The organism is Psychrobacter sp. Sarcosine-02u-2 (assembly GCF_002836335.1).
In the GTDB taxonomy this organism is placed as follows: Bacteria; Pseudomonadota; Gammaproteobacteria; order Pseudomonadales; family Moraxellaceae; genus Psychrobacter; species Psychrobacter faecalis.
Genome location: NZ_PJBX01000178.1, coordinates 1 through 105,489, shown reverse-complemented (window position 1 = coordinate 105,489; position 105,489 = coordinate 1). Strand labels below are relative to the sequence as shown.

The 105,489-nt window shown below is 44.3% G+C and carries 77 protein-coding genes, 1 tRNA gene and 1 pseudogene; 22 read left to right on the top strand and 57 right to left on the bottom strand.

The annotated features are described in order from the left end of the window. Positions 1-68: 68 nt before the first annotated feature. On the bottom strand, positions 69-824 hold the full coding sequence (locus tag CXF58_RS12840) for a TSUP family transporter (protein WP_102077734.1): 756 nt from the start codon (positions 822-824) through the stop codon (positions 69-71). A 415-nt stretch (positions 825-1,239) separates the two neighbouring features. Here CXF58_RS12840 and nhaA point away from each other — a divergent pair, with 415 nt between their 5' ends. Together nhaA and CXF58_RS12825 are read left to right on the top strand one after the other, a co-directional pair. Beyond that, complete coding sequence (gene nhaA, locus CXF58_RS12830; protein ID WP_102077732.1) at positions 1,240-2,442, top strand: Na+/H+ antiporter NhaA; 1,203 nt, start codon at positions 1,240-1,242, stop codon at positions 2,440-2,442. A gap of 103 nt (positions 2,443-2,545) precedes the next feature. After that, a complete protein-coding gene (locus CXF58_RS12825) occupies positions 2,546-3,952 on the top strand; it encodes an oxygenase MpaB family protein (RefSeq protein WP_102077731.1) in 1,407 nt (468 codons plus the stop codon). 257 nt (positions 3,953-4,209) lie between these two features. Here the strand turns inward: CXF58_RS12825 and CXF58_RS12820 are convergent, their stop codons facing one another. After that, on the bottom strand, positions 4,210-4,947 hold the full coding sequence (locus CXF58_RS12820) for an NUDIX hydrolase (protein WP_102077730.1): 738 nt from the start codon (positions 4,945-4,947) through the stop codon (positions 4,210-4,212). Between the two features lie 127 nt (positions 4,948-5,074). Between CXF58_RS12820 and CXF58_RS12815 the strand changes: the two genes are divergently transcribed. Together CXF58_RS12815 and CXF58_RS12810 are read left to right on the top strand one after the other, a co-directional pair. Beyond that, a complete protein-coding gene (locus CXF58_RS12815) occupies positions 5,075-5,596 on the top strand; it encodes an HPP family protein (RefSeq protein ID WP_102077729.1) in 522 nt (173 codons plus the stop codon). 352 nt (positions 5,597-5,948) lie between these two features. Further along, positions 5,949-6,512: an NUDIX hydrolase gene (locus CXF58_RS12810; protein ID WP_102077728.1), complete on the top strand. Its 564-nt coding sequence runs from the start codon at positions 5,949-5,951 to the stop codon at positions 6,510-6,512. Positions 6,513-6,633: 121 nt separating this feature from the next. Here the strand turns inward: CXF58_RS12810 and CXF58_RS12805 are convergent, their stop codons facing one another. After that, positions 6,634-9,699: an insulinase family protein gene (locus CXF58_RS12805; RefSeq protein ID WP_102077727.1), complete on the bottom strand. Its 3,066-nt coding sequence runs from the start codon at positions 9,697-9,699 to the stop codon at positions 6,634-6,636. Between the two features lie 392 nt (positions 9,700-10,091). On the opposite strand from CXF58_RS12805, the gene CXF58_RS12800 reads away from it, so the two are divergent. After that, positions 10,092-10,553 (top strand): universal stress protein, encoded by a 462-nt coding sequence (locus CXF58_RS12800; RefSeq protein ID WP_068403584.1) that lies wholly within the window; start codon positions 10,092-10,094, stop codon positions 10,551-10,553. Between the two features lie 145 nt (positions 10,554-10,698). Here CXF58_RS12800 and CXF58_RS12795 read toward each other — a convergent pair whose 3' ends face one another. After that, a complete protein-coding gene (locus CXF58_RS12795; RefSeq protein WP_102077726.1) occupies positions 10,699-11,631 on the bottom strand; it encodes a LysR substrate-binding domain-containing protein in 933 nt (310 codons plus the stop codon). Positions 11,632-11,832: 201 nt separating this feature from the next. On the opposite strand from CXF58_RS12795, the gene CXF58_RS12790 reads away from it, so the two are divergent. Beyond that, on the top strand, positions 11,833-12,915 hold the full coding sequence (locus CXF58_RS12790; protein ID WP_102077725.1) for a YeiH family protein: 1,083 nt from the start codon (positions 11,833-11,835) through the stop codon (positions 12,913-12,915). Between the two features lie 185 nt (positions 12,916-13,100). On the opposite strand, the gene CXF58_RS12785 is transcribed toward CXF58_RS12790, so the two are convergent. The 3 genes from CXF58_RS12785 to CXF58_RS12775 form a co-directional block, all read right to left on the bottom strand. After that, positions 13,101-13,310 carry a transcription antiterminator/RNA stability regulator CspE gene (locus CXF58_RS12785; RefSeq protein ID WP_068403593.1) on the bottom strand — a complete coding sequence of 70 codons (210 nt, stop codon included), beginning with the start codon at positions 13,308-13,310 and terminating at the stop codon, positions 13,101-13,103. Positions 13,311-13,597: 287 nt separating this feature from the next. Then, positions 13,598-14,020: a YbaN family protein gene (locus tag CXF58_RS12780; RefSeq protein WP_102077724.1), complete on the bottom strand. Its 423-nt coding sequence runs from the start codon at positions 14,018-14,020 to the stop codon at positions 13,598-13,600. A 376-nt stretch (positions 14,021-14,396) separates the two neighbouring features. Continuing rightward, on the bottom strand, positions 14,397-17,366 hold the full coding sequence (locus CXF58_RS12775; RefSeq protein WP_102077723.1) for a valine--tRNA ligase: 2,970 nt from the start codon (positions 17,364-17,366) through the stop codon (positions 14,397-14,399). A gap of 251 nt (positions 17,367-17,617) precedes the next feature. Here CXF58_RS12775 and CXF58_RS12770 point away from each other — a divergent pair, with 251 nt between their 5' ends. Then, the gene (locus CXF58_RS12770) at positions 17,618-18,724 is read left to right on the top strand and encodes a formate/nitrite transporter family protein (protein WP_102077722.1); all 1,107 of its coding nucleotides are present in this window, start codon (positions 17,618-17,620) and stop codon (positions 18,722-18,724) included. A 266-nt stretch (positions 18,725-18,990) separates the two neighbouring features. On the opposite strand, the gene CXF58_RS12765 is transcribed toward CXF58_RS12770, so the two are convergent. The 6 genes from CXF58_RS12765 to CXF58_RS12740 all read right to left on the bottom strand — a co-directional run bounded on the left by CXF58_RS12765 (position 18,991) and on the right by CXF58_RS12740 (position 24,129). Then, positions 18,991-19,914, bottom strand: coding sequence for a bile acid:sodium symporter family protein (locus tag CXF58_RS12765; protein ID WP_102077721.1), 924 nt, complete (start codon positions 19,912-19,914; stop codon positions 18,991-18,993). A gap of 376 nt (positions 19,915-20,290) precedes the next feature. Further along, the gene (locus tag CXF58_RS12760; RefSeq protein ID WP_102077720.1) at positions 20,291-20,779 is read right to left on the bottom strand and encodes a YbjQ family protein; all 489 of its coding nucleotides are present in this window, start codon (positions 20,777-20,779) and stop codon (positions 20,291-20,293) included. 48 nt (positions 20,780-20,827) lie between these two features. Then, on the bottom strand, positions 20,828-21,298 hold the full coding sequence (locus CXF58_RS12755; RefSeq protein WP_102077719.1) for a YbjQ family protein: 471 nt from the start codon (positions 21,296-21,298) through the stop codon (positions 20,828-20,830). Positions 21,299-21,389: 91 nt separating this feature from the next. Continuing rightward, a complete protein-coding gene (locus CXF58_RS12750) occupies positions 21,390-21,947 on the bottom strand; it encodes a UPF0149 family protein (protein ID WP_102077718.1) in 558 nt (185 codons plus the stop codon). Positions 21,948-22,197: 250 nt separating this feature from the next. Continuing rightward, entirely contained in the window at positions 22,198-22,434 is a 237-nt protein-coding gene (locus CXF58_RS12745) for a PA3496 family putative envelope integrity protein (RefSeq protein ID WP_068403618.1), read from the bottom strand. Between the two features lie 189 nt (positions 22,435-22,623). Beyond that, on the bottom strand, positions 22,624-24,129 hold the full coding sequence (locus CXF58_RS12740; protein WP_102077717.1) for a hypothetical protein: 1,506 nt from the start codon (positions 24,127-24,129) through the stop codon (positions 22,624-22,626). A gap of 507 nt (positions 24,130-24,636) precedes the next feature. On the opposite strand from CXF58_RS12740, the gene serB reads away from it, so the two are divergent. The 6 genes from serB (at position 24,637) to hemJ (ending at position 30,354) form a co-directional block, all read left to right on the top strand. Continuing rightward, complete coding sequence (gene serB, locus CXF58_RS12735) at positions 24,637-25,824, top strand: phosphoserine phosphatase SerB (RefSeq protein WP_102077716.1); 1,188 nt, start codon at positions 24,637-24,639, stop codon at positions 25,822-25,824. Between the two features lie 138 nt (positions 25,825-25,962). Beyond that, entirely contained in the window at positions 25,963-26,973 is a 1,011-nt protein-coding gene (locus CXF58_RS12730; protein WP_102077715.1) for a DUF368 domain-containing protein, read from the top strand. Between the two features lie 225 nt (positions 26,974-27,198). Next, a complete protein-coding gene (gene aciT, locus CXF58_RS12725) occupies positions 27,199-27,588 on the top strand; it encodes an AciT family ciprofloxacin tolerance protein (RefSeq protein ID WP_102077714.1) in 390 nt (129 codons plus the stop codon). 219 nt (positions 27,589-27,807) lie between these two features. Continuing rightward, positions 27,808-28,314 carry an SCP2 sterol-binding domain-containing protein gene (locus CXF58_RS12720; protein ID WP_102077713.1) on the top strand — a complete coding sequence of 169 codons (507 nt, stop codon included), beginning with the start codon at positions 27,808-27,810 and terminating at the stop codon, positions 28,312-28,314. Between the two features lie 322 nt (positions 28,315-28,636). Further along, positions 28,637-29,803 (top strand): biotin synthase BioB, encoded by a 1,167-nt coding sequence (gene bioB / locus CXF58_RS12715; RefSeq protein WP_102077712.1) that lies wholly within the window; start codon positions 28,637-28,639, stop codon positions 29,801-29,803. A gap of 116 nt (positions 29,804-29,919) precedes the next feature. After that, the gene (gene hemJ, locus CXF58_RS12710) at positions 29,920-30,354 is read left to right on the top strand and encodes a protoporphyrinogen oxidase HemJ (protein ID WP_102077711.1); all 435 of its coding nucleotides are present in this window, start codon (positions 29,920-29,922) and stop codon (positions 30,352-30,354) included. A 265-nt stretch (positions 30,355-30,619) separates the two neighbouring features. Here the strand turns inward: hemJ and CXF58_RS12705 are convergent, their stop codons facing one another. The 5 genes from CXF58_RS12705 to CXF58_RS12685 form a co-directional block, all read right to left on the bottom strand. Further along, complete coding sequence (locus CXF58_RS12705; protein WP_102077710.1) at positions 30,620-31,468, bottom strand: hypothetical protein; 849 nt, start codon at positions 31,466-31,468, stop codon at positions 30,620-30,622. A 360-nt stretch (positions 31,469-31,828) separates the two neighbouring features. Then, positions 31,829-32,320, bottom strand: a complete 492-nt coding sequence (locus tag CXF58_RS12700; RefSeq protein WP_102077709.1) for a hypothetical protein — start codon at positions 32,318-32,320, stop codon at positions 31,829-31,831. A gap of 73 nt (positions 32,321-32,393) precedes the next feature. Beyond that, positions 32,394-33,110 carry a ribonuclease PH gene (gene rph / locus CXF58_RS12695; RefSeq protein WP_068403634.1) on the bottom strand — a complete coding sequence of 239 codons (717 nt, stop codon included), beginning with the start codon at positions 33,108-33,110 and terminating at the stop codon, positions 32,394-32,396. Positions 33,111-33,335: 225 nt separating this feature from the next. Next, complete coding sequence (locus CXF58_RS12690; RefSeq protein WP_372396276.1) at positions 33,336-35,057, bottom strand: AMP-binding protein; 1,722 nt, start codon at positions 35,055-35,057, stop codon at positions 33,336-33,338. Between the two features lie 542 nt (positions 35,058-35,599). After that, entirely contained in the window at positions 35,600-37,327 is a 1,728-nt protein-coding gene (locus CXF58_RS12685; RefSeq protein WP_102077707.1) for an AMP-binding protein, read from the bottom strand. Positions 37,328-37,916: 589 nt separating this feature from the next. Between CXF58_RS12685 and parC the strand changes: the two genes are divergently transcribed. Both parC and CXF58_RS12675 read left to right on the top strand, forming a co-directional pair. Then, positions 37,917-40,226, top strand: coding sequence for a DNA topoisomerase IV subunit A (gene parC, locus CXF58_RS12680; RefSeq protein WP_102077706.1), 2,310 nt, complete (start codon positions 37,917-37,919; stop codon positions 40,224-40,226). 103 nt (positions 40,227-40,329) lie between these two features. Beyond that, complete coding sequence (locus tag CXF58_RS12675) at positions 40,330-42,555, top strand: KAP family P-loop NTPase fold protein (RefSeq protein ID WP_102077705.1); 2,226 nt, start codon at positions 40,330-40,332, stop codon at positions 42,553-42,555. Positions 42,556-42,814: 259 nt separating this feature from the next. On the opposite strand, the gene CXF58_RS12670 is transcribed toward CXF58_RS12675, so the two are convergent. Next, positions 42,815-43,414 carry a hemerythrin domain-containing protein gene (locus tag CXF58_RS12670; protein WP_102077704.1) on the bottom strand — a complete coding sequence of 200 codons (600 nt, stop codon included), beginning with the start codon at positions 43,412-43,414 and terminating at the stop codon, positions 42,815-42,817. Positions 43,415-43,798: 384 nt separating this feature from the next. Here CXF58_RS12670 and CXF58_RS12665 point away from each other — a divergent pair, with 384 nt between their 5' ends. Beyond that, entirely contained in the window at positions 43,799-44,629 is an 831-nt protein-coding gene (locus CXF58_RS12665; protein ID WP_102077703.1) for a Cof-type HAD-IIB family hydrolase, read from the top strand. 135 nt (positions 44,630-44,764) lie between these two features. On the opposite strand, the gene CXF58_RS12660 is transcribed toward CXF58_RS12665, so the two are convergent. From CXF58_RS12660 to CXF58_RS12650, 3 genes are all read right to left on the bottom strand, one after another. Next, complete coding sequence (locus tag CXF58_RS12660; protein WP_275950101.1) at positions 44,765-46,384, bottom strand: AbgT family transporter; 1,620 nt, start codon at positions 46,382-46,384, stop codon at positions 44,765-44,767. A 258-nt stretch (positions 46,385-46,642) separates the two neighbouring features. Further along, the gene (locus tag CXF58_RS12655) at positions 46,643-46,906 is read right to left on the bottom strand and encodes a hypothetical protein (protein WP_102077702.1); all 264 of its coding nucleotides are present in this window, start codon (positions 46,904-46,906) and stop codon (positions 46,643-46,645) included. 134 nt (positions 46,907-47,040) lie between these two features. Beyond that, the gene (locus tag CXF58_RS12650; protein WP_102077701.1) at positions 47,041-47,838 is read right to left on the bottom strand and encodes a 3-oxoacyl-ACP reductase; all 798 of its coding nucleotides are present in this window, start codon (positions 47,836-47,838) and stop codon (positions 47,041-47,043) included. Positions 47,839-48,095: 257 nt separating this feature from the next. Between CXF58_RS12650 and CXF58_RS12645 the strand changes: the two genes are divergently transcribed. Further along, entirely contained in the window at positions 48,096-49,217 is a 1,122-nt protein-coding gene (locus tag CXF58_RS12645; RefSeq protein ID WP_102077700.1) for an ABC transporter substrate-binding protein, read from the top strand. Between the two features lie 127 nt (positions 49,218-49,344). Here CXF58_RS12645 and CXF58_RS12640 read toward each other — a convergent pair whose 3' ends face one another. From CXF58_RS12640 to pilM, 11 genes are all read right to left on the bottom strand, one after another. Further along, positions 49,345-50,580 (bottom strand): FUSC family protein, encoded by a 1,236-nt coding sequence (locus tag CXF58_RS12640; RefSeq protein WP_102077699.1) that lies wholly within the window; start codon positions 50,578-50,580, stop codon positions 49,345-49,347. Between the two features lie 218 nt (positions 50,581-50,798). After that, entirely contained in the window at positions 50,799-52,220 is a 1,422-nt protein-coding gene (locus CXF58_RS12635) for an FAD-dependent oxidoreductase (protein ID WP_102077735.1), read from the bottom strand. Positions 52,221-52,360: 140 nt separating this feature from the next. Further along, positions 52,361-56,824, bottom strand: a complete 4,464-nt coding sequence (gene gltB, locus CXF58_RS12630) for a glutamate synthase large subunit (RefSeq protein WP_102077698.1) — start codon at positions 56,822-56,824, stop codon at positions 52,361-52,363. An 817-nt stretch (positions 56,825-57,641) separates the two neighbouring features. Then, positions 57,642-58,769 (bottom strand): hypothetical protein, encoded by a 1,128-nt coding sequence (locus tag CXF58_RS12625; protein ID WP_068405103.1) that lies wholly within the window; start codon positions 58,767-58,769, stop codon positions 57,642-57,644. Positions 58,770-58,976: 207 nt separating this feature from the next. After that, complete coding sequence (gene aroB / locus CXF58_RS12620; protein ID WP_068405101.1) at positions 58,977-60,152, bottom strand: 3-dehydroquinate synthase; 1,176 nt, start codon at positions 60,150-60,152, stop codon at positions 58,977-58,979. Positions 60,153-60,241: 89 nt separating this feature from the next. Further along, positions 60,242-60,805 carry a shikimate kinase AroK gene (aroK, locus tag CXF58_RS12615; RefSeq protein ID WP_068405099.1) on the bottom strand — a complete coding sequence of 188 codons (564 nt, stop codon included), beginning with the start codon at positions 60,803-60,805 and terminating at the stop codon, positions 60,242-60,244. A 165-nt stretch (positions 60,806-60,970) separates the two neighbouring features. Continuing rightward, a complete protein-coding gene (pilQ, locus tag CXF58_RS12610) occupies positions 60,971-63,343 on the bottom strand; it encodes a type IV pilus secretin PilQ (RefSeq protein WP_102077697.1) in 2,373 nt (790 codons plus the stop codon). Between the two features lie 27 nt (positions 63,344-63,370). Next, positions 63,371-63,904: a pilus assembly protein PilP gene (locus CXF58_RS12605; protein ID WP_068405097.1), complete on the bottom strand. Its 534-nt coding sequence runs from the start codon at positions 63,902-63,904 to the stop codon at positions 63,371-63,373. Next, a complete protein-coding gene (locus tag CXF58_RS12600) occupies positions 63,904-64,635 on the bottom strand; it encodes a type IV pilus inner membrane component PilO (RefSeq protein WP_068405096.1) in 732 nt (243 codons plus the stop codon). Before CXF58_RS12600 ends, CXF58_RS12605 begins: the two co-directional genes overlap by 1 nt. Then, positions 64,632-65,285, bottom strand: a complete 654-nt coding sequence (locus tag CXF58_RS12595) for a PilN domain-containing protein (RefSeq protein WP_102077696.1) — start codon at positions 65,283-65,285, stop codon at positions 64,632-64,634. The genes CXF58_RS12600 and CXF58_RS12595 overlap by 4 nt, the downstream gene beginning before the upstream one ends. Further along, positions 65,285-66,340, bottom strand: coding sequence for a type IV pilus assembly protein PilM (pilM, locus tag CXF58_RS12590; protein WP_102077695.1), 1,056 nt, complete (start codon positions 66,338-66,340; stop codon positions 65,285-65,287). The genes CXF58_RS12595 and pilM overlap by 1 nt, the downstream gene beginning before the upstream one ends. A gap of 213 nt (positions 66,341-66,553) precedes the next feature. Here pilM and CXF58_RS12585 point away from each other — a divergent pair, with 213 nt between their 5' ends. Beyond that, a complete protein-coding gene (locus CXF58_RS12585; RefSeq protein ID WP_102077694.1) occupies positions 66,554-69,229 on the top strand; it encodes a penicillin-binding protein 1A in 2,676 nt (891 codons plus the stop codon). A 133-nt stretch (positions 69,230-69,362) separates the two neighbouring features. On the opposite strand, the gene CXF58_RS12580 is transcribed toward CXF58_RS12585, so the two are convergent. The 16 genes and pseudogenes from CXF58_RS12580 to CXF58_RS12505 form a co-directional block, all read right to left on the bottom strand. After that, positions 69,363-69,905, bottom strand: a complete 543-nt coding sequence (locus tag CXF58_RS12580; protein ID WP_102077693.1) for a DUF6586 family protein — start codon at positions 69,903-69,905, stop codon at positions 69,363-69,365. Positions 69,906-70,135: 230 nt separating this feature from the next. Next, positions 70,136-70,858: pseudogene (locus tag CXF58_RS12575) on the bottom strand (IS256 family transposase, variant Zn-binding type); the annotation flags it as partial. Positions 70,859-71,107: 249 nt separating this feature from the next. Further along, complete coding sequence (gene rpoC / locus CXF58_RS12570) at positions 71,108-75,328, bottom strand: DNA-directed RNA polymerase subunit beta' (RefSeq protein ID WP_102077692.1); 4,221 nt, start codon at positions 75,326-75,328, stop codon at positions 71,108-71,110. A gap of 167 nt (positions 75,329-75,495) precedes the next feature. After that, on the bottom strand, positions 75,496-79,614 hold the full coding sequence (rpoB, locus tag CXF58_RS12565) for a DNA-directed RNA polymerase subunit beta (RefSeq protein WP_068405086.1): 4,119 nt from the start codon (positions 79,612-79,614) through the stop codon (positions 75,496-75,498). 803 nt (positions 79,615-80,417) lie between these two features. Further along, on the bottom strand, positions 80,418-80,792 hold the full coding sequence (gene rplL / locus CXF58_RS12560) for a 50S ribosomal protein L7/L12 (protein WP_102077691.1): 375 nt from the start codon (positions 80,790-80,792) through the stop codon (positions 80,418-80,420). Positions 80,793-80,918: 126 nt separating this feature from the next. Then, positions 80,919-81,446 carry a 50S ribosomal protein L10 gene (gene rplJ / locus CXF58_RS12555; protein WP_025652244.1) on the bottom strand — a complete coding sequence of 176 codons (528 nt, stop codon included), beginning with the start codon at positions 81,444-81,446 and terminating at the stop codon, positions 80,919-80,921. Positions 81,447-81,873: 427 nt separating this feature from the next. Then, the gene (gene rplA, locus CXF58_RS12550) at positions 81,874-82,575 is read right to left on the bottom strand and encodes a 50S ribosomal protein L1 (RefSeq protein ID WP_068405082.1); all 702 of its coding nucleotides are present in this window, start codon (positions 82,573-82,575) and stop codon (positions 81,874-81,876) included. Then, on the bottom strand, positions 82,576-83,007 hold the full coding sequence (gene rplK / locus CXF58_RS12545) for a 50S ribosomal protein L11 (RefSeq protein ID WP_068405081.1): 432 nt from the start codon (positions 83,005-83,007) through the stop codon (positions 82,576-82,578). 87 nt (positions 83,008-83,094) lie between these two features. Then, the gene (gene nusG, locus CXF58_RS12540; protein WP_068405079.1) at positions 83,095-83,625 is read right to left on the bottom strand and encodes a transcription termination/antitermination protein NusG; all 531 of its coding nucleotides are present in this window, start codon (positions 83,623-83,625) and stop codon (positions 83,095-83,097) included. Between the two features lie 70 nt (positions 83,626-83,695). Then, the gene (secE, locus tag CXF58_RS12535) at positions 83,696-84,184 is read right to left on the bottom strand and encodes a preprotein translocase subunit SecE (protein WP_068405077.1); all 489 of its coding nucleotides are present in this window, start codon (positions 84,182-84,184) and stop codon (positions 83,696-83,698) included. 51 nt (positions 84,185-84,235) lie between these two features. Then, positions 84,236-84,311 (bottom strand) — tRNA-Trp (locus CXF58_RS12530). Between the two features lie 401 nt (positions 84,312-84,712). Beyond that, positions 84,713-85,903, bottom strand: coding sequence for an elongation factor Tu (gene tuf, locus CXF58_RS12525; RefSeq protein ID WP_102077690.1), 1,191 nt, complete (start codon positions 85,901-85,903; stop codon positions 84,713-84,715). A 220-nt stretch (positions 85,904-86,123) separates the two neighbouring features. Further along, positions 86,124-88,250: an elongation factor G gene (gene fusA / locus CXF58_RS12520; RefSeq protein ID WP_068405118.1), complete on the bottom strand. Its 2,127-nt coding sequence runs from the start codon at positions 88,248-88,250 to the stop codon at positions 86,124-86,126. Positions 88,251-88,655: 405 nt separating this feature from the next. Beyond that, entirely contained in the window at positions 88,656-89,129 is a 474-nt protein-coding gene (rpsG, locus tag CXF58_RS12515; RefSeq protein WP_068405119.1) for a 30S ribosomal protein S7, read from the bottom strand. 206 nt (positions 89,130-89,335) lie between these two features. Next, positions 89,336-89,710, bottom strand: a complete 375-nt coding sequence (gene rpsL / locus CXF58_RS12510) for a 30S ribosomal protein S12 (RefSeq protein WP_011281154.1) — start codon at positions 89,708-89,710, stop codon at positions 89,336-89,338. A gap of 456 nt (positions 89,711-90,166) precedes the next feature. Beyond that, on the bottom strand, positions 90,167-91,381 hold the full coding sequence (locus CXF58_RS12505) for an EcsC family protein (protein ID WP_082894292.1): 1,215 nt from the start codon (positions 91,379-91,381) through the stop codon (positions 90,167-90,169). A gap of 527 nt (positions 91,382-91,908) precedes the next feature. Between CXF58_RS12505 and CXF58_RS12495 the strand changes: the two genes are divergently transcribed. Together CXF58_RS12495 and CXF58_RS12490 are read left to right on the top strand one after the other, a co-directional pair. After that, a complete protein-coding gene (locus tag CXF58_RS12495) occupies positions 91,909-93,144 on the top strand; it encodes a beta-ketoacyl-ACP synthase II (RefSeq protein ID WP_068405124.1) in 1,236 nt (411 codons plus the stop codon). A 2-nt stretch (positions 93,145-93,146) separates the two neighbouring features. Beyond that, positions 93,147-94,850: an anthranilate synthase component I family protein gene (locus CXF58_RS12490; protein ID WP_102077689.1), complete on the top strand. Its 1,704-nt coding sequence runs from the start codon at positions 93,147-93,149 to the stop codon at positions 94,848-94,850. A gap of 133 nt (positions 94,851-94,983) precedes the next feature. On the opposite strand, the gene hisC is transcribed toward CXF58_RS12490, so the two are convergent. From hisC to CXF58_RS12450, 8 genes are all read right to left on the bottom strand, one after another. After that, on the bottom strand, positions 94,984-96,117 hold the full coding sequence (gene hisC, locus CXF58_RS12485) for a histidinol-phosphate transaminase (protein WP_102077688.1): 1,134 nt from the start codon (positions 96,115-96,117) through the stop codon (positions 94,984-94,986). Between the two features lie 113 nt (positions 96,118-96,230). Continuing rightward, the gene (gene hisD / locus CXF58_RS12480; protein WP_102077687.1) at positions 96,231-97,535 is read right to left on the bottom strand and encodes a histidinol dehydrogenase; all 1,305 of its coding nucleotides are present in this window, start codon (positions 97,533-97,535) and stop codon (positions 96,231-96,233) included. 292 nt (positions 97,536-97,827) lie between these two features. Beyond that, positions 97,828-98,523: an ATP phosphoribosyltransferase gene (gene hisG, locus CXF58_RS12475; protein WP_102077686.1), complete on the bottom strand. Its 696-nt coding sequence runs from the start codon at positions 98,521-98,523 to the stop codon at positions 97,828-97,830. Positions 98,524-98,618: 95 nt separating this feature from the next. Beyond that, complete coding sequence (gene murA, locus CXF58_RS12470) at positions 98,619-99,887, bottom strand: UDP-N-acetylglucosamine 1-carboxyvinyltransferase (protein ID WP_102077685.1); 1,269 nt, start codon at positions 99,885-99,887, stop codon at positions 98,619-98,621. Positions 99,888-99,991: 104 nt separating this feature from the next. Further along, complete coding sequence (locus tag CXF58_RS12465) at positions 99,992-100,243, bottom strand: BolA family protein (protein WP_082894293.1); 252 nt, start codon at positions 100,241-100,243, stop codon at positions 99,992-99,994. A gap of 118 nt (positions 100,244-100,361) precedes the next feature. Next, a complete protein-coding gene (locus tag CXF58_RS12460) occupies positions 100,362-101,339 on the bottom strand; it encodes an alpha/beta hydrolase (RefSeq protein WP_102077684.1) in 978 nt (325 codons plus the stop codon). A gap of 270 nt (positions 101,340-101,609) precedes the next feature. Further along, positions 101,610-102,398 (bottom strand): BON domain-containing protein, encoded by a 789-nt coding sequence (locus CXF58_RS12455; RefSeq protein WP_102077683.1) that lies wholly within the window; start codon positions 102,396-102,398, stop codon positions 101,610-101,612. 242 nt (positions 102,399-102,640) lie between these two features. Next, on the bottom strand, positions 102,641-103,108 hold the full coding sequence (locus tag CXF58_RS12450; RefSeq protein WP_180952592.1) for a YraN family protein: 468 nt from the start codon (positions 103,106-103,108) through the stop codon (positions 102,641-102,643). Positions 103,109-103,266: 158 nt separating this feature from the next. Here CXF58_RS12450 and rsmI point away from each other — a divergent pair, with 158 nt between their 5' ends. Next, a complete protein-coding gene (gene rsmI / locus CXF58_RS12445) occupies positions 103,267-104,220 on the top strand; it encodes a 16S rRNA (cytidine(1402)-2'-O)-methyltransferase (protein ID WP_102077682.1) in 954 nt (317 codons plus the stop codon). Positions 104,221-104,277: 57 nt separating this feature from the next. Continuing rightward, entirely contained in the window at positions 104,278-105,297 is a 1,020-nt protein-coding gene (locus CXF58_RS12440) for an adenosine kinase (RefSeq protein ID WP_102077681.1), read from the top strand. Positions 105,298-105,489: the final 192 nt, after the last annotated feature.

Sequence of the window (105,489 nt, the reverse complement as noted above, 5' to 3'; positions counted from 1 at the left end):
GTGACGATACTGCTGGAATAAAGCTTTCTCAATTTATAAAGACTATCTCAACCTCAAAATAACTATCGTTAACCAAGCACATATTTGGTTAGCATTGCCAAACAAACCAACACAATCATCGGACGAATAAGTTTACTGCCGCCTTTAACGACCATATGCGAGCCAAAATACGCGCCGATCGTCTGCCCAACCATCATGGCCAGTCCCACTTTCCACAGCACATTACCGCCCAAGATAAAGAAAATAAGCGAGCCGATATTGGTAGATAAGTTCAGCACTTTTGCTGCGCCCGTTGCTTCGATAATTTGGCGACCACGCAGCGCCACATTTCCTAAAGCAAAAAACATCCCCGTACCCGGTCCCATATAACCATCATAAAACCCTATCAAAGGCGCCACTACTTTTTGCCACGTGCCTTCTGAGATACGTGGTGCGGCTTCTACTTCACCCAGCCTTGGAGCAAATAAAGTATAAATACCAATCGCCGCAATCAAAAACGGAATCAGTTTTTCTAACAAATCAGGCGGCGACAACTGCACGGCAATCGTCCCAATAACCGAACCAAGAAAAGCGGCGATGATCGCAAATTTGATACTTTTAGGCTTGATGACACCTTTTTTAATCATGGTAATAGACGCCGCGAGCGCACCCGATGCCGCTTGCAACTTATTGGTGCCCAAGGTTAGCACAGGCGGTATATTGGCAAGCAGCATAGCAGGAATGGTCAATAAACCACCGCCGCCCGCGATAGCATCGATAAAACCTGCCAGCGCCGCAACAGCCGTCAGCATTAAAATAATCTCGATAGAGAGTGATATGTCCATGACACTAACCTTGAAAATTTGGGGTATAAAAAAGCAAACGCAACGTTAAGATTTGTGTAAAGGCGCTCATTATAAAGATAAAACCGTAAAAAAAACCAAAAACCTAGCAAAGTCTGCTAGATTTGTTATATTCTCGGCTTTATCAGTACGCCTTTTGGTAGGCTTCGCCTGTTTAAAAAAACCGCATAAAACCGTTAACGTATTTAATTGTTTATATGAATAAGATTGTGAGAAACTAGAGCCATCGGTCTGCTGCGTCATTTTTAATGATAAGGGCAGCATGAATGATGAGGGTTTATGGCTCGGCGAAATGCACTTAAGGAAGCCAAAGCAGGAAAGTAAGCAAGCCAGAACAATTTAGAAATTTGAAGTTTTTGAATGATTTAGCACGTTTTATTGAGTCAATGAGGATAATATGGCAATACAAAGAATCAGAGCATTTTTCAACCTCGAAGCGTCAGGCGGCATTGTCTTAGCGCTGGCAGCTATCGCGGCAATGATTATTGCCAACACCTCTCTTAGCACTTGGTATGAGTCTTTTATTCACGCGCCCGTTGCCATTCAAATCGGTGGCTTTGAGATTGCAAAAGACGCCCATCATTGGATCAACGATGGTCTGATGGCAATATTCTTTTTTTTAGTCGGTCTTGAGCTCAAGCGCGAAGTGCTCATCGGCGAGCTCTCTAACGTCAAACAAATTATCTTACCCGCTGGCGCAGCATTGGGCGGCATGATTATGCCTGCTATCGTCTACATGATTTTTAACTATAATGAGCCTGAGTTTTGGAAAGGTTGGGCGATTCCGGCGGCGACCGACATTGCTTTCGCCCTTGGTATTTTAAGCTTACTTGGCAATCGCGTGCCAAACTCGCTCAAAGTCTTTTTGGTATCCATTGCTATTTTTGATGATATTGGCGCTATTTTAATCATCGCCTTATTTTATACCAGTGACTTATCGCTCGGCGCGCTCGCTGTCGCTGCTTTATGTTTACCGTTCTTATATCTACTCAATCGCCGCAATGTTACTAGCATCACGCCATACATACTAATCGGTGTCATTATGTGGATTGCCGTGCTCAAGTCTGGCGTTCACGCGACCTTGGCTGGGGTGGTACTGGCATTATTTATTCCACTATTTGACCGTACGGATCCTGAACACTCGCCGCTAGAAGAGCTTGAGCACGATTTGCAAAACACCGTGTCTTACGGCATTCTGCCTTTATTTGCCTTTGCTAATGCCGGTATCTCGCTTAAGGGTGCAGGCTTTGCGGAATTATTTCACTCCGTGCCGCTGGGTATTGCTGCCGGATTGTTTATCGGTAAACAAATGGGCATAATGCTGATGTGCTGGTTAATTTTCAAATTGGGTATTTCTACCATGCCAAAGGGCATGACCTTTAAGCAAATTTACGGCGCAGCGTTACTTTGCGGCGTTGGCTTTACCATGAGTTTATTTATCGGTGGTCTGGCCTTTGGCGGCGCGACACCATTATTTGACGAGCGCTTAGGTATCATTATGGGTTCAATCGTATCTGGTATCGCAGGTTACTTGATGCTAAAAGCCACCTTAAAAGAAGAGGTCAGCAATACCTCGGTGGACTTAACCCATCATTCTTAAGCACTCATTAAGCGTGAGCGACTTATAGCTATCACGCTAAATAAGTCGCTTAATGCGCTTAAGATGAGTGGATAAAAGCAGACGATATAAAGTAGCTAATCATATGGGTCCCATCGATATCGCTAAAGAAAATGCCAAAGCCAATAGCGCCAGCGCTCGGCAAAAAGCTGACCCTAACCCGGCAATTCACGCTTACCAACGCCATGGACGCACGACGGCGATTGACGACCATAGCGACCTACAAGTCTTAAAGCGCATTAAGCGTTATTTATTGCCAAAAGACTTTGTTATCTCGCAAGAGTTATTGCAGGAAATGGTTGCCGGCTACGATATTGGCGATCCACTAGCCGATGCGTTGGCCGCTGACGGTATTCGTTTTACCAAGCCTTTACAGCAATTTATCTTAAGCGATAGTAATGGTGGCGATAGTAATAGTAGCGATAGAAATGGCAGCAGCTTCGATGCTACCCTTCTAAGCAACCCTGAATTTAATACCTTAACCGAGCAATTTAGCAGCCATCCTGCTTGGTTTGACCCCAAGCTTGCACAAATCGGCGCAGTTGCTTATCGACGTTATCCGCTGATGCTCATTTGGCTATTGCGCAATGTCGCGCTAATGGCCGGCTATAGTATTCCCGCCCTCTCCCTGCCGCTCATTCAAACGGGCGCCTTAATGCACGACGCCCTACCGCGCTTGATGCGTACTTATGCCTATATTCTAGCCGTCTCTGAACACCCACAACTAAATTCTAGCTCTTATAATAACCGTCAACCGATTAAGCAGGTATTGGCAATTGGCTCAGAAGGCTGGCGGCAGTCTATCAAGGTGCGGCAAATTCACACGACGGTGCGGCAAAACTTGCTCAGAGGTAAAGGCAATGCCGCTAAAGGTGTCATACCCGATGCCGACCAACACCACAATGTAGATGGCAGCTGGAACACCGACTATTGGGGTATTCCTATCAATCAAACCGATATGATTGCTACCCATTTGCAGTTTTCATTATTGATTATGCGTGGGCTACGGCTGCTTGGTGCCCGTATCAGCGGCGAGGAAGCCGAAGGTATCTTACATCTATGGAATCTTGCCAGCTATTGGATGGGCGTTGATTTACAGCGCTTACCGAAGGATGAAGCCGCTTGTTGGGAATGGCTTTATACCTATTTATCAGTTCAGCAACTTGATTTTAAAATGGGGCAACCATTAGCCAAAGCCTTGCATGATTTGCCGCGTCAGCTGATGGGCGAAGACAATCGACGGGGGCGTTTCGTTGAGATGGTCAATGCTAGCGTGACCCGTACTTTGGTCGGCGATGATATCGGCGATGGGCTGGATTTGCCAAAATCAAAAATCCGCTTTGGCGTCTTATCGTCAGTGCCGATTCTCTTTGCGCTCGATACGGCACGCCAACACAATCAAAGTGTGGCTGAAAAATTAGAAGCCTTCCGTGCTAAACGCCAAGATAATATGAATTGGTGGTTAAAGAAAAACGACGATTATTATAAATAACTTGTGCTAATTACAGATACTTTAAGAAGAATAATCACTCAGTATTAGATAAAACCAATAACGAATAATATTATGCAAATCTATAACCATAACCAGAGGGCATAAGTCGAATATTATTAGTAGTAAATAGAATATATCAAGCCATTATCAACCGCCTCTACAATAACTATAATAAATCCGCAAAAGACGCGCTTGGTTTGATTAGAAAATGGTTTTACTGTAGACAATTCAATAAATCACCGCAAGCGACTGACGTATTAATTACGCGTATCTTGAATGCGGTAATACCACTCAAGCCGCCGATCAAAGCCCGTCTCTAGCAAGCTGGCGATGACGCGTCCTGTCAGACCCCATATTGTTTCGCCATCTACTTGCCAGCTTGGCGTGAGGATGGTCGCGGTCTGATCTTGCATCGTATACTCTATCGCATACTCAACGGTAGGCTGCGTCAGCAAGGTTTCAAAATCTGCCCAAAAAATACGCGAGATTTCATCAAGCTCGGGCACTAACAGTAAATCTGGCGCAATTAGCGCCACAATAGGACGCACACTCATGCCACTTTTAGAGGTTTGAATCGGTAATTGACCAAGTAGCTGGACTTTATTGGGTGGTAGCGCGGTCTCTTCGCAGGCTTCACGCAAGGCGGTGATGACATTGTTACCGTCACTGGCGTCATGTTTACCGCCTACGCAAGAGACTTCGCCGGCATGACTGTTCATGTGAGCAGCGCGGCGCGTCAGTAGCAGCTTTGGATGGCGCTCATGAGTGATGGCAACCAATACCGAGGCATCAGCAATCGGTGTCTGATACAGACTTTCTAAAATACGCTCGCTAAGAGAAGTATGAGAGCTGTGGTATAACGCAGGATTGGTGACCGCATTTAAGGTCTCATGCTGCACGCGTTCCGCCAACTTTCTAATAGTGGGATAACGAATAAAGTCTGGCACAGCGACGGAAAATTCATCGAAATGGACAGACTGCGGGGGGAGTAACATTATTATTGCCCTATGTTTTTATCAGTATCAAGCATCAATGCCGTTAAACATAAATAACCATTAAATAGCCATTAAATAAGATGCTGATTACGCAAGTAAGCACTTTAAGATCACATGTTTTTAGGAAATGTTTGTGGATAAGATTTTTTCATTAAATAAAATGCAGGGCAAAACCGATGATTGCCCGCAAAGATTGCCATTAATTATCATTGCCCTTGCTTGGGTTGGCGGTACTTTCGCCACCGCCATACTGGCGCTACTGGGCAGCTGGCAAAACGTCGCTATGATTTTGGGCTCATTTGGTGCCAGCTGTTTGCTTATTTTTGCCTATCCAGAGAGTCCATTTGCCCAGCCTAGAAACATCGTTGGCGGTCATCTTATCACCACTTTTACGGGGCTATCGTTCTTGACCTTGTTTGGTATCGAGTGGTGGAGCTTGTCGCTAGCGGTCGGTACAGCGATTGCGCTGATGCTATTGCTGCGCGTGCCGCATCCACCGGCAGGCTCTAATCCCTTAATCGTCATGCTCGGCGGCGTCAACTGGCATTTTTTAGTCACCCCTACGCTAATCGGTGCGCTAGCCTTAGTCGCAGTGGCGCTGATTTATAACAATATCGGTCGCGGTCGCCATTATCCGCGTTATTGGTGAATCCACCCTTCAATATACAGCCATCATTTATTATTTAACATCAGTCTAGTCTAGACTAACGCAATCTAAAAGCGGCTGCATATACTTTATGTGACTGGACTGATGCGTAATCGCAGCGCTGACAATGACGCTTCAAAAGCCTTATTTCATAAACGTAAGCCTAGCTACCATCAGTTTAGCAAAAATGTGTGCTTTTTATTATCACTGCCAGTGCGATGGAAATTTGTGTTATCTTAGGCTTCATAGCTATGATGCCAGCTGACAAGCGAACGTCATAACATAAGAATTATAATTCTTACAACACCGATAACCTTTTTTCCATCTTTCGTTTATCTTATATAAGGCAGTTGATATGCGCTATTGTCTACAATGCGGCCATGAAGCAGAACGCAAAATACCAGCCACCGATAATATGCCGCGTTTGGTATGTCCAAACTGCAATTATATTCACTACGAAAATCCAAAAGTGATTTGTGGCTCACTGGTCGTACATAAAAGTAGAGTGCTATTATGCCGCCGTGCGATTGAGCCGCAATATGGCTTATGGACGTTGCCAGCTGGCTTTATGGAAAACGGCGAAACCATGGCAGAAGGCGCGGCGCGAGAAAGCTTTGAAGAAGCGGAAGCCGTGGTTACCAACCCGCATTTATATTGCTTATATGATATCCCCGATATCGGGCAAATCTATAGCATCTATATCACCGAGCTAAAAGACGGCGCTTACGGTATTGGCTCTGAAAGTCTGGACTGCGCGTTATTTGCTGAAGAAGACATCCCGTGGGATAAGCTTGCCTTTGAAGCCGTGCGCCGTACCTTAAAAAGCTACTTTGCCGACCGCAAGGAGTTTGACGACCATACCGACTTCCCTATTCATCAAGATTTGATTGGCAAAGACCAAGCGATTAAGCGTTATTAATACAGCTTTTTAAACTACTTACCGGCAATAAAAACCGCCGCTTTCAATATAAACACTGAGAGCGGCGGTTTTTTTATACAATCAATGATTTGCGATGACTGATTTTGCGCTAAATTAACAACTAGCTTTTAATTTTACAAACGTTAAAGCCTAACTCTTTTACAGCTTCTTCTTTATCATACGGCGCTAGTACCGCTCGCACATGGTCTTGACCTTGCAAATATTGCTTAGCGACGCGCTGCAAGTCAGCAACCGTCACAGATAATATCGCCGCGCGCATTTTACGCTGCCAGTCGACGCCGCGATGATGCAGATTGGCAAAGCAGGCTTTTACCGCCTCGCCTGCTGGAGAGCCAGGTTTATCCATACCTGAGATAATACCTAAGATGGCTTCTTCTAATTGCTCATCGGTTTGCGGCTCATTCAATAGCCACTCGATACTGGCTTCAAAATGCGCAAAAGTTTCAGCGCACTGCGGATCGCGATAGCTAAAGAACTTAAAGGCGCACGCGTTGGCATCGTAACCTGCGCCGCCGCCATAGGCACCGCCGCGCTCACGAATGGCGCTATGCAAGTAGCCATTGCGCAGATACGGCGCTAATACCATTAAGGCAGCAGTATCAGGATGGTCTGCGGCTGGCACGGTATAAGCACTGGCATTATGATAGACGTTGGTCGGCACTAGCCATGCCAAGTCTTCAACCGCAATTTCTTCTAATTGAGCGCCGTCATTCTTACCATTGAGCGCCGAGTCTAACTGTAAATCTGCAAATTCACTTGGAATGCTCGCTTTAATAGCCGTTTCAGTATTGCTTAACTTTTCCGCAATTTGTGGCGCTTTACTGTCTTTCCAGCTCTCAACGATTAAATTGCTTAAACGTTCAGTTTGCTCGGCTTCACAAATAATGACGGCGTGTTTTGGCAAGCTTATTATACGCTGATGTAAATCCATCAAGCTGCTTGCCAGTTTATCCCACTGCGTATCGTCACTACTGGCGTGGGTTAAGAAGTCTTTTAGCGCGTTTAGTGCTGGCAGCCCGCTACGCACATATTCTAACTGCGCTTGACGACTCATGCCGCGACTGGCGGTTTGCATAGCATACGAATGCCCAGAACCGGCAAGGTTTGACTGCCAACCAGCTGCTCGCTGCTGCAAAATCTCTTTAATACGGTCATGCTCGCTAAAGACACTGTGCTCCATGACTTCTTTGAGCAAATCAATCGCTTCAGGCTTACGATTTAGCGCGCGTGTGGCAACGACGAAGTAGCTGCTAATCGCTTGGCTGTCATCGATATTGGTACGCTGGCTGATACGCGCCGTCACTCCTGATGAATGCGCCGCTTGCTTGGCTTGCATTTCATGAGCGCTTAGCGAGTCGGTTCCCAATTCTGACAATAAGCTTAGATAAATCGGCAATAGTGGATGATTGATGACTTCATTAACCGGTAGCTCGCTGGTGTCTTGATTACCAATCGCATCGGTCAACGGCACAATCACTTGATAATAATACAAACCGTTAGTACCCGCTTCATATTCAAATAAGGTGCTATCCTGCCCGCTTAAATTTACTTGTTTTTGCGTGCCTTGTTTAAAGCTGATATCGGTTGGCACGTCTTCTAGACCAACTTTTGGCAATAAGCTTAAATCATCAGGCGCAGCTTGGCGCGCTGCCAAATCAAGCGCTTGCTGTTTTAAGATAGCTTTATCATCAGCGGTCAAATCCATCGCAATGGTATCAAGACGGGTTTGCTCAGCGGCTGCCAAACGGGCAGTTTTTTCGCTATCAGGCTTCAACGTGACACGGACACGATGCTGATTATCGAGCAAATGGGTCTTGATTAAATTCGGTAACCACTGTTTGTCTTTGACTTGCTCACGCAGCCATTGCAAGTGCTCATCAACTTCCCACACATCGATAGGGTTGCCATCATGAATCGCCGTGCTAAAGCCCTCTAACATAAGGTTTAAACCATACGGCATGCTATCACCGCCGATATGGCGCTGATCAATCTCGATTTGGTGCAAAATGGTTTCGATGGTTTCATCATCAATCGGATTGCTCGCGACCTCTTTAAGTAAATCAAGAATGCCCTGCTCTACCGCTTCGGCATGCTCAGGGTTTGAACCGCGTAGACCGGTATAGAATACCATTTCATAATGACTGTCATCGAGACCCAATAGCGGACTCGGCGCTTTACCGAGTGGATGGCTGTCCAAATACGCACGCAGGGGCGAACCAGCATGCTCAACCAACACGCCTTCTAATAGACGCAGTGCCAAACGCTGCTTGGGATCGGTAATCGATGGCAATAACCACGCCACCACATGATGCGTTTGGTCTGGACCAGCTTCATCAGCAGTATAAGTATCAACCGCGCTAATCGGTGCAGACAGACGTTTTTCTGGACGCGAGACGTGTTTTTTGCCTGCTTCAAATTGAACCAAGGCATCTTCATGAATTTTTGCTTGCGTCTCAGCGACCGGAATATTACCAAAGCTCATGATCACGCTGTTTGACGGATGATAATGACTCTGATGAAATTCAACCAGCTCATGATGGGTCAAATCAGGAATATCAGCAGGATCGCCGCCCGAATTATAATGATAGGTCGTCGTTGGGAACAAATGATGGGCGACCGTATGATAAAGCTGGTCAATCTCGCCGCTCATTGCGCCTTTCATCTCATTAAAGACGATACCTTTAAACTGCGGCTTATCATTTTCATCTAATTCTACGCGAATACCTTCTTGGGCAAAATCGAGTGGATGAATATTGGGGAAAAACGACGCATCAAGATAAACGGCTAGCAAGTTAAAATAATCGTTTTTATTTTGGGTCGCGTACGGATACGCCGTCCAATCGGCGGCGGTCATCGCATTCATAAAGGTATTTAATGAGCGTTTAATCATCGAAAAGAACGGGTCGCGGACAGGGAACTTTTCAGAGCCACACAAAGCCACGTGCTCTAAAATATGCGCCTCACCTTTTGAGTCCATTGGCTGAGTACGAAAGCCGACCAAAAAGGCATTTTCATCGCTTGGATGGGCTAAATGGTAATGCATGGCGCCTGTCTTGACGTGTTGGCTTATCAATACGTCCATCGACAATGCCTCAATGTGGCGATGCTCAAGCAGCTTAAACGCTGGATGCAGGGTTAAATCAGCGGTAAATGGCGTGTCAGTCATAGTTGTCCTTATAGAGTAACCTGATAGCTTCTTTGTTAAGCGCTCATGTGGCCGTTAACTGATAAAGCATCTCAGGATAAACAATCAAAAATGGAAAGGTTTATATTTATAAAATTGATTGGTCTAAAATTAATAGCGTTGTAAAAGTTACAAAAATAGCAGTGTTATAAAAATATAGGTAATCTTTAAATAGAATGGCAGTTATCAGCTAAAAAGGATTTGCCTAACGAAACTAGATGGGGCTTAGGGCTTGATAAGTCAAGATAGCGCTAGGAGAAAAATAATAACGCTTCAACAATACATCATAAAGATAGTGTGGATTTAACAAAGCATACTTAACAGCAGTCAGTAGTAGTGCTATAGTTGAAATCATCTGTCAAAAGGAGCAGCTCATGAGTTACGAACATATTTTATTGGTCACCGACTTGATGTCCGACGCTGATGTGGTCGCCCAAAAGGCCAAACGTATCGTCGAGAATCGTCCGAACGCCAAATTATCGGTATTACATATCGTCAAAGATACTATGGTCGGCTTTGGCTATGAGCTGGTGCCTGCCTCAAGTTTATACGATGAAATCGATGATGAACGCTGCCAAGAAGCACGCGCCAAATTAGCGCAATTTTTGGAGCGTAACGACTTGCACGCGGTCAACTCTGAAGTAACAACCGCCATCTCTAACAGTGAGGGTATCGTCAATTATTGCCATAAGCATGACGTTGATTTATTGGTCATCGGTCGGCATGAGCGCCACGGTATCTCGGCTTGGCTTAGTGGCGCGACGGCAGATAATATCTTGCCAAACGTCCCATGCGACAGCTTAGTGGTGCGACTGGATAAACCCGTTAATAAATAAGCCTAAGAACAGGAACAGACTTAACATAATTCCCAAGTTATTAAAAAAGTTCATTGAGAAAAGCGCACTGTGTGACAGTGCGCTGTTTTATTATCCATCAAAATAGTAGAGACTCTATCCAATACCTCTATGTTTACTACTAAAATCAATCTTCTGTCAAAATATCAATAAAACTCTGCCAAATGGGGCTTTGATGACGCGCTTTATGCCACACCAGCCACCACGTGCGCGCTAAATCAATACTTGCTACTTTCACCTGCACCAGCTCTGCTTTATCCAATTCTGCTTGAATGACATACTGCGATAAGCAGCCAAGCCCAATATCGGCGCTGACCATATGCTTAATGGCTTCTGACTGCTGAATTGCCATGACAATCTCGGCATGCGGTAGATGCTGCAATAACTGCTCATCGATAATCTGCCGCGTCCCCGAACCCGCCTCTCGTACCAGTAATGGCAGCCTTGCCAATCGTTCAACGCTGAGCTCATAGCATTTTTCTTTATGGTTATAGTCCATGTTTGCCAGCCATTTACTATGAGATTTAGCAAATACCATCAAGGTATCGGTCCGCCAAGCGCGCTGCTCAATCACTTTCATATCTGTCGGGCGCGGCATACCTTCTACAAGCGCAATATCGATATTTAATTGCTCAACCTCGCCGACCACTTCTTGGGTATTGGCAATATACATATCGATATGGGCATCGGGTAGCGCTTCGTACAATTTGGCAAGCAGCGGTGGCAATACATAATTACCAATCGTGGTACTAGCACCAATATGAATCTGCCCTGCTTGATGCTTATGATAATGCTCAAGGGTTAAAGCTTGTCCCAAAATAGCTTGCGCCTGAATATAAATAGGATGGGCGTTTGGATGCTGATTAAGCCTGCGACCGACGCGCTCAAATAGCGGCATTTGTAACCGCGCCTCCAGCTCAGTGAGTGCACTGCTGACCGCTGACTGCGATAAATGCAGCTCTTCACTGGCACGGCTGGTACTGCCAGTTTGATAAATACTGACAAACACCGATAGCTGCTTAAGGGTAATCCTCGGTAGCAGCTGCATAACTTTTTTCATGATTGGATCACCTCTTTCATCGGCCTTTTATCTTTAACTAATTAGGACATGACCTAGCCTACAACAACTTACTAACCTAAAAAATCGATAGTTTATATCTTATTAATCTGTTTTTATTATAAATCGGTTTATCTTATACTGTCTATTCATAAGCTTATGCTTATTTCGATTATAGATGATAAAAAATAGGATGCGTACGATATGAACGCAGTAGCACAAACCATGAATAATTACTTCCCGCATAATCGTCATGCGATGGGACTTATTGTCGTGCTGATTGGGAGCTTGTTTTGTTTGTGGTTAAATGTCAGCCTAGACACATGGTCAAATGGACGCATTGTTGGTCTGTCATCGTTGACGCTAGCAATTTTACTTGGCATGGTACTTGGCAATACGATTTATCCAAATTTTTCTGATCAATTAAGTGCGGGTGTTGGTTTTGCTAAAGGTCAAATACTGCGCCTAGCCATTATATTTTATGGTTTTAAACTGACTTTAACCCAAGTCGCAAGCGTTGGTATGCCCGCCGTAATGACTGATGCATTGGTATTAACCTCAACGTTTTTACTTACCTATTGGCTCGGTACAAAGTGGCTTAAAGTCGATAAGCAAACGACGCTATTGATCGGCTCAGGGGCAAGTATTTGTGGCGCTGCAGCGGTAATTGCCGCCGAACCAGTGGTTAAAGCCGAAGCGCATAAAGTCACCATTGCCGTTGCCACCGTGGTGGTCTTTGGCACGATTGCCATGCTGCTCTATCCATTTTTATATCAACTTGGCTGGCTACAACCTTGGCTAAACGCTCAGCAATACGGCATATATACCGGTTCAACCATTCATGAAGTGGCACAAGTAGTGGTCGCTGGTAACGCCGTCAGCACCGAGGTTGGCAATACCGCGGTCGTCACAAAAATGATACGAGTGATGATGCTCGCGCCTTTCTTATTGATTTTATCGTTTGCCTTAACCAAGAGCAGTAACGATAATGGCGAAAAACCATCATTTATCAATCGCGTGCAACAAGTGAAAGTCCCTTGGTTTGCCTTTATCTTTATTTTGGTGGTGGTATTGCATACGTGGATACCGATGACGGCAAGCTTTGAGCAGAGCATGGTCATGCTTGATGATGTCTTATTGACGATGGCAATGTTTGCCCTTGGTTTGACCACCCATATGAGTGCCATTAAACAAGCTGGCGTCAAACCATTGATACTTGGGGCGATTATGTTTACTTGGTTAATCGTTGGTGGCGGCTTGATCAATATTGGCATCGCTTCACTGTAAAAAAGCTATTTACGCACCAATAAAACTAAAAATGCCGACGATTATCACTATAATCGTCGGCATTGTTGTTCTAAGACTTTACTATTTATTTATCAAAAGCAATAAACATAAATAATAGGTGAAAAAAAACGAACCCTAAGGCTCGTTTTTTTATTCATCTAGCTCTAATTGTCTATAAAGACAAATTAGATAGCAACGATGTTATGTGCTTGTGGGCCTTTTTGGCCTTGAGTTACAGTGAACTCAACTTCTTGGCCTTCAGCCAAAGTTTTGAAACCTGAACCAGTGATTTCGCTGTAATGAGCAAAAACGTCTGCGCCATTTTCTGGAGCGATGAAACCAAAGCCTTTAGCTTCGTTGAACCACTTAACTGTACCTTTTTGAACGTCTGACATAGTCATAACCCTGATATTTAATTTATTTTTGGCCTAATTGGCCGATAACGCTTGCAAATAGCTACTGAACGATAAATATTAAAACGAAGGATTATAACTAATACTACGAGGTAATGATTTGGTGCAGAACTGCTCTTAAGCTTGGAGGTATTATAGGTGGCCTAGCGCAGTATCGCAAGCCTTATCTTATCTTTAGTGTAACAAAGCGCAATTATTGGCTATTTTTTGCACTTATTTGCTTTATTTTTAGACAATTAACAAAAATTTTAAGCATTTAACCGCTAAGTCTAGGCATTCGGCAAACGGAATAAATATATGGCGACGCCAGTGCAAATCGCTGCTACTAGCCACGCCATCCACACCATATCCGCTGGCAGACGATAAAATAACATTGATATCGATAGTGTCATCATAATCGTTGCTAACCACTTCGCATATAGCGGTACGGCACGGCGCTCTTCCCAATCGCGAACAAACTTACCAAAATACTTGTGATTAATGAGCCAAAAATGAAAACGTCGTGAGCTACGTGCCCAGCAACCTGCTGCCAGCAATATAAAAGGCGCGGTCGGCATCACCGGTAATAATGCACCGATAATTCCCAAGACAAAAAATATCCAGCCAAATATCAAAAATGCCCAACGCACCGCTGGGCTATTGTGTTGATTGGTCTTTGGTCGATAGTAAAAGGCTTTTTTTGGTTGGGTCATGGGATTTTGTCAGTCAGTGTTAAATATTAAGTTATTAGATTTGCTCTACTTATATAAGCTATCAAAGATAAAGAAATTAATAACTGAGTACAAGACTGATTTTGCACGGTTTTGCTACCGGTACGTAGCTTATTTAGCGATTAGGTAAATATAAATCGTTCTTCTCTACGATTTGGCAGGATAGCTTTCCCAGTACTCAGCGATCGCCTTTGGAAAACAGTATACTTTCGCTTTCACACTTATGGCGAATGGGACTAATATGGATTTGCTCACGCCGCCGATACTGTCACAAGCGGCATCAGTAGGCACGTCATAAACGCTATCACAGTTGTGACAGCGCTCTTAATTGATATAGATACCTACACCTACTTTGCAACTACAACGCTTTTAACTCTTCCATCTGCGCTGTCATCGCCGTCAACTGCCCTTCTAACTCAGCTAGTTTCGCTTTTTCGGCATCGACCACTTCCGCAGGTGCTTTACTGACAAAGCCTTCGTTACCTAGCTTGCGGGCGATACCTTCCGCTTGACCTTTCAACTTATCATATGACTTACCCAGACGCGCAAGCTCAGCCGTTGGATCAATCAGCCCTTTCATTGGGACAAGCACGCGTAGCTGACTAACCATACTTGATGACGATAATGGCACTTCATCACCTTCTTTTAGTATCTCTAGGCTCTCAACTTTGGCAAGCGCTTTAAACTGATTTTTGATGCGTGATAGGCGCGCATCTTCATCAGCAGAGATATTTTGTAGCAGTACTGGCAAGCGTACCGCATTACCGAGTTTCATCTCACCACGGATATTACGCACGCTGGCGATAAGCTCTTGAAGCCACGCCATATCAGCCTCAGTTTGCTCACTGATTTGCGCAGTATCGGTTTGTGGATAGTCAGCAACGACGATGCTGTCGGTGTTTTTACGACCCAATAGCGGTGCCACCGTCTGCCAGATTTGCTCGGTCAAATACGGCATGATTGGATGGCTAAAGCGTAGCGCGGTCTCAAGCACATGCAGCAGCACATAGCGGATTTGCGCTTTACGCTCGCTTGATACCGAGTCATCATTTAGGCTGGCTTTGGCAAGCTCAACATACCAGTCACAGTATTCATTCCAGATAAACTCATAAATATCATGGCTAACCATATCGAGGCGATACTGGGCAAAATGCTGATGGATATTGCTAATGGTCGAGTTAAGGCGACTCATGATCCATTTTTCTGGTAATTCCCAAACATCTGCATTGGCGGTCTGGTCAATCGCTTGGGCGTTGCCTTGTTTATCGACACAATTCATCAGTACAAAGCGGCTGGCGTTCCAGATTTTATTACAAAAATTACGATAACCCTCGACACGCTTGAGATCAAAGTTGATATCGCGGCCAGTGCTCGCAAGGGAGGTAAAGGTGAAGCGCAGCGCATCGGTACCGTAAGCTGGGATACCTTCTGGGAACTCTTTACGCGTTTGCTTTTCAATTTTTGCCGCGTCTTTTGGATTCATCATATTGCTGGTACGTTTTTCTACCAACGCTTCCAGATCAATACCATCAATCAAGTCGATAGGATCTAAGACGTTACCTTTAGATTTGGACATTTTCTGACCGTTACCATCACGAACCAGACCATGCACATAAACAGTCTTAAACGGTACTTGCGGCGTGCCGTCTTCGTTTTTCACAAAATGCATAGTCATCATGATCATGCGTGCGACCCAAAAGAAGATAATGTCAAAGCCAGTCACCAACACGCTGGTTGGGTGAAAGGTTTTTAGTACGCGCGGATCAGCGTTCGGGTCTGCCCAGTCAAGCGTACTAAACGTCCACAAACCCGAGCTAAACCAGGTATCGAGCACATCATCGTCTTGGCGCAATTTGACGTCGTTACTTAGATTATATTTGGTACGAACTTCGGCTTCATCACGGGCGACATAAATCTCACCAGTCGCATCGTCATACCATGCAGGGATACGATGTCCCCACCATAGCTGACGGCTGATACACCAGTCCTGCAAGTCGGTCATCCACGCCATATACATATTTTTATATTGCGCAGGAACGAACTCAATTCGGCCATCTTCTACGGCATCAATCGCGGGTTTGGCAAGCTTACTGACGGCTACGTACCATTGATCGGTCAACCATGGCTCAACAATGGTGCCGCCACGCTCAGCACGTGGGGCTTTGAGTGCGTAGTCTTCGATATCCTCTAGCCAGCCTTGCTCACCTGCTTGCTCAACCAAGAATTTACGCGCGGCAAAGCGCTCAAGCCCAGCATAGTCACTTGGCGTCGTCTCCAGCGTTGGCTCACGCGTCTGCAAGTCAGGGTAGACTTCCATGGCTGGTAAGATATTGGCGCGTTCATCAAGGATATTAATCAATGGCAAGTTATGACGACGACCGAGTTCATAGTCATTAAAGTCATGGGCTGGGGTGATTTTTACGCAGCCAGTACCAAATTCGATATCAACATAATCATCGGCAACGATAGGCACAACGCGACCAGTAATCGGCAAGGTAATGGTTTTGCCAATCAAATGCGCGTAACGCTCGTCCTTTGGATTGACGGCAACGGCGGTATCGCCCAGCAAGGTTTCAGGGCGCGTGGTAGCGACAACCAAATAGTCCTTACCATCTTGGGTTGTGATATCTTTCTCAGTGAAGTGATAGCGAAAATGCCACAAGCTGCCCTTTTCATCGACGTTTTCAACTTCTAAATCTGATAGCGCGGTTTGAAATTTTGGATCCCAGTTGACCAAACGCTTTCCACGATAAATAAGCTCATCATCATATAGACGAACGAACACTTCTTTGACCGCATTGGATAAACCATCGTCCATGGTAAAGCGCTCTCGCGACCAATCAACCGAGCTACCAAGGCGGCGAATCTGCGTGGTGATATTGCCGCCCGACTCTTCTTTCCACTCCCACACTTTATCGATGAAATCTTCGCGCGTCATATCACGGCGCTTCAAACCTTGCGCCTCCAAACGACGCTCAACGACCATTTGGGTGGCGATACCGGCGTGATCGGTGCCCGGTTGCCAAAGGGTATTATCACCATCCATGCGATGATAACGGGTTAGTGCGTCCATGATGGCATTGTTAAAGCCATGACCCATATGCAGTGAACCGGTGACGTTTGGTGGCGGCAAGGCAATAGAAAATGACTCGTCTTTATCAAAACTTGGCTTAAAATAACCGCTATCTTCCCAGCCTTGATACATGCCTGCTTCGACATCGCTTGGATTGTAGGCGTTCTCTAATTGACTTAAGGCGGCCTGAATCGATTGTGTCAGGTTGCTCTTGGTGTTGCTCTTGGTATTATCAGGGGTATTAGAAGTACTCATAATAGAATGGTCTTTTATTAAAAATGAAGGTGGTCAAACAAAGTTATCGAAAAATAGGGAAAATAATTAATAGAGTGATTTTAACGCAGATGGGCAGATTTTGTTAGATGCTAAGGACATTTATCAGTCTTCAATAGCGGCAGGGGCCAATTTACAACAGTAATCGGCTGAACACTCAACATAATAAACGCTGCGCATACGCTAGAATAAAGAGAAACCTAAATTATTATCAGATAAACAGCGAGCCGACCGTGTCTAAAGATAGCGAGCACAACGATAACAATAATAGTAGCAATAGCAGCCACTTTAAAGCTGAAAAAAGAGAGGATGTACGCTCTATAGATGCTGAAGAAAATAGTGCTGAAGACAAAGTAGAAGGCGATACTGAGGCGCAGAGCGACTCCGATACCACAGAAAACTTAGAAGACGAAGATTTCTCTGAGGATATTAGCGAAGAAGACAAAGAGACCATCAAAAAAGTCGCCAACGATGACAATTTCAGCCAAGCAAAAAGCTATGCCAGTATCTTGGTTGAGCAGGTGATGGATGCCAGAGAAACCTTTGAGCGCTCGCTTGGCTCGTTATTTACCAGTGCTTTTACTGCTGGGCTTGAGATTGGCATCAGCTTCTTTATGATTTTATCGGCTTTTGCTCTTTTGAGTGACGTGCTACCCAGTCATTATGCCATCGTCCTTGCCTCTCTACTTTATCCGATTGGTTTCATTATTGTCGTCATCGGTCAATCGCTTTTATTTACCGAACAAACCTCACTGTTGAGCCTGCCCGTTCTCAACAAAATCGAACCCTTACATAAGTTGCTACGCCTTTGGGGCATTGTCATCGCCGGTAACGTCGTTGGTGGCTGTTTGTTTGCCGCTTTGATGATAGGCCTAGGTTTAAATATGCAGCTGTTTAGCGTCAGTGACATCGATGCCTATGCCGAGCATATCTTAGGGTTTAGATGGTGGGTGATATTTGGTAGCGCCATCTTGGCAGGCTGGATGATGGGCATCACCGCCTGGCTTGTTACCTCGGCGCGCGACACCCTTAGCCGCATTGTTTTAGTGACCTTGATTACTGGCAGTATTGGCTTTTTAGGTTTGCATCATAGTATCGTCGGTAATATCGAGATATTTTCTGCTTTGCTTTATGGCAATACCGTCAGCTTAGCGCGCTATTTGCTATTTTTGGCGGTGATATTGGTTGGCAATACCGTGGGCGGGGTGGTATTTGTCGCGGTCCTAAAAAACCGTACCTTCTTGTTTGATATTGCTAAAGTCAAAGAAGAAACTGCCAAAGACAAACCAAACGAAGTCAACAATATAAACAACCGTATAAATACCCGCCGACCTTATTAACAATAATTAGCAGTAAAATCCTTAAGCTAATTTCCCATGACAGATTTTAAGCATTTAAACCTGTTATGGGATTTTATGAACGAGTGATTTATAGTAAATTCCATTTAGAAATGTTATAGGACTGCTGGAATAAATTTCTCGAAGCCTCTGGAGTGCGAAGCACACAGCAAGCGAGGAAGATTTATTCCAACAGAGCGCTATTTTAAATGAACCACTTTTATATTGAATTGTCTATAGATGCTTAACGTCTGTCTAAATCATTAGCGTTAAAGCATGCGCGCGGCTAATACACTGCTTTCTATCTCAGATTTTCTCAGTTTATTGTGTCGCGCGCTAAATATGCGTACCAAAATCCCTGCCGTTAAGAACATTACCAAGGTATAGATGGCTGGTATCATCGACATATCGTAATTAGATAATAACGTCAACGCCATAAATATCGATAAGGTACTGTTTTGGAGCCCGACTTCTAACGTGACTGACGTTCTTTGCGCCAAGTTTAGACCAAACCATTTGCTACTATAATAGCCAAGCGCCATGGTTGAAAGATTCAATATTATCGACACAGGGCCGGTAGCGATAAAGGCATCGACGATGATATCGCGTTGCACATAGCCCAAAAACAGCACTAAAAACGTTAAAAACAGCACGCCAAAGCGCGACACATAGATTTGTGAGCGATCGGCGACTGCGGGCGCGTAACGCTTAATCAGCATGCCGATACTAATAGGCACAATCGTTAGCAGCACCAAAGTAAGCACCGTTTTTAATACGGGCAATTCAAACGCGCTACCGCTGCCCATAAAATAAATCAACGAAAAGCTCAGTACAATCGGAATGGTGAATACCGTGATAACGCTGGCAATTGCGGTCATCGTCACCGACAGCGCCACATCGCCTTTGGCCAAATAAGTAAATAAGTTTGAGGTAGTGCCGCCTGGGCATAGCACGAGCAGCATAACGCCAACGGCATACTCTGGGCGTAATGGCATGATATTGGCTAAGACAAAGCCGATGATTGGCAGTAGTATCAGCTGATTGGTCAAGCCTATACCGACAGCTTTGGGATACTTTAACACCCGTTTAAAATCATTGGTGACGAGAGTCAAGCCCATGCCCATCATGATTAAAAACAAGCAAATAGGAATAATAACTGAGTTTACTAAAGTGACTAGCGCCAAACTTTCCATACTAACATCCCTGTAAATGTGACCTATTCCTAGATCAACTGCTAATGATTGAGTGATACCTGCTTAGCATTCCTTGCTAAGGCTGGTTAATAGCGGCTAACGCTTAACATCAACGGCCATCACTCATTGTTATACTGAATTGCTGATATATCGATATTACTTTTCACTCACTATAGCTTTTATGAGAGTGCTTATAGCATAAAAGTCAGCAAAACATATAGCGAGTATATAGCGCAAATGTCATATACATTTGCTTTATTCAACGACTCATCAGTCAAGTGTAAAATGTGGGAATAGAGTAGAAATAGAAAGGGTTTTAGTCAGAGTAAATAAGAGGATTTGCCAGAAGGTCTAACATGGTTATGGTTAAATAGTTTTAAAGGATCGAGGCTTTATCAGAATTCTCACAACTATGGACGGCGGTACCATAGGCAATGGCTTCGACCATACTGCCCAACTGATTGACATTACTGACTTCAAAACGCAGGCCATAAATATGATTATAGCCTTTCGCCTGCGCTTGGCTACGCATACGTACGGCAGCTTCACGGCGCGCGCGATCAAGTAAGGTCTCATAAGTGGTAAGATTTTTACCAAAAATACTTAAAACGCGAGCAATGACCATTTTAAAATAATCTTGCGCAATCACCACGCTGCCAAGTACCAATTCACCCTCAGTATGAGCATCCAATTTGGGTACATAAAAGCGCTCGGTCGAGACGACAATATGGCCAAGCTCTTTTTCAGCGATTTTTAATTGTGCCAAATGCTGACGCTCATGCCGTGAACCAAAAAACCAGCCGACTACAAACAATACCAGAAGCGGCGCGTAGTTGATAAGCATTTGGGTGAGAGAATTATTCATGAACCGTCTCGAGCGTCAAAAAGCGTTGCTGCTTTTTTTACTGGTTAATTAACCAAAAGGATTGAAACGTGGCAAATCATCAGCGGCGGCGGTTGGGTTTTGCGGCACCGCTTGGTTATAATTTTGCAAACCTGTAGGACCAGAAGGATTGCTCGGCGGTTGATGAGATGACGGCGAAGAGACGGACTGCTGCGGCATGGGTACGGCTTTAACCGCGGTGCCATAGACAAACAGCTCAGAAGCGCCTTGGGCAATGCTCGAAGTCGAAAACCGCAGACCTACCACGGCATCGGCACCTAAGGCTTCTGCTTTGATGACCATACGATCGATGGCTTCTTGGCGTGACTCTTCTAATAGCTCGGTATAAGCCGTCAGCTCACCACCAACGATATTTTTTAGCCCAGCGAACAAGTCTTTGCCCATGTGCTTTGAGCGCACAGTACTACCGTAAACAACGTCCAAGCGCTCGGTAATCTGGTAGTTGGGTAAGTGCTCAAGGTTGGAAAGTTGCACAGTCATGCTACAGCCTTATTGGTGACTTATATGAATTTAATGAAGATTGATGGTGTCAGTGCATAATAAACAATCAATATTGTTGAAACAAACCCTGCTAGTCATTGGTATGAAACAATAAAAACAGCTCGGTCAAATTGCCTTCGATGCTATTGGCCATTTGCGCCATTTTATCTTCATCAGCGCGCATTTCGGCAAGCTCAGGATCCTCATCATCGATACCGCTTAGCACAATCATAGGCAAGGTTAAGACCGCCACATCTTCTGCCGTTTCTTCATCTTCAAACCAATCACTGGCTTCATCGCCATACATCGCATCGACAAAACCGATCGACCAAGCAACGATGTCAGACTCCTCTGAAAAATCGACCGCCACTTCCTCATTACCCGCATTTTCACCAAAGGGTAGCTCGATCGGCGTTTCGTTTTTTAGCTCAGCCATAATCGAGTCGCGCCAGCGCTGAATACCGTCAATCACATTTGCAGGAATGTCACTGACATGACCTTCAAATAGCGCATCTAGCCAATTTGGCAATGGACGTCCGATAATAGTGGCGGTCAAAAAACCGTGGGTGGCAACACTATCCAGCACGAACTGGCTCTCATCATTGTCCAAATAGTCTAATAATTCATCGAAACTGAGTGGGTTATTCATAGCAGGGAGTCCTTGGCGGCTAGATTACGGCGTACGCCATACATGAGTATGGCAACATAAAAAGAGCTGATTGCAGCATCATTTTTAACAATTTAATATTATTAAAAATATCTGACAATCAGCTTAGCACAATATACTTAACATGATGATTGCTTATCTGTGTAACCAGTTAACAACTTTCGGCTAACACAAGCCATTATCTTTACTTTTCCTGATTATCAGGCGGCAAACTTAAAACAGAAATAACGGGTTAAATATCGTCATCATCCCAGTCATCGCCATCTTCATCAAAATTATCGATGTCATCAAGATCGTCTTTGAGCTCTTTTTCTAGACGTTTTTCTTCTAGTAGGTTATCAATCAAACGGCGTTTTTCAAGGCTGCTTAAGCGCGTACGCACACTGGTTTCGGCCTCTTCCACCATCTTGGCGTCGTCATCATCGACAAAATCGTCATCAAAATCGTCATCAATATCAGCGTCACTCATGACAAGCTCCTATCGTTTTTCGGCAAAGGTATTAAAAATACATAAATATATATATGCCTTATAAAGTCTCTCCCAAGCGTTGTCAATCCTTTTTATCACTATGACAACGTTATGCTCAAAGATAATAAGCGCATAGGCATTTATCTTACAGGCAATTGTAGAGATTCACTGACGTCTAAAGTGACAAATTTACCCTTGCTCTTCTGTCTCTTCAATCATCAATACCGCATTACGTACATCAGCCAGCCGCTGAATCATGGCATCATTACCGCCATCGAATATCGCACATTCGCGCTCATAAACGGTCGTTGGGCGCATGACGCTTTGGAGCTGAACATGATGATTGATTTGTTTAATACCCGCATTTGGTAGCAAAATAAGCATCTGCTCTTTTTTACCGACGCTCTCTAATAAATGGCTCATCGCTTCAACTTGCGCATTGTCACTGACACCCGCTTTCGCTGGTAAGGCAAATCTTGACAGTTCGATATGCTTATCGTGGATAATTTTATTGAGCATGAGATACAGCTTAGCGAGCATCACCCCTGCCAATGCTACTTTGGCATGGCTATTATCTGCCTTTAGCATCACATAAGCGCCGCTTTCATCAAAGTGTGGCTCATTAATTGCGCTGACCCCAAGCAATAATGGCTGCTTCAGTAATTCGGTCACCGCTTGATTTAATAACTGCGTACATAATGCCAAATAAGGCAGGCGCTGCGACGGCGCTAAGCGCTCGAGCATATTGAACTCATCATGAAAGACTATCTGGACGCTGACACTATCAAATGGACGGTTGGCAGACAGCCGAGCCATACCATTAGAGCCATTAGACTTATGGCTGTCATGATTGTTAGCATTGCCAGCAGTCAGTTGGTCCTGTAGATTGTCCGCGCCATCGTTATTCATAGCATGTGAAGTGGTGTCATGAGTCGCATCAAGCTCAGGATTTTGACCTTGCTGCCCTCTAACGTATTGATTGACCGCACTATGAATATCTAGTTTACGCGGTAGGTCTGATTTATCAGCATTTGGATTGCGGCTGGTAGCCGCGGCATTGGCTGCACTAGCGGATTCTGTTGACACATCTTCTGTTTCATCGCCACGCTCAAGGTTGCGCTCATAACCGCGCGCAAATTCGCGCTGATCGATCTGTCTGTACTGCTCGCGATGTAAATCTTGAATATCGCGGCTTAGCGCATTGATTTGCTCTTTGGTTGGGCGCGCAATATAACCATAAATTAGCCATAGCAATAAATGCAGCAGCATCGAGCCAATCACAAACGGCCACTGCATGGCGATAATCTCACCCTTGCTAATGTCTTTGAGGGTCAAGGCCACGCTACCGATGACTGCATCGCCTTTGGTGGCGATTTGGCTAATGGTATCGCCTTGCTGCATCGGTGCATTACCGACTGGCACCAAGACATCGCCATTATTGTCTTTAATCAAAATGCGCGTGACGTCCTGCTCGCTGGTATAGCGATTGGCTATGACGCTAAGGCTGACGCGGTCTTTATTTTCTAAAGATAAGCGCGCTTCATCAATGAGCTGAGCGACCATTTGCTCGCCCTTTTGGGCACGGCTATTGCTCAGCTGCTGATCGGTACTGATGACCAATAATAGGGTCTGCAAACAAAAACTAACCAGAAGAATAATGGCAAACAACCCTTGCCGCGGCGCTAAATACGTCATGATATGGTAAACTTTTTTGGATAAATGGAAGTAAAAAAACGAGGCTAAGGCTCATTTTCTAGAAGTGTATGCAGCTCTTAATTTGTCTATTTATTTTTTGCTTAATTTACTAGCGCCGCCACTTAATCAATAGTATTGCAGTATTTAAACGCATAGCACTTAAACAAATAGCACCTAAACAGATGACACTGAAACCAATGCTATTGATAAGACCTTGCCATCGTACAGCAGTTTTGTTGTGCAATTATGTTTGGTTCATACATTTACCGACAAATCGAGCGCTTATTTTCTCTACTATATCATCATAGTAAGGGTTATGGCGTTAGCGAATCGCATAAATTTATTGTAAGAATTTTCTTCTATGCGGCGGCGCTTTTTAGGCCTGTTAATTGGGTATGCTAAGCGTTTTTATCAGACTGTGAGACTTTGTACCTCATCTATAGGCGCTGCCCAGTAAAGCTGCTATTATTCCCAATCTTATATCAGCATACAAGGGACAATTGAGCGATGCAAAAAAATACATCTTACTCGTTACCAAAAGACAGCAAAGCTTGGCAACAAGCGGTCGATTCTGTAGCCTCATTATTGCCTGAAGGCACAAATCTACATGATTTTGATGCGCTACAATCCTTGCCTGTGTTTGCCTTAATTGTGGTATTGCCGACGCATGTATCTTCGCTCGATATTCATCAATATGTGCAGTCTTGGGTCGATGAGCAGCCAAACTGGCACTTGGTCACTGTCGCAGAAGACGCCGACGCCAATTTTGTCGATATTGAGATTGCTGATATAGATACCACGCAGCCATTTGCTAAGCGCTCGTTTATTGAGGTGCAAGTGTTTCGCTATCTACTAGTACCCGTCACCGATACTCTCATACACCCTGCTAAAAAAACAGCAGCGGCGCACATTATCGATGACCAATTGACCACCCGTCTGCGCCACGAGTTAACCGAAGACTATAAAAACTCGCAAACTGCCATAGGTAGCGAGCATTTAGATGTGGTCGACTGTCATATCTTGTCGGTCGGTCATATGCTACGTACCCATAAGCTGGCCTGTTTTGATATGGATTCGACGTTGATTGAGCAAGAAGTCATCGTTGAGCTGGCAAAAACTGCGGGGATTGGCGAGCAAGTTGCAGCCATTACCGAAGCGGCGATGCGCGGTGAGATGGATTTTGATGAATCCTTTGCACAGCGCGTGGCGTTATTAAAAGGCATATCGACCGATGTGCTCGATGATATTTGTAGCCGTTTAACCTTATCAACAGGCGCGCTGACCACTATCAGCGCCCTTAAAGCTCTGGGTTATCATACGGTCTTGGTCTCAGGCGGCTTTACCTACTTTGCCCGTTATATCGCTGAGCAACTAGGCATCGATGAAGTCCACGCCAATGCGCTAGATATCGAAGACGGCGAAGTGACCGGTCATGTGCAACTGCCGATTATTAATGGCGCCAAAAAAGCGGCGATTGCTGAACATACTGCTGAGCGCTTGGGTATTGATATGTCACAAGTGGTTTGCGTCGGCGATGGTGCCAATGATTTACCAATGATGGCGCTAGCGGATTTGGGCGTGGCGTTTAATGCCAAACCCATCGTGCAAGCGCGTGCGGACGCTGCGGTCAATGTTACAGGGCTTGAAGGCGTGCTTTATGCGCTTGGCTATCCAGCCTTTGCCCGCACTAAATAACGCTTAACCATTCTAAAAAATTAGCTAGGTTAAGGATTTGTCTTTAGCCTAGCTTTTATGGTTGAAGCTTTTTTATATCTACATCTCTTTTACCCTATTCATCTTACTTTTATCTTATTAAATAAAAAAGGACTGTCCATGACGGCATCACAATCACCGCGGCCAGATGCGCCGTCATCTTCCACTCCTATAGATAATGCGTCTTTATCCCAAGAAAGCACCCCTATTTATAATGACAGTCCAAAGCAGCTATTTGGCGTCTATGCCAAAGGCATTGCGATGGGTGCAGCAGACATTGTACCCGGTGTTTCTGGCGGCACGATTGCCCTAATTGCAGGGATTTACGAGCGCTTGATTAATGCTTTGAGTAGCGTCGGCCCTCATCTTTGGCAAATCTTTCGCCAACAAGGCGGGCTTAAAGGCTTGGTCGCCGTATGGAAGCAAGTCGATGCCACTTTTTTGGTGTGCTTGCTACTTGGTATCGCCACCAGTTTTGCTACGTTAGCTGGATTTATTAAGCATTTACTCGACCATCAGCCTTTACTGATTTGGTCATTCTTTTTTGGTTTGGTGGTGGCAACGGTCTTTATCTTATTGACTGAGATTACGCGCTGGAATATAGGACGGGTGGTATTGTTCTTGCTGGGCGCTAGTAGCGCGGTTGTCATCAGTAGCTTACCGTTATTGACCACCGCGCCGAGTTTGCCGTATTTGTTTCTTGCAGGTGCGATTGCCATCTGTGCGATGATATTACCCGGTATCTCAGGCTCATTTATTCTATTATTAATGGGCGCTTATGACACCGTACTCGAAGCGGTGCATACGCTAAACTTTAGTATTATTTTTACCGTCATAGCTGGCATGGCAACGGGGTTATTATTATTTACGCGTATGCTCAAATGGTTGCTATCACGCTATTATCAAGCAACTCTCGCTTTGCTGACAGGCTTTATCGCAGGCTCGCTGGTGAAAGTTTGGCCATGGAAAACCGATGCGCTCGGTACATTAAATAACGATGCTATCAATAACGTCATGCCATGGCAATATCCTACGGGTGCTCATTGGCTAACCACTTTAGGCTTAATGCTGTTAGGCGCTGTTTTGGTCATCGCCTTATCGTGGTGGGGGCGCCGCGGCGTTCGTCCTTAAAGCTAAATCTACGTTAAAAGTAAATTAATTCCAAAAAAGCGCCTACGATTAAGGCGCTTTTTTGTTGCTATTGACGGCGATATTTGCACGCAATTTTCTTAAAACTGTTTAAAAAAATCAAACGTCAGCTGTTGTCGCAAAGTCGTCGCTAACCTCTTTAGCTTTAGCTCGCAAACTTCCATAATGACCCTGTTGGAATTCACCTGATAAAGAGCGAGATGAACAATGTTATTAACCATATTTTCTACTTTTGCCAGTGAGACATGGGGCGCAGGTGCCATATTGGGTACTGGACTGCTAATGGGCATGGTGCTTGCGCTGGCTTTATCATCGCAGCGTTGGTTACTTTGGTATCTGTTTGGTGGCATGGCGTATTGGTTGGCGGTTGAAGCCATTCATAGCTTATTAAGCTATTGGTCGGTACTATCAGAATGGCACAATTATGTGATCGCGATGGGTATTAGCTGGTTGCCTTTGATAGGTTGGGTACTCTATCGAGCTTTGCGTTACGAAGACGTCAGCCGCACTGTGCATCAGCAGCGCGAACTACAAGCCACCCGCTATATTGAACACACGCCCGTCTATGATGACGACTATCAACCGCGCTTTCAGTAATTCAGTCACTCGGTCATTTACTAAGCTTGTCCCAATCATACTGCTGTCATCGAATGTTACAAGATACTTAAGGCACTCTACGTAACTCCTAAAGAATGGAAACTTATCATCTGTTCAATCGTTTATAATCTAATTATATATTTGTCATAAAAATTGTTATAAAGTACGCATTATTTTGCGTTTCATTTCTCATTCTTTAGGTTGTTTAGGAGTTCGATTATGTTTACTGTTCCTGTATTAGATATTAAGTCTGACCCATTAGATGTGTTACTGGCGGTGATTGGTTATCGTTTATCGATGCTCGCTGATAGCGAAGATGAAGACGTCAAAGCGCTGTTTGCTGATCGTAAAGTCACTATCGAGCTTGCCAGCACTGACGCTGATATCGCGCGTTACTATAGCTTTGATAATGGTCAATTTAGTCAGCATAGCGGTCATGCCAAAGACGCTGATTTGACGATTAATTTTAAAGATTCGATGACGGGCGTTAAGCTATTGACCAAAGGCAGCCTGCCTGCTTTTATGAACGCTGTACAAGAAGGCAATTTGAGCATCGAGGGCGATTATAGCCTCATGATGTGGTTCAATAAGCTTGCCAAACATATCGTGCCAGCGGTGCCAGAACAGTACAAACCTTATATTCAACAAGCCAAGCCTTATGCCTATAAAGCGCAGCAGTTTGCCAATCATTGGATCGGCGTTGCTAAGCATAAATTGGGTAAATAATAACTCAATCGAATAAATAATGTCACGAGTGAAAATAAGCAGAGAGTAGCTGGCTAACGTCCATATAATCTAGCGTAAGGACAATTTAGCGTAAAAACAATCTAGTGTAAAAATAACCTAGATACGTTTCACTACTTAGTACTATTCTGATTTTCTAAAAAGGTTGCGGTATACTATACGGCAACCTTTTTTTATTGCCTAAATTATTTTGTCTACACTTTAACAAAGGCATAAACCCAAGGTTACTCAATTTTTCTTAATTTAACTAATCGCTATTAATTTATCTAATACCTCTTAATATCGTTATAAAAGGATTTATCTCATGGCAGGATTGCTTAATATCTCAGAACCGAATGCCAATAACTATAATCATAACAATACTGATTCAACACTTAATAATAAAAATGCGTCCCATGATTTTTTAGCAAGCTTAGCGACAGACGCAACTAAAAACCGCGAGAAAAAATACAGCCGTGAGCAAATCGCTCAGTTGTTTGACTTGCCGTTGATGGATTTATTACTGCAAGCACAGACGATACACCGCCAACACTTTAGCGCTAATGAAGTACAAATCAGCACCTTACTTTCTATCAAGACTGGTAACTGTCCTGAAGATTGCGGTTACTGCTCGCAGTCTGGTCACCACCGCGATACCACTAAGCTACAGGCGGAAAAACGTATCGAAGTCGATAAAGTCATTGCCGCTGCCAAACGCGCCAAAGCCACAGGTTCATCGCGCTTTTGTATGGGTGCAGCGTGGAAGCACCCAAGCGCCAAAGACATGCCTTATGTGGTCGAGCTGGTCAAAGAAATCAAAGCATTGGGACTTGAAACCTGTATGACCCTTGGCATGCTTGATACAGACCAAGCGGCACAGTTGGCGGATGCAGGTTTAGATTATTACAATCATAATCTCGATACCTCGAGAAGTTACTATGAACAAGTGGTCAGTACGCGCAGCTATGATGAGCGCTTAGATACCATTGCAAATGTACGCGATTCAGGTATTAACGTTTGTAGCGGCAACATCGTTGGCATGGGTGAAAGTCGTGATGACCGCATCGACTGGGTTCATGAGCTACTGAAAATGCCCAAAGCGCCTGAATCTATTCCAGTCAATTTATTGGTGCCTATTCAAGGGACGCCGATCGGTGATAAAGTCTTAGCAGAAGGTCAGCTATCTGTTCTTGAATGGATACGGACGATTGCGGTGACGCGTATTTGCTGTCCAACCAGCTATGTACGCTTATCTGCTGGACGCGAAAGTTTATCTGATGCTGAGCAAGCATTGGCATTCATGGCAGGGGCAAATTCATTCTTTTATGGTGATAAGCTTTTGACCACCGGCAATGCTAGCCAATCAGGTGACGATAGGCTGATGCGCGAGCTTGGCTTAACTAAGCAATTTGCCGCACCACGAGCGCCAAAGCAAGTGCCTGTCATGGATGCCATGAGCGGTCATCAGTCGCAAGTTGTCTTAGCAGAGTAAATGCCATGCGTGCCGCTACCATTATCGCCTCATCTGCGCTAAGCTTGCCGACATTATTAATTAAGAAATTGCGCACGACATTGCGCACAAAATATTAAAACGTAAGAGAGAAAATGATGGCAGACTATTTTAATTGGATTAAAGCGGCTCACATTATCTCTATGGTGTGCTGGTTTGCAGCGATATTTTATCTGCCGCGCCTATTCGTTTATCATGCGATGAGCGACGATAGCATCAGCCACGAGCGCTTTGCCATTATGGAGCGCAAGCTCTATCGCGGTATCATGACGCCATCGATGATAGCCACTTGGTTGTTTGGTTTATGGATGTTGGGAATGGGCTGGGATGTTTATAAAACTCAGGGCTGGCTACACGTTAAATTATTATTGGTAGTACTGCTATCAGGCTATCATGGCGCTTGCGGATTTTATCGTAAAAGGCTGATTGATAATCCGCATTATAAATCACATAAATTTTGGCGCTGGTTTAATGAAATCCCCGTATTTGCGTTAATTTTCATTGTCATTTTGGTGGTGGTAAAACCTTTTTAAAATAATGGAAAGTAAAGCTGACTTACCTTAAAAGTATTTTTATCTGAGTCTGAAACTCACAAAAAAGCGTCCGTTACATATTAAAGTGACGGACGCTTTTTTTAAGTCTTGTTGGCTCAAATCAACGCTATAGTCAAAATATCCTAAAACGCGACGGTATTGCTGATATCAATTTTTTGTCGCCTCTGTCTGCGCAGGCACAGCAAGCAAGAAAAATTGATATCAGCAGTGCGTGATGTATCGATATTACTTTTCACTTACTATATTAAACATTTGGCCGCATGATTTGATAGACATTACTTAAGTCGTAAACACGATAGCGCGCAGGTTCACGGCGATTTTCACCAGCATAGCTAAGTATCAATGCTTGCTTGGCATTCTCATCGACCCAGCCAACAAACAGCCCGCTGTGCTCGACGCCATTGTAGCCGTGATTGATATAGTAGAGCCAGTCACCGACTTCTATCTCACTGCTATTGGCATAAGGGCCTTGTCCGTAGGTGCCTTTATGGATGGTATTACGGCTCACCCCTGCTCGATTAAATACCGCATTGAGATAATCCCAGCAGCCACCTTTAATAATCGTCCGCTCATTGAGCGCCATCTTGCGCGCGGTGCTGATGACTTCCCGCGCTGCCCGACTACTTTGGGTTTCAGCATTACTAAGTAGCGGCAAATATTCGCTATCGACATTATCATAACTGCCCGATAAAAATGCCGGCAAAACAGTCGGCGCCTGGCGTTGGACTGCCGGATAGCGATAATTGCTTTGGGCATTACCGATATAAGTATTTTGGTTAGAATAAGAGCTATTAGAGTAGCTGTTATTAGACGCGCTATTAGTCGTATAACTTGGTGGCGCGCTGCTCGCATTCGAGCGATAGCTGGCCGTATTGCCAGCGCGTTGAATGGTAGAGCGCGTGCTGACTTTGGCAGGAGGAACCGCTGAGTACGTTGGGGTATATCGGGCGCTATAATCAGGTTGGGCTGATTTTTGTGCAATCAAGGCACTCATGCTATCGGCATTTGCTTGGCTGACCGGAAAAATTGTAGCAAAGGTAAATAATAATGCACTGCTCGACGTTGTGATTGACCAAAAGGACAAACGCGACATGACCAACTCCTTGGCAACATATTATTGATGACTTAGCTTGAGCTTTGACCATTCACAAAGTTTGGTCTTTATAAGCTGGCATCAATAAGCGTATTAACGGTAAATAAGATAAATTTTTCAATCCTACTTATAAACCATTTGTACAGGAATCTGCAAGTACTATTGCTTTGAGGTAAGCGATAAAAGGTATAATTTTAAGGATAAGTGGTAAAACGAGGCTTGGTTTTTATAAAAATATGGTTTTTATAAAGATATCGGCTTTAGAAATATGAACGGAGATTTAGGAAGGATAATTAGCTATTATCAGCTTGTAGACTATCTATAGAAAAACAGACGAAAGGATGAAAGCCAATCAATAATTTACTCATCGCTCATTTTGATATTGGCATGGCGTTTGCTCAAAGCCTGACCTTGTAGGATGGCTTTGGTCGCGGTTGCTTCTTGGATATTATCAAAGCCACTGATTAGATATTTACGAATGTCATCACAATCGGCAATTTGTAGCTGCTCGCCAATTAAGGTAATTTTGTCGCCAGCGCTCAGATGGATATGCTCGCGCTTACCTTGATTGTCATGTACCAACTCGCCATCGCGCACCCACAAGACGCCGCTACTAATAACGCCGCTCATGGTTTTTTTACGCTGTTGGCGCTGCCGATTAAAAATAAAACTACCAATAATCAATAGTGCCAAAGCGCCAATTGCTAAGCGCTCAGGTAGCAAGCTCATTGCCAAAGCGACCGCCACCGCTCCAACCAACAATGCGGTGCCAAACCAAAACAGCCCATTATCGGCTGCGGGCGACTGACCTTGCAAGGTGATTTTGGCGCCGTCATCGGTCAGCTTTAGCATGCATGAATACCTGTTTAAGAGCAGTGGATGGTTAAAAATTGAAATAATAAACCTTAAAAATACGCTTAGAGATTTACCAACCTAATGCTGTTTTTTGCATATCGATCAGCTCAGCGATACCTTTTTCGGCAAGGATAAGCATAGCGTCTGCTTGAGCGCGGGTAAAAGGTTTTTCTTCTGCCGTACCCTGTAGTTCGATAAACTCGCCTTTTTGGGTCATCACCACGTTTAAATCAGTATCACAGCTGGCATCTTCTTCGTAGTTTAAGTCCAAATACGCTTCGCCATCTTTCATACCAACCGATACCGCAGCGACCAAACCAATTAATGGATCAGCTTTTAGCTTTTTGGCTTTTTGTAGGCTTTCTAGCGCATCGATAAGGGCAATGGCCGCGCCCGTCACACTGGCGGTACGCGTGCCGCCATCCGCTTGCAAGACATCACAATCAAGATAGATGGTATTTTCGCCAAGTTTACCCAAATCAATCATCGCTCGTAAGCTACGACCGATCAAACGCTGGATTTCTTGCGTGCGACCTGACTGTTTACCGCGAGCCGCTTCGCGCTGATTACGAGTATTGGTCGCACGCGGCAACATGCCGTACTCGGCAGTAACCCAGCCTTTGCCTTTACCTTTGAGCCAGCGCGGTACGCCTGCCTCCACGCTCGCAGTGCATAGTACTTTGGTATCGCCAAAGCTGACCAATACTGAACCTTCAGCATGCTTCGTGTAATGGCGCTCAAAGCTGATCGAGCGAAGTTGGTTAAGCTCACGGTTATCAATACGCATAAAATTTCCTAGTACGATGTTATAAAATCAAAGTGATAAAGCGTTATAAAATAATAGGGTCGTCGCGACGTCAACAGCTATGTTAGCAAGCGAAAAGATGACGTTATCCTAACGTGGCAGCGGCGCAATAGCAAGAATCACCAAGCTATTACGCCGCTACTTTCGCAAGATTTAGTGCTAAAAGTTTGATGCCAAAAGTTTAGTGTTAAAGGTCTGCTGCCAACCTTATTCTAACCCTTCCATCTTACGCAATTCTTTACGCAGGATTTTACCGACGTTTGATTTTGGTAATTCATCCACGAACTGGATATGACGCGGACGCTTATAACCGGTTAATTGTTTTTTGCCAAAATCAATCAGCTCTTGCTCGGTTACCTCGCCTTTTTTGACCACAAACAGCTTAGGATCTTCGCCGCGCTCGTCATTAGGAATGCCGATAGCGCCGCATTCTACCACATTCGGATGCTCGCTCATGGCTTCTTCGATTTCATTTGGATAGACGTTAAAGCCTGACACCAAAATCATATCTTTTTTGCGATCAACGATTTTGATAAAGCCTTTTTCGTCCATGATACCGATATCGCCCGTTTTCAAGAAACCTTTGGCGGTAAAGGTTTCAGCTGTTTCTTGTGGGCGGTTTTGATAACCAATCATCACCTGTGGCCCTTTGACACAGATTTCGCCGCGGTCGCCGAGTGCAACTTCATTTTCATCATCATCGATTAAAATAATATCAGTGCTAGAAGCAGGAATACCAATTTTACCGGTAAATTCAGAGATGGTCATTGGGTTAAAGGCCACTACTGGTGAGGTTTCCGACAAACCGTACCCTTCAACGATGGGCAAGCCAGTGATTTTATGCCACTCTTTTGCCACGCTTGGCAAGACCGACATACCGCCGCCAATCGAGGCTTTTAGATTAGAGAAATCTAAATCGGCAAAGCCTTCTTTATGCACCAAACCGTTAAATAAGGTATTTACCGCCGGGATAAATGCCGGTTTATATTTCGCCATCTCTTTAATCAGGCCATCCAAATCACGCGGATTTGGAATCAGCAAGCCAGCATAACCTTGGTACATGCCGTACATACCGCAAACCATAAACGAGAACACATGGTATAGCGGCAGCGCGGTCAAAATCACGTCATCGGCATCGACATCGTCGTCGAAGGCGCTATTCATTAAGACACTGATTTGGAGCATGTTGGCGACTAAGTTGCCGTGTGACAGCATCGCGCCTTTGGCAACACCGGTGGTACCGCCCGTATATTGCAACAAGGCCACATCGCTTAAGTTTAAATCAGGACGCTTATACTTGCTCGCTGAGATAGCATTTAACGCGTGTTTGAAGCTCGTGCTACCGGGCAAGCGGTAGGCCGGAATCATCTTTTTCACGTGGCGCGCAACAAGATTGACGACGGTGCCTTTGACCAAACCAAGCATATCGCCCAATTTACAGACGATAACGTGCTGTACTTGACCTTTGTCTTCGGCTTCTTGGTAAGTTTTGGCAAAATTCTCAACGATAAATAATGCTTTGGCGCCGCTATCGTTTAGCTGATGCGACAACTCGCGACTGGTATATAGCGGGTTGACGTTGACCAAAATCATGCCAGCGCGGATGATACCGAGCATCACAATAGGATATTGCAAGATGTTGGGCATCATAACGGCAACTTTGTCACCTTTGACCAACCCTAACGACTGCAAATAACTGGCGATTTGGCGGCTGTATAAATCTAACTGCTTAAAGGTGATTGACGAACCCATGCAAATATAAGCAGGTTTTTGCCCATAACGGCTAAAATTACGTTCGAACACTTCCAGTAAAGACGTATTGTCTTCTGGCATATCGATGGTTGCATTGATGCCATAGCGCTCATATGCGCCTAACCACGGACTGTCGCTGTCTATCGTCGGCATGGTAGGAAAGGTACTTTCAACCATTGATTGGTTATCTGCCGCAGCGTTATGGTTTTTGGCTTCTTTATTGGTACTGTCCGTCATAATCTTCCCTAAATATTACTGTTAGTAAGTTGCTATCAAAATTTATTAAATAAAATCACCGTGGTATACAATCACTGAGTTATAAAAGCAAAAACTTGTGAATAAGAAGTCTTATGACATAAGAAACTGCTTATTCAAGAGAATTTGTCATTCACAAACTTTTAAGTTAAAAATCTCGAGACATATAGAGCATGTCTAAGGGTATTTATGACGATAATATTCTACATTTATCGTCAAATACACCTGTTAAATAGAGTATCTATGGGCAAGAACTATAGCAGTTTTGCGCCCAGTTCTCTATGAATACTAGCAAACCCTTATAGAAAAACAAAAAAAATGATAAGGTCATTTGCATAAGACCTTATCATCTTTCACCATTCGCCTATCAAATATCAAGATATTTTTATCAATGCTCAGTATTGATAAAGCGCTATAAAAAGCCCGCTAAATTTGGTATTAGGCTATTTATGATATGAGACGGTTTAAGCGTGTTTCTTTTCTTCTAGGGCGCGTAAGTCTTTATGTAAAATCTTACCGACGTTAGATTTTGGCAGCTCGTCGATAAATTCAACATAACGAGGACGCTTATAACCGGTGAGGTTTTCTTTGGCATAAGCAAGTACTTCCTCTTTAGTCAGGCTGTTATCACTACGCACAACAAAAATCTTCGGCACTTCGCCGCTTTTTTCATCGTCGATACCGATAACGCCGCATTCCAAAATCTTTGGATGACCAGACATCACATCTTCTACTTCGTTTGGATAAACGTTAAAGCCTGAGACCAAAATCATATTCTTTTTGCGATCGACAATCTTAAAGTAACCTTCTTCATCCATCACGCCGATATCGCCGGTACGGAAATAGCCATCCGCCGTCATGACCTCAGCCGTCGCGTCTTCGCGTTTCCAGTAGCCTTTCATGACCTGCGGACCACGAACACAGATTTCGCCGCGCTCACCAATTGGCAACTCATTACCTTCTTCGTCCAAGATGGCCATGTCAGTCGCTGGCATCGGTAGACCGATATTTCCTGAGAACTCGCCGGTACCTTGCGGGTTTGCCGACGCGACAGGAGATGTCTCTGATAAGCCATAACCTTGGACGATAATATTGCCGGTTATTTTTTCCCACTTAGTCGCGGTGTCTTTTAATACTGCCATGCCGCCGCCCATCGACATCTCAAGCTTGCTATGGTCCAATGCTTGAAAGGCTTCGCTGTTGGCAAGCGCGTTAAATAGCGTGTTGACCGCTGGGAAAAACGCCGGTGGATAGTCTTTATAAGCCTTGATTAAGCTTGCGCCATCACGTGGATTTGGCACTAATAGACCAATACAACCACTATATAAACCGTACATACCACAAACGGTAAATGAGAAAATATGATACAGCGGCAAGGCCGTCATAATAACCGGCTGTTCGTTACGCTCTTGGAACTTATCAAACGCATCGCCAAGATAAGTGTCACATTGAATAAGGTTGGCGACCAAGTTGCCGTGCGTCAGCATCGCGCCCTTGGCAACACCTGTGGTTCCACCGGTATATTGTAGGACCGCCACGTCATCAAGACCGATATTGGTTGGGCGTTTATAGTTTTTGACAGACAATTTATTGAGTGCTTTTTTAAAGTTTACGCTACCGTTAACTTTATAATCAGGGACCAATTTTTTGACGTGGCGCACGACCGCATTCACAATAAAGCCTTTTAGCGGGCTCATCAAATCGCCCATCGAGGTAATGACAACATGATCAACCAAGTCTTTACCGATGTCTTGATAGGTTTTGGCAAAGTTTTCTAGGATAAACAGCACTTTGGTATCAGAGTCTTTTAACTGATGTTCAAGCTCTTTGGTGGTATAAAGTGGATTGACATTGACCAAGGTCATGCCAGCGCGTAGCACCCCTAGTACAGCGACCGGTAGCTGCAAGATATTGGGCATCATAACCGCTACTTTATCGCCCTTTTGTAGGCCAAGCGACTGCAGGTAAGCGGCAATTTGTTTGCTATAACGGTCTAAATCTTCATAAGAAAGCTTCACATCCATGCACACAAAAGCGGTACGACCTGCATGGGTAACGAAATTCTGTTCGAGGATATCAATCAAAGAAGTATTGGCGGGCGGCATATCAATGTCGTATTGGATGCCAAGTTTTTCGTAAGTTTCTACCCACGGTTTGTCATCACGACGAATTAAGTTACCTTGATTTTCCATAATCTTACTGCTCCTAATAATAGTGTGCTGGTATCAATCCATTCCTAACCCAAAAGGTCAAACATACCAAATATCGCCGTACAGCCAACCATTGTTATAACACAAGTAATGATGGGCAGCTGACGATATAAAATATGGCGAAGGATCAACAATATAGCGGTAAATAGCCCTTTGTTGATAACATACACACTTTATACAAACTACTCAATACAAAAGATTGAAACTTGAGTTCTTAAACTTACTTGACGGTGTATATATTCATTAAAATCAGCAACTTAAATACCAATACCCACTACAATAGCCACTTTTTTTATAATAGATATTTGTTTGTTATTAGTAGATTCGTCATTTTTATCGTTATTTATCGAAATTTTTAAAAGTATAAATCCGTCGCGTTGCTATTATTTGCTAAACACCTCATGCTAAACATCTTAGAGTAAGGATGTTATATCTAGCACGTCACGACCTGTCGTCTATTCTGACTTATGCCTTTTTAATTTTGCCAATATCCTTTACGATAGCACTATCCTATTTGCACACTTGCACCAATTATTTATATCTATTAAAACTGATAAGCGAAACCTATTCTATGTCCGATGTTATTGATAATACGATTGCTCCCATTATCCCAAATGAACCGATGGATACCCGCTCCGTGGCGGAGTTCACTGAACAAGCCTATCTCAACTATGCTATGTACGTCATCATGGATCGGGCGTTGCCCAATATCGCTGATGGCCTAAAGCCTGTACAGCGCCGTATTGTCTATGCGATGAGCGAACTGGGGCTGAAATCCTCTGCCAAGGCGAAAAAGTCGGCGCGTACGGTCGGTGACGTGCTGGGTAAATATCATCCGCATGGTGATAGCGCCTGTTATGAAGCCATGGTACTAATGGCACAGCCGTTTAGTTATCGCTATCCGCTCATCACGGGTCAAGGTAACTGGGGTAGCCCTGATGATCCCAAATCCTTTGCCGCGATGCGTTATACCGAAGCCAAAATGTCTGCTTACGCCAATACTTTGCTTGCAGAGCTAGGACAAGGCACGGTTGATTGGCAAGATAACTTCGATGGCACCATGCAAGAGCCAACCACCCTACCTGCCCGCCTGCCCAATATTTTATTAAATGGTACGACTGGTATTGCGGTTGGTATGGCAACCGATATCCCGCCGCATAACCTTAATGAAGTGGTACGCGCGGCTATTCGTCTGCTAAAAAATCCTGAGCTATCGGTTAAACAATTAACCCAATCGATACCAGCGCCTGACTTGCCAACGCCAGCTGAAATCATTACCCGTAAAAAAGATTTGCAAGCGATGTATGAGAGCGGCCGTGGCAGCTATAAAATGCGCGCAACTTTCCATATTGACCCAAAAGAAAAAAATCTCGTCATCATCGACGCGCTTCCTTATCAAGTGTCAGGCAATAAGATTCAAGAGCAAATCGCTAAACTCATGATGGATAAAAAGCTGCCGTGGGTGATTGATATTCATGATGAGTCAGATCATGAAAACGCTTGCCGTATCGTGCTTGAACTACGTTCATCGCGCGTCGATGTCGAACGTGTCATGAGTCATTTATTTGCCAGTACTGATCTTGAAAGCAATTACCGCGTCAATATGAATATGATTGGTCTAAACGGTAAACCACAGGTCAAAAATCTTAAAGAAATCCTTGAAGAATGGCTCGTCTGTCGCCGCTCAGTGGTCACCCGTCGTTTGCAATATCGCCTCGATAAAATTGATAAGCGCTTGCATATCCTTGCAGGTTTGTTGATTGCCTATCTGAATATCGATGAAGTCATCCGTATTATTCGTGAAGAAGACGATCCAAAATTATCATTGATGCAAGATTACGATCTGACTGAAATACAAGCCAATGCTATCTTAGACATTCGTCTGCGTCAGCTGGCAAGACTAGAAGAGATTGAACTGCGCCGCGAGCAAGATGAGCTGGCTGCTGAACGCGCCATCATTCAAGAATACTTGGACAATCCAGACAGCCTGACCAATCTGATGATTGATGAGCTTACCGCTGATATGAAGGAACACGGCAATGAGCGCGTATCGCAATTGGCAGAACGCGAGGAAGCGCAAGCACTCAAAGAGTCCGACCTCATACCAAGCGAGCCTGTTACCGCCATCCTATCGAAAGCGGGCTGGATACGTGCCGCCAAAGGCCATGACGTTGATGCTGCTGGCATGACCTATCGCTCGGGTGATAGCTATCAAGCCCACGTGCTTGGCAAATCCAATGAGAGAATCTACGTGCTCGACAGTACCGGACGCAGCTATAGCATCGACGCACACAACTTGGCATCTGCCCGTGGTCAAGGTGATCCGCTAACCAGCGTACTTAAACCGCCTGCAGGTGCTAGCTTTGAGCAGTTATTAACGGGTGCTGACGATCAACGTATTATCCTTGCTAGCTCAGCAGGTTATGGTTTTATCAATACTATTGGCAATCTCGATAGCAATCAAAAAGCGGGTAAAAACATCATCAATCTAGCGGCTGATAGTCGCTTGCTCTCTGTTGCGCGTATCGATGCACCAGTGGAAACGATTGCTAATGCTGACGGTTCAGAAACCAATGCAAATGTAGCGCCTGACCATCTCGCTGTTGTGACCAATGCAGGATATCTATTGATATTTGCTCTTGATGACTTGCCTGAACAGGCACGTGGTAAAGGTAATAAGCTGATTAAATTAAAAGACGGTGAAGAGGTGCTCGCTATCACGCCACTCAGTCAACAAGACAGCTTAATTATTACCGCTGGCAAACGTCATGTGACGCTAAAACCAAACGATTTAGCCAACTATACGGGCAGTCGTGGTAATCGTGGTGGGCAGTTGCCAAGAGGTTTTCAGAATGTGACGAGTGTTGAGGTTGCAGGATAAACTCGCAAATTTAATTCAGGAGCGTGGGTGGAGCGATAGCGAAATTCACAGTTTGGAATTAAAGCACTTGTTTTGACTACATCTCAGTTTATTAAGGATTGAAATGACAACTGAAAACTACTCGTCCGACGCTCCAGTTTCTACTAAAGATGAAGATATATTCTCTCGTTGGAAGTTTTCTGAACGAGTAGCACAAGTAATTGCTACTCGGCGTGATCCAAGCAGTATCGTAATTGGTCTTTATGGCAAATGGGGTGATGGTAAAACCTCAGTTCTCAACTTTATTGAACAATCTCTTAATGCGAACAATGGTGTTATATGTATAAAATTTAATCCTTGGCGATTTGGTACAGAAGACCAGCTATTAATGGGGTTTTTCAACCAAATAGCTGAAGCCTTAGATGATAAACTGGAGACAAAAGGAGATACGCTTAAAGAAATTGGTAAGAAAGTTATTTCACCTTTGGCTTCTTTAGCTGGAATTGGAGGAGTCGGTGAAATTGCAACCTCATTCATTTCAATGCCTGACATAAACGCTTTCAAGAGTAGGACTGAACAGCTTCTGGAAAAATCTCAAAAACGTGTATTGATATTAATTGATGATGTAGATAGGTTGGATAAGACGGAAATTCATGCCTTGTTTCGTCTAGTAAAATTGACAGCAGATTTCAAGTATACCTCTTACATTCTCGCGTTTGATAAAGATATTGTCGCTTCATCTTTACAGGATAGATATTCGACCTCTCAAGGAAACTCGGGCGAAGCGTTTCTAGAAAAAATTATTCAAGTGCCATTGCATTTACCATATATCGATAAACAAACTTTAAGAAATTTTTGTTTTCAAGGGGTAGATACAGCTCTTGAGTTAGCCAACATTCAACTAACTGAAGAGCAAGCTCAAGATTTTGCTCGCAATTTTGTCTCTGCATTTGATAGCTGCATTACTACACCAAGAAAAGCAAAGCTTTATGGCAATATTCTAACGTTCTCTTTGCCTATTTTAAAAGGTGAAGTCAACCCTGTTGATCTGATGTTAATCGAAGGAGTTAGAGCTTTCTATCCTAGGCTATACGAATCTATCAGAGATAATGAGAAACTATTTGTTGGAACGTTTCCTACAAGTAGTGGCTCATCTTATGATGCTGACAAAGATCTTATTAAAACTCTAATTGACAATGCACTGAGTACAACTACATCAAGTAATAAAGAAGATTTGAAAGAATTATTAAAAAATCTTTTCCCTAAGTTACAAGCTGTGTATGGAAAAATGCACTACGCAGGCGACTCTCATAAAGTTTGGACTGATAACCAAAGGATATGTTCGAAAAACTATTTTTCAAGATATTTTGGTTACTCAGTATCACCTAGTGATATATCTGACGTAGCAGTTACCCAGGTATTTCAAAATATAAACAACTGGGATGAGCCTTATAATCATCAAGCTAATCCCTTAAAAGACTTTATAACACCTAAAAATGCTGAAAAGGTAATACAAAAACTACGTAGCCAAATTGACTGGAATAGTGATGGTTACCAGCCTCTTATTTTATCTATAGCGCAAGTTGGCGATATTATTCCTGATACTAGAACCTTTTTGTCTTTTAATCCTCTTGTTCAATCTGTAGTGTTAATTGCTGATATGATACTTAATATCAATAAAAATGAGCAAATAGTCACTGCGAAACTTGCGCTTGATAATGCTCCAACACTTAAATATCAGACTGAGCTATTTAGATGGCTGTATCATAGTGATAATGAGAACCCTAAACCTAACTGTTTTAGTTTAAAAGAAAGAAATGAATTAGGTAATCACCTAGGTAAGAGAATTTTTTCTGATATCGAGACTATTGATATTACATCTGAACAGCCTGACTTAGTATCATGTATTTTTTGGATATTAAGCGAGTATGTAGACAAAACTCGCTTGAACAATTATGTTGAACTTTTAGTTAACTCAGATTCACAAGCTGCCTATAGAATAATTAATGCTTATATTCCAACACTTACAAGTTTGACAAATGGAACTGAAAGCAAAGAAGGTTTGGATGAATCCAATTATAGGTATCTATCTAATCACCTAGATACTTCTATTATTTTTGAAGCAATTAAGCGTGATCTGCCTACTTTAATTATAAATTTGAATGAATATCCAATATTAAAAAGTCGTGATGAAGATAGAGAGTTGATTATTCCTCAACAATTTGTTTGGTGGTATAGAAAAGAAGTTATTAGAAATCAATATAATAACCTAAAATACCAACAATTTAGCGTTATATCGGCTTCAAAAAACGGTAACATTCCTTTTATCAATAATTCAAATAAGCAATAACCACGACCAATAATGAAAAGAACATAAGCCCACCGCTAGCCCCGACTGTAGCGGTATCCTGCTTAGCTGGGCGAGTTGTGAGTGCTAGAAGAGATACGCCAAACCGTAGCCCTCGCCTCGCGCAGATAGCAGATACAAGCGGAAGGCGTGAATGGCTCCCAATAATATTTATAATCGTCACAAGCTTGGATAAAATTATTATATAGACAAAAATGGTACGTGAAACGCGTCCTACAAGTGATGATTGGTAAGAAATCCCCTAACCCTGCCTTAAACCCAAAATCGGAATCACCAAATCTTCCTCATCAGTCAAATGTTGCGAGAGTAAATCGGTCGCACCCACCAAAGTCTGATGCAATTGCGCTGCCAGCAGTTTATCCTCACACTCACTTCTCGTCAGCGTATCATTTTGTACTTGTAGCTTATCGAGTAGCGCATCCAAGCGCACATGGTCGCGACCTAATATCTCAAACCCTGCCTGTAACTTTGGATACATCCGAATAAACTCAGGGAAAAACCCCTCGTCCTCTACCCCGTGGTGTTGATGCAGTTTTAACACATGCATATTGATACGCTTGAGTAGCTGCGAGCGATACGCTGACCAGTCGTATTCGCCAGATTGATAACCTTCACTAATCTGTGTCAGGATACGCTGACGCTTGCGTATGTTAGTATGTACTTTTAGCCAACCTGATGTTTTGTAAGCATAATCTGCGCTAAACCATTGATCAGGTGGTAGTTTGTTAAATAAGAACAACCAATCTGCCTCAAGCCGACTGTCAGGATGACGCGGTGACAAGCTAAACAAGTCATTGTCTAATGCTTTTTGGCTAACATTGTTTTCGGTAGGTAAGCTCATGATGATGCCCTTAGGTAACAATTTTTATTCGATAGTTTTTACGTCGAAGTGGTTAGTTGGCAATTTCTTATTTTATAATTTATTAACAATACTAAACTTAGTATAAATAATATTTAGTTTTTATATAAAGTCAAAAACCAAAAAATCAACTACCTATCCAGTGGCTTGATTTGGATATCAATGGTAACTACCATCGCAAACACCATACACAAGATAGCCAAACACTCCTATTATTGTATGTTTAGCCGTATAAAATGAATACTTACTAATGACCTTAAACTGCGACATTAGCAATAACGCTTAAATCATATTAAGCAAATTTCAAGGACTCTGAATACCTATTTTGAATACCTAAATAGTCATTTTTAAACATAAAGGATGCTCATGTTTATTGTAGATAAGGCTGCAACAGCCAATATGAACCATACATTGTCTGTGCCAAAAGTGATATTTTTTGACATTGACGATACGCTCAGCCGTAACGGTGTTATCGCAGCACACAACCAAGCAACCCTTGAAGCGCTTGCCAAGACTGATATTAAATTGGTGATTTCGACGGGACGCTCTAAAGCGATATTGCCAGCGGATATTTTAGCGTTGCTCGACGCTGATGTTTTGGATGCCATCATTTGTATGAATGGGCAGTACAGCTTTGATAAAAACGGTGTCATCAGTCATTACCCATTATCTGCTGAGCAGACGGACAAAATCGTCCAGTTATGCCAAACAAGCGAGCTCATTCATAAGTTTGACTCTGCCACGCATATCGCCTGGTCGGGTGAAAATGCACGCCTGCGTGAATACAATGCCAGAACACCAAACTCTATCGTTGACCCAGTCTATTACCTATCGAATCCGGTCTATCAGTGCTCGGTATTCTTCAACAATCAAGAAGACAAAATGCAAGACATCGACTTTGCCCAGGACGATTTAAAGCTCGTCCATTGGCATCATATTGGTGCAGATATCTTGCCAGCAAATGCCTCTAAAGCACGAGGTATTCAAGACGTCTGTCAATATTATGGTGTGGAGCCGCGCGAGTGTATGGCATTTGGTGATGGCATGAATGATTTGGAGATGTTTGATTTGGTCGGCTATGCGGTTGCCATGGGTGATGCTCAGCCTGCTCTCATCACGCGTGCGGACTTTGTCACCGGCACGATTGAAGAGTACGGAATACAAGCAGTACTTGAGCAGTTTCACATAGCATCATAAATAGAACAGCTTTAAGCAAAATTGTTAAGAGTGCTCTTTTATACAGCCAACAAAAACCCTTGTCAGTTCAATCTGACAAGGGTTTTTATTTTGCGAATAACGACTAAATCTTATTAGCGATTATTCATTGAACAACTACCTCGCAGGATAATAAGTCTCTGCGCCAGGTCCTACTGGTAGACCCAGTACGAACACCCAAACAGAGAACAAGATGGTCCAACCAATTAAGAAGGCCATAGAGTATGGCAACATCATAGCCATCAGCGTACCGACCCCTGTGTCTTTTTTATAACGCATCGCTACTGCCAAAATCAGACCGAAATAGCTCATCATAGGAGTGATGATGTTGGTAGCTGAATCGCCAATACGGTATGCCGCTTGAATCATCTCTGGCGCGTAACCGGTGAGCATGAGCATCGGCACAAAGATCGGAGCGGTCACTGCCCACTGTGCAGACGCCGAACCAAGCATCAAGTTGACCAGACCACAAATAATGATAAAACCAACCAGTAGTAAAGGTCCAGTGAGACCAATATCACTTAGGAATGTCGCACCAGATACCGCCATCACCGAGCCAAGATTCGACCATTTAAAGAACGCGGTAAACTGTGCCGCAAAGAATACGAGCACAATATAAATACTCAATGAGCTCATGGCGTTACTCATGGCATCGACCACGTCTTGGTTGCTCTTGATGCTACCAGTGATTTTACCGTAGATATAACCCGGTACCGCAAAGAATACAAAGATAAATACCACAATGCCTTTTAAGAATGGCGACCCTGATACCAGCCCAGTCTCTGCATTACGCAAGATGCCGTCTGCAGGCACCACTGTCCAAGCCAGCAATAAGCAAAATATGAGCATGCTTATCCCTGCCCACAGCAGTCCTTTTTTTTCAACTGACGATACTTTTTCAATTTGCGTCTCTAATACAGAAGCGTCATCAGCATCGTTAGGATTGTATTTTCCCAAGCTTGGCTCAACGATTTTTTCTGTGACAAAATAACCCAGACCACTGATTAAAAAGGTACTGGCGATCATAAAGTACCAGTTGGCCTCTGCGCCAACGGTATAAGCGGGATCGATGATACGCGCCGCTTCTTGGGTAATCCCTGATAATAGAGGATCTACCGTACCGAGCAATAAGTTAGCACTATAGCCCCCTGATACCCCAGCAAATGCTGCTGCCAAACCTGCTAGCGGATGTCTACCGAGCGAGTGGAAGATGACCGCTGCCAGTGGTATCAACACCACGTAGCCAAGCTCTGCTGCTGTGTTTGACATGATGCCAGCGAATACAATGGTAAAGGTCACCATCTTTTTGGGCGCATTCATGACCAGACCACGCAGGGCGGCTGATATCATCCCAGAGTGCTCAGCGATACCGACACCTAGCAATGCCACCAATACCGTACCGAGCGGCACAAAGCCTGTAAAGTTGGTGACTAAATTCTCAACAATACGCGCTAAGCCCTCGCCGTTCAATAGGTTGACGACTTCAATCATGCCATCGGCACTACGACCACTGGTGCCCTCTGGTCTCGGATCAATCACCGATACACCAAAGTAAGACATGACTGCTGAGAGTACCAACAACAGCACAGACATCCATACAAACAAAATGACAGGATGTGGCAGTAGATTACCGAGCCACTCCACCCCTTTTAGGAATCTTTGCATACGAGAGCTTTGCGCTGCTGTATCAAAACTATCGGGTGGCGGACTGCCATTTGGCGAGTTACTTCCTTGCATAGCCCTTGCTCCATTCAAGATTTAAGTAAAGTGAGTATATTTCAAACATATGAAAATATTGATAAAAGATAGCGATTGAAACATAGTTGATAAACAGAAACAAACAATTTTGGCTTATCAAACAAATTGTTTGCAATCTTGAGCAATCTATAAATGACAAGTCGCTAAAAATAAATCATCAAACATGAAAAAGCGACAGATCAGAATATGTCCAATCTATCGCTTTTGAGTAGGAGCTGGTCTTTAAATTATTGCCTGTTAGCGCTTACCCGCTACCAGACCATATACCCAGCTACCAATTTTATAGAACCCTACGATTATCAAAATAAGTACCACGGCTGACAACACATAAGCCAACCAATTGGGTACACTGCTCAACCAACCAATCGTAAATGCCAAGCCCATATAGGTCTCTACTGGCCAGTTCAGGATAGATGTCGGTGAACTAGCATTGAACAGCGCCATAAAGGCGACGATGCCAAGCACTGCGGTAACAATCCCTGCACGTTTACGATTATTCATGTTATTCCTCTATATATCATTCAATTTATTTAAACTTTCGCTTATCTTGTATTTTATTTTTGTTAGCGTTGAATCATCAGTGCAATAAAATACTAGCATATCAGGGGCTTGTTATGACAATGAACCATGCATAGTCAAGGCATGGTCAAACCACCATCAACAGCGATGGACTGTCCCGTGATAGCCGCACTCAAATCAGACGCCATCAGCAGCACGGAATTGGCAAAGTCAGCCACTGAGGTCGCTTGACGTAACGGTGTGGTGGTGGCGATATAATCAAAGACTTCTTCAGTCGTTAAGCTGCTTGCATCAGTGGTTTTCAGTAGCCCACCTGCCAGCAAATTAACCCTAATACCATGCTGGCCAAGTTCAGCAGCCAAGTTACGCGTTAGCCCAATCAATGCAGACTTAGCAGTCGTGTAGTCGTAATAAGTGACCACTGGATTATAAACGAGGTTGGTTGAGATATTGATAACCTTGCCCATCTGCTGCGTTTTCATCTGTGGTAGTACAGCCTGTACCGTATTAACAGCACCCTTGACGATGCCATCCATTTGCTGAGAAAAGTGCGACCATTTGACAGTCTCAATACTGGTATAATCAGCACTAGGATTAAACTGGTAGCTTGGCAAGGCATTATTGACCAATATATCAATGCGTCCATAACGAGCAACCACTTCATCTGCTAGTGCCTTCACTTGTTCAAGCTCAGTAACATCTGCCTGATAAGCAAACGCCTGTCCACCTGCCTTAACAATATCAGCAACGACTTTATCAGCCATCTCTTTACTTTTTAAGTAGTTAACGCAAACGATAGCGCCTGCTGCTGCCATTTGCCGAGCTATCTGGGCACCAAGTCCACGACTGGCGCCAGTGATGATAGCGACTTTGTCCGTGAGAAGCGCTGGAATCAGTGAGTGACTTTGAGTCATTATGTTGCATCCTTTATTATTGTGTTATGGTTAGTCTATTAGGGCGTGTCCTCAATCTGAGCACATCATAGCATGATTCGTTATTGCCATTAACTTGCTCAAGCTCAACAGAAAAGTCTCTGTTACCGTGTACGCCTTTGCCCTTTAAATTGTTAAAACTAACAACCATAATGGCTGACATAGCAGCAAAATCGTATCACCTCGCATGTTTTACTGTTTTTTATTCATTTGCTTCACTTTTATTTAGGAGAGATATTTTGACTCACTTATCATCGTCACGCAGCATTACTGGTCGCGTTCACATACTGCCAAAAGCCCTATTAGCCATGGCAGTTGGGCTCGCACTTGTGAGCTGTAGTAAATCAGATAACACCGCTACCGATGGCGCTGCGACCAGTGCAGAAACGCTAAACTTGTATAACTGGTCGGAATATATGCCGCAAGAAATCCTCGATGGTTTTACCAAAGAAACCGGTATTCGCGTCAATTACACTACTTTTGACTCTAACGAAGCTATGTACGCTAAGCTTAAATTGCTTGATGATTCTAGCCAATACGATTTAGCGATTCCATCGACGTATTATGTCGAAAAAATGGCCAAAGAAGGGCTTTTGCAAGAGCTGGATAAGTCAAAACTAAGCAACTTTAAAAATCTAGATACCTCATTTACCAATACCAAAGTTGACCCAGAAAACAAATATTCGATTCCTTATATGTGGGGCAGCACCGGTCTTGCCATCAATGGCGAAGCGGTCGATCCTGCAACCGTAAATAGCTGGAATGACTTATGGCGTCCTGAGTATAAAGGTCAAGTGATGCTGATGAATGACATGCGCGAAGTGTTTGGCATGGCGCTCTTAACCTTGGGCTATTCAGGCAATAGTAAAAACCCTGAGGAAATCAAAGCTGCTTACGAGAAGCTAACGACCTTGATGCCAAATGTGAAAACCTTTAACTCAGACGCCTCGCGTATGCCGTATATGGAAGGGGAAACCACGGTTGGTATGAGCTGGAATGGTGAAGCTATCATCGCCAATAACGAAGGCTTGACCAGCTTGGTATATAAATACCCAACTGAAGGGGCCATTCTTTGGATGGACAACTTCGTCATTCCTAAAAATGCCAAACAGGTGGACGCCGCGCACAAATTTATCGACTATTTGCTGCGTCCTGAAAACTCTAAAATCGTCAGCGAAGAGATTGGTTACGCATCACCAAATATGGCCGCCCGTGAGCTGATGCCAGAAGAGGTACGCAACAATCCAACCATTTATCCAAGCAAAGAGGTGCTAGCAAAAGCGGAGTTCCAAGAAGATGTTGGCGATGAAGCTTTGCAGGTTTATCAGCAGTATTGGGATAAGCTAAAAACAGGGCGTTAATTCTGTAAACTAAGACACATTTATTTATTGCTGTTTTAGATGCCTATTATCTATCCAAAAAAACGCTGCCTTTATTAAGTCAGCGTTTTTTATTTGTCTTTTATCTATTCTTTTATTCAGCTTTTATTTATAAGTGCAAATCGGTTTCGCTGCCTTTATGCTCGATACGGCGCTGTTCGCGGCGCTGATAGCGTAGACCTGAGGCGGCAAACCATTGCGGTTTGGTGGTTTGCAATAAATCACTAAGCCGTTGCAACTGTACTTGCAGCGTTTGGGTGAGCCAAAAATAGCCTTGCCACTCAAAGCCTAAGTTTTCCACACTTGGATATTCTGATACCGCAATGCGCGTAATCGGGCGAAACACTTCATCATTTGGGCTACGTAATACCGCCGCCATATGCTGCATCGCTTGGGTTAATTCGTGCTGATAATGAATCAGTAAAATATGGTTTTCATCGTCAATTTCGATATTTGCCAAGCGCGGCGCGGCGCTTAACAGTAAGTCAATAGTACCAATAATATTGCGATGGGCACGCTGAATGGTCTCTAGCGTTTCTTTTTCAATCCCAGATTCGCTCGCTGTGGCGGCGATATGCGGACGTACGGCAAGCAGGCGCTTATTGATCTTTTGCAGCGCTTTGACCAAGGCTTTATTCACTGGTGTATCTGGTACAGAGGGGTTTTTTGGGTAAATAATACTGGCTGAACTGGTCGCCTTACTATATTTAAAGGGTTTTGGTACTAAAATCTCGGCATCAATATGATTGCCCACTCCAGCGTATAAATTACCGCAGGTTTCAAGGTTACTGGCCAATAAAAACCGCCACATTAGCGTTGATTTCAGCGGTAAAATCAAGGTCGCAGCGACCGCAACCCCTGCGCCAAGTAAGATATTAATTGCGCGATACAGACCGTCTTGGGTGATATTGCTATGGTCGGGGCTTGAGACAATCATCAGCATGGTAATGCCCGTTAGCAGCCCGATATAACCCAACTGCTTAACCGCCACGTAGCCAATAATACCGCTGATAATACCAATTAGCCCGTAATATAACCATAGCCAGCCACCGGTATCTTGAATCAACCATAAAAAGCTCAACCCAACCACCACGCCGAGCAAAGTGCCGAGTATGCGCTCCTTGGCCTTGGTATAAATCGCCCCTTGATATTGCAACAAACCCAATATCACAAACACGGTGATGGTCGTCCATTCGCCATGCGGCAAGTGGGTAAACTCATTTAATAAGAGGGCAATAAGCACGGCCACGCCCAAACGTATGGCATGCAACACATCGGCATGCTGATAGCGGGCGTAAGGCTCTACAAACGGCGCGGTAAATTGTTGCCAAAAAGTCGGTTTCACGCAGGGCGTCTCTTATAATGAATAAATAAAAAGTATCTTAAATGATAACTGCTAGCTTAACCATTCATAAAGCAATTATCAAAAAATAACGCCTTTTATCTGTTAAAAGAGAAAAGACGTTAAAGGTGTAAAGATGCTAGCCCATAACCAGAAAAATATTGGAAAAGCGTGTTTGGCTATTGATAGCTGCCAACAGCTAAATACTAGACTTCTAAACGCTAGACTTCTAAGAAATCCAAAATACCTTCTGCCGCTTCACGACCTTCCCAAATCGCTGTCACCACCAAATCAGAGCCGCGCACCATATCGCCACCGGCAAATATTCTTGGGTTACTGGTTTGGAATTTAAAGGTTTGTTTTTCGGCGGCGACGACTCGACCTGACGTGTCCATTGTCACTTGCTGACTGGCAAACCAATCGGCCGGGCTAGGACGGAAACCAAAAGCCAGAATAACCGCATCACACGGGATGATTTCTTCTGAGTTAGGAATGGGCTCAGGGTGGCGGCGACCATGACTGTCAGGCGTGCCCAAATGCGTGGTAATCACCTTAACCGCATTCACCTTGCCATTTAAACCAATGATTTTCGTCGGTTGACGATTGAATAAAAACTCAACGCCTTCTTCGCGCGCATTGACCACCTCACGGCGAGAGCCGGGCATATTTTCTTCGTCACGGCGATAAGCGCAAACTACTTGCTGCGCGCCTTGACGCACACTGCTACGGTTACAGTCCATCGCTGTATCACCGCCGCCTAGCACCACCACTTTTTTGCCTTTTAAATCGATATAGTCTGCTGGATTTTTTTCCCAGTCATTGCAGCGATTGACGTTAGCTATCAAATAATCTAGCGCATCGTAGACGCCTTCTAGCTCTTCGCCTGCAAAGCCGCCGCGCATATAAGTATAAGTGCCCATGCCCATAAATACCGCATCGTACTCGCTTAGCAGCTCGTCAATACTGACGTCGCTGCCGATTTCGGTCTCTAAACGGAACTCCATGCCCATGCCTTCAAAAATGACACGGCGATTGCGCATGACATCTTTTTCCATTTTAAACTCTGGAATACCAAAGGTTAATAAACCGCCAATCTCAGGACGCTTATCAAAGATAACAGGTTTGACCCCATTTCTGACTAAGATATCGGCGCAGCCCAGTCCTGCAGGCCCTGCGCCAATAATAGCGACTTTTTTATCCGTCCAAACCACCTCGGACATATCAGGGCGCCAGCCAAGGGCAAAAGCGGTGTCATTGATATACTTCTCAACATTGCCGATGGTGACCGCGCCAAAGCCATCGTTTAGCGTACAAGCGCCTTCACACAAGCGGTCTTGCGGACAGACACGGCCACAAACTTCAGGCAAAGTATTGGTTTGATGACACAATTCTGCTGCCTGAAATATTTGTCCTTCTGCCGCTAATTTAAGCCAGTTGGGAATGTAATTATGTACCGGACATTTCCACTCGCAGTATGGATTGCCGCACTCAAGGCAGCGGTGCGATTGCTGCGCTACTGATTCGCTATCGAACGGCTGATAAATTTCTACAAACTCTGTTGAGCGCGTAACGATGTCTTTTTTGATCGGCTCAAGGCGCGGTACATCTAAAAACTGAAAACTATTTTCTAAGCGTTTTGCCATGGTATTGTCTCTTCTATAGTGGGTAACGACAGCCAATATCTGCAGCCCAAATGAGGCAAATTTACGGATAGAGGTTGTCATTTACCTGTTTAAAACCTATGAATTAAACTGCTTGTAAACCTATTATTGACCAAGCCAATTTATTGTGGGTCAGCCGTCGTGGTTTTAAGCAGGGTCGCAACGTTTGCCGCTTTGGGTTTTACCAAATAGAACTTACGCGCGTAATGCTCAAAGTCCGCTAAGATGGTTTGCCCCCACGCACTGCCCGTTTTTTCAACATGAGTTTCAATCACTTGTTGCAAGTAAATACGATGACCTTCCATTTGCTCGCTTGAGATACGGTTTAAATCAATCAGTTCATGATTACAGCGATCGAAAAAGTCACCATCCATATCGAGGACATAAGCAAAGCCGCCGGTCATGCCTGCGCCGAAATTCAGCCCCGTACGCCCAAGGACGGTAATGATGCCGCCGGTCATATACTCGCAGCAATGGTCGCCCGTGCCTTCGATAACCGCATGAGCGCCCGAATTACGTACGCCGAAACGCTCGCCTGCTGTACCCGCCGCATACAACTTGCCACCGGTAGCGCCATACAGACAAGTGTTGCCGATAATGGCGGTTTCATGCGTGGTAAAGCTTGAATCTTGCGGTGGATAAATGACAATCTCACCGCCCGCCATGCCTTTACCAACATAGTCATTGGCATCGCCTTCTAGCTCAATATGCAAACCGCCCGCATTCCAGACCCCTAAACTTTGACCTGCGGTGCCGTTTAGATGCAGCTTAATGGGTCTATCACTCATGCCAAGGTTGCCCCAGACCTGCGCAATTTCGCCGGAAATACGCGCGCCGATAGAGCGATCACAGTTACCGACGGCGTAGCTATAATCGCCGCCGTTACCTTGACGGATACTTAGCAGCATATCGTTAATCATTTGCTCAGCGAGCAAGCCTTTATCAAATGGCTCATTACGCGCCACCTGACAAGTTTGCGCTTTGCTGCTACTGGCTGGATGACTAAATAATAACGGCGTTAAATCCAAATGCCGCTGCTTATCAGTATTACCTTCTAACACGTCAAGCAAATCGGTACGCCCGACCAGCTCCTCCATACTGCGCACGCCGAGAGCGGCAAGCCATTCGCGCGTTTCGGTGGCGACAAATTTAAAGAAGTTAATCAGCATTTCTGCTTCACCGATGAAATGCTCATCACGTAGCTGGGCTTTTTGGGTGGCAACGCCGGTTGGGCAGTTATTAAGATGGCAAATCCGCAAGTATTTACAGCCAACGGCAATCATCGGCGTGGTGCCAAAACCAAAGCTCTCTGCCCCAAGAATTGCGGCTTTGACCACATCAAGACCCGTTTTTAGACCGCCATCGGTTTGAATACGAACTTTATCACGCAAGCCGTTGACCCGAAGCGATTGATGCGTTTCAGCAAGCCCCAGCTCCCACGGCGAGCCAGCATGATGGATAGATGACAGTGGCGACGCTGCCGTGCCACCATCATAGCCTGAGATGGTAATTAGGTCAGCGTAGGCTTTTGCCACGCCCGTTGCAATGGTGCCAACACCCGGACGTGAGACCAGCTTCACTGACACCAAAGCATCTGGATTGACTTGTTTTAAATCAAAAATTAGCTGCGCCAAATCTTCGATAGAGTAAATATCATGATGCGGCGGCGGCGATATGAGCGTCACCCCCGGTACCGAATAACGCAGGCGAGCGATGAGCGCATTAACCTTACCGCCCGGCAGCTGACCGCCCTCACCCGGTTTTGCCCCTTGAGCAACTTTAATTTGCAGCACTTCTGCCGAACGCAGATACGCCGGTGTGACGCCAAAGCGACCTGAGGCAATTTGCTTAATTTTTGAGTTACGCAAGGTACCATAACGCACCGGATCTTCGCCGCCTTCACCAGAGTTTGAGCGCCCGCCAATAGTATTCATCGCCATGGCAATCGCTTCATGGGCTTCAGGTGACAATGCTCCTAAAGACATACCAGCAGAATCAAAGCGCGATAAAATTTCTGAGATGTCCTCGACGTCATTTACGTCGATTGAATTATCGGTTTTTAATTGTAATAAATCGCGCAAGGTTGCTACGGGACGGCTATTGACCAAATCGGCATAATTGCGATAATTGTCATAATCGCCGGTACGGACTGCGGTATGTAGGCTGTTAATTACGTCAGGATTAAAGGCATGGTACTCTTTATTAAAGACAAATTTTAATAAACCACCTTGGTCAAGTGGCGCACGGCGTTTAAAAGCATTGGCCGCCAATTGTGCTTGATCGGCAGCTAAATCGGCAAAGGTTGCGCCTTTAATACGACTTTGCACACCTTTAAAGCATAAGCTTACCACTTCTTCAGAAAGCCCCACCGCTTCAAATAATTGCGCGCCGCGGTAAGAGACAATGGTAGAGATACCCATTTTTGATAAGATTTTTAGCAGCCCTTTATCCAAGCCTTTACGGAAATTGACCCGCGCTTGAATCGGATCGCCAAGCAGCTCACCCGTCGCCACCAAATCATCGATGACGTCATAGGCCAGATATGGATAGACACAAGTCGCGCCAAAGCCAATCAATACCGCCACTTGATGTGAATCGCGCGCCAGACCAGTCTCGACGATTAAATTGGCATCGGTACGAATACCTTGCGCAATTAAATAATGATGCACCGCACCAGTGACCATAATGGCGTTGGCAGGTAGTTTGTCGGCTGCGATATTCTTATCAGACAAGACAATTAAAGTAAAACCCGCACGAATGCTATTTGCTACTTGCTCACAGATGGCTTTAATAGCGGCTGCTAGCTCAAGATTGGTATCGTAGTTTAAGTCGATACGCGCCATTTGAAACGCTGGATCAGCCAAGGTTTCGAGCTGCTGCATTTTACTGGCTGATAAAACCGGTGACGATAAGATAATACGATGCGCGTCGCGTGCTGACGGCGCAAATACATTGGTTTCAGCACCAAGACACGTCTGTAGCGACATCACAATTGACTCACGCAACGGGTCTATCGGTGGATTGGTCACCTGCGCAAACTGCTGGCGGAAAAAGTCGCCGACATGACGAATTTGCTGAGATAGCACCGCCATCGGCGTATCATCGCCCATCGAGCCGACTGGCTCTTGCGCATTTTCGGCATTAGGACGGATAATTTCGGTGCGCTCTTCATTGGTGATATGATACATTTTTTGCAATGCTTTTAGCGGCTCACCGCGGCAAGCTTGGGCGGCTAATTCTTCTTCTAAGCGCTCATCATCGCGGATGCGGGTTGCTTCTTCGCGCAGCCATTTACGATATGGATGCGCTTTTTTGAGTAACGTCGCAATCGCTTTAGTATCCATGATTTGACCGGTCATGGTATCGATAACTAACATCTGACCGGGCCCAACGCGCCCTTTAGCAAGCACATCTTTTGGCGCATAATCCCAAACGCCGACTTCTGAGGCCACCGTGATATAGCCATTTTTGGTGGTGACCCAACGCGACGGACGCAGACCATTACGGTCGAGCATACATACCGCATAGCGACCGTCTTGAATCACTAGTCCTGCTGGGCCATCCCACGCCTCCATATGCTGCGAGTAAAATTCATAAAACGCCCGCAAGTCCATATCCATGCTGTCGACATTTTGCCAAGCGGGCGGTACCAGAATTGACATCGAGTGGAATAAACTCATACCGCCCGACATCAGCACCTCTAGCATATTATCTAAGCTCGATGAATCCGAACCCGTACTATTCACCAGTGGCGTCAATTCACTTAAATTGGGCAATTTATCAGACTTTAATTTTGGCGTGCGCGCTTCAGACCAGCTACGGTTGCCTGTGATGGTATTAAGCTCGCCATTATGCGCCAGATAGCGAAACGGCTGCGCCAGTGGCCAGCGCGGCAAGGTATTGGTTGAAAAACGCTGATGGAAGACCACGATATGCGAGGCCAAACGCGTATCTTGTAAGTCTAAAAAGAACGCTGGCAGATCTGATGGCATGACCAAACCTTTATAGATAATGGTCTGACAGTTTAAGGAACAAACATAAAATAGCTCGTCATCAACCAAGCGTTGTTCAGCTTTTTTACGCGCGACAAATAATTTGCGGTTAAAGTCATCGGCTGCTATCTCGTCTGGTGCATTGATAAATATCTGCTGAAAACCAGGTAATGTCTGACGCCCAATCTCACCAACGATACTTAAATCAAGCGGCACATCGCGCCAGCCCGCCACTGCTAACCCTTGGGCGGCAATCTCTTCATTAAGCACCTGCTGACTATACTGCGCTTTTGTCTCATCCAAACTGACAAACACCATGCCAACGGCAAAATCAGCAGTCAGGGTAAAGCCTTGCTCAGCGGCTATATCGCTAAAAAATACCGTCGGCGTTGCCAGCAATAAACCGCAGCCATCGCCAGTCTTACCATCAGCTGCAACACCGCCGCGATGGGTCATACAACTTAGACTATGAATAGCTGTTTTTACCAAATCGTGACTGGCTTGGCCCTCGATATGAGCTATCAAACCAAAGCCGCAATTATCAGAGAAGTCATCTGGCGCCGCCAAATGCGTAGAGGAAGAAATCATTGACATAGCTTGTCCTTTTGAGTGAGCGGACGGCCTATACTTTCAATATGAAGTAGCAACCAAACTCCGCGGGCAGAACGGGCTAAATATATTCACGTAAGCGGATTAATAAAGCGCAAGCGGAGAAAATAATGCAAGCGTTTTGAGGGTGATAAAAATACTTATCACGACTCTCTTTATTTTATAACCATCGCAGCTACTGATTTAACGTTAACGCTAAAGCATTTATACCTAAACCCTTATCGGACTCTGCTTACTTTTATGTCTGTTTTAGCGGTTAAAAACTCAATATGAGCGGCGTAAACGTTAATAAAAACGGTGACGCCTTAACTTCTTTAAGAGACAATAAGCAAAGCAGCTGATAAGAAAGTTATGGATAAATTGGCGATGAATAGGTTAAACCGCCGTTAAATATGAATATGAGACGCTCTATATTCAAGCGCCTTAACAATCCCAATCGGGATAAAGTGAGGAGTTGCGCCACTTGCGATAAGCTTAAATAGGTAGCAAGTAGCAGCGCTTGAAACGACAATATCGAGGTATGAAATAACAGTTTACGATAACTATACAGAACGTCGCCCTCAGTTATCTTAGTGAATGATGACTAAAAAATCTAGTCTTTTCTGTCAACTCATACTCTAGATTTTGTAAAAAAATATATTATCAATGACACATTAATGACTAACTATTGAGAATAATTACTTATTCAAAGCCGCTTTTATTAGCGTTACTAAGCTTTTTTAATAGTGAATAAATCGTTCACAAAAAAGCCCCCGCCATAAAATACGACAGGAGCGTTTATAAAACGGCATGCTTAGTAAGATTAGTTACTTTTTTCTTCTATCAGCTCTTTGATGCTGTCATTATTGCCTTTTGAGGCGTTAGCATTGGCATTGGGGTTTTTGCCAGCTGCGTTGGCATTGGGGTTTTTGCCAGCAGCGTTGGTATTTTTATTGGCGGCGTTACTATTTGCATTGGCGCTCGGTGGTTTAGGCGCTTCAACCACCGGCGGTTTTTTCGGTGCGTTATTATTGCCTGAACCATTATTTGTTGCATTACCAGTGGTTGCTTCAGGCTTACGGTTAGTATCTGTAGAGGATTGCGTGGTCGTTGGTTGCCCTTCGATCTCGACCGTCCGCTCTTCATTGACAGTCAAAGTGTCAGAAGTATCAGCTGACTGACGTATGCTTTCATTAGCGCCATCTTGTGCGCCGCGATTGGCATTATTATTTGCCATTTGGCCATTACTGTCATCAGACGTTTGTGTCTGTTGACGTACTGGTACTTCGCGTTTGGTTGGGCGCAAGTTTACATTGCGCGTGCGCTTGGTGCTCAAATCCTTAACCGGATCTGGACGTTCATAATTATCGATGATACTGACGTAACGATTGATCTCTTCAGGTAAGACGCGTACATTTGCAGGCAGTTTAAAATCTATCAACTTCGCGGCACCGACCGCCTCTTGTGGACTGCTCATCAGCCCATAAGTCAGCATATAACGCACCTGCTCATTTTCATCAAGGTAGCGGAAATAAGCGAACTTATCGCGATCTTCTCGGCTTTCTAAATAGCTGACGATCACATCATTTTCAGCGACATTCATCACCTGTACGGTCCACTTGCCTTTATTAGCGAGCAGATAACGCTTGTCTTTAAACTCATCAGGATAGCTGCGTAAGTCTTTAACCGTGGTATCAAAACTAATCGGCTGCACGTCTGTATCGAGCTCATGCAAGGACTCTATCTTTAGCGGCTGCTCAAGCTCAGCGGTTGAGGCTTGTGGCGCTGATATTGGCTCATTCTCAATCTTAGCACCTATCGCTGGCGTTTGACTAAACATCCAAACTAAGGCGGTAAACACGCCCAATAGCAGGGTTGCTATCAGCCAAATCAGTGCTTGACGGCGATATTTCTGCCCAGCTGTGCGAGTCGTCGAGCGTGATGCTGCCATGGAGAGGTCCTTGGAAAAGGGTACTTATAAAAAGATACTTATAAAAGAGTTTTATATAATAATGGTCTTAAAAAAATAATGCTCAAGATTGTCGAAATATATCGTAGCTAAAAATGGCTGAAATGATTATTTTAAGCGTTTAACGATTATATATTAACTGATAAATTAAACGTGCAACTTACCTACTGAATACTTCACGAGCTTGTACTATTGATGCTGCGACAAAACTTCGGTCAAAAGCTTGGCATCAAAATCGTTGGTCAATACCGCCTCACCCAATGATTTTAACAAAATAAGGCGGATTTGTCCGTGTTTGACTTTTTTATCATGACCCATCAAACCTAATGCCGTTTGTACGTCAATAGCGGGCGGCGTAATCGGCAAATTTGCCAAGGTAAGTACGCGTTTAATACGCTCAACGTCCGCAGTTGTTAACCAGCCAGTTTTTTGCGACAGCTCAGCCGCTTGTACCATGCCAGCGGCGACCGCCTCGCCATGTAGCCAATTGCCGTAGCCTTGATGGGTTTCAATCACATGGCCAAAAGTATGACCGAAGTTTAACAAAGCGCGTACGCCGGACTCTCTTTCGTCTTGTGCGACGATATCGGCTTTATACTGACAGCAGCGCTTTACCGCCTCGCCAAGTACGGCTAAATCTAACGCCATCATCGCTGGCAAATTGTGCTCAAGCCAAGTCAAAAACTCTGCATCCATAATCAGCGCGTACTTGATGACTTCTGCCAATCCTGCTGATAGCTCACGCGCGGGCAAGGTTTTTAGCGTACTCATATCAGCAAGCACCATTTGCGGCTGCCAAAATGCGCCAATCATATTTTTACCTTGCGGATGATTGATGCCGGTCTTGCCGCCGACGCTCGAATCCACCTGTGATAACAGAGTGGTTGGGATTTGAATAAAATTGACCCCACGCATAAAGCTTGCCGCGGCAAATCCTGTCATGTCGCCGACCACGCCGCCACCAAGGGCGATTAAAGTCACATCGCGGTTAAAGTGTTCTGCCATCAGCGCATCATAAATCTGATTGATACTGGCCTGGTTTTTATACTGCTCACCATCTGGCAGCACACAAACCTTGACCGTAAACTCTGCTTCAAGTTCTTCTTGTAAAGCGCTTAAATATAAAGGCGCAACCGTCTCATTAGTCACGATAAGGACTTGATGACCGGTAATATAAGGCGCGATTTGACTGGCCATGCTGCTTTTTTTAGCGCCATTTTCAGCAATGTTATTAGCGCCATTTTCAGTAATATTACTAACAATGTTTTTAGGGTTGCCTGCATTACTATCTTCAGTAATGACGATAGGATAATCATGACTTTGCGTCTGTACTGTTAGGGTGGCATGAAACAGTGGCGTTGCCATGAAAATCTCCTTAAGTATGAGGATTGAGTTAAATTTAGCGGATTTTTAATAAATATTTTTTAAGCTCATTAACGAAATTTTATTTTTTATTATTCATCTTCTTCATGTGCTGAGCTAATAGAAGTCGACTCACAAAAGGTTTCTAATTTCTGCAATAACTGATTGACCATATGGCGCGGATAAGTATGACCGGTCGGCATGATAATATGCGCCACTTGCCGATATAAGGGGTCGCGGGCGCTGTATAAATCTTGCAATATTTTTCTAGGGTTGGGCTGTTGTAATAAAGGTCGCGACTTATCTTTTGCAGTACGCGCCATTTGCACGTCCACCGGAGCATTGAGATAGACGACGATGCCGCGCTCTTTAAGAAACGCTCGGTTTTCAGCGGCCATTACCGCACCGCCGCCGGTTGCTAAGACAATTTGTGTTTGCTGCGTCAGCTCATCAATGGCACGCGTCTCGCGCTCTCGAAAGCCCGCTTCGCCTTCTTTGGCAAATATCCAAGCAATATCAGCCCCAGTTTGCGACTCGATATACCAATCACTGTCTACAAACGAGCGTCCCAACTGCTTAGCAAGCAATCTGCCAATGGTGGTCTTTCCCGCTCCCATCGGCCCCACTAGAAATACCGACGGTAATTCCTCAACCATAATACGCACTCAGCTAAATTAGGTATGATACAACGTCATGGATATTCTGGCTAGTAACGTGTATTGATTATTGTCAGTAAAATATAGGGAGGCACAAAACTTACCCATAAAAAAAGCAAGCGTTGCTGCTTGCTTTTTTCTATTATGAAATAATGAAACGCTAGATTAGTTTAGGCGACTGGTACCATCATTAATCAATTTTGGCGTGACAAAGATCAATAGCTCTTCTTTTGCATTGTTACGTACATCCTTGCGGAACGCACGACCAACATAAGGTAAGTCGCCTAAGAAAGGTACTTTATCGACCCCATTACTTTTACGGTTTTTAAAGACGCCGCCCAGTACAACGGTTTGCCCATCTTCCACAATCACATTGGTTGAAATAGAATCTTCAGCAATCGCAACCTGATTATTAATGATAGTCGGTGTGCCATTGGTGATAAGCAGTTGCAAACCAATTTTACCGTCTGGGGTAATGTTTGGCGTGGCTTCCAAGCTCAATGCCGCTTCTTTAAAGCTGGTGGTGGTCGCGCCACTGGCCGAGGCTTCTTGATAAGGTATTTGCGTACCAGAAGATACTTTTGCCGTTTGTTTATCAGCGGTCAAAATCTTTGGCGTCGAAATCACTTCACCGCGGTTATCTGCTTGTAGGGCTGATAATTCAAGATCGAGCATCACATCTGACATGCTAAGCAGTCCAAAAGCAATCCTACCCGCTGGGTTGGCAACCCCTAAATCCACGTTTAAGTTATCAGGACGGCTGATGTCATACTTAGGATAAGAAACTGTTTGACCATTGACGGTCGTCGTCTCTACATCAAAGTCTTTTAAGTCCCATAGCGTCTGATTGCTACCACCGACCAACAAGTTACGGTTATTGGCAGCGCCGTTTGATAAAATCCCCCAACGCACGCCAATCTCTTTACTAAAGCTATCGGTTGCGCTAACGATACGCGCTTCAATCATTACTTGACGGACTGGAATATCAATTTTACCAATCAGCTTATGAATATTCTCGATGCTTTCAGCCACATCTTTGATAATCAAGGTATTGGTACGCTCATCGACCGTTACCGTACCACGGTTTGACAATAAGGTATTGTTATCAACAGAGTTTGCGTTGCCAGTACCGCTACTACCTGTTGAACCACTGCCTTGAGAGATCAGCGTCAATACATCTGCTGCCTTAGCATAGCTTAAGCGAATGTATTCTGTACGTAGCGGTGCATAAGACTCAACCGCTTGCTGCGCTTCAAGCTCACGCGCTTCTTGTTCTGCAAGCTCAGTCGAAGGTGCGACCAAAATCACATTGCCATTTTCACGTTTGCCAAGATTCTTACTCTTTAGAATAATATCTAGTGCTTGATCCCACGGGACATTAATCAAACGCAAAGTGATGTTGCCCGCCACCGAGTCACTCGCCACAATATTCATTTCTGTAAACTGGGCCAATATATCTAAAACACTACGGATTTCGACGTCTTGAAACTCCATCGATAATGCTTCGCCGGTATAGACTTTTTCTTCTAATGTCGGCTCGCGTAGTAGCTCGGGCTTTCTGATACTGATGTTTAATTGATTGCCTGATTGGTAAGCCTGATATTCAAAATCTTCTTTGACATTAATAGTGATCACACCATTTTGCCCTTGGTTTTTGGTATCAATACTATCAACCAGACCGCTATTCACATTCAAGCGGCGCAGCAAGTTTCTCGGTACCGTGCTACCCGTTAAACGAACCACCAACTTATTACCTTGGCGCTGCACGTCTACTGGAATAGCTTCGTTAGCAAGTGCAATACTGACATTACCGCCGCCGTCATTGCCTTTAGTGAAATTAACCGCCGTTAAACCATCATAACTATATTGCTTACTCACTTGTGAGGCGGCAAGCTGTGGGCTTAATAAAGGATTGACGCGCACTACCATCGTATCAGCAGGTGCCTGTGTTGCAACTGCTTGAGTTTTCACTACTTTGGTTTTAATTGGTGCAACTGCAACGCTACTGCTTTCAACAATTGGCGTCACTACCGCAGTAGTGGTGATAGCTGCGTTGCCATTTAATAAGTCTTGGACTGGGTCATTGGTAACTACTTGATTAACCACCGGACGACTAGGGTCGCTGATGGTTAGCAGCAAATTATTGCCCTCAATAGCGGTAGTATAGTTGCCCGCTTGTTTGAGACCGACGATCAGACGCGTGGTATTGTCGCTATTCAGGGTAGTGACATCGTTGATCATACCAACATTATATTCACTAAAACGGCTGGCAAGCCCATTTTGCACTTGTTCAAAATCTAATACCAAACGGCTTGGATTATCAAGCTGATAGGCAGCAGGTAATACTGGCTTACCGGCAAACCCTAAGCGCATTTGGGTAACCGCTGGCGCTGTTTGTACCACAGAGACGTTATTGATACGCTGCTCAGCATGAGCACTGCTACTTATTGCTACCATACTCATTGCCAATGCAGAGATGGCAAAACTAGAAGATACGCGGTCGCTCATCGTCATTACCTTGTTGTTGCGTACTGTCATTATATATTCCTCAAAAAATCTGCCGACTTAGCTTATAGGGGAGACCAGCGACTGGGGTTTTTCAACAAACCCAGCGCGGCTGTCTGGCACAATTTCGATCAAGTTAATCTGGGTCGGCGTGATTTCAACAATACGGCCGTCATTTAAGCCAAGATAATTACCGACTCTTACGCTCGCAACCGAACCGTCAGGACGCTGCACTAAGGCATATTGCTGACCTTCAGGTGAAATAACGACGCCGCGAAAGACGAGTTGCGACAGCTCATATTGTTCAAGTGGTTCTTTCACTCGGGTTATATCAGGGCGCACACCATCAATAGAGGTGGCAGGGCCTTGGACATTCACTAAGCTTGGTGGCAAAAATGGGCTGCGCTGCGTACTGGCACTATAAACAAAATCTTCTACCAGCTCAGCTTTGGGCGGCGGCTCAATTGGCTGTGCTGGCTGGTTGCGAATATCAGTCATCGCCTGCTCTGCCATGCCAATACGGTCAGTACAACCGGTCATTGACAAAACAGTCGCGCTTAAAATCAGCAGCATGGGCAGTTTTTGGATACGCATTAGTTGCCTCCTGCAGCATCAGTGGTAGCAGCGTCTGGTGTGGCGGTTTCTTCACCTTCAGGAGCAGCTTCTTTTGAGCGATAGGTTTTGGTTTGTAGCACCAGATTGAGCTCAGGCAATACATCTAGAGTTGGCTGCGGATTACTGACTTCAAAATCATGCATGGTAATAATACGCGGCAAGGCAGCAAGACCACTGATAAAGCTACCAAACTGATGGTATTCACCTAAGGCAGCGATACGAATAGGCTGCTCAATAAAAAACTCATTCTCAATTTCAGGCTCAACAGAGATATCTTGAAAACGAATGTTACTGCCAACGCCCGTCATATTGATACCTTCGACCAGCTCTGATACGCGGGTATCTTTTGGGAGTTGATCGAGTAAAGTATTAAACTCAGTTTCCATTTGAATCACTTGCGCTTGATAGGCTTTTAAATGACGCGCACGCGATTCTTTTTCGCGGTAGCTATCAAGTAAAGTTTGCTGCTGACTTTCAGCGGCATTAATTTCATCAATTTTACTGCTGATTGGCAGCGCCCAAGATAGCGCTGCAATCAAAGCAATAATAAATCCAATCACGGTAACTTTGACAGGAAGCGGCCAGCTGCCGTAGTTTTCGCTGTCTAATGATTCGAAACTGCGGCGAAACTCATTCAAGTCAAACTGCTTTTTCGTACTTAACGCCTCTTTCTTGGTTTTAACCAAGCTCTTTTTTCGAATCAGTTTCATAACTCACCTCCAGACGCAGCGTTAGCTTCAGTCGCTTCCGCTGTTTCTGACTGTACTTTAGTCGTGACAACAAACTGAACATAGCTGTCTTCAGGATAAACCGGACGCGGCTGCGCTCCAGTAGTCACCGTATTTTCTAAGATGGGCGCGGCTTGATAGGCGCTGATATTCTGCTGAATATTGCTTACCGCTGAATTGCCCATCCATTTACTGCTGTCTAGATTACGAATCAAGCTAGAGACGATATTTGGATTATCAGCAAGACCTGTTAACGTCAGTACATCGCCTTCGCGTTTTAAATTGGTTAAATACAGAGCAGGCGGTATTGCTTTGGCAAGATCATCCCATATACGGACTGGAACCGGACGTCGACCTTGCAAATCTTGGATAACCTGCATCCGTGAGATGATGTCTTCACGGCGTTGTTCTAAGCTATCAATCTCTACTAAGGCTTTATCTAAGCGCGCGTTTTCTTGCTCAATCAGCGCATTGGCATCCAATTGCTCATCGAGTTCATTATTAAAATAGCTCCATGAGGCAAATGCCGCTAATAAAGTGAGCAAGGTTACTGCGGCCACCAAAGTGATAAATTCTTTATTGCGGCGTTCGCGCTCTTCTTGCCGCCAGGGCAATAAGTTAATACGAGCCATTAGTCGAAGCTCCTTAACGCAAGACCGCACGCGGCCATTAAGCTTGGTGCATCAATCGCCAGTTGCTCATTATCGATATAAGGAGCAATGGTCATGTTGATGAACGGATTTGCGATAGTGACAGGGACACCCAATCGTTGCTGCGCCATACCGGCAAGCCCTGCAATAGAGCTGCTACCACCTGCTAGCACGACATGATCGATACTGCTGTATTGGCTTGATGAGAAGTAAAACTGTAATGAGCGCGTAATTTGCTGAATGGTATTTTCGATAAACGGTGTCAATACCTCAGGGTAGTAATCATCAGGTAGAGTGCGTTCACGTTTGCTAATGGTTGCTTCTTCAGCAGATAGTCCATAACGGTTTTGAATCGCATCAGTGAGCTGCGCACCACCAAATAACTGTTCACGGCTATAAATAAACTCACCGTTTTTAGCTATATATAAGGTCGTTTGGTTATGACCAATATCAACTAAAGCGACCAAGTCTGGTATATTTGAGAGATTATCGACCATCAAACCAAAGGCACGCTCAATAGCATGCGATTCGATATCCATCACTTCGGTTTGCAAACCGCCAAAAGTAAGCGCATCGACTCTTTGGTCGACGTTTTCTGAGCGCGACGCCGCTAGGAGCACTTGCACCATATCATCATTTATCAGTGACGGCCCTAGTACTTCAAAATCTAAATTTACATCTTCTAATAAATAAGGAATATATTGATCGGCATCCAAACGAATCTGCGCTTCACGCTCGACATCGTTAAGCACCATATCCATATCAATAATTTTGGTAATCACAGCAGAACCTGATACAGCAGTTGCCGCATTACTGCCCGCAGCTTGGCAACGCCGTGCTAGGCTTGCTATAGTATTACCTACGGCCTCAGTGTCTACGATGAGTTTGTCAACGACTACGCCTTCTGGTAGCGCTTCGATACCGTAAGACTTTAAATGAAAGATACCTTGTTGGCGCTGAATGTCGACCAGCTTTACTGACGTGGCGCAAATATCCACGCCAATCAAATGCCGACTTTTAGAAGTAAATAGCCTCACAAACTCTATACCTTATATTAAGTGTACATTCTGATAGTTATTTGTAATAATTTAGTACAACACTTTACTTAATAGATAGATTCAAGCATTTAGATTGTTTATCAAGCATTTAGACTACTTATTAAGCCACACTTACACATTTATTATTACCTGCCTATTTTGTTCAAGGTATAATCTCCTACCTGTTGCAAATTTTAATTGATAAGCCTGATTATGACCAAAAAAAATGCTACCGCTCGTCTCATTCACTTTTTGGTGGGGCTTTTCATTGCCTGCTTAGCGTTAGCGCTCATTTTAGCGCTTGCTGTACCGATTGGTTTTTATGGTATGGCGATGTATTTAGCGCCAACCTTACCCAGTACCCAAGAGATTAAAACCGCCAATCTTGAGATGCCTTTACAGATTTATAGTAGTGACGACAAGCTGATTGGTCAGTATGGCAACCGTTTATCGCTACCAGTTACATTTGAAGAAATCCCCGAAGGCTTAACGCATGCCTTTTTGGCGGCCGAAGATGCAACATTTTTCCAGCATAGCGGTATCAGTATTAAAGGACTTGGTCGCGCCGTGACCGAAGTGGTAACCGACGATGAAAGCCAAACCGGCGGCTCTACCATCACTATGCAGGTCGCTAAAAACTACTTTTTAAGCCCTGAACGTACATTAAACCGTAAATTAACGGAGCTGTTCTTAGCCCGTAAAATAGAAGATGAGCTGAGTAAGAACGACATTCTTACCTTATATGTCAATAAAATCTATCTAGGCGAAGGCGCTTATGGTATCCGCGCTGCTGCCAAAAAATACTATAGTAAATCACTTGAGAACCTGACGGTGGCCGAGATGGCTATGCTTGCAGGTTTGCCAAAAGCCCCTTCTAAATACAATCCTGTCGCCAATCCTAGTCGTGCGCTCACCCGCCGCAACTGGATTATTGGCCGTATGCATGAGCTTGGTTATATCACCAAGCAGCAGCACGACGAAGCGATCAACGCCCCTATCGGTATCAACCTTTATCAAGAAAAGCTTGATATGAACATGCCGTATTTGGCAGAGATGACACGTTCTGCCTTGGTCGAGCGCTATGGCGAACAAGTCATGAATGGCGGTTGGCGCGTGCGTTTGACTGTTGATAGTGAAGCGCAAAAAGCGGCAGAAAAGGCAATATTGACGGGGCTTGTGGCCTACGAGCATCGTCATGGCTGGCGCGGTCCAGAAGCAAACGGTGAACCGCTGGAAAAATTCCGTCGTTATAGCAATATGTCGCCGGCGAAAGTCACCAAGGTTAACTCACGCAGTTTTGAAGCAATCCTGCAGTCCGGTGAAAGCGTCACCGTCAATTGGTCTGGCATGAGCTGGGCACGTAAATATATCTCTGCCGACCGTATTGGCTATTTTCCGAGTAATGCCAGCCAGATTGTTAGTAAAAATGACATCGTGCGCTTGATACCAGCCGCTAATGGCAGTTGGCAATTGAGTCAAATACCAGACGTACAAGGCAGTTTGGTTTCCTTAAACCCTGAAACAGGCGCTGTACGAGCTTTGGTTGGCGGTTTTGATTTTAATCACAGTAAATTTAACCGCGCCCTACAAGGCTGGCGCCAGCCCGGCTCAACGATTAAACCACTGGTTTATACCGCGGCCCTAGAAAAAGGCTACCGCCCAGACAGCATTGTTTCAGACCGTCCGATTCAAGTAGGCGATTGGAAACCTAAAAACTCTGACCAACGTTTTTTAGGCGATATTACCTTGCGCCGTGGACTTTATTTATCACGTAACTTAGTGTCTATTCGCTTGCTACAAGCCATTGGTATCTCCGATGCACGTAATTTATTAGATGAGTTTGGACTCGATAAAGAAAAGCTGCCTACCACTTTGTCGTTAGCATTGGGCACAGGTCAAGCTACCCCATTACAAATGGCGACGGCTTATGCGACCTTTGCCAATGGTGGTCATCGTATTCAGCCTTATTTTATCGACCAAATTTATAATAATAATAATAAGCTGCTGTTTCAAGCCAACCCGCAACAAGCATGCGCGTTATGTTTTAATGAACAGCTCGACGACCTCAACAAAAAACTTATCGAAGATTATGAAGCAAAAGTAGAAGAAGAAAATAAGGCGTCGAAAAAATCAGAGAGCGATATTAAAGCTGAAAATAGTTCAGATTCTGATGCTACAGAAGACAGTCCATTAAAAGATAGCAAAGCACTTGATGTAGAAGTTTATGATGCCAGTCCAGATTCGGATCGCCTAAAAGCGCCAGTTTTGCAGTATGTACGTGCTGAGCAAGCGCCGCGTATTTTAAAACCGCGAGTGGCTTTTGAGATGGCCGATATTCTACGCGACGTTATCCAGCGCGGTACGGCTGTGCGCGCGAAAGCGTTGGGACGCGATGACATTGGTGGCAAAACCGGAACGACGAATGAAGCAAAAGACGCATGGTTTGCAGGGTTTCATCCTACCAATGCTACTGTCGTTTGGATGGGCTTTGATCAGCCATCAACGCTTGGACGCCGTGAATATGGCGGCGTGGCAGCGCTGCCTGTTTGGATGGACTTTATGAAAGCCCAGTTAAATAACACCCCTCATCAATGGGTAGCTATCAATAACCGTGCCAAATCTAAAAAGCAGAAGCAGACTATCATAGAAATGATGGACGAAGGCGCAGCTGAGCTTGAAGATGAAGAAGCAGATGATGGCAAATCAGCAAAGCCAGTCAAAACCACCACTCAACAACGTAAGCCACCTGCCCCTGAGCCAGTTGAAGAGCAGATTCAAAATCGACCCGCTCCTGAAAAACCAAAACCAAGTCGTACTGATAACGGTAATCCTCAAAACAAACCTTTATCAGCCACGCCGGTTGAGCGCATGCCGCCGATGCCCGAATAAATAAGGGACAGTTTTAGTTTAGATGCAAAGAAAAGGTCTGGCACAATTTCACTGTGCCAGACCTTTTTTATTAACACTTATTTATAAAAATAAAGCCTATTACTTAAACAGAGTATAAAAGCCTAGAGGTTATTTAAAACTCAACCATACCGGCGCGCAGTTGTTCGATCAGCTCTAATAATTGCTGCCGCCATTCGCGTATGGTCGCCTCATCTGGCAGCCACTGATTTGATAACGTCACGACATTAACAATCAGATCGGGTGCCGCTGCTGTGCCGCGACCTGCCTTGTCATTTATTACCTTATCATCTATTACATTCTCAGGTAACACTGGATATAGACAACGCTGATAGGCACGCTCTATATCAGCCAAAAAACCTTGCTGTAAAAGCTGCTCTAAGCGCTGTACTTCAGGCGATACTTGCGTACGGGCGCTTAGTCCTTCTTCAATATCTGCTAAGGTTGGCGCGGTCATCGTTAAACCATAAAAATTTCCAAGCTCTTGTATAAAAGCAAGATAGGCGCCGTATAAATGAAAAATAGCGGTCTCACAGTGCGCTTGGTATAGTTGTTTATCGCTCGTATTAGCAGCTGCTTGACAGCCCAAACGACAAAAATATAATTTTTGATTGGTACGATCAGCTTGGTATTTAGCAACGCGAGTCTTACCGGCCATGCGCTTATCCCTATGTATTTATAAGTTAATTGAATGAAGTGAATTGTTTAATTGGCTACCGTCATTGAAAATGTCATATCATTCTATAACGCGCTCAAAATCTATTAATAGTAATTTAAAAGGCATCTTTATAGCAATGTACGTTTTGCTTAAGTTATTATAAAAAAGGGTGTAATGGACAAAATTCATGCTAAAAAGTAGAAGGTACTCGCTAATGGACATAATTCATGCTATTTGAGCGACTTTGATAGTAGAAAGTCTTTAATAAACCGTAACTTACGGTGCTCACTTAGTCCGCGATGACTGTGTAATTGACGCTTTAACTCACTGAATAATCCTTCAAGAGAATTGGTGGTATTTGGTATGTCTAGATGCTTATATTCTTGATAAGTGAATAACCAATCACTATTGGTTCTGAGGCTACGATAAGCACTTCTAAGGCGCTTATGCGTGTACCACGTTCTAGTGTTATCGTCATTGGTACTACGTTCATTGAGATAGGCTTCATGATTCACATACCAGTGATCTAAGCGCTCTATGAAGTCAGCTTTATTAAGCTGTGTTAAGTTTAAAGTAAGCCGTCTAAGCTCAATACTTGCTATGTTCTTAGGGCGACGAGTGAGGTAGCGGGTCACTATTTGCACCTGATGAAACTGGCACATCTGGCAAGGGGTGCGGGTGAATAGAGTACGCAGTCCTCGTCTACCATCACAGGTGATGCTTTGTATATCAACGCCTAAAGACGCTAGATAATCAATTCCTTGTTTGTAGGCACTGTTGGTTTCATGACTCACTATCGCGTAATAAAGTACGGTTCTAGGGGTATTGTCCATAAAGACCATTAAACCAAACTTGCGACCAAAGTAAGTGGTGTCCATGATGATATTAGCAGCCTTTGGTCGCTTAATCTGATACTGGGTACTGACTTTATCTAAGCGTCTTTGAATGGTCTTGAGACTACAGTCTTCTTAGTGTGTTTATCACGACAAAAAGGGCAGTTTTTTGATTCATGGCGTTGATTCCTTGCAAATATAGACAGTATATAGCGTTAGACCCTATGCCAGCATGAAAAATGTCCATTACACCTAAAAAAGTGATGGTATACAAAAATAATTTATAAACTCTATTTTCTTTAGGCAATAAAAAAGCCAGCAACTGAGGCTGGCTTTTTTATTGAGAGAAATAACTAAAGGTTATTTAGATTAATGATTACCTTGGTTAAGCTCTTGAGCAAAGGCTTCATCAAAGCTTGCAAAGTCTGTGCTATCGGTACTAGCAGACATATCAAACGCTGCATTCAAATCATTATCTTGCAGCTTTTGCTCCGCTTTTTCTTTGCGAGCTTTATGATAAGCAAGACCAGTACCAGCAGGAATCAAGCGACCAACCACCACGTTCTCTTTTAGACCGCGTAGCTCATCAACTTTACCTGTCACAGCTGCCGCCGTTAGGACACGGGTTGTCTCCTGGAACGATGCCGCTGAGATAAAGCTTTCTGTTGCCAAGCTTGCTTTGGTAATACCAAGCAATTGACGCTCATACTTAACTGGGAACTTATCTTCCGCTTCCAGTTTCGCATTCAGCGCTTTGACGTCAGCGTACTCAACCTGGTCACCTTTAAAGTAGCTTGAATCACCACCGTCCGTGACTTCAACTTTACGCAGCATCTGACGAATGATAACTTCGATGTGCTTGTCGTTGATTTTCACGCCCTGTAAGCGATAAACGTCCTGAACTTCGTTTACGATATAATCAGCAAGCGCAGTTTGTCCTTTTAGACGTAAGATATCGTGCGGGTTTTGTGGACCATCAGCGATAATCTCACCACGAGCAACCGTCTCGTTTTCGAAGACGTTGATCTGACGCCATTTCGGGATTAGCTCTTCATGGACTTCACCATCTTCATTGGTAATAATGAAGCGATTTTTACCTTTGGTCTCTTTGCCGAAGCTGACGACACCGGTCATTTCTGCCATGATGGCATGATCTTTCGGACGACGCGCTTCAAATAAGTCAGCAACGCGTGGTAGACCACCGGTAATATCTTTGGTTCCTGAAGACGCTTGTGGTACACGGCCTAGAATCGAACCGGCTGCTACTTTCTCACCGTCGCTAACACGAATAATCGTTTCAGCTGGTAAGAAGTAAACCACTTCTTTACCTTCGTCAGTGTTCAAGATAATCGCCGGACGTAAGTCTTTGGCTGAGCTTGAACGGTCACGAGTCGCTAGGATTTCAAACGAGCTCATACCAGTGGCATCATCAACTTTAACTGTTGCTGTCGAACCATCAACAATATCACTAAAGCGTGCGGTACCCGCAAATTCTGTAATGATTGGATGAGTGTGCGGATCCCATTTAGCGATGGTTTGACCGCCTTCGACCTGCTCTTCGTTTTTCACAAGGACGCTTGAACCATAAGGTACTTTATAGCGCTCACGCTCACGGCCAAGCTCATCGGTCAATGCCAATTCTGCTGAACGCGATACGATAACCAAGTGACCATCGGTATGTTGTACCGTTTTCATGTTCTCAAAGTGCACTTGACCCGCATTACGTGCTGAGATGCTATTGTCTACAGAAGCAGAACTTGCAGCCCCACCAACGTGGAACGTACGCATGGTTAACTGAGTACCAGGTTCGCCGATAGACTGCGCTGCCATAACACCGACTGACTCGCCGATATTGACTTTATGACCACGAGCAAGGTCACGACCATAACACTGTGAACAAACGCCATGCTCAATATCACACGTGATGACCGAACGTACCCAAATATCATCAATCGCGTTGTTATCAAGCACATTTACCCAATACTCATCGATTAAGGTACCTGCTGGAATCAAGACTTTTGACGCATCATCGTTGTAAGTAACATCACGCGCGGTCACACGACCAAGGACTAGCTCACCGAGTTTCTCGATGATTTCGCCACCTTGAATGTGCGGCTTCATGAGCAAGCCTTCCTCAGTACCACAATCTTCGCTAGTGATAACCAAATCTTGCGCTACGTCAACCAAACGGCGCGTCAAGTAACCTGAGTTAGCGGTTTTTAGAGCGGTATCAGCTAAGCCTTTACGCGCACCGTGCGTTGAAATAAAGTACTGCAATACGGTCAAACCTTCGCGGAAGTTGGCTTTAATCGGTGTCTCAATAATTGAGCCATCCGGTTTTGCCATCAAACCACGCATACCTGCTAACTGGCGAATCTGAGCGGCACTACCACGAGCACCAGAATCCGACATGATAAAGATAGAGTTGAACGATTTCTGCTCGTCTTCTTCACCTTTGGCATTGATGACTTTATCGGTCGCCAAGTTATCCATCATCGCTTTAGCGACTTTATCATTGGTACGCGACCAGATATCAACCACTTTGTTATAACGCTCACCCGCGGTCACAAAACCTTGCTCGAATTGATCTTCAATCTCGCGAACTTCTGCTTCAGCGGTTTCGATGATTTGTTTTTTCAGCGGTGGAATGACCATGTCATCGATACCGATAGACACGCCAGATAAGGTTGCTTGTGCAAAACCAAGATACATCAATTGGTCAGCAAACATAACACTTTCTTTCACGCCAACTTTACGGTAGCAAGAGTTGATCAACTTAGAGATATTTTTCTTGGTCATCTCTTGGTTACACTCATCAAACGTCATACCTTTAGGCATGATATTCCAGATCAACAAACGGCCAGCAACGGTATCTTGCATCTTGACTTCTTTGGTCTCATTACCTTCGTCGTCGACATGAGTTTCCGTCACACGCACTTTAATCTTAGCGTTAACATGCAAATCGTTTGAGCCAATCGCACGCAATGCTTCATTAACGGTGGCAAAGATCATGCCCTCGCCTTTGGCATTGATTGATGAACGGCTGATGTAGTACAGACCCAATACAACGTCTTGTGATGGTACGATGATTGGATCACCGTTGGCAGGCGACAAGATATTGTTGGTCGACATCATAAGCGCACGTGATTCAAGCTGTGCTTCTAGGGTCAATGGCACGTGTACCGCCATTTGGTCACCGTCAAAGTCGGCGTTGAACGCGGTACAAACGAGAGGGTGCAGCTGAATCGCTTTACCTTCAATCAATACTGGCTCAAATGCTTGTAGACCCAAACGGTGAAGCGTCGGCGCACGGTTCAGTAGTACTGGATGCTCACGGATAACCATGGCCAGCATATCCCACACTTGTGGCTCTTCACGCTCTACCATCTTTTTAGCGGCTTTAATCGTTGTCGCTAAACCATGAGACAATAGTTTGTTATAAGTAAATGGTTTGAATAGCTCAAGTGCCATTTTCTTCGGTAGACCACACTGATGTAGACGCAGGGTCGGACCTACAACGATAACCGAACGACCAGAGTAGTCAACACGCTTACCAAGTAAGTTCTGACGGAAACGACCTTGCTTACCTTTGATCATATCGGCCAAAGATTTTAATGGGCGCTTATTACTACCGGTAATCGCACGACCGCGGCGACCGTTATCAAGCAAGGCATCAACTGACTCTTGCAACATACGTTTTTCGTTACGTACGATGATATCAGGGGCGCTTAGCTCTAATAGACGCTTTAGACGGTTGTTACGGTTAATCACGCGGCGATATAAATCGTTTAGATCTGATGTGGCAAAACGGCCGCCTTCTAGCGGTACTAGCGGGCGCAAATCTGGTGGTAGTACTGGTAAGATATTCATTACCATCCACTCAGGCTTGTTATTAGAATCACGGAATGCTTCTAATAATTTAAGACGCTTAGACATCTTTTTAAGTTTAGTCTCAGAACCAGTTTGCGGAATGGCTTCACGCAGCTCATCAATCTCAATATCTAAATCGATGTCTTTTAATAAATCTTGAACCGCTTCAGCACCCATTTTGGCTGTGAATTCATCGCCAAATTCTTCAAGCGCTTTATAATAATCTTCATCATCAAGCAGCTGATACTTCTCTAAAGAAGTCAGACCAGGCTCGGTGACGATATAGCTTTCAAAATATAGGACGCGTTCGATATCACGAAGCGTCATATCTAACAACAGACCAATGCGGCTTGGTAAAGATTTTAAGAACCAAATATGCGCAACAGGGCTCGCTAGGTCGATATGACCCATGCGGTCGCGACGTACTTTAGCGGTCGTGACTTCAACGCCACATTTTTCACAGATAACGCCTTGGAATTTACGGCGCTTGTATTTTCCGCATAAACATTCAAAGTCTTTTACTGGGCCAAAGATTTTGGCACAGAACAGACCATCACGCTCAGGCTTAAACGTACGATAGTTAATCGTTTCTGGTTTTTTAACTTCACCATGTGACCATGATTTGATCACATCAGGTGAGGCCAACGTAATTTGAATACTGTCAAATTCATGGTTACCGTTACCGGTAGGGCTTTGCATGATATCGAGTAAATCTTTCAAGTTGCTTCTCCGTTATCTTTATAATCATCTGACAGCGTATTAGGAGCGCGGCTAAGATGAATGAAGGCAATGAATAGGGTTGAGACAAATCACTAAAAGCAGCAGCAATAAAGCAGACTGCCTTTAGTGGACAACTAAGTTAAACAGCAATTTTGCCTGCCTTGGTTTTAGTTGCTTTGTTTTAACTCAATATTAATACCCAGTGATTTGATTTCTTTGGTCAATACGTTAAACGATTCAGGCATACCTGGATCCATGTATTGTTCACCATCGACGATGTTTTTGTACATACGTGTACGGCCTTCAACGTCATCCGACTTCACCGTTAGCATCTCTTGCAAGGTATAAGTCGCGCCATATGCTTCTAGGGCCCAAACTTCCATCTCACCGAAGCGCTGGCCACCAAACTGGGCTTTACCACCAAGCGGCTGCTGCGTCACAAGCGAGTAAGAACCGGTAGAACGCGCATGCATCTTGTCATCAACCAAGTGGTTAAGTTTGAGCATATACATATAGCCAACGGTTACTTTACGGTCAAACTTCTGACCCGTACGACCATCATACAAGGTCTGCTGACCATCGCGATCCATTCCCGCAAGCTCAAGCAATTCTTTGACTTGATACTCATGAGCACCATCAAATACTGCGGTACCCATTGGTACACCGTCGCGTAAGTTGTCCGCCAGCGCCATGATGTCATCATCACTTAAGCTATCAAGATCAACGCTCTCACCGCCTACTTTGTTATAGATTTTATCTAAGAAATCACGCAAATCTTTAATCGCGGCTTGGGCTTTGAGCATACCGTCAATCTTTTCGCCGAGGCCTTTCGCTGCCATACCCAAATGCGTCTCTAGTACCTGACCGATGTTCATACGCGATGGTACACCAAGTGGGTTCAAGACGATGTCAACGGTATTACCATGTTCATCATAAGGCATGTCTTCAACCGGCATAATGCGCGATACCACACCTTTGTTACCATGACGACCGGCCATTTTATCACCAGGCTGGATACGACGCTTAACCGCTAGATATACTTTAACGATTTTTTGTACGCCATGCTGTAAGTCATCACCAGCGGTCAATTTGCGTTTTTTCTCAGCAAACTTCACATCGATGTCTTTTTGCTTATCAACTAAGTAATCAGCGATTTGCGTCAGACGCTCAGAGATTTCTTCTTCAACCGGCTGAATATCTAGCAAGGTTTCAAGGCTCATCTCTTTCATATCAGCCAATGCCATGACTGTACCGGCTTTTAGACCAGAACCGCCACTGACTTTTTGACCATCAAGCAAGCTTGCGATACGGCCACGAGCCGCTTCTTCAAAGATACGTAGCTCTTCTTTTAAATCTTTACGGTAGCTATCAAGCTGTGATTTTTCAATCGCTTTGGCACGCGCATCTTTTTCAACGCCGTCACGGGTAAAGACTTGGACGTCAATGACCGTACCTTTGCTTGATGTTGGAACACGCAATGAGGTGTCTTTCACATCAGCGGCTTTTTCACCAAAGATCGCTCTGAGCAGTTTTTCTTCTGGGGTCAGTTGCGTCTCACCTTTTGGCGTGACTTTACCAACTAAGATATCACCAGCGTCAACTTCAGCACCGATATAAACGATACCTGCTTCATCAAGGCTTGATAACGCCGCTTCACCAACGTTTGGAATATCGGCAGTAATCTCTTCGGTACCAAGCTTAGTATCACGTGCTACACAAGTTAATTCTTGGATATGAATGGTGGTGAAACGATCTTCTTTGACCACTTTTTCAGATAACAAAATCGAATCTTCGAAGTTGTAACCATTCCAAGGCATAAAGGCAATACGAATGTTCTGACCTAACGCAAGCTCTCCAAGGTCGGTTGACGGACCATCGGCTAAGATATCACCAAAAGCAATTTCATCACCTTGGTTAACGATAATACGTTGGTTAATACAAGTGTTTTGGTTTGAGCGCGTGTATTTGATCAAGTTATAGATATCAATACCCGCTTCACCGGCGACCATTTCATCTTCATTGACACGCACGACGATACGCGACGCATCAACGTCTTCGATCACACCGCCACGCTTCGCGATCACACAAACACCAGAGTCACGAGCAACGTGACGCTCCATACCGGTACCAACTAACGGCTTATCAGCACGTAACGTAGGAACAGCCTGACGTTGCATGTTCGAGCCCATGAGCGCTCGGTTAGCATCGTCATGCTCTAGGAACGGAATCAAACCGGCGGCAACCGACACCACCTGACTTGGCGACACATCCATATGCGTCACTTTTTCTGGCGGCATACGTACAAACTCACCATAGCTACGCACACTGACCATTTCATCAGATAGCGCGCCTTCGGCCGTTACTGGTGAATCCGCCTGAGCAATGACCGTACCGACTTCTTCAATCGCTGACAAGTATTCGATTTGATCCGTTACTTTACCGTCAACCACACGGCGATATGGTGTTTCTAGGAAGCCAAAGCTGTTGGTTTTAGCAAAAGTCGCAAGCGAGTTAATCAAGCCAATGTTTGGACCTTCAGGTGTTTCAATCGGACAGACACGGCCATAATGGGTATCGTGAACGTCACGTACTTCAAAGCCTGCACGCTCACGGGTCAAACCGCCCGGTCCTAACGCTGATACACGGCGTTTATGCGTCACTTCCGACAATGGATTGTTCTGATCCATAAACTGTGATAACTGGCTTGAACCAAAGAATTCTTTCACTGCTGCCGCTACAGGCTTTGAGTTGATCAAATCTTGTGGTGACAAGTTATCAGATTCCGCTGATGATAGGCGCTCTTTTACCGCACGCTCAACACGCACTAGGCCGACACGGAACTGGTTTTCAGCCATCTCACCAACCGAACGAATACGGCGGTTACCTAAATGGTCGATATCATCGACTTCGCCGCGACCGTTACGAATTTCAATCAATTCTTTTAGAACGTTAACGATATCATCATTAGTCAAAACACTACGCGCGCGCTGTACATCAGCATCGTCAGTGTCTTCAAACTCTAGACCCAAACGACGGTTAAACTTCATGCGGCCAACGTTTGATAGGTCATAACGATCGGCGTTAAAGAACATGCTTTCAAACAGCTTTTCAGCAGTTTCAACCGTTGGTGGCTCACCTGGGCGCATGACCTTATAAATTTCAATCAAGGCTTCTTCACGGCTTGAGGTGCTATCGGCGCGTAGCGTATCGGCAATATAACTGCCTTGATCGATATCGTTGGTAAATAGAATGCTGAATTCTTTGATAGAATCACTGGCTTCATACGAACTTAATTTAACCAATAATTCATGATCAATAAGCGTATTAGCACGCGCAATCACTTCATCATTGACAACGATGTCTTCGGCCAAAATGCGTTCGTATAAATACTCATCAGGAATCGCAATTTTGGTCATACCCGCTTCTTCAAGCTGACGGATACGGCGGGCGTTGATACGTTTGCCCTGCTCGACGATCACCTCACCTTCTGGTGATACGATATCAAACTGTGCCATCTCGCCACGCAGACGATCCGCAACCAAATCGATCTCAAACTGCTCTTCGCCTTTATATACTTTTACTTTATCAAAGAACAAATCTAAGATTTCAGAGGTAGTTAGGCCTAGAGCGCGTAGGATAATAGACGCAAGCAATTTACGGCGACGGTCAATACGCGCGAAAACCAAATCTTTGGCATCAAATTCAAAGTCTAACCAAGAACCACGGTAAGGAATAATACGGGCGTTATAAAGTACTTTACCACTTGAATGCGACTTACCTTTATCATGGTCAAAGAACACACCTGGTGAACGGTGCAACTGCGATACGATCACACGCTCAGTACCATTAATAATAAAGGTACCGTTAGCAGTCATCAATGGCATCTCACCCATATAGACGCTTTGCTCACGGATGTCTTTGATCGCCGCTTTGCTGTCTTTGTCTTTGCTGTCTTTATCTTTGATAATCAGACGGATTTTAACGCGCATTGGCGCTGCAAAGGTCGAACCACGTAAGATACACTCACGCTCATCAAACTCAGGCGTGCCTAAATAATATTCAACAAATTGTAGCTCTGCGTTACCAGAGTGACTCTCAATTGGAAAAATAGAAGAAAACGCAGCTTGTAAACCAGTATTCTCACGAGCTTTTGGCTTTTTATGCTCTTGCAAAAATTGCTCATAAGAATCTACTTGGATAGACAACAAATAGGGAATGTCCATCACAGTAGGCAATTCAGCAAAACTTTTGCGAATACGCTTTTTTTCAGTATAAGAATATGCCATCGAGAGTCCTTACAGTAAACGTGGAAACAAATTGAAAGCGCGGCCGACTTGCATCAATACTATTTAATATGAATATCATGCAAACTTGGCAACGTAAACGATAATATAAAACGGATATTCATGCTCATTTAATGACTGCTGATTAATTCACGCGTATAGTGCATAATTAATCCAGTTTATTTAAGCGTAAATCGGCATCTAAGCATGCCTATATGAGTGCTAACACTAAAAATTTCAATGCCTTGCACCTTTTAACTTTGTAGTACTTACGAGTAACCACTGCACCGTATCTAAGACCAATAACTGGCATTTAGATACTATTGATTCTCTTTGTAAATTCACTTAAAGTACTATTGCTACTTCTCTTTTAAAAACCTACTCATCATCTGCTATCATAAGTAATATCGTCGCTGATATCTACCGTCTACCAGTGCATATACTGACAGTAAAACCTTACCAGATGACTTAATGAACAGCGTTTAGATTAAAAATCTGAGATAACTATAAATTTTGAAACAGTGACTTATTATAAAGCAGTGACTTTTAGAATCAGTATAAATTATAGTGTTAATGAAAAGCATGCAGACACAAAAAAATGCCAAACATCGATCGACGTTTAGCTCGTTAACTGATTTCAATAACTACTAAGTGTGCTTGCATGTATATCGTCTGTCCTTTTGATGGGTATCCACCGTGATGTTGCATACGTATGTTGGCAGACACAAAAGGTCAAGCTACGGATTATAATAAAAAAAAGCTGATAATGCAAGGCATTACCAGCTTTTTTTGTACAGCAGTTGAACTTATTTTAGTTCAATAGTTGCACCAGCTTCTTCAAGTTTCTTTTTCAACTCTTCAGCTTCAGCTTTGTTTACGCCTTCTTTGATTGGAGCTGGAGCGCTTTCAACCAAATCTTTCGCTTCTTTCAAGCCAAGGCCAGTAGCTTCACGTACTGCTTTAATGACGCCAACTTTCTTCTCGCCAAAGCTGGCAAGAACAACGTCAAACTCGTCTTTTTCTTCAGCAGCGGCAGCAGCAGGACCAGCAGCAGCAGGTGCAGCAGCGGCAACAGCAGCAGTTACGCCGAATTTTTCTTCCATGTCGCTGATTAACTCAACGATATCCATTACTGACATTTCAGCGATTGCGTTTAACACATCATTTTTAGATAGTGCCATGAGAACTCTCCGTTATCTGATAAAATTTAGTTGGTTTTAATATCGCTTGGATTGCTTGCCAAATGTTTAAATAGGGTTGGCAATAAAGTGCAATCGGCGATGTCAAAGTTACGTTAAAACAAGCAATTAAGCAGCTTCTTTTGCGTCTTTGATTGCCGCTACCGTGCGAACGAACTTGCCAGGAACTGCGTTCATAGTCTGGACAAGCTTGGTCACTGGTGCGTTCATAGTAGCCATTAGGATAGAGATTGCTTCGTCGCGAGTTGGTAGCTTCGATACGCGCTCTAGCTCTTCTGGACCATAAACTTCACCACCGACTGATACCAATTTGGTCTCTAAAGCTTTGTTATCTTTGCTGAAGTCGAAAACGACTCGAGCGGCAGATCCCAAATCTTCCATAGAGAAAGCCAAAAGTAGTGGACCAGTCATACGGTCTGACATGCTCTCAAACTTAGTGCCTTCAAAAGCGCGTTTTGCTAGGGTATTTTTTACCACTTTTAAAACGACACCTTTATCACGAGCTTGTTCGCGCAGCTGAGTAAGCTTTGCAACACCAATACCGTGATATTCGGCAGCTACTGCTGAGTAAGCATTAGCAGCAACTTCAGACACTTCAGCCACAACTTGTTGTTTTTGCTCTAGCGTTAATGCCATAAGTTGACTCCTTTAATCTTATCAATCCGCTCATTATTTAATATTCTAAAACCGAAGTTTTGAACAATGTAAACAACTTACTACGACTGACTTGATACGACACGTTATGTATAAACTCCATAAAGAGTTCATTCATAACGACTGATTACGGCACCGTTATCAGACTGACATCGAGTAATAATTTGGTATAAATACCAATCTATTGGCTCTTATCAACAACTGGGTGGGTCACCGTCTGCGTAGGACAACTAAGATTTTCACCTGTCGTCGATTAACAAAAGCAGCTTACCATCACAAGTAATAATAAACCGCTTTCTACCTACGGTCTTAGACAGCGAAGCGTTTGCTACGCTGACCTAATTCTTTAAAACAATATAGGCGCTTTATTCAAAATCGTCGAATAAAGAGCAGTTTTTATACAAAAAAATTATTTGGCAACGCGATATGGAACAGGATCAATTGAGATACCTGGACCCATAGTGCTAGACAAGGTGATTTTCTTAATGAAAGTACCTTTAGACGTCGCAGGTTTAGCGCGTTTAAGATCAGATAGTAATGCTTGAGCATTTTGCATAACTTGCTCAGCAGTAAAGCCAACTTGACCGATCGTGGTATGGATAATACCCGCTTTATCAACACGGTACTGTGCTTGACCCGCTTTCGCATTAGTCACAGCTTCAGCAACGTTAGGCGTTACCGTACCAACTTTTGGGTTAGGCATTAGGCCACGTGGACCTAGGATAGTACCTAATTGACCAACCACACGCATCGCGTCAGGAGCAGCAATAACGATATCAAAGTCCATGTTACCGGCTTTGATTTGCTCAGCTAGGTCTTCAAAACCAACGATGTCAGCACCCGCTTCTTTAGCGGCTTCAGCAGCAGCGCCTTGAGCAAAGACAGCAACGCGTTTGGTTTTACCAGTACCCGCAGGTAGGTTGGTAGCACCACGAACGACTTGATCAGATTTACGTGGGTCAACGCCCAAGTTTACTGCGATATCGATAGACTCTTTGAATTTAAGGGCTGGCAAATCGTTTAGGATTTGAACGGCTTCTTCAAGAGTGTATAATTTTTCGTTTTCAACGCGCTCAGCGATTAGCTTTTGACGCTTAGTAAGTTTACTCATTTACACACCCTCCACGGTAATACCCATTGAACGTGCAGTACCAGCGATAGTACGGACAGCAGCATCAAGACCAGCAGCGGTTAAGTCTGCATCTTTAGTCTTAACGATTTCTTCTAATTGTGCACGGTCAACTTTACCGACTTTAGCGGTGTTAGGTGTACCAGAACCTTTAGCGATGCCAGCAGCCTTACGTAGTAAGTATGCCGCTGGTGGTGACTTCATGATGAAGGTAAAAGATTTATCGCTGTATACGGTGATCTCAGTAGGAATCGGTAGACCCGGCTCTTGGTTTGAGGTCGCAGCGTTAAATTCTTTACAGAACGCCATGATATTCACGCCTTTTTGACCCAATGCTGGACCAATCGGTGGTGAAGGATTTGCTTTACCTGCAGGCACTTGCAGTTTGATGTAACCATCAATCTTCTTAGCCATGATACTCTCCTAAATGGGTAATAGCGCCAAATCAATGTGGTATGTACATTGACTAACAGCTCCCCGGTTGATGAATGTTTTACAGGTTTAGTCTAGTTTTTCAACCTTACTAAACTCAAGCTCGACTTGCGTCGGGCGATTAAATACGTTTACCGTTAAATGCAGTTTAGACTTCTCATAGTCCACTTTTTCCACCAACCCTTTAAAGTCAGTAAATGGACCATCGATAACCAACAACTCTTCGCCTGGCTCAAATAGAGTCTTCGGACGTGGGTCAGCTTCAGTCTGATTTAAACGGTTTAAAATACGGTCGGCTTCTACTTGCGTAATCGGTGCTGGCGTTTCAGGCGTGCCACCGACAAAGCCCATAATACGCGGGCAGTCTTTGACTATATGCCACGTGTTGTCGTTCATTTCCATCTGAATCAATACATAGCCTGGAAAGAACTTACGCTCACTTTTACGCTTTTTGCCGTCTTTCATTTCAACGACTTCTTCGGTAGGTACCAAAACATCGCCGAATGAATCAGCAAATTCACTACGATTGATACGATCAGTTAATGAACGTTGTACTTGCTTTTCATATCCTGAAAACGCTTGGACAATATACCAACGCATATCACGCTCCTGATCAGTAAAGTTAAGTCGTTATAAGTAAATTTGGTTTAATGGACACTAATACGCGTCATTAACCAATAAAAATACCAACGAACCAGTTAAAAAAGTTATCTAATAGCCAAACCAAAAAACCCACAATAGCAATCATGACAATCGTTTGCCATGTGTATTGAAAGGTTTCATCTTTGCCAGGCCATGTGACTCGGCGTAGCTCAACGGCGGCATCTTTTAATAATATTTTAAAAGCGCGGCCTTGATGCGTTAACGCTAAGCAGACCAAGGCAATAATAACTAGAGCAACGATGATACCAATACGCATCCAAACATCATTGGCAGGTTGCCAATAGCCTGGTAAGTATTGATTGACTAAGGTTGCTCCTATCAAAATTACTGCGGCAAGTAGCCACAATACCACATCTTTAACTGAACCAGTTTTAGCAACTTCAACAGCGGTTGTTTGATTATTCGCCGAAACGTGCTTATCTTTGGACAGCATTCCACCAGCCACTGCCTTAGCATCAGATAACTTAGTCTCGAGGTTATCTTGATTATTGCTCATAAAGAACTCACTTCGGAGATGGTGGGGTATGACAAAGATATGATAAGAAGATGGCAGGCGATGTAGGACTCGAACCTACAACCCTCGGTTTTGGAGACCGATGCTCTACCAATTGAGCCAATCGCCTATGGGTGTAAAGGACAGCATTATACAATATTGAGCATAGAATGCAAGCATTTAGGAATAAAATTCTACTGCGACGCTAATATCACTGTTCTTAAGCCTCTCTATGAAAACACTTAATACGAATAAAAACCAAACGTACAAGGTGCTAACGAGGTGCAGCGTTAATATAGCAAGCTCGGTGGAGAATTACAATAGACACCAATCAGATAATAAGCACTTTTTAAGGTACATGTATAAACCCATATAAGGTGAGATGGGTTTTTGCCTGCCTCACTCTTCTACTATGTTTTTTTAACCCCTTATCCTCATTCATACCCCACAAAAAAAGCCACCCTTTATCAGGATGGCTTTTTTCTTACTGCTTAACGCTTAGATAACTGTATAGCGTTAGGGTTTTGATGCTTAGCTAAGAACGTTAGCAACAACACCAGCGCCTACGGTACGGCCGCCTTCACGAATTGCGAAGCGAAGACCTTTGTCCATAGCGATTGGGTGGATAAGCTCTACGCCCATCTCAACGTTGTCACCAGGCATAACCATTTCAGTACCGTCTTGTAATTGGATTGCGCCAGTTACGTCAGTAGTACGGAAGTAGAACTGTGGACGATAGCCGTTTAGGAATGGTGTGTGACGACCACCCTCTTCTTTTGACAGTACGTATACTTCTGCGTCAAATTTAGTATGCGGGGTGATTGAACCTGGCTTGGCTAGTACTTGGCCACGTTGTACGTCTTCACGCTTAGTACCACGTAGTAGTACGCCACAGTTTTCACCTGCACGACCTTCGTCAAGCAGTTTACGGAACATCTCTACACCAGTACAGGTGGTTTTTTGGGTGTCACGGATACCAACGATTTCGATCTCGTCACCAACACGTACGATACCTGATTCAACACGACCAGTTACAACAGTACCACGACCTGAGATTGAGAATACGTCTTCGATTGGCATTAGGAATGCTTTGTCGATGTCACGCTCTGGCTCTGGGATATAAGTATCTAGGATACCTAGTAGTTCTACTACGGCTGGTTGGCCGTATTGACCTTCGTCGCCTTTAAGGGCTTGGGTGGCACTCCCTTTTACGATTGGGGTGTCGTCGCCTGGGAAGTCGTAGTCGTTAAGAAGTTCACGAACTTCCATTTCTACTAGCTCAAGCAATTCTTCGTCGTCAACAAGGTCACATTTGTTCATGAAGACGATGATGTACGGTACGCCAACCTGACGTGATAGCAGGATGTGCTCACGGGTTTGTGGCATTGGGCCGTCAGTTGCTGATACAACTAGGATTGCGCCGTCCATTTGAGCGGCACCGGTGATCATGTTTTTAACATAATCGGCGTGACCTGGGCAATCGACGTGTGCGTAGTGACGTGATGGGGTGTCATATTCTACGTGTGAGGTGTTGATGGTGATGCCACGTGCTTTTTCTTCTGGTGCTGAGTCAATAGACGCGTAGTCTTTGGCTTCGCCACCAGAGGTGATTGCTGCTACGGTTGCGATAGCGGCGGTTAGGGTTGTTTTACCGTGGTCAACGTGTCCGATGGTACCGACGTTGACGTGTGGCTTGCTGCGTTCAAACTTGGCCTTTGCCATGGGTATTTCCTCTTTATTTGGGGTCAAGTAGTTAACTGCTAAACATGCGCAAGTTAAGGGATACCGACCACATTAAGATAATTGTTAAAAGGTTGCACATACAATGTGCAGATATTATAAGAAAATCGCGACCAATAACAAGTCTTTTAACCAATTATTGGCGCAATCTCTACGGACAATAGAGAGATTGACTCAATATTGTCCTATTAATACGTAATATTTACTCGTCTTCATCTTTAGAGTTGAATTTAGAGATGATAGATTCTGCAACTGATTTTGGAATCTCAGCGTACTTTTGGAATTCCATTGAATAGGTTGCACGGCCTTGCGACATTGAACGCATTTGCGTAGCATAACCAAACATTTCTGCTAATGGTACTTCTGCACGAATCTGCTTAGTGCCACCAGGTAAGTCTTCCATACCTTGAACCATACCACGGCGGCGGTTTAAATCGCCCATGATATCGCCCATGTAGTCTTCAGGTGTTTCAACTTCTACTTTCATTACTGGCTCAAGTAGGGTTGGGTTTGCTGCCATGAAGCCTTTACGGAATGCAATAGAACCAGCCATTTTAAATGATAACTCATCCGAGTCAACATCATGGTAAGAACCATCATACAAGGTCGCTTTAACGCCAACAACTGGGTAACCTGCAAGTACGCCGTTTTTCATGCGCTCTTGGATACCTTTATCGACTGCACCGTGGAATTCTTTTGGTACTGTACCACCAACCACTTCTTCAGCGAATTCATATAGAACATCGCCCGCTGGATCCATAGGCTCAAGGCGTAACCAAACGTGACCGAATTTACCACGACCACCAGTCTGACGTACGAATTTACCTTCTTGCTCAACCACGTTACGAATAGTTTCACGATAAGCAACCTGCGGCGCACCGATGTTTGCTTCGACGTTAAACTCACGTTTCATACGGTCAACAAGAATCTCTAGATGCAGCTCACCCATACCACTGATGATGGTCTGACCAGATTCTTCGTCAGTATGGACGCGGAATGATGGATCTTCTTTTGCCAAACGGCCCAAAGCGATAGACATTTTTTCTTGGTCAGCTTTGGTCTTAGGTTCAACCGCTAGAGAGATAACTGGATCTGGGAATTCCATACGCTCTAGCGTGATGACGTTGTTTTCGTCACATAGCGTATCACCAGTAGTGACGTCTTTCATACCAACTAAGGCTGCAATATCACCCGTGCTGATTTCTTGTAGCTCTACCTGAGTATCTGCCATCATCTGAACGATACGGCCAACACGCTCGCGCTTCATTTTAACAGGGTTATAAACGCTACTACCTTGTTTTAGAACACCTGAATACACACGAACGAAGGTTAAGTTACCAACGAACTTATCGTTCATAATTTTGAACGCTAGTGCTGCGAAAGGCGCATCATCAGAGGCTTCACGTGTACCTTCAGTTTCGTCTTTGTCGTCAAGGATACCGCGGATAGCAGGTACGTCCATTGGCGCAGGTAGATACTGAATAACGGCGTCCAACATCTTTTGTACACCTTTGTTTTTAAAGGCAGTACCACAAAGAAGTGGAATGATTTCGTTGTTGATGGTCAATTGACGAATAGCGTCGTTGATCTGCTCTACCGTCAATTCGCCATTTTCAAGATACTCATTCATGAGTTCTTCTGAAGCTTCAGCAGCGTTTTCTACTAGATACTCACGGTACTCTTCCGCTTTTTCTTGTAGTTCAGTTGGGATTTCGCGCTCTTCGTACTTCATCCCTTGAGACGCTTCGTCCCAATAGATAGCTTTCATGGTCACAAGATCCACAACGCCTTCAAAGTCATCTTCTTTACCAATTGGAATAACCAACGGTACTGGCTTGCCGCCTAGACGAGTTTTGATTTGTTCTACCACACGGTAAAAATCAGCACCAACACGGTCCATTTTGTTAATGAACGCTAAGCGTGGTACTTTATATTTGTTTGCTTGACGCCATACGGTTTCAGACTGTGGCTGAACCCCGCCTACCGCGCAATAAACCATACAAGCGCCATCAAGAACACGCATAGAACGCTCAACTTCAATCGTGAAGTCAACGTGACCTGGGGTGTCAATGATGTTGATACGGTGTTCAGGGAACTGCTTTGCCATACCTGACCAAAAACAAGTCGTCGCCGCAGAAGCAATGGTAATACCGCGCTCTTGTTCTTGCTCCATAAAGTCCATGGTAGCTGCACCATCATGTACTTCGCCAAGCTTGTGGCTAACACCGGTATAGAACAAAACACGCTCAGTAGTGGTCGTCTTACCAGCATCAATGTGCGCTGAGATACCAATATTGCGATAGCGCTTTAGGGGAGTTTTACGAGCCATAGTGTTTTCCTAGGGAAATTCGTGTATATATTAATGTGTTGTGTCTCTACCTCATACTCTATGACAAAGCCATGAGACCATGAACTTTGCTATATTACTTACTGTTTATTGGGCCAAATACGGGCAAAAAAAGAGCAAATATTAAGAATAGTGCGGCATCAAATTTAGGAGACTTTTTTTAAGCGGTGCATATTTTTTGCAGGCTTTATGAAAAAGCATCCCTTACAAAACAGCATCTTGACAGATGTCCGCCATCTAAATTGTTTAATATATTCTCAGCTTTTGAGGAAAAATTAAACAACCCAATAATGATGGCGGCAATCAATAGAATAAATCAACAATATTAGGATTAACTGTTCGAAACCGTTAATCCTAAGCATTTAAACCAGTTTAAAAAAAACCAGCTTAGAAGCGGTAATGAGAGAATGCTTTGTTGGCATCTGCCATGCGGTGAACTTCGTCACGCTTTTTCATAGCATTACCTTTACCGTCAGCAGCATCATTCAATTCGCCTGCAAGACGCAAAGCCATTGATTTTTCAGAACGCTTAGCAGCAGCTTCAGCTAACCAACGCATAGCCAAGGCAGTACGACGGGAGGGACGTACTTCCATTGGTACTTGATAAGTTGCACCACCAACACGGCGAGCTTTTACTTCGACCATTGGGCGGACATTTTCTAAAACTTCTTCAAAGAAAGCGACTGGATCTTCGATGTTGCGCTTCTGGCCTACTGTCTCAAGAGCACCATAAACGATACGCTCAGCAGTAGATTTTTTACCATGACTCATGACATGGTTGATGAATTTTGCAACAGTTTGGCTACCAAACTTAGGATCCGGTAGGATCTCACGGGCAGCAACGACGCGACGTCTTGGCATAATAATAATCCTTTTCTTCAGGAGTGTCTGACATTCACAACCTCGCACCAATTACATATTGGATGGCGTTATATCGAGTTGTCAGTCAGCCTTACTGCATGGCGGTATGTTATAGTGTCAATTAATAACTTAAAAATACAGCTAACACCAGTCCCATGCACAGTTAATGGGTGATACAAATCAGCTTATTTAATAGCAATTAGCTATTAAACCTTAGGCTTCTTCGCACCATATTTAGAACGACCTTGCTTACGGTCTTTTACGCCTGCGCAGTCAAGTGCACCGCGGACGGTGTGATAACGTACACCTGGTAGATCTTTCACACGACCACCACGGATAAGAACAACACTGTGCTCTTGTAGGTTATGACCTTCACCACCGATGTAGCTTGATACTTCATAGCCTGAAGTCAAACGTACACGACATACTTTACGCATGGCTGAGTTAGGTTTTTTAGGGGTAGTAGTATATACGCGAGTACATACACCACGGCGTTGTGGGCACGCTTCCAACGCAGGAACTTTTGACTTTTCCTTGATGGTTTTGCGACCTTTACGAATCAATTGGTTAGTTGTTGCCATAAGGCATCCTTCTCCCGTTTGGTATAAAACAAAAAAATGGGCTAATGCGCCAGCAATCTGACATTAACGACAGATTTCGGAACACCCATTTTTAGGACAGTGTATTATAAAGAGTTGTTGCTGCTATTTCAACCACTTATGAGCGGTTGTCCTTTACAACATTCGATAGATGTGCATGAGCAAAGATTGTAGCAGACTTAACGGTAAGCAACAGATTTTAAGATGAGCAATTGTTTCATTGCAAGATGGTAAAATCGATGTTTCCTATTAATGGAGTTGGTTGTTTATTTTTCAAGGCAAAGTTTGAATTTTAAATACTTTTTTAGCCTTAAAACCCCTTCACAAAAAAGACATTCTCATAAATAAAGACATACTCATAAAAAAGGCATAAGCCGATTTATATCAGCTTCTGCCTTCATACAGTAAATTATAGTTACACCACTATAGACTAAAACGTTAATCTTTTTTACTTGCCTGAGCTTTTTTGTAGTTTTCATCTACTGACTCTTCATCAGTGGTTTTTGACACCGGCTCTGAGGCGGCTTTTACTTCGCTTTCTGTTTGGTCAGCTTTAGATTTATCGTTGTCAGTCTTAGATTTGCTGTTTTCAGCTTTGGTCTTATTGTCTTTAGCCTTATCTGTGTCTTTTTTTGCATTGTCAGATTTAGGGCTTTGTTCTTCATTCTTACTGTCGGTACTTTTCTTCACCTGCGCTTCGCTACTGCTATCGTCAGTAATGGCGCGGTTAGCAAGTTTGGCTTCTGGTGCAAATGTCGCTTGTGCCACGCCGATCACCTCATCAATCAGCTGGCTGTTGTAGCGCATACCAACGATGACGGCAGTGGCTGGTAAAAAGCGGCGTACCCATGATAAGTTGATATTATCTAAGTTAATGCCAACTTGGCTGGCAATATTATCTACTTGTTCGGCATAAAAATTGACGTTTTTATTTTTCAGACCAAGGTTTTTCAGCTCATTATGCAAACCATTGCTTTGCGCATTATCAAGCAAGCCTTTACCAATACCAATACCCGCTAATAAAGCCTGCTTCTCTTGCATTTTACTCAAATCGGCACTTGCCAGTAATTCATAAGCCATTTTGACGCCTTGCTTACCAGTCAATGGCTTATTATAAATAGCGCCTAACTGATAAACGGTACGTAATGAGACAAGTAACAACCACAAAGTATCAGCAAGTAAGCCTGGTAGGCCTGCTAATCCTGTTAAGCCGCCCAATGTCGCCAAAGCACGGTTTTGATTGGCGATATCCGTTGCTAGAGCATAACGCTCTTCGTCATCTAAGTTTGCAATATTGGCGAAGCGATGCTGATTTGGCAGGTCAATCTGACTCCAATTGGACGCAAGCTTGGCAATCTGCGCAAAAGCACCATCGACCGTCGAATCAAACAAACTGTTTGGCACTATTTTCTTGGCATATTTGCCATAAGTAGCAAAGCGCGTACCCAGTAACTGTTGGGTGGCTTTTAAGGTTTGCTCGCGAAACAAATCCTGCTGATAGTCTTCATCGCCGAGATTTACTGCTTTAAATTGGCGCGGTTTGCCGCTTTTGGCATTGACGCTATCAATCATTGCGCCCATACGTTCCAAATTACCACGAGTAAAAGAACCAACGCTGCTGATGCCTTTAAATAGTGTGCTAGGCTTTGCCATCTTTATATCCTTAATGTGATGAGTGTTTGTTATTAATATTATTTATAAGAGCTATTTAACAGAACTTTGCAAATTGACTTCTATTTTAGCCAACGCTTACGATAAAAGTCAGTGCCAACAATGTTATCACTATCGTCAATTTTGTATCAAAAAGTATCGCTTATCTTAAACCATACATGGCGTCAGCATATATTAAATGCGTCTTAGCTGAAAATAGTTTTTACTATGTTAACGGAAATTCTACTGCCATTGCTGCTTTAACACGGCCAAAAACTTTATCTGCTTTGATAATAAGTTCATTTAAAAATAAAGACCATTTTGGCGTTATTTTACACTTACGCCAAGATTTTAAACCGTTGATACGTTATTATATGCCATCACTCAAAGTACAGTTGTACTTTTATTTATCGAACAGCACTTAAGCAGCCTATTGTAGGTTTTGCGCACTAAAATGACTGTCAAATAAGCATTTAAAAGCGATTGTTAAAGGTCATTATCAAAAAATCGTTACTCATAAGGAATAGAATATGCGCCGCGTTGTTATCACTGGAGCAGGGATTGTCTCTTGTATCGGACATGATTTGGCGACTGTCACCGATGCTCTTAAACAAGGGCGCTCAGGTATTACGTTCAATGAATCGTATGCTGAGCACAACTTTAAATCACAGGTTAGCGGTAGTATTGATCAAGCAGAACTTGATACCTCGGGCATTGACCGTAAATTGAAGCGTTTTTTTAGTGATGCCAGCCTTTATGCTTATGTCAGCGCGTTAAACGCCATTGAGCAATCAGGCTTGCCCCTTGAGACTATTAACAATAACCCGCGCGTGGGTGTGGTCGCAAGCTCGGGCGGTGCGTCAACTGAAAACATCGTCAATGCCGTCGATGCAATGCGTGAAAAAGGTTTGCGCGGTGTCGGTGCGATGGCAGTACCAAAAACCATGGGCAGCTCGGTATCAGCGGCACTGGCAACAGGGTTGAAAATCCAAGGGATTTCTTATTCATTGAGCTCTGCGTGCGCAACATCGACGCATTGTATTGGTCATGCCGCCGAGCTTATCCAGCTAGGCAAAGCCGATGTCATACTTGCGGGCGGTAGTGAAGCGGAGCATTGGACGCAGTCGTGTATGTTTGATGCGATGGGTGCGGTTAGTACGCAGTATAATGACACGCCAGCCCTTGCTTCTAGAGCCTACGATAAAGACCGCGATGGTTTTGTGATTGCCGCAGGCGGCGCGATGGTGGTGGTTGAAAGTCTTGAGCACGCCCAAGCGCGCGGTGCCAATATATTAGCCGAAATCGTCGGTTATGGCGCAAGCTCCGATGGTGCTGAAATGGTCGCTCCAAGTGGTGAAGGCGCTGTTCGCTGTATGCAGCTTGCCCTTGCCGAAGCAGGTTTAGAGAGCGTTGACTACATCAATAGCCACGGCACCAGTACGCCGCTAGGAGATGTGACTGAGCTTAAAGCTATTGCCAAAGTGTTTGGTGATGATGTCAGTCAAGTCCCTGCTATCAGCTCAACCAAATCAATGACCGGTCATAGCTTGGGTGCCGTCGGCGCGCAAGAATTGATTTATTGCTTACTGATGCTACAAGAAGGCTTTATTGCCCCAAGTATCAATATTACAGAATTGGACCCTGCTGCCAAAGGCTTTGATATTGTCACTGAAAAGCGTGACGTTGCGCTTAAAACGCTTATGAGCAATAGCTTTGGCTTTGGTGGTACTAACGCCACTCTTATTATTAAAAAGTTTGATGCTTAACTATGCCTCTAGCACCGCCTGTTAAAACTGAGCAGACAGGATCTGTCCCATCGCCAGCTACTCAACCTAGCTGGCGTTTTGGTGGGCTAACTGCTGCCGAATTAATACCCTGTTTACAGCATTATCTGTATGCACAAAATTCTGACGCAAACTGGCAACTGGTTTGGCTGAATAACGATGGCCGACCCGTAATTGGTGTATTACCAAAAGTAAGCTGGTCGGTTTATCCTCTTTCTAATGATGCAGCAAACTCTGATAAACAAGCGGCTTATCAAATTATAAAAAACTGCCGTGATGGTTTAGATAGCCATGCTAAGACCAATCAAGCGATTACTAGCGCCTATATGAGTTATAGCGACTGGCAAGAGGATTTAATTGCTTATAGTCAAGCTTATGACATAGATGATACTTGTGATAACAATTGCTCCTCGACTACAGAAATCGAGCAGCAGCCAAGTTATCAGCATGGCTTGATAGGCTTTATTGGTTATGATATTGCCGCTTATGCGCTTAGCCCAAACGCGCGAATAGAGCTAGCAGCGCAGCCTTGTGCCACCTTAGGGCATTATGATATTTATCTAACGCCAAACGCTGAGCAAGCGAGCTGGCAGCTCACTATAAAAGACAGCGTCACTGATACTGATAACGAACACAAAGGCGTACTGGTTAAAACGCTTATCTCATATTTAGATATATTGGATAAGGAATTATCTAACCAAGCTTTAGCAAAATTAGCACTTGAAACATCCTATAAAACCACGCCTTTATTATTAAAAGCACAATGGAGTAAGCGAGATTATCAGCAAGCCTTTGATAAAACGCAATCCTACCTGCAACAAGGTGATTGCTATCAAATCAATCTCACCCAAGCATGGCAAGGTGCTTTTAATCAAAGTCCTCATGGTAATGTTACACCGATGCTTATTGATTACTTACCTGCCCTACATCATAATACCCAAGCACCGTTTGCAGGGTATTTAGCGGTTAATCATATTGATAGCGAAATAAGCGTTGATACGCAAGATTATCAATTTGAATTGTTAAGCTGCTCGCCTGAACTGTTTTTTACCTTTGATAAAGACGATAATAGTGGCAAACACCATATACGCACCAAGCCCATTAAAGGGACGATGCCGCGTGGATTAAATACTGCACAAGACAACGCTTATAAACAGCAGCTTATCGATAGCGAAAAAGACCGTGCCGAAAACGTCATGATTGTCGATTTATTACGTAATGATTTGGGTAAATATGCCAAGTTCGGCAGCGTCAAAGTGCCGCAATTATTTGCGATTGAAAGCTTTAGCAATGTACATCATATGGTCAGCACCATTACCGCTGAGCTAAAGACAGATAGTCATCCGCTCAAAGTATTGTTTGGCAGTTTGCCCGCCGGTTCCATCACAGGAACGCCAAAAAAACGCGCCGTTGAAATCATCTCAGAGCTAGAAGGTGCCGCGCGCGGTGCGTATTGCGGCACCCTGGGCTATATGAACTTTGATGGTAGCGGTCAATGGAATGTATTAATTCGTACTTTGCAAGCCAATACCTTATCGAATGATGAATTAGAACAAGAAAGACATGTCACCTTATGGGCAGGCGGTGGTATCACGGTTGCTTCTGATTGCAATGCTGAATATCAAGAATGTTTGGATAAAGTTGGCAACTTATTAGGCGTTTTAGCTCAAAACAATATAAAGCAATAAACTTAAGCTTTATTTAAAAGGTAAATTAAAAACCAATAAAAAGCCTGCTTAACATAACGTTAGCAGGCTCTTTTATTTATATAACTTGTTATTTTGGCTTCATATTATTAAGGTGTAAATCTTAAACAAGGTATTACTCAGTAACGCTTTCAGCCTCTGTTTGTAGCGATTTTAAGGCCTCAATCAAACGCTGATTCTGCGCTGCCGTACCAACGGTGATACGCAAGTACTCATTGATGCGCGGTTTATCAAAATGACGCACAATGATACCTTGCTCGCGTAAATCAGCTGCCACACCTTTGGCATCGCCGTTTTTTGGACGCGCAAAGACAAAGTTGGCGTGCGATGGTAACACCTCATAATCGAGCGCTATAAGATCAGCGCTGAGCGCTTGGCGTAAATCAATGACTTGCTGACAGGTCTGGGTAAAATATTCGACATCTAAGACACTAGCGGTTGCTCCTGCTTGCGCCAACTTATCGAGCGGATAGCTATTAAAGCTATTTTTCATACGCGTCAGTGCTTCGATTAACGAGGCATTACCAAACGCCATACCGACCCGTAAACCGGCAAGCGAGCGTGATTTTGAAAAAGTTTGCGTGACAAGGATATTATCGCAGTCATTGATTAGGCTAATCGCCGACACTTCTGCATCTGAACCATTTTCTTGTTTCTGCGCAAAATCGATATAAGCTTCATCAATCACAACCACTGAGTTTGAATGCTCGCCTGCAAGTTTACGAATATCAGCAAGCGATAATAGCATACCCGTTGGCGCATTTGGGTTAGCAATAATGATACCGCTACAAGGCTGACGATAAGCATCAGGGCTGATACTAAAATCGGCTTCTAGGGCGATTTGTACCAACTCAATACCAAAGGTATGGGCGTAAACCGGATAAAAACTATAGCTAATATCAGGCGCTAAAACAGGGCGCTCTTTTAAGAAAAAGCTGGCAAATACCAATGCCAATACTTCATCAGAACCATTACCAACAAAGACTTGATTGATATCAAGGTTGTATAACTCGGCTAAGGCGGCGCGCAAATCATCCGATTCAGGCGCAGGATATAAACGCAGCTCATCGGCTTGCTGCGCTAAGACTTTTGCGATGGCCTCGCCGACTTTTGGTGACGGCGGAAATGGGTTTTCATTGGTATTTAATTTGCACAAATTTTTATGCTGAGGCTGCTCGCCAGGGACGTAAGGTGACAGATTTCGCGCTTTAGATGACCAAAGTCTGGTGTCTATCTTTAACTCACTCATAAGTTATCCTACTCATTAGCCACATAAATGATTAAACGTAAATATTAAAATTGGGTTATTAAAATCGAATTATTAAAATCAGCTTATTAAAACTCAACTACCTAACTGTTTTATTAGCTATCTTTTTGATAGCGATAGCGGGCTGAGCGCGCATGGGCTTCTAAATCCTCACGCTGCGCTAAAATATCCGCCGTCGCAGCCAGCGGCTTACTACCCGCTTCACTACAATAAATAATCGAGGATTTCTTTTGAAAGTCATAAACACCAAGCGGTGAAGAAAAGCGCGCGGTACCAGAGGTTGGTAACACATGGTTAGGACCGGCACAGTAATCACCAATCGCTTCAGGCGTATGACGACCCATAAAGATAGCACCAGCGTGACGAACTTCATTCAGCAGCGCATCAGGGTTATCAACTGACAATTCTAAATGCTCAGGGGCAACGCGATTAATCACCGCCATACCTTCCACGCGGTCTTTGACCAAAATCAGCGCGCCGCGGTTTTTTAGTGAATCACGGGCGATATCAGCTTTTGGCAATTCTGCCAAGGCTTTTTCAATCTCCGCCGCCACTTCTGCAAGCTGCTGTTCACTTGTCGTGACAAAGATAGCTTGGGCGATACGGTCATGCTCCGCTTGTGACAATAAATCCATCGCCAACCAATCGGCGCGATCTTGCGCCTCGCCTTCTGCATAGACCAATACTTCAGAAGGGCCAGCAATCATATCAATCCCTACTTGACCAAATACCGCCCGCTTCGCTGCAGCGACATATTTATTACCAGGACCCGTGATTTTATCTACGGCTGGTATGGTCTCGGTACCGTATGCCAAGGCCGCAACCGCTTGTGCTCCGCCAATGGTAAAGACGCGGTCAACTTGTGCCAAATGCGCCGCTGCCAACACTAATGGATTGAGCACGCCCTTTGGCGCTGGCACCACCATGATTACCTCGGCAACGCCAGCCACTTTGGCAGGAATCGCATTCATCAATACCGAAGATGGATAAGAGGCCAAACCGCCGGGCACATAAATACCGACACGATCAAGCGGCGTGACTTTTTGACCTAAACGATTGCCAAGCTCATCTTCATATTGCCAAGTTTCTTGCACTTGGCGCTCATGAAATGTCTGCACGCGTGTCGCTGCCGTCATTAACGCATTTTTTACCTCATCATCGAGACTGGCAAACGCGTCAGCAAGTGCTTGTTTAGACAGCTCTAACTCTTGTATCGCCTTCGCCGGATGCTGATCAAACTCTTGGGTCAACGTCAGTACCACACTGTCGCCACCATGACGTACCTTTACAATGATATCGTCAACGGTTTTTAATAATTCAACATCGTTGACGGTTTCAAAAGCGAGAAGCTGGGTCAATTGACTGTCAAAATCAGCATCTTGGGTACTTAGTTGGCGCATGACTGAATCCTATAGGTGAGCATAAAAGTCGGCTATAAAAAAATAGTTTGAATAAAAGAGGAAATAAGAAAAGTTTGGTCTGTCTGCTTATTTCCGCTTATTCTTAGTTATCTCACTCAGATTATACTGAGCTTTTATTTTCTAGCAAGCAAATACAATAAAACCAGTTTAGCACGCTATATCTATCCTAGAGCGCCAAACTGGTTTAAATTTTTGTATAGTCATGCTTGATATTATCAATGATTGCTAGCGTTTAATAACAGTGTTTTATCAATACTGAATAAATGCTCATTTAAGAAGCACTGGCAATACTGTTTTTAAAACTGTCTAAAATCGGCTCAAGCAGGGCAAATTTACGCTTGTAGCTGACTTGATTGACGATAAGGCGTGACGATACATCACAAATATGGTCGCGCGCTTCAAGCCCATTAGCGCGCAGCGTATTACCCGTATCGACGACGTCTACAATTAAATCGCCTAAACCAACCAATGGCGCAAGCTCCATCGAACCATACAGCTTAATCACATCGACTTGCTGACCTTGGCTGGCAAAGTAAGCGCGGGCAACATTGACGTATTTGGTCGCGATACGCAGACGACGATTTGGCAGCGGCGCCCCTTTCACGCCCGCTGTCATCAGCTTACACTGGGCAATCTGTAAATCGAGCAATTCATAAACGTGATTGGCGCCATGCTCAAGCAGCACGTCTTTACCCGCCACGCCAAAATCAGCAGCGCCGTGTTCAACATAGGTTGGCACGTCACTGGCGCGTAAAATTAACACGCGTACATTTGGGTTTGAAGTTGGGAAAATAAGCTTGCGCGACGCCTCAGGGTCTTCTAACAATTCAACACCAGCAGCGCGCAGTAAAGGCATCGTCTCTTCTAAGATACGACCCTTTGATAGCGCCAGTGTCAAACCTGAAAACGCCTCATTTACTTCATTTAATAAACCATCATTTGGTAAGCTGTTACTTGCTTCAGTCATAATGACTCGTGTCCGTGTACAGTTAGTTGCCTTACTTAACAGGCGTTATTAATTTATTAGGTATCAATAGCGATAATAATGGTTAGTGAACCAGTTTAGTCGTTGGTATTAATACGCTCGATATTGACCCCAAGCGCGCGCAGTTTTTCTTCGACGTGCTCATAGCCACGATCAATATGGTAAATACGATCAATCAAGCTCTCGCCTTCAGCAGAAGCCGCCGCCATGACCAGTGACATCGACGCGCGCAAATCTGTTGCCATCACTGGCGCCGCAGTAAAGTGCTCGACGCCTTTAACCACAGCTGTATGACCGTCTACTTGAATGGATGCACCCAAGCGGTTGAGTTCTGGCACATGCATATAGCGATTTTCAAAGATATTTTCGATAAAGGTGCTGGTACCGTCAGCAAGGCAGGCAATCGCCATCACCTGCGCTTGCATATCGGTTGGAAAACCCGGATGTGGCTGGGTACGAATATTGACTGGTAGTGGGCGACCTTTCATTTGCGCCCGAATCCAATCATCGCCTGTAGTGATAATCGCTCCCATGTCTTCAAATTTTTCTAACACAGGCGCTAATAAAAGTGCCGAAGTGTTTTTGGTCAGCACATCACCGCGTGTCATCAAAGCACCGGCAAGATAAGAGCCCGTTTCGATACGATCTGGTACGACCGAATATTCACAGCCATGCAAGCGCTCAACCCCTTCGATGGTCATGGTTGCCGTACCAATACCGCTGATTTTAGCACCCATCGCTACCAGCATATTGGCCAAATCGACCACTTCTGGTTCAAGCGCACAGTTACCAAGTACGGTCGTGCCCTTTGCCAATGCCGCGGCCATAATAACGTTTTCCGTACCGCCAACCGTTACCATATCAAATGAAAAATTACAACCGATAAGCTTGCCGCCCTTTGGCGCTTGGGCTTTGACATAACCATTTTCGACGCTTATCTCAGCACCCATGGCTTCAAAGGCTTTTAGATGCTGGTCGACAGGACGTGAGCCGATGGCACAGCCGCCCGGCAAAGACACTTCGGCTTCGCCAAAACGCGCCAGCAAAGGGCCTAAAACCAAAATCGAGGCGCGCATGGTTTTGACCAAATCATAAGGCGCATAAAAATTGTCGATATTCTTGGTATCGCAAACGACAGTGTGACCCTGCTTTTGAATATCAATGCCCATGCCAGCGATCAATTCAATCAAGGTGCGCACATCTTGTAACGATGGCACGTTGTGCAATGTCGTTGGGGTCTCGGCCAAAATCATAGCAGCGAGTAACGGCAGAGCGGCATTTTTGGCGCCTGAGATGGTGACTTCCCCTACGATACGACTGCTACCGGTGATTAAAAATTGATCCATAAAGGTGACAACCTAGCGATAAGTATAAAAAATATGAAAAACCAGAAATGATAAAACCAGCAATATCCATTGCCGGTGCGACAAATCCTAGTCATAAAAAAGGCTTAGCCTTGCGATTGCACTTCCCATTCGGCAGGCGTCAATGCTTGAATATTAAGCGCATGAATATCACCGCTAGCAATTTTGTCATTGACCAATGCGTAAACGGACTGCTGACGTTGTACTGCGCGCTTGCCTTCAAAACTGGCGTCAACCACCCGTACATCAAACTTGGTACCTTGATTGGCAGCTTGAATAAAAGCATCAGGAAAGTGAGTTTGTAAAAATGCAATCAAATCGTCAGCGTTCATGCTCATAGAATATTCTGCCTTAAAGGTTTAATAGGTGGATATAAAGTTAGCCATTATAACAAGAGTTTGACCATCTTACAGTACTGTCTTCTACAACTGTCTTTAACTATTGCAGTGTTAACTATTATAGCGTTTTATCCAAATAGCTGAGCACTTGCGCACGCACGTCATTGACCCAGCGTAAAGGTGGCGCCATCGCCCCGATGCTGGTGGCATGACTGGCACCTGCGATTTCGCCTGTTTCAACCTTAACGCCTGCCGCTTTTAACGCCTGTGTCATTTTAAGGGTATTGCTTATATGAACGACTTTGTCTTTTTCAGCAGTTAATAATAAATATGGCGGCTGCGCACCTTTAATATTACGGTCTGGCATGATGTTATCGGGCGTGGCGTTTGCCCCAAAAGCGCTGGCACTACTGAATTTACGAAAGTCATAACTATAAGGCCCTGCAATACCAATTACCGCAGCAATATCGTTTGGTTTCACCCCATACGGCGCTAAAAAATCTTCATTAGCGACGGCAGCAACCGCGTTAAATGCGCCCGCAGAATGCCCTATCACCGCCAAGCGCTTGGGGTCAGCATGCAGACTTTCGGCATTCTTATAACTCCACGCGATAGCCTGCGCCGTATCTTCTACATAATCAGGATAAACGTGCTCAGGCGCTTTACGATAGTTAATCACTGCCGTGACATAGCCTGCTTGTGCCAGACTCTGACCAACAAAGGCGTATTCATCTTTACTGCCGCTTTCCCACGAGCCGCCATGGACGAAAACCACCATCGGATAACTGTGGTTAATTGGGTTATCAGCAGTCGCTTTTTTTGACTGCATGGCTTTTGCTAAAGGTTTGGGATAATAAATATCTAAATCCTGCAAAGGCTTGTCGCCATACAAGATATTTTTACTGACACCAACGCCGCCATTTGAGGTGATACCATTCACAACAGCCAGTGCCGATAACGCTTGTGCTTGCTGAGTCGCAAGCGCAATACCGCCGACAGCCAATGCTGCCGTCACACCGACGCTGATAGGTTTAGGTAGGCGATTTTTTCTTGGTGCAGGCTGTAGCTGTACGGTTGCTTTACTTAAATCCTTCATCGCCAGTATTCCTATTATAAGCTTGTCGTTTGGTCATAGTTGATTAAAACTCAATAGTAGAGTCACGGCTTTTTCACTTTTTATAATTTTAGTTAGCGCGTTTTTGGCTAAAGCCACACTTCTACTTTTTACGTTTTATATCTTACTGGCAGACTGAGGTTTTAACGTTCTGTTCCTGTTACGAGTGTTTAGGTTTCTTGTGTTTATTAGCGAGACAAGACTTTTGATAAAGGTAAACATAGCAACTTGATAGTGGCAACTTAATAACGGCTAATTAACGGGCGCGCCATTCTCGTCGACGATAATCGGCGTAGCGTTAATCGGTGGCTCTACTACACTTGTGACCTCAGGCGCTGCTCGACTATCGAGCGCTGGCCCTCTGGTAGGGTTGGCTAAATTCTCTTCATACATGATATCGTCCTCGCCTATCTTCACCCCTCTATCGTCAACGACGGTGGTCAGCAGCACCAGCTCTGTAATGCCGACAGTATTATTGGCAATATCAATCAGGTGGCTTTGCTGCGTCGGCGTCATGCGACCCATAATATAAACCACGCCATCATTGGTGACCGCCTTTATTTGCGAAGCTTTCACGCCGTTACTAGAGGCTATTTTTGCCAGTAGTTTGGAGGTGATATAACCATCGTGAACGGTTGAGCTATAGCCCCTTGAGGCGCTCACATTCAGCTCATTATAGACGTGACGGACGTCTGGCATAGAGCCAACCACTTTTTCAATTTCTGTCTTAATCTCTTGCGTTGGCACCTCACCGGTGAGCAGCACCTCACTATTAAAACTATCAATGCTCATACGGCTGATTTGCTGCAAATTTTCTTGCAGACCATAGACGTTAATCTTGACGGTATGCTCGATACTGCGGTCAAGCAGGCGCTGCGGAATGGTGCGCTCGGTCATCGGTACGCCATACGTTCCTTCTGTGCTATTGGTCAAATAGTTGGTAGTACAACCTGTGGCGACGATGCTGGTCAATAGCATAACGCCAATCGCCTTACGACGTGATGAGCCAAAAATAGCAGTGCGCAAATGCATCCGTGTCATGATTTACCTCTTAGAACATGATGTAGTGATTAACTAGTGAGTAGCTGGTAATTAATAGTGTGACGCTTGATAATAAGGTAGGCGCTTTATGTAGTTAATGACTTTTTAATGGCGCTACTTTACTGAATATTTACCCGAGGCGTTTAGGCTTTTGGTAACGGTAACTTGTTACGCTTATTTATTTTACTTTTTAACTGAGTTATCGGGCTTAATTTTTTAAAATACTCACGCTAAAAAACCTATTACCAAGCCGAGGCAATAAAAGCGCCTTGTAGCCATTCTGGTTGAGTGTTTTTTGACGTCGTTTCTTTAACCTCATTACTCTTGTTTTTATGACTGGCACTAGTATTGACATTGGTATTATAGGCTATCACATCAAACCGGCATTCGAAGTCATTATATTCAGGATGCTGCTGCAAAAAATAGCGGGCTGCTTTGATAATTTTATGTTGCTTATTTTTCGTCAAGCTAAGGGCAGCATCACCAAATCCTGAACGCTGCCGTTGCCGCACTTCAATAAATAGCAGTGTCGACCACGCCTGCCCTTTTTCTAGCATAATTAAGTCGAGCTCACCCACTTTTGGTTGCTGCCAATTTTGCGCGATTAAAATCAGGCCTTGCGCTTGTAAAAACTCACACGCCTGCTGCTCAAAACAGCTGCCTTGACGCTGGGTCGGCGAAGTCAGGGTTAGAGGTTTGTTATTTACCATCACGGGCTTTTATTATCATGGCTATCGGTCAGCGGAACATTTGAGAATTATCATAGCACATCATGCTAAACTAACCACTTTCGCGTTTTCATAATCGCTTTTTATATGCGTTTTTAATGCTCTTTCTTAAGACAATTTCTTAATACTCCGAGGTTTTCATGTCTAGCCCTACCGCGATGCCAGCTTGTCTTTATATCGTTGCCACGCCGATTGGTAATTTAAGCGACATGACACCGCACGCAATTGATATTTTAAAACAGGTTGCTATCATTGCCTGCGAAGACACCCGCACCTCAGGCAAGTTATTGTCACATTTTGGTATTAACACCAAAGGTGACAAAGATACAGATGAAGTAACCGTACACAACTATAAAAACGCTGCCGAAAACGACTCTGATGGCGCTGCCAAACAAAAAGGTCATCATAAACTTTGGGCCTATCATGAACATAATAGCGCCATTCAAACCCCCAAAATTATTGAGATGATTCAGCAAGGTCATTCGGTTGCCTTGATTAGTGATGCTGGCACGCCGCTGATTAGCGATCCCGGTTATCAATTGGTACAAGCCGCTCATGCTGCTGGTGTTCGCGTCTCTCCTATTATTGGTGCTTCTGCTGCTATTGCTGCGCTATCGGTTGCAGGATTGCCCTCAGACCGTTTTAGCTTTATTGGTTTTTTACCAGCCAAAACCCACGGTCGCCAAAAACAATTAACGACTCTCAATTCACGTACCGAAACTTTGATATTTTATGAAGCGCCGCACCGTATTGTTGCTAGCTTAGAAGATATGGCAGCTATTTTTGGTGCAGAGCGCGAAGTGACGTTTTGCCGTGAATTGACCAAAACCTTTGAGACCGTGCATAAAAGCACGCTTGGCGAATTGGTCGAATTTGTCAAAGCTGATGACAATCAGCAACGCGGTGAAATCGTCGTGGTCGTCGCTGGGGTAAATATGGCGCAGGACGATGATGATATCAGTATCCACGATAAATTATTACAGCGTTTATTAGAGGATTTATCGGTTAAAAAAGCTGCCGCTTTGGCCGCTGATATCACAGGCGTCAAAAAGAACGCGCTTTATCAGCGCCTACTTGAACTGCAAGCAGAATAATTTTTAGCTAAAAAATATAGGTTAAAAACTGATAAATTCATTGAGGAGAGAAACAGTATGTACGATGTGATGGCGATAGGTAATGCATTGGTTGACCACGAATACCTGCTGTCGGATGCAGCGCTAGAAGAAACCGACCTGACCAAAGGCAATATGACGCTTGCAGGACTCGAAGAGCAGCATCAGTTATTGGCGTATTTTAAATTGGCCGATATTGCGCCATCAAAACAAGCAGGCGGCGGCTCAGCGGCCAATGCAATGTATGCCTTTGCAAGTTTGGGCGGTAAACCTTTCTATGCTTGCCGCGTCGGCGATGACAAACAAGGCGATTTTTACCTAAAAGACTTACACGAAGCGGGCGTTGCCACCTCCCCGCAATCCATCCATGCAGGCGGCGTGACTGGCTCATGCGTGGTAGCAGTGACCGAAGATGGTGAGCGTACCATGCAAACATTCCTTGGTACCTCAAGCGATATCACCGCTAATAACGTCGACTTTGAAGCATTAACCCAAGCTGGCTGGTTATATTTAGAAGGTTATTTGGCGATGTCCGAAGGCATCCAGCCTGCGATGACCAAACTACGCCAACAAGCTGGTATCAATGGCGCCAAAATTGCCGTCAGCTTTGCTGATCCTGCCGTGGTAAAGTTTGCCAAAGAAGGCCTGCTTAATATGCTCGGCAATAAGGTTGCGGTGATATTTTGTAATAGTGAAGAAGCCAAATTATTCACCGATAAAAAACAGCATAAGTCGGCGGCGCGTGCCCTACTTGAACATTGTCAGACAGCAGTCGTTACCGATGGTCCCAATGGCGCTATTATCGCTCATAAGCCCAATGATGAGTCTGAGATTGAAATTTATGAGGTTCCAACGCCAGTTGTTACTAATGTTATTGACACCAATGGTGCCGGCGACAACTATTCTGGGGCGTTTTTATATGCTTTATCGCAGCATTATAGCTTGCCAGAATGTGGACGACTTGCCAGCGAAATCGCCGCCCAAGTGATTCAGCAATTCGGCCCACGTTTATCATCGCAAGAGTATCAAGATATCTCGCGCCGCGTTTTAACGGTTTAGTGGTTGGATTATTTGATTACTAAAGCGCTAAAATCTAAGTTTCTAAGTGTCTGAGATGGCGTTTCTAGTTTACCCCTAATAAAAGATAATGCTGCTGGGATAAATTTTGCGCAGCCTCTGGAGCGACGAAGTCGCACAGCAAGCAAGGAAAATTTGCACCAGTAGCACTTTATAATATTTTCGCGCTTTTAT

Bases quoted from the DNA above. Each gene is read 5' to 3' on its own strand.
- CXF58_RS12840 (WP_102077734.1), bottom strand. From the start codon at position 824: ATGGACATATCACTCTCTATCGAGATTATTTTAATGCTGACGGCTGTT.
- nhaA (WP_102077732.1), top strand. From the start codon at position 1,240: ATGGCAATACAAAGAATCAGAGCATTTTTCAACCTCGAAGCGTCAGGC.
- CXF58_RS12825 (WP_102077731.1), top strand. From the start codon at position 2,546: ATGGGTCCCATCGATATCGCTAAAGAAAATGCCAAAGCCAATAGCGCC.
- CXF58_RS12820 (WP_102077730.1), bottom strand. From the start codon at position 4,947: ATGTTACTCCCCCCGCAGTCTGTCCATTTCGATGAATTTTCCGTCGCT.
- CXF58_RS12815 (WP_102077729.1), top strand. From the start codon at position 5,075: ATGTTTGTGGATAAGATTTTTTCATTAAATAAAATGCAGGGCAAAACC.
- CXF58_RS12810 (WP_102077728.1), top strand. From the start codon at position 5,949: ATGCGCTATTGTCTACAATGCGGCCATGAAGCAGAACGCAAAATACCA.
- CXF58_RS12805 (WP_102077727.1), bottom strand. From the start codon at position 9,699: ATGACTGACACGCCATTTACCGCTGATTTAACCCTGCATCCAGCGTTT.
- CXF58_RS12800 (WP_068403584.1), top strand. From the start codon at position 10,092: ATGAGTTACGAACATATTTTATTGGTCACCGACTTGATGTCCGACGCT.
- CXF58_RS12795 (WP_102077726.1), bottom strand. From the start codon at position 11,631: ATGAAAAAAGTTATGCAGCTGCTACCGAGGATTACCCTTAAGCAGCTA.
- CXF58_RS12790 (WP_102077725.1), top strand. From the start codon at position 11,833: ATGAACGCAGTAGCACAAACCATGAATAATTACTTCCCGCATAATCGT.
- CXF58_RS12785 (WP_068403593.1), bottom strand. From the start codon at position 13,310: ATGTCAGACGTTCAAAAAGGTACAGTTAAGTGGTTCAACGAAGCTAAA.
- CXF58_RS12780 (WP_102077724.1), bottom strand. From the start codon at position 14,020: ATGACCCAACCAAAAAAAGCCTTTTACTATCGACCAAAGACCAATCAA.
- CXF58_RS12775 (WP_102077723.1), bottom strand. From the start codon at position 17,366: ATGAGTACTTCTAATACCCCTGATAATACCAAGAGCAACACCAAGAGC.
- CXF58_RS12765 (WP_102077721.1), bottom strand. From the start codon at position 19,914: ATGGAAAGTTTGGCGCTAGTCACTTTAGTAAACTCAGTTATTATTCCT.
- CXF58_RS12760 (WP_102077720.1), bottom strand. From the start codon at position 20,779: ATGAATAATTCTCTCACCCAAATGCTTATCAACTACGCGCCGCTTCTG.
- CXF58_RS12755 (WP_102077719.1), bottom strand. From the start codon at position 21,298: ATGACTGTGCAACTTTCCAACCTTGAGCACTTACCCAACTACCAGATT.
- CXF58_RS12750 (WP_102077718.1), bottom strand. From the start codon at position 21,947: ATGAATAACCCACTCAGTTTCGATGAATTATTAGACTATTTGGACAAT.
- CXF58_RS12745 (WP_068403618.1), bottom strand. From the start codon at position 22,434: ATGAGTGACGCTGATATTGATGACGATTTTGATGACGATTTTGTCGAT.
- CXF58_RS12740 (WP_102077717.1), bottom strand. From the start codon at position 24,129: ATGACGTATTTAGCGCCGCGGCAAGGGTTGTTTGCCATTATTCTTCTG.
- serB (WP_102077716.1), top strand. From the start codon at position 24,637: ATGCAAAAAAATACATCTTACTCGTTACCAAAAGACAGCAAAGCTTGG.
- CXF58_RS12730 (WP_102077715.1), top strand. From the start codon at position 25,963: ATGACGGCATCACAATCACCGCGGCCAGATGCGCCGTCATCTTCCACT.
- aciT (WP_102077714.1), top strand. From the start codon at position 27,199: ATGTTATTAACCATATTTTCTACTTTTGCCAGTGAGACATGGGGCGCA.
- CXF58_RS12720 (WP_102077713.1), top strand. From the start codon at position 27,808: ATGTTTACTGTTCCTGTATTAGATATTAAGTCTGACCCATTAGATGTG.
- bioB (WP_102077712.1), top strand. From the start codon at position 28,637: ATGGCAGGATTGCTTAATATCTCAGAACCGAATGCCAATAACTATAAT.
- hemJ (WP_102077711.1), top strand. From the start codon at position 29,920: ATGGCAGACTATTTTAATTGGATTAAAGCGGCTCACATTATCTCTATG.
- CXF58_RS12705 (WP_102077710.1), bottom strand. From the start codon at position 31,468: ATGTCGCGTTTGTCCTTTTGGTCAATCACAACGTCGAGCAGTGCATTA.
- CXF58_RS12700 (WP_102077709.1), bottom strand. From the start codon at position 32,320: ATGCTAAAGCTGACCGATGACGGCGCCAAAATCACCTTGCAAGGTCAG.
- rph (WP_068403634.1), bottom strand. From the start codon at position 33,110: ATGCGTATTGATAACCGTGAGCTTAACCAACTTCGCTCGATCAGCTTT.
- CXF58_RS12690 (WP_372396276.1), bottom strand. From the start codon at position 35,057: ATGGTTGAAAGTACCTTTCCTACCATGCCGACGATAGACAGCGACAGT.
- CXF58_RS12685 (WP_102077707.1), bottom strand. From the start codon at position 37,327: ATGGAAAATCAAGGTAACTTAATTCGTCGTGATGACAAACCGTGGGTA.
- parC (WP_102077706.1), top strand. From the start codon at position 37,917: ATGTCCGATGTTATTGATAATACGATTGCTCCCATTATCCCAAATGAA.
- CXF58_RS12675 (WP_102077705.1), top strand. From the start codon at position 40,330: ATGACAACTGAAAACTACTCGTCCGACGCTCCAGTTTCTACTAAAGAT.
- CXF58_RS12670 (WP_102077704.1), bottom strand. From the start codon at position 43,414: ATGAGCTTACCTACCGAAAACAATGTTAGCCAAAAAGCATTAGACAAT.
- CXF58_RS12665 (WP_102077703.1), top strand. From the start codon at position 43,799: ATGTTTATTGTAGATAAGGCTGCAACAGCCAATATGAACCATACATTG.
- CXF58_RS12660 (WP_275950101.1), bottom strand. From the start codon at position 46,384: ATGCAAGGAAGTAACTCGCCAAATGGCAGTCCGCCACCCGATAGTTTT.
- CXF58_RS12655 (WP_102077702.1), bottom strand. From the start codon at position 46,906: ATGAATAATCGTAAACGTGCAGGGATTGTTACCGCAGTGCTTGGCATC.
- CXF58_RS12650 (WP_102077701.1), bottom strand. From the start codon at position 47,838: ATGACTCAAAGTCACTCACTGATTCCAGCGCTTCTCACGGACAAAGTC.
- CXF58_RS12635 (WP_102077735.1), bottom strand. From the start codon at position 52,220: ATGGCAAAACGCTTAGAAAATAGTTTTCAGTTTTTAGATGTACCGCGC.
- gltB (WP_102077698.1), bottom strand. From the start codon at position 56,824: ATGTCAATGATTTCTTCCTCTACGCATTTGGCGGCGCCAGATGACTTC.
- CXF58_RS12625 (WP_068405103.1), bottom strand. From the start codon at position 58,769: ATGGCAGCATCACGCTCGACGACTCGCACAGCTGGGCAGAAATATCGC.
- aroB (WP_068405101.1), bottom strand. From the start codon at position 60,152: ATGGCAACGCCACTGTTTCATGCCACCCTAACAGTACAGACGCAAAGT.
- aroK (WP_068405099.1), bottom strand. From the start codon at position 60,805: ATGGTTGAGGAATTACCGTCGGTATTTCTAGTGGGGCCGATGGGAGCG.
- pilQ (WP_102077697.1), bottom strand. From the start codon at position 63,343: ATGACAGTACGCAACAACAAGGTAATGACGATGAGCGACCGCGTATCT.
- CXF58_RS12605 (WP_068405097.1), bottom strand. From the start codon at position 63,904: ATGCGTATCCAAAAACTGCCCATGCTGCTGATTTTAAGCGCGACTGTT.
- CXF58_RS12600 (WP_068405096.1), bottom strand. From the start codon at position 64,635: ATGAAACTGATTCGAAAAAAGAGCTTGGTTAAAACCAAGAAAGAGGCG.
- CXF58_RS12595 (WP_102077696.1), bottom strand. From the start codon at position 65,285: ATGGCTCGTATTAACTTATTGCCCTGGCGGCAAGAAGAGCGCGAACGC.
- CXF58_RS12585 (WP_102077694.1), top strand. From the start codon at position 66,554: ATGACCAAAAAAAATGCTACCGCTCGTCTCATTCACTTTTTGGTGGGG.
- CXF58_RS12580 (WP_102077693.1), bottom strand. From the start codon at position 69,905: ATGGCCGGTAAGACTCGCGTTGCTAAATACCAAGCTGATCGTACCAAT.
- rpoB (WP_068405086.1), bottom strand. From the start codon at position 79,614: ATGGCATATTCTTATACTGAAAAAAAGCGTATTCGCAAAAGTTTTGCT.
- rplL (WP_102077691.1), bottom strand. From the start codon at position 80,792: ATGGCACTATCTAAAAATGATGTGTTAAACGCAATCGCTGAAATGTCA.
- rplJ (WP_025652244.1), bottom strand. From the start codon at position 81,446: ATGGCATTAACGCTAGAGCAAAAACAACAAGTTGTGGCTGAAGTGTCT.
- rplA (WP_068405082.1), bottom strand. From the start codon at position 82,575: ATGAGTAAACTTACTAAGCGTCAAAAGCTAATCGCTGAGCGCGTTGAA.
- rplK (WP_068405081.1), bottom strand. From the start codon at position 83,007: ATGGCTAAGAAGATTGATGGTTACATCAAACTGCAAGTGCCTGCAGGT.
- nusG (WP_068405079.1), bottom strand. From the start codon at position 83,625: ATGCGTTGGTATATTGTCCAAGCGTTTTCAGGATATGAAAAGCAAGTA.
- secE (WP_068405077.1), bottom strand. From the start codon at position 84,184: ATGAGCAATAATCAAGATAACCTCGAGACTAAGTTATCTGATGCTAAG.
- tuf (WP_102077690.1), bottom strand. From the start codon at position 85,903: ATGGCAAAGGCCAAGTTTGAACGCAGCAAGCCACACGTCAACGTCGGT.
- fusA (WP_068405118.1), bottom strand. From the start codon at position 88,250: ATGGCTCGTAAAACTCCCCTAAAGCGCTATCGCAATATTGGTATCTCA.
- rpsG (WP_068405119.1), bottom strand. From the start codon at position 89,129: ATGCCAAGACGTCGCGTCGTTGCTGCCCGTGAGATCCTACCGGATCCT.
- rpsL (WP_011281154.1), bottom strand. From the start codon at position 89,710: ATGGCAACAACTAACCAATTGATTCGTAAAGGTCGCAAAACCATCAAG.
- CXF58_RS12505 (WP_082894292.1), bottom strand. From the start codon at position 91,381: ATGGCAAAGCCTAGCACACTATTTAAAGGCATCAGCAGCGTTGGTTCT.
- CXF58_RS12495 (WP_068405124.1), top strand. From the start codon at position 91,909: ATGCGCCGCGTTGTTATCACTGGAGCAGGGATTGTCTCTTGTATCGGA.
- CXF58_RS12490 (WP_102077689.1), top strand. From the start codon at position 93,147: ATGCCTCTAGCACCGCCTGTTAAAACTGAGCAGACAGGATCTGTCCCA.
- hisC (WP_102077688.1), bottom strand. From the start codon at position 96,117: ATGAGTGAGTTAAAGATAGACACCAGACTTTGGTCATCTAAAGCGCGA.
- hisD (WP_102077687.1), bottom strand. From the start codon at position 97,535: ATGCGCCAACTAAGTACCCAAGATGCTGATTTTGACAGTCAATTGACC.
- hisG (WP_102077686.1), bottom strand. From the start codon at position 98,523: ATGACTGAAGCAAGTAACAGCTTACCAAATGATGGTTTATTAAATGAA.
- murA (WP_102077685.1), bottom strand. From the start codon at position 99,887: ATGGATCAATTTTTAATCACCGGTAGCAGTCGTATCGTAGGGGAAGTC.
- CXF58_RS12465 (WP_082894293.1), bottom strand. From the start codon at position 100,243: ATGAGCATGAACGCTGACGATTTGATTGCATTTTTACAAACTCACTTT.
- CXF58_RS12460 (WP_102077684.1), bottom strand. From the start codon at position 101,339: ATGAAGGATTTAAGTAAAGCAACCGTACAGCTACAGCCTGCACCAAGA.
- CXF58_RS12455 (WP_102077683.1), bottom strand. From the start codon at position 102,398: ATGACACGGATGCATTTGCGCACTGCTATTTTTGGCTCATCACGTCGT.
- CXF58_RS12450 (WP_180952592.1), bottom strand. From the start codon at position 103,108: ATGGTAAATAACAAACCTCTAACCCTGACTTCGCCGACCCAGCGTCAA.
- rsmI (WP_102077682.1), top strand. From the start codon at position 103,267: ATGTCTAGCCCTACCGCGATGCCAGCTTGTCTTTATATCGTTGCCACG.
- CXF58_RS12440 (WP_102077681.1), top strand. From the start codon at position 104,278: ATGTACGATGTGATGGCGATAGGTAATGCATTGGTTGACCACGAATAC.